Genomic DNA, 115,343 nt, shown 5'->3' on the forward strand with positions numbered 1-115,343 from the left:
CCAGATCCCCTGGCTTCACTTCAGCTAATTTTAGTGCTGCGTGAAGCGCAGCGGTACCATTCATTACCGCCACAGCCCTCGGTACGCCAGTAAAGGCCGCGATATCTTTTTCAAATTGATCGACATAAGCACCAACACTTGAAACGAAAGTAGAGTCGATGGTATCTAGAACAAGTTCTCGCTCACGGCCCCTGAAAACAGGTGCATGCAAAGGAATGTATTCATTGGTGCCATATTGCTCACGAACAAAGCGCACCAGGGAGTCAAACATGTTGGTCTCAGACATTATAGATATCGGCTTTATACTTCCGCAGGTTATTCGGGTTGGTAAACCAATCAATTGTTGCCTGTAGTCCAGTACGTATATCAAAGCGCGGTGTAAAGCCAGTCATTCCATTGATTTTAGTGTTGTCACACCATAGACGAAAAACCTCAGATTTTTCTGGCCGAATACGTTGTTCATCAGTAAGAAATTCCACGTCACTACCCATCAGCTCTCGTATCAGAGCTAGGGTATCACCAACAGAAATTTCGTAGTTTGATCCTATGTTTACTGTCTCTCCGATCGCCTGCTCACAATCAGCAAGCGCCAAGAAACCCCGACAAGTATCAAGTACATAATTAAAATCCCGTGTAGGCGTTACATCACCTAGCTTAATTTGCTTTTTACCATTAGCGATCTGTGTGATGATAGTTGGAATGACTGCACGGGCTGATTGGCGAGGCCCATAAGTATTAAATGGCCTTGCAATTGTGATTGGCAAATTGAAGGCATTGAAGAAACTCATTGCCATCGCATCAGCACCTATTTTAGATGCGCTATATGGGGATTGTGGTTGCAATGGATGTTTCTCATCAATCGGCACGTATTGAGCTGTGCCGTAGACTTCACTGGTAGAGGTGTGAATAACCCGCTTGACGCCATTCTCCATAGCCGCTTGGCAGATATTAAGGGTACCTTTAATATTTGTATCAACATAACTATCCGGAGCAACATAGGAGTAGGGAATAGCAATTAGCGCGCCAAGGTGGAAAATAATATCTACGCCTTTAGTGATATGTTTACAGTAGTGGGGGTCACGTATGTCACCATTCAAAACTTCGATATCACGAAGACATCCCACATCCTCAAGCCAGCCCCAGTAATTAAATGAATTATATTGAGAAAGTGCTTTCACTTGATACCCCTCAGCGAATAGCATTTCTGTTAAGTGAGAGCCAATAAAACCATCAGCGCCAGTTATCAAAACAGTGTCAGATTTACGTGTCATAATAATTTCGTATTTGTATCGATTGTGTTTTTTACTTCCAATTTAAGCTTCTTGATTTCCAACTTGAGTGCTGCATACTCTTCCATTTTTCGCTGCAAAAAATGATGTGCAATCCTAGCTTTCTCAGCCATACCCGTAGGGGTAAGCACATAGACATAGCCGAATTTGTTTTTCGATTTGGCGAAGTTTTTCATCTTCACCAGTCCTTTTTCCATTAATGCTTTAATACAATAATTCAATTTTCCAACGCTTATACCAAGCATACCGGCAAGCTCTCGCTGAGTAAGGTCGGGGTTTTCCTGCAAAATCTGCATTACACGGAAATAGATATCTTGTTGCCGCCCAGTTTGCCTGTTTATCATCTATTTTTGATGGGTTAGTATGTTAGCGTCTGACATGCTACCGCCCTACCGAATCAACCTCGGCATACTTAGGCAGGAAACTTGTTTAATGCAAATAGGTTTGTTCAATATTGAACAGTTTATCACGCAACAGCGTAAATTCTTCTTTGCAGCAACAAAGAGCTGGAACGGAAGCTTAATTTGTTCCGCTAGGAGGTACGAAATATGCGGATAATTTTAAAGTAACTCAGCAAATATAGTGCAATCGCAAAGCTCATTAGTAGCGCCAGGATTGGGGTTACTTCATAAAAAATACTGCCAAACAGTCCTGCACCCACTGAAAACAGCCATACCAAAGGGGAAACCGCTGCATTCTTTAAGCACGGGTTAGTAATTGTCAGACGCTTCTTCACCACGCGCGAATGAATCAGGCTGTGCAAATGAAGATGGTCGGGGTGCGCTGGGTGATGCTTGCGATAGCGCCGACGCCAGATCGTAAACACCACTTCGGTAACGGGATAAAAACAAATCAATAAGCTGGCCCAAACAGAGACTTCAGAGTGCCGCATCGGCAGCATGATGGCAATCCAGCCTAGCAAAAATCCCAGCAGGTAAGCGCCGCCATCGCCTAAAAATAATTTACCGAAAGGAAAATTAAACACGAAAAATCCAGCAATGGCCGCCATCACCAGCACTATCAGCTGGAGTAGCGCATAATCACTTACCTGATAAGCAATCGCGGCAAAAGCCGTCAGGCAAATCAAGCTGAGCCCGCTGGCCAAGCCATTAAAGCCATCCACAATGTTCATTGCATTCGCAAAGCCAGCCACCGCAAAGCACGTAAACCCTATCGCAACAACAGGCCAAGCTTGCAGTAAGGCGTCAAGGCCAAATACATTGGCTCGTGTGAGCCAATAACCAGTTAACCAGCAAGCAAGGCCTGCGCTCAGCGTTGTGGCCACCAGGCGTTCGCGAACGCCCACCCGCTTCGTAATATCCTCAATAAAGCCAGCTAAAAATGCCGGCAGCGCCGCGACGAGTACTTGAGAAGCAAGGGTTGCATTCGAGCTGTAAAACAAGCCGATAAATAACGCCAGCATAATGGGGAGCCCGCCAATCCGTGGCGTAGGGTGGGCATGAATTTTTTGTATGCCAATTTGGCTATCGTGGCTCAGCACACCGTGCCAGCGCTGGGTAAGAAGGATGACACCGCCGAGCGATACTGAAATAGCAAAAACGAGCAGGGCACTACCATAAAGCGATTGCATGGCTTTTTATCCAAACTTTAATTGTGCGAGTGGCAGCGGCACACGCTGCTGTTTGCCAAGCAGCTCAATCAATAATAGCGCCCGCTGCTCACCCGAGGGAGCCGTGACTATGCCTTGATATTCGCCACTCAGGCCTTTTAATGGCCCAGCCATAATCGGCAAGGTTTGACCAGGCATCGCCAACGGTTGTGTTTGCTGGGCTGTGTAGCTTAACAACCGCTGCAACAGCGCCTCATCAATTTGGGCAGGCCGATCCCCAAACCATAATAAATCAACCACCCCAATCGTAGAGCGAATGGGTGACCAAGCCTTACTGCTAAAACTAGCTTGTAATTGAACAAACAAATAGCGCGGAAACAAAGGCTCCTGCACCGTGACCAGCTTGCCCCTCTGCGTTTTTTCACGGGTGAGCAATGGGCAACACGCTTCATAACCCTGGCGACACAGGTTTTCCAGGGCTATGCGCTCTTGCTTGGGCTTGGAATAAATGACATACCAAGTCATGTTAACCTCTCCCTAGCCGCAATAGCTGGCGCAAACGAGCCCATTGCGCCGCTGTAGTCGGGCTCTGTGGGCGATGCAGCGCACTACGTACAAAAACAAATAACAGTAATATAATAAACATGACCAGGGTCACCATAACGGCAATCAAGGCTTTTTTCGGTTTACTTTTACGCTCAGGCACCTCTGCTTTGTCAACAACTTGAATCAATAAGCCCTCGCGGCTTTCATCGATTTTCGCTAGCTCATATTGCTTGGTCATCAGTTCAAAGAGGGTTTCTTGGTATTTAAACTCGCGGTAGGCCCCAACATAATCACTGCTGTCTGCGGTGCGCTCACTGTCAGCCTGTTTGAGTGTGTTTAGTTGGTTACGCAGGGCGGCCAGCTCCGCCATCGCTTGCTTAAACGGCGGTGCATTCTCGGTAAGGTATGTGCGCATTGCACCCAGTTTAATTTCTTGCGCCGTAATCTGTGCCTTGAGTTGCGCCACGGCAGCCAGAGCAGACCCAGGATTCTGTTTCAGGGCAGACTCATTCACCCCCGCCGATTTCAGCCGGGTTTCACTCGTGATCAAATCTTGTTTTATTTTCGCTAACTGCTTCTCAAAAAATACGCGGCGCTGGCTGGCTTCAGTCACGGCCAGTTCACTCAGCAGCACACTCAGTTGCTCAACATAGGCATTCGCCAGTGTGGCCGCAAACTGGGGGTCACGGTCATCCACACTCAAGGTAATCAACCCATCTTTCCCTGCGGCAATCTTTACCGCTTTTTGCAATGCTTCGCGCACCTCAACTTTGAGTTTAAGGTCGTAATGCTCTGGCAGTTTGAAGCGGGTAGCGAGCGCATCACGAATCGCGTTTGACTGCAGAAATGAGACGTATTGATCCATGGGGTTTTTAATGCCAGTAGCCGCACCCGCCACCCCCGCCAGCGCGCCTAATGACTGCAATGCAGACGCTGCCGCACTCTGCTGCTGTTGTGGGGGTAAAAACCGGGTGGTCGCGGTGTAAGTCGGGGGAATCACAAAGCTTACGCCCAAAGCAACCAAGCCGCACAGCAGCGGTGCCAGCACCAGTAATTTTAGGTTCTCTGCCAACGTAACGAGGATATCCAGCAAGCTGATTTCATCGGTTTCGGCTTCAGCTTGCGAGTCGATATGCGGTTGCGCCATGTTCACCCTCTTTTATTTTGATAATGTGTGAATTGCTGCTGCCGCAATACCAAACTGCCCGAGCACTTGCGACCAATCTTTGAGGCCGCGCATAAAGGCGGTATAAGCACTCTCGCGATTGAGCTTTTCTGGCACCACAATGGTGTCGCCCGGCAATAATGCCTGACTTTGAACGCTGGCGCTAAACCAGGATTGCGTCGGGGCCATAATCGAGCCGTCCGCACGGACCACAAATACACCATTCAAATCTGCCTCACGATCAACCCCAGCAATATCAAGATATTGCTGCACGGTTCGTTTGGCTTTCCAAACGAAAGCGCTGGAAGTGTTCACTGCACCTACAACAGAGATAAAGCTGGGCTTGCTGGGAATAAAAATCTTATCGGCATCCTCCAACACAATATCGGGCACATCTTGAACCTGTTTTACATCCCCCCCCAATTCAAGCGCTATGCGGCCTGTTGGCTTGAGCGTACGCAGCCGTGCCAACTGCGCTTGCTGTGCGGCCACCGCAGCTTGCTGCATACGCGCGGCATTATTGGCATCCGCTGCGCTAGTTTGGTTAGCTAGGGTCGTGGCCAACTGCGAATTCGCTTGCTGCTCAGCCCGTTGTAAGGCGCGATCTAGGTTGTCTTGCTGTAATTTGCGCGTGCTTTCGCGCGTAAAGGTCAGGCCATACAGGTAGGCTTGTTCGGTCAGGCCGCCCGCCCGCTGCAGCAACTTTTGCAGGGTTTCTCCAGGTTGCAGCTGATAAATCCCAGGCGTACGCACCTCCCCCTCCAGGCGAACAAACTGGGTTTGGCGGCTAACCGGGACCCGTACATCTTTTTTAGAAAAAATCGTAACTACATCACCCGCTTGTAATGGCAAGTTATGCAGGGGGTCTTCATCCAAAATGGCCCGCGCCAAATTAAAGGGAAGCAGCTGGGTATTGAGGTCGCGCTGGTTCAAACGCTCTATCACGGCATAGTCCCAATTGACTTCATCCAACATATTCCGTACATCGCGCTCTACTTTGTCTGCATCAGCATTTTTACCGCTCTCATATTGCACCAAAATATTTTTGCGGGTGTAGTAATCAGGGGTAATCAGCGCTTCGCGGGCGGGAATCAGGTCTTTAATCCGCATTCCTGGCTTAAAGGCATGGCGTAAAGGGCGCTCGACATTGCCCCGTAGGGTGACCGCATTTTCAAAACGCGGAGAAATCGCAAGCAAGGTGAGCACATCGCCATCTTGCAATTTGCGGTTTAACCCGACGTCGTTAAGGGCGACTTCGTCAACTCGGCGGGCAACTTTTTGTGTTGGATCAATTTGTTCAACCAAGACTTTGGCGGGATTCGCCAGTACAGGGGCGCCCCCCGCATACTCGAGCAATGTTGCCAAGCGAGTGTTAGGTAGTACTTCATAAATGGCGGGTACTTTTGCCGTGCCCAATAGCGCGACTCGCGGCCCTGCTGGCGGCACGAAGACTACGTCCCCCGCAACCAACCGCAAGTCTTTAGATTTATCGCCCACCACGATCAGGTCATAAAGATCAATCTCGCCTACCGTAGTGCCCTGCCGGCGCAGCTGGATCTTGCGCATAGAGCCATTCACATTAGGGCCACCAGCGGCAAACAGTGCGCTCAGCATCGTGGGTTGCCCGGGAACGATATAACTGCCGGGGCGCTTTACTTGCCCAACCACAAAGACGGCAACACCATTGAGCTTACCCAAAGTGACCGACACATTGAAATTACGATAGGTTTTTGCCATCTCGCTACGTACGCGGCTTTCCAGCTCATTAGGGCGTAGGCCTGCCACACGAAAACTGCCGACACGCGGAATATTGAGTAACCCATCGCGATCAACCGTGGCTTTGAAATCAATATCAAGCGAGCCCCAAGCCCGCACCAATACCTCATCGCCAGCCCCCAGGGTGTAATCGTTGGCAACTGGAGCAAGCTCACCGGGGTTAAACCCCCGGTTTAGAAAGAGCTCGGCCCCAAAAATTGGCAGTTTTTTTCCACTGGCGCTTTGCACGAATTTTTGAAACTCGCTCTCAGGTTCTTCGCTGGGGCTATTAGTAATAGCCAGGGTATCGCTAACTGGCGTGGCGCGTTGGCCAGCACCGCGAAGTGGTGCGGGCGCGTTAGGTGTTGCAGTGTCGGTGGCTATGTTGCTTAACTGGTTGGGATTGCTGGTCGTCGTTGGCGCCGGCACACTCAAACCACTGCTTGGGCTCAGCTGCAAGGCATTTGACGCGGTTTGGCTGTTGGCCAATCCAGCCGTAAAACTGGCTGCAACCAAAAAGAGATAGCCTGCCTTGGCAAAGGTATGTGTAAAACGAGACAACGTGACTCTCCCTGATAAGGTCGGGTACGTTGCAGCATGGTGCCGGGAGAGGGAATCGAACCCTCACGATATCTCTACCACTGGATTTTGAGTCCAGCGCGTCTACCAATTCCGCCATCCCGGCCAGTTGATTTCGGCTAGCAATTTACCGAGGGGCGCATTCTAACGCAAAAAAATCGTCAAATGAAATTTTTATGCCAGTTATTTGACATGATTAGCAGGCTCACTGCCAATCGCATACACCACATTACTCACTAACCGTTACCAATCTTGTTGCTGCCACGCAAACCAATGTAACTGCACTTATTTAAATCAATCTCTCATTGTAACAAAAGCCGCATGGCAAAATGATGAAAAACTGGCTTGACAGAATAAAAAATAGGCACGCCTTGCCTCTCGCTAGAGGTATGATGCCGATCCTATTCATACAAGCCTCTCTCTGGAGGCCTAATCCTCTTTGATAAGACGATATTAAGCCATGCAGCTGGACGACTTCGACTATTTCCTCCCCCCCGAACTGATTGCGCAATACCCCCTCAGTCATCGCAGTGCCAGTCGCCTGTTGGCCTGTCCACGCGATCTCGACGGTCACATCGGCCATCAAGATTTGCAATTCACCGACTTGCCTCAGTTTTTGCAAGCTGGAGATGTGTTGGTCTTCAATAATACGAAAGTGATTCCAGCGCGACTGTATGGGCGTAAAGCGAGTGGTGGCCAGATTGAGGTACTGATCGAACGGATTTTGAATGACCACCAAGCCTGGACACACATCAAAGCCAGCAATGCGCCCCCCGCCGGTAGCATGCTGCATTTTGAAATGGGAGAAGTCCACTTTCAGGCCGACGTGTTAGGGAGGTCAGGCCCAGAAAGCAGCCTGTTTCACTTGCGGTTTCACCTTCCCACCGAGATCACGAATCTGTATTCACTCCTCGAAGCCTACGGAGAGCTGCCGCTCCCCCCGTACATCACTCACACGCCTGACAGCCAAGATAAAGACCGCTATCAAACAGTGTATGCGAGTCAACCTGGGGCAGTCGCGGCACCCACTGCAGGCCTGCATTTTGATACGCCGTTATTGGAACAGCTCCGTAAGCAAGGCATTCATTTGGCTTACCTGACCCTGCATGTGGGTGCCGGCACCTTTCAGCCCGTGCGGGTTAACACCATTGCGGAACACCGCATGCACAGTGAGTGGTACCACATTCCCGAAGACACTGCCGCCACTATCGCGGCGGCCAAAGCGCAGGGGCGGCGGGTCATCGCGGTTGGCACCACCAGCATGCGGAGCCTGGAGGCCGCTTGTTTACGCGGCCAGGGGGCCGTCTGCAGCGGCAGCGCCGAAACCGATATTTTCATTACCCCAGGCTTCAAGTTTCAGGCAGTCGATGCCTTGATTACGAACTTCCATTTGCCGAAATCAACCCTACTGATGTTGATCGCCGCGTTTGTTGGCATGGATGCGATGCGGGCGGCCTACGCCCATGCCATCGCCCAACACTACCGTTTTTTTAGCTATGGCGATGCCATGTATCTCGAGCGCGGCCCACTGCCATCATCGAACTAACCATGACCAACCCGACTTTTCAATTACTGGCAACCGATGGAGCAGCCCGCCGAGGTCGCTTAACCTTACAACATGGCACGGTAGAAACGCCGATTTTTATGCCCGTGGGCACCTATGGCAGCGTCAAAGGCATGCGTCCAGCGGACCTAGACGACATTCAGACGCAGATTATTCTGGGAAATACCTTTCACCTCTGGTTGCGGCCTGGACTGCAAACGATTGAGGCGTTTGGTGGTTTGCACCGCTTTATCGGCTGGGACAAACCGATTTTGACGGATTCCGGTGGCTTCCAAGTATTTTCTTTGGGGGCGCTGCGTAAAATCACAGAAGAAGGGGTGCGCTTCCAGTCTCCCATCAATGGCGACCGGCTGTTTTTGACCGCCGAAGAGTCAATGCGGATTCAAACTGTCCTGAACGCCGATGTGGTGATGATTTTTGATGAATGCACACCCTACAAGGTCGGTGATCAGATCGCCACCTACCAGCAAGCTGCTGACTCAATGCGCCTGTCTTTGCGTTGGGCGAAACGATCCCGACAAGCCTTTGCCGCGCTGGAAAATCCCAATGCCTTGTTTGGTATTGTCCAAGGCGGTATGTATGAGCCCTTACGGGAAGAGTCTCTGGCAGGATTGCTCGACATTGGCTTTCATGGCTATGCGATAGGAGGGTTGTCAGTCGGCGAGCCTAAGGAAGACATGGTGCGCATACTTGAGCACACGACGCCACGCCTGCCGGCCCAACAAGCCCGCTATCTCATGGGAGTGGGCACGCCTGAAGACTTAGTGTTTGCCGTGAGTCGGGGGATCGATATGTTCGATTGCGTTATGCCGACTCGCAATGCCCGCAATGGCTGGCTTTTCACGCGGTTTGGGGATATCAAGATCCGTAACGCCAAATACAAAAGCGATACTCGGCCATTAGATGACACTTGCACCTGTTATACCTGTCAGCATTTTAGCCGTGGTTATCTACATCACTTGCAAAAGTGCAATGAACTCTTGGGCGCACAACTAAATACCATTCACAATCTGCACTACTATTTGACGCTCATGGCAACGATGCGTAGTGCAATTGAAACCGGCACATTCCGTGCGTTCCTTGCCCAGTTTCAGGCTGAGCGCCAGCGTGGTACAGATTAACCCAATACCATCCTGGTGCCCACCAACCAAATGGCCGCCTGAACATAAAAAGGGAGAGAGGCTGACGTGTATAATCGCCCAGCGTTTAATTTGCTGTGGGGTTGCGGCCTGAGACAGCGTCGCTCAACCAGAGTCGCTGAACCATTACATGATTTTTTGAGACAGGAGTAGCTGTGTTTATTTCTAATGCCTATGCACAAGCGGCTGGCGCCAGTGGCGCGGGGAGCACACTGGGTCAGTTTTTACCGTTGATTTTGATGTTCATTTTGCTGTATTTCCTGATGATTCGGCCACAAATGAAGAAAGCCAAGGAGCAGCGCGCCATGATTGAGGCCTTGGCAAAGGGCGACGAAGTCATCACCGTGGGCGGCATCCTGGGTAAAATTACGCAAGTGGATGAAGCCTACATTAATGTGGAAGTCGCGAAAGCCAATGGACAAGCGATTGAAATGACCTTGCAAAAAGGTGCCGTGCAAACCGTGTTACCCAAAGGCACGCTCAAGCAAGCGAGCAAATAATCGTCAGCGGCCAGTGAGGGTGGGGCTAACCCCACTCTTCGGCGTGATGCTCCCCTTTCGCTGAATGGATCCCGGCATTCGCGCACGCTCACCAGCCCACTAGCAGCATGCTTCAACTATTTCATATCACTGATCAATTATGAATCGCTATTCGCTGTGGAAATACACTTTAATTGCGGCCACCCTGGTTTTAGGGTTGCTCTATACCTTGCCCAACTTCTATGGCGAAGCCCCTGCAGTTCAGATTTCTGCAGGTAAAGCGACTACCCGCATCGAACCTGCGTTGGCGGGCCAAATCGAACAAACCCTCAAAGCAGCAGCGCTGCCCTATAAAAGCGTGAGTTATGAGGCCGTCGGCCAGCAGCACTCAGTCCGTGTCCGCGTTGGAGATACCGAAACCCAACTCAAAGTACAAGATGCCGTCAACAAACTGCTGAACCCCGTCGCCAATGACCCCCAGTATGCCGTCGCGCTCAATTTACTCTCTAATACGCCGGCCTGGCTTGAAAGCCTGCGTGCGCAGCCGATGTACCTGGGCCTAGATTTACGTGGGGGCGTACATTTTCTATTGCAGGTTGATCTGCAAGCTGCGGTCGTGAAACGCCTGGATGTTCTGGCAACCGACGTACGGGAGCAATTGCGTAACAAAAAAATCCGTCATGGTGGTGTCGCCAAGGTTGCCAACGGCTTGGAAGTTCGCTTTCGCGACGAGGAATCGCTGAATCGTGCCAAAACCTTGCTGCGCGATACCTTGCCCGACCTCAGTTATGACGAGCGAGGTGGTAACGGTGAATTCACGCTGGTCGGGTCATTTACCCCGCAAGCCAAACAGCGCACCTTGGATTTCGCCCTCAAACAAAACATGACCACTTTGCATAATCGGATCAATGAGCTGGGTGTGGCGGAACCGATTATTCAACAGCAAGGTGCTGACCGGATTGTGGTTCAGTTACCGGGTATTCAAGATGTGGCTTCTGCCCTGCGGGTGTTGGGGCGCACAGCAACCCTTGAAGTGCGCATGGTAGATAGCAGCCCAGAAGCAGAAAGCGCCTTACTAGCCGATCAGGTGCCGCTGGGGCTAGAGCGGTTCACCGAACGTGGCGGTCGGCCCTTACTGGTCAAAAAAGAGGTCATTCTTACTGGCGAAAATTTCACGGATGCCCAAGCTGGCTTTGACAATCAGTCCCAAGAACCGGCCGTGCATCTGAAACTCGATGCCAAAGGCGCCCGTATTTTCAAGGAAGTCACCGCCCAGAACGTTGGGAAGCGTATGGCTATTTTATTGATCGAAAAAGGCCGTGGCGAAATAATTACTGCCCCGGTTATCCGTACCGAAATTGGAGGTGGCCAAGTACAAATTAGCGGTCAGATGGATGTGGTTGAAGCCAATGAAACTGCCCTGCTGATTCGGGCAGGCTCACTTGCTGCGCCGATGGAGGTCATTGAACAGCGCCTGATTGGCCCAAGTTTGGGGAAAGAAAATATCACCAAAGGTTTTAACTCGACCTTGTATGGCTTCATCGCTATTGCCGTCTTCATGATCGGTTATTACATGCTATTCGGCGCTTTCTCGGTTGCTGCTCTGGCCGCAAACGTACTGCTTTTGATTGCGCTGCTGTCGCTCTTGCAAGCCACCCTGACACTGCCCGGCATAGCCGCGATTGCGCTGACTTTGGGGATGGCTATCGATGCCAACGTACTGATTAATGAACGGATTCGCGAAGAATTGCGTCATGGCAACTCACCACAAGCCGCGATTACCGCGGGGTATGAGCGAGCTTGGGCCACGATCTTAGATTCAAACATCACGACACTCATCGCAGGCTTGGCGTTGCTGATTTTTGGCTCTGGTGCGGTGCGGGGGTTTGCGGTTGTTCATTGCTTGGGGATCCTCACGTCGATGTTTAGCTCCGTCATGGTATCTCGGGCCTTGGTTAACCTCTGGTATGGTCGCCGTAAAAAGCTAGCCTCGCTGGCAATTGGCCAAGTCTGGAAACCCAGTCATTAAATCAAATGGATGACATGGTTGTGTTGAAGTTTAGAGAGAGATAGGCTCTCGCACACCGTCACAGGAAAATATTATGGAATTTTTTCGCCTCAAACGTGACCTGCCGTTTATGAAACATGCGTTGATTTTCAACGCGATTTCGATGATTACGTTCATCGCTGCGGTCACTTTTATTGTCTTACGTGGCTTCCATTTCAGCATTGAATTTACCGGCGGCACGGTCTTGGAGGTCAGCTACGCGGAACCAGCGCAACTGGAACCGATTCGGCAAACACTGAGCCAACTGGGTTACAGTGATCATCAGGTGCAAAACTTTGGCACGGCACGGGATGTGATGATTCGCCTACCCGCGCAAAAAGGTCTCAATAGCCAGCAGCAAAGTGATGCGGTAATGGCGGCACTGCAAGCACAAGATAAAACCATTACCTTGCGTCGGGTCGAGTTTGTCGGGCCCCAGGTCGGTGAAGAACTGGCCCATGATGGCCTGATTGCCCTGGCGATTGTGATTGTTGGGATCATGATTTACCTGGCGATTCGCTTCGAGTGGAAGTTCGCGGTGGCGGCCATTATTGCCAACTTGCACGATGTCATCATCATTTTAGGTTTTTTTGCTTTTTTCCAGTGGGAGTTTTCACTGTCGGTCTTGGCGGCTGTGCTTGCTGTACTGGGCTACTCGGTGAACGAATCGGTTGTGGTCTTTGATCGAGTACGCGAAACTTTCCGCAACAACAAAAAACGTAAACTGACGGTTCCTGAAGTGTTGAATCATGCGATCACCAGCACGATCTCCCGGACGATTATTACCCACGGCTCAACCCAGATGATGGTCACCGCCATGCTTATCTTTGGTGGCCCGACCCTGCACTACTTTGCCTTGGCACTAACCATCGGGATTTGCTTCGGCATTTACTCATCCGTTCTGGTCGCCGCCCCCCTCGTAATGTGGCTGGGTGTTAAGCGTGAAGACTTAATTCGGCCCGTAAAAAAAGACAATCCGCATGAGGTTGAGTTACCTTAACTGCGCTGCGTCCAATTTTAAGAGGAGAGTCGGGCATGCGTCTCTTGATTTGGGATCTCCCCACACGGTTGTTTCACTGGCTGTTAGTACTTTGCGTCGTTGGCGCTTTTGTAACCGTAAAGATCGGTGGGAATGCTCTCCAATACCATTTCTGGTTTGGCTATGCCGTGCTCACCTTGTTGCTATTCCGTTTGATTTGGGGCTTGGTTGGCGGTCATTACAGTCGTTTTCTTCATTTTCCTTTGCGGCCAACCCAACTGCGTGCCTATCTAAGCGGTCACACTTCGTTGCATCTCGGCCATAACCCACTGGGTAGTTTGTCTGTCCTTGCCTTGCTCGCTGCGCTCTTGTTTCAGTCTGTGAGCGGCTTGTTCGCCAATGATGACATTGCCAGCGAAGGGCCTCTCACAATCTGGATCAGTAAAAGCCTGAGCGATACCATTACACATCTGCATCATGAAAATGAGGCGATTTTATTGGGCTTAATCAGTTTACATCTTGCCGCTATTTTGTTTTATGCTTGGTTTAAGCGGGAAAACTTGGTGGGCCCGATGCTGCATGGCCACAAGACAGTGGCCACTCCGCTTTCAGCTACGCCGCTGAAAACCAGCGTTGACGGTCGCGGGCAGCGAATCATCGCGCTAATTCTCCTATTAACCTGTGCTGGCATCGTCTACTGGATTACCCAACTGAAGCCTTAAATTATGCGTCTTAAAGCTGTCACGCCAGAAGATATTCCCTTTGGACGAGTACTCCCATTTGCCTTGCTCGATGCCGATGCCAATATTTTGATTGCCGCCGGCCAAAGCGTCACACCCGAGCAGTTTGCCGTGCTTGAAACCTTTGGCGTGTTTCGTGACGCGGATTGGGAGCCGCCCCTAGAAACGACAGAACATGGCACGATCGGTGCCGGGCTGCCAGCCCCCCATCCGATCACCCCTTACGATGGCAGAACGCCACAACGGCAATCAGACACTAGGGCGAATAAGCAGCCGCCCAAACAGAGTGATGGGATCCAATACCTACGAATGAATTTTCTCGGGAGCGAAGAAGGGTTTTTTGTCCGGCTGTATGGCATGGTTCCCGGGCAGTCGCTCATCATCTCCGCACCGATTGAGAACGGGCAATTACTCTTTGTCAAAGAAGGCGATTTATTTGACTTCAAAGGGTTCTATTCACGTGCCATCTATTCATTCTCTGCGGCGGTGCGCCAGGTTTGTTTTCAACCCTTCCCTTATTTACATATCAATTGGCCCGAACCTTCGCGGGTTAGTAAACAGATCGTCCGACAAACACGGCGTATCGATATCAGCTTGCCGTGTACCCTGTACATTGGGCCAGCGCTCAAAAAAACGATTAATGGTGTGGTTCGTAATTTATCGACCGGGGGCCTGGAAATCGAATTATTTGGCCATCTGGATGACACCACGCCTGCCGGCAGCCAGGTCAAAGTCGCTTTTCGAGTTCCTGTGCATGGCCAAAAATTCATGATTGAGCATGAGGCGAAATTGGTTGGAAAACGAACGTATGAAGATGAGCCCGCAGAACGTTACGGCCTTTCATTTGAAAACCTGCCCTATGACATGTTATTGGCCTTGCATGGGTATATTCAGGAAACCCTCTTAAATCGTCTGGAAACCCCGTTGTTTGCTGTCTAAACCAGATTACAGCATAAAGGCGCTTACGCGCCGTTTTCGTTTTGCTGTTTTTGTGCCAGTAATTGCGATAACGCTGGTTCAGGGCGCCAGTAGTCAGGGCCTTTAAGAACCTTGCCGCGCTCATCATAAATCGGTTGCCCATTAGCATCTAATTTAGAGAAATTAGATTGCATGATGATGCTGAGAACCGCATCAAGTGGTAAGCCAAATTTGGCCATCTCCGAAGCACAGTAGACCTGTATATCGCCAAGCCAATCAGCCAACATCGTTAGCAGCGCTAATTCTGTCTTGGTCCGTGTCGCATCGTCTGCCGCCACGGCAGGCTGCTCAAGGCTACGCGCAACCTCAAGAATCTCTTCTACCTCGGTCAGCTCTTCTTGCAAAATCGCTTTGAAGGCTTGCAGTCGTTCGATTACCGGTACGCCAACGGCAAGGGTCGGGCGCGTATTTACCGGCAAACGATAAATCTGATTGAATTTCTGTATGTCGTCAGCAAATTGGCTCATGGTATTCACATTAAATGGGAGGATAAAAAAGCCCTGCTCACGCAGGGCTTTTAACCCAGGACATTCGTCCTGCTAGACCCGATAATTAGGGCCGGCTAGCAGTCGGGAATGGCCATGCAGCAGAAGGGGTAATCGCTGCTGGTTTTGGTGCTTCTACCGCAGGGGCAGGAGCAGGGGCAGCTTTTTCAGGGGCAGGCTTTTTAGCTGCCGCCTTTTTTGCTGCGGGTTTTGCTGCTGGCTTCGCTGCAGGTTTTGCTGCCGCTTTTTTAGCAACAGCCTTTTTCGCTACGGGTTTAGCCGCTGCTTTCTTGGCTGCAGGTTTTGCCGCTGGCTTAGCTGCTGCCTTCTTCGCTACGGGTTTAGCCGCTGCTTTCTTGGCTGCAGGTTTTGCCGCTGGCTTAGCTGCTGCCTTCTTCGCTACGGGTTTAGCCGCTGCTTTCTTGGCTGCAGGTTTTGCCGCTGGCTTGGCTGCTGCCTTCTTCGCTACGGGTTTAGCCGCTGCTTTCTTGGCTGCAGGTTTTGCCGCTGGCTTGGCTGCTGCCTTCTTCGCTACGGGTTTAGCCGCTGCTTTCTTGGCTGCAGGTTTTGCCGCTGGCTTGGCTGCTGCTTTCTTCACTGCTGGTTTAGCCGCAACTTTTTTAGCGGCTGGTTTTTTGGCGGCAGTCTTTGCTGCTGCTTTTTTTTCAGTTGCCATAGCACTCTCCTTCAATTTAAGGACGAACAAAAAAACCCAGTTTGTTGAACCGAACGCACAGGGCATTCACACACCTGTTTACTAAAAGCCGCTGGCTGGCAATAAACAAGTCCATGAATATGAAAAACCGCGTTCTGGTTAAGAACGCGGTCGTAATTGGATCGATAAAATTTGAGATGGGATTTTTGGAGGGCAAAAAGGCCAATTCATCATGTGAATTGTATGAGGAGAGAAGAGGTTGCTTATCGCTAAATACAGCTGGCATCCTAGGGCAGTGAACCCACTTATGTCTCAATCTTGCCTGACTCCCAAATAGTTACGATTACATTGAGTCGGTTCCCATTCTCTAGGGTGAGAATGGGGTTGGTATTGTCAATTATTCCCAACTTAATGCGCCACCCGTTTGGTACTCAATCACACGGGTTTCAAAAAAGTTACGTTCTTTTTTCAAATCAATCATTTCAGCCATCCAGGGAAATGGATTTTCTTCCTGGGGGAAAAGAGGTTCGATCCCGATTTGCTGACAACGACGATTGCAAATGAACCGCAAGTATCCCTTGAACATTGAAGCGTTTAGTCCCAACACACCACGAGGCATTGTGTCCTCGGCGTAACGATACTCTAAATCTACGGCTTTGCGAAAGAGTTCTTTAATTTCTTCCTTCAATTCAGGGGTCCATAAGTGGGGATTTTCCAACTTAATTTGGTTAATCAAGTCGATCCCGAAATTACAGTGCAAAGATTCGTCGCGCAAAATATATTGATACTGCTCTGCAGCGCCGACCATTTTATTTTGCCGACCGAGGGAAAGAATCTGGGTAAAGCCAACATAGAAGAACAATCCTTCCATGATGCAGGCAAATACGATGAGTGACTTCAAGAGCTTCTGATCGTTTTCAGGGGTTCCCGTTTTAAAGGCTGGATCCGTGAGTGTATCGATAAATGGAATCAGAAATTCATCTTTATCTCGAATCGATGAAACCTCATGATAAGCATTGAAAATCTCGCCCTCATCAAGCCCTAAAGACTCAACGATGTATTGATAAGCGTGTGTATGAATCGCTTCCTCAAAAGCTTGGCGCAACAGATATTGGCGACACTCTGGGGCGGTAATTTGCCGATAAGTGCCCAACACAATATTGTTCGCTGCGAGGGAATCTGCGGTAACGAAGAAACCCAAATTACGTTTGATAATGCGGCGCTCATCGTCGGTTAAACCGTTCGGATTCTTCCACAGCTCAATGTCGCGCTGCATATTAATTTCCTGCGGCATCCAGTGGTTAGCGCAACCGGCCAGATATTTTTCCCAGGCCCATTTGTACTTAAATGGCACCAACTGATTAACATCAGTCTGACCATTAATGATTCGTTTGTCTGCCACATTAACCCGGCGTTCTGCATCGGCAGCTGTGGTCGCAGCGGCGGCATAAACTGGCGCTAACGCCACATGCTCTGGCTGCAGATCGGCAAAATTATTCCGGGTTGCAGGAGTCGCACTTACCTGGCGTGCCGAGATTAACGAAGCAGCGGGTGTTGGTGCTTGCAAACCCACCGTCCCCATTGGCAGGGGTGCGGCGGGAGGCACAGAACGATTCGGGGTCGGCGTAGCGACAGCATCATCCCAACTTAACATACTCTTCCTTTCCAACTCATTTCAGCATAGCAAGCTGACGTCGCAATACAATGGTAGCGGATCAATCTTGCTTTGTTTTTTGACTGTCTTACTGACAAGCTTCGCACTCTTCGAACCCAGGGTCGCCAGGGCGTAGGGTGCAGACATTCCCGACAATCTCTGGCTCCGGCAGCGCATGGCTTGTAGCAACGCCCCCATCGCTGGGCACCGAGTTAAGCTGCCCAATTCGATTGCTGGTTGATTTCTCGGCATGGGTTGCGCCCATGGTTCGCAAGTAATACGTTGTCTTCAAGCCGCGTAACCAAGCCAATTTGTAGGTTTCATCAAGTTTTTTACCAGACGGTGCGCTGATATAAATATTGAGCGACTGAGCCTGATCAATCCATTTCTGGCGACGTGATGCTGCTTCTACCAACCAAGCAGGATCCATCTCAAAGGCCGTCGCATAGACGTCCCGCAAATCTTGGGGAATACGGTCAATCCGCGACAAGCTGCCATCAAAATACTTGAGATCAGCGATCATGACCTCATCCCACAGCCCCAACCGTTTCAAATCCCGAACCAAGTAGTCATTCACGACCGTAAATTCACCTGACAGGTTAGATTTGACATACAAATTCTGATAGGTGGGTTCAATACAGGCCGACACGTTAATGATGTTGGAAATAGTCGCGGTCGGGGCAATTGCCACGCAATTCGAATTACGCATCCCATACTGCTGAATGCGCGCCCGCAACGCCGCCCAATCCATGGTTTCACTCACGTCCACTTCTACATAGCCGCCCCGTTCTTGCGCGAGCAATTTGAGGGAGTCTTGCGGCAGAATGCCCCGATCCCACAGTGAGCCTGGGTAGGAGCTATAACGACCACGCTCGGCGGCCAGTTCGGTTGAGGCCCAATAAGCGTAATAGCAAACGGCTTCGGTTGAGCGATCAGCGAATTCAACGGCGGCCTGAGAAGCGTAGGGAATCCGCAGCATGTGCAAGCAGTCCTGGAAAGCCATAATGCCCATACCGACAGGACGATGCTTGAGGTTGGAATTGCGTGCCTTGCCGACAGAGTAGTAATTAATATCAATGACGTTATCCAGCATGCGCATGGCAGTGCGGACAGTGCGCTGCAATTTTTCATGATTTAACTCATAGCTGCCAGCGGCATTGAGTGTCAAATGCGCAGCTAGGTTAACCGATCCTAGATTACAAACCGCAATTTCACTGTCGTTGGTGTTCAGCGTAATTTCCGTGCATAGGTTTGAACTGTGGACAACGCCAACATGTTGTTGTGGGGAACGAATATTGCAGGGGTCCTTGAACGTAATCCACGGGTGACCAGTTTCAAATAGCATGCCCAACATTTTTCGCCAGAGCGTGACGGCCTGGACTTTTTTGAATAACTTAAGCTCACCTTGTGCCGCTTTTTCTTCATAGCGCAAATAAGCGCGCTCAAAAGCTTGGCCATAGAGATCATGTAAATCAGGCACATCTGCGGGTGAGAACAGGGTCCACTCACCATTCTCCATCACTCGCTTCATGAACAAATCGGGAATCCAATTCGCGGTATTCATGTCGTGAGTACGGCGGCGATCATCGCCCGTGTTCTTGCGCAATTCCAGAAACTCTTCAATATCTAAGTGCCATGATTCCAGGTAAGTACAGACAGCCCCTTTACGCTTGCCGCCCTGATTCACGGCCACGGCGGTATCGTTCACCACCTTGAGGAAAGGAACAACCCCTTGTGATTTGCCATTGGTGCCTTTAATCCAGGAACCCATCGCACGAACCGGCGTCCAGTCATTCCCTAAGCCGCCCGCATACTTGGCCAGTAAGGCATTCTCTTTGATCGCCTCGTAGATCCCATCAAGGTCATCTGCCACCGTGGTGAGGTAGCAGGATGATAATTGTGGCCGCAGCGTACCGGAATTAAACAAGGTCGGGGTAGAACTCATGAAATCGAACGATGAAAGCAACTGGTAGAACTCAATCGCCCGGGTTTCACGATCAATCTCACTGATAGCCAAACCCATCGCTACGCGCATAAAAAAGGCTTGGGGCAATTCAATCCGTTCACCTTCAACATGTAAGAAATAGCGGTCATAGAGGGTTTGTAAGCCAAGGTAACTGAACTGATTATCGCGTTCTGCCAACAAGGCATTGGCCAGTTTTTTCAAATCAAATTGCGCCAACTTTGGGTCTAGCAGTTGGGCCTCAATGCCGCGCTTGATAAACTTGGGGAAATAGTCCGCATAGCGGGCTGCCATGTCAGCAGGTGCCACTTCCTCGCCCAGCACTTCGCGCCGAATCGTATGCTGCAAAATGCGGGCGGTAACCTGGCTGTAAGCAGGGTCTTTCTCAATCATGGCGCGTGCGGCCAAAATCGCAGACTTATAGACCTCATCCAAAGGAATGCCGTCGTACAAATTCTTCAAGGTTTCTTTGAAAATGGCCACAGGGTCAACATGCTCTTCGAGACCGGCGCAAGCAGCTTGCAATAAGGATTGAATGGCCAGTACATCCAGCGGCCTACTCACACCGCCATCCACCACCTGCAGCGCCACCTCGGCTGACGCCGATTGTGCGGTTTGGGTTTCGCGCTGCTTTGCTCGCTCCTGGGCACGTTTCTCGCGATACAAAACGTAAGCCCGCGCAACATCATGCTCGCCAGAGCGCATTAACGATAACTCAACCTGATCCTGAACGTCTTCGATATGGAAGGTACCGCCCGCTGGTTGACGGCGAACCAAGGCATTGACCACCGCTTGGGTTAACCCTTCAACCAATTCACGCACACGCGCAGACGCAGCGCCTTGCCCGCCATTCACCGCCAAGAAAGCTTTGGTTAAAGCAATCGCAATTTTGCTAGGCTCAAAACCCACGACCGCGCCATTGCGCCGAATCAATTTATATTGGCTATAGGTCGTCGCCGTGGCCGCCATAGACAGCCCCTCAACGCTATGAGCCCCAGCTGCCACCCCACCAGTGAGACCACCTAGATTTGCCACGCCGCCTGGGGTGGCCCCTGTCGTCATATTGTTATCGCTGAATTGTTGCATACATCCTCCCCGCAAAAAACGAATCTCACTCACAATGTCCGCTCGCTGCTCTCAAGCACAAGGGTCATCATCAACACATGGTTCAGTAAAGCCTGTTTAGGGATCACTCTCGTCATGCCACTCACGCATTAACATGGAACTCAATGCTGAGTTTTCTACTATTCTCCATCATACCGCGCTGGCAGGACCCAATGCAGTAAACACTAGATATTGTGGTCAAGTAGTTGAATAGGGCCTAATTCTAGTGGTTAGCGCCGGTCTCGACAATCAGAATTTCATAATTTTTTTGCTGCAGTGCGTGTTCAATAAGCAACCTATTTTTGTAGACAAAGAAAAGTTGATATATGGCGCAAATCACCTGCTGACAGAGAGAAGGCATTCGGCAGGTGATTCTGTTTTGTCAGCCTGATAAACCAAGATTTTTCCGATCTATGCCCCAGCTTATCAAGGCTGAAGGAAGAAAGTGGCTGTCAATCCCTTACATCTCAACGCCGAGACCAATGCAATCACTGGCTGTCAGGATCAGCAAGGCGCTGAGGATCGGAAACTGACAATCTCACCCTGATAAAAATTCAATCAAGGGAACGCGCTCGCTGTCTTATTGAGATGAAGACGAATGGGGAAGTTGAACGTGATGAGGGGCAGTAAAGTCGCATGCCTGCAACACTCGATCCCACTCGAAATAAACGCCGGGATCGGTCTTACGACCGGGCGCAATATCTGCATGACCCGCAATCCATTGCAAGCTTGGGTAACGCTGTTGCAGTAAGCGCAGCAAATGGATGAGCTGAATATATTGGGCATCGGTGAAAGGATCGTTATCACTCCCTTCCAGCTCAATCCCAAGAGAAAAATCATTACAGCGGGTGCGGCCCAGAAATTCAGACACACCCGCATGCCAGGCGCGTTGCTCCGTCGAAACATATTGGGCTAACTGGCCATGACGACGGATGACGAAATGCGCAGAAACGCGCAACCCAGCAATCTCGGCGTAATAGGGATGGGCAGTGGGATCCAACTGATTCATAAATAAGGCACCAATCCCAGGCCCCCCATATTCATTCGGCGGCAGAGAGATATGGTGAATCACCACCAGCTCTGGCAACATGCCAACTGGCCGTGCATCATGGTTCGGTGAATGATGGCGCTCAACGCCAAACAACCAGCCCGGTGAAGTCGGATCCCAATCGATAGCAGAACCAGTAAACGTAGTCGCAGTATTCATGATTAGCGGGCCTTGAAAAATTTGGCTTGAACCGGTGTGCTCTCGCGACTAAATTCCCAGTCGCTGCAGTCGATACCGCATCTGGCGAAAACTGATCCCCAATAATTTGGCGGCCGCCGTACGGTTGTCTGCCGTCAGCCGTAAAGCCTCTAATAAAATTTCCCGCTCAACCGTATCCAGATATTGATTGAGATCGGTGGGCAGCGGTGAGGGCAGCGCTAACGCCAGAGGAGCCGCCGTAGCTACCGCTGCAGATGAATAGTCTGTAGCAAGCGCGTCTCCCCCCCCAATGACAGAACCGGGCGCTGCAGGTGTTGCCTCTAAAGGCATGGGGATGGGGGCCAGACCCAAGGCCGCCAGATCAATCTCAGTCTGCGTTTGACCATCAAACCCCGAGAAGGCCAACGCACGTTCCAGCATGTTTTCAAGTTCACGCACATTGCCGGGAAACGCATAGCGCTGTAAACCCATAATCGCCTGCGCCTTTAAGACAGGTAGCAAACTCTGAGGGCCATAATTACGCTGTACGATACGAACCAAGAGTTGCTCGGCAAGGTCAGGCAAGTCTTCAATCCGTTCGCGCAAGGCCGGCATACGTAAAGTAATCACCTGCAAGCGATAATACAGATCTTGGCGGAAATGGCCTTGAGTAACGCAAGCACTGAGATCCTTGTGCGTGGCGCTGATAATCCGCACATCCACACTTTCTTCTTGAGTCGCCCCAATCTTGCGAACTTTACGCTCTTGAATAGCGCGCAGTAACTTGACTTGCATGGCCAAAGGTAAATCGGCCACTTCGTCCAGAAACAGAGTACCGCCATGCGCGGCTTGGAAAAAGCCATCACGGTCGGTATCGGCACCCGTAAAAGCGCCTTTACGATAGCCGAAGAACTCAGCCTCCATCAAATTCTCTGGAATCGCGCCACAGTTCACGGCAACAAAAGCGCCCTCCCCGCGCACACTGGTTTGATGAATTAAGCGTGCCGCCAGCTCCTTACCTGAACCGGATTCACCTTGAATCGCGACCGGGGCAACGCTGCGTGCGAGTTTGAGAATGGTTTGGCGAACCTCTTGAATCGAAGGGGAGATGCCCGTTAATCCCGGTAAGACAGGGGCTACCGCGCTGTCCTGAGTGACTGGCCCACGCTTGGTGGTTGGCACGCCAAGTCGCGGTAATTTCAGGGCATTCTTGACCAGTTCACGCAAGGCGTCTAATTCAAGTGGCTTAGACAAATAATCAAACGCCCCGGCTTTCAATGCCGCTACGGCATTTTCTGCACTGCCAAAGGCCGTGATAACCGCAACCGGAATGGGGGGATGGCGCTGACTGAGGGTATCGACCAAGCTCAGACCCAGGCCATCTGGAAGACGCATATCGGTTAAACACAAATCGAAATTTTCCTGGTCAGCAAGCTTGAGTGCCGCAGCAATAGAGTCCGCCAACTCAACCTGCAGACCCATTTTCAGCAAGGTTAACTCTAATAACTCGCGCAAATCAGGCTCGTCATCGACCACTAAAATTCGGGGGGCGTTTGCGGTGGCGCGTTGATTCAAGGTAATTCTCTTTCGGTTACGGTCTTTCTCTGCTGTTTTCAGCAATTCAAAAGATTATGCCATGCTTGTTTGTACGCGCACGGCAAAAGCAACCCGGGCCTGGGAATGCCAGGGCGTATCAGGTAAATAACTTAAGGTTGCGAGATTCGCCTCACACAGTTCGCGCGACAGAAACAGTCCCAAGCCCGTACCATGTAAATCGGTCGTGAAGAAAGGTTCAAACAAGTGTTGCTGTTGTTCTGCCGTTAAGGGGGGGCCATCATTTGAAACAACGATCAATAGCTCTTGCCAGGAAGTCGTTAACGCTGGTGAATCCATTGAATTGGCTGGGCCCGCATAGAGCACAATACTGCCGACCTCAGTTGAAGCGTAGCGGACTGCATTGTTAAGCAAATTAAATAAAACCCGTCGCAAGTGCCCGCTATCGAACCTTATTTTTAATACTGGTGGTACCAAAATCTCCAAGCGACAACGTTGAGCGAGCGGTGTTTTCCCCGCAGATGCCGCATCCGGTTTGCCGTATTGCAGTGCCATTTGTTCAAGAAACTCTTCATACAGCTCATGTAGCGTTACCGCTAAGGTAAGCGTCTGCTGCTGGGTCGGTTCGCGGCGACTGATGCTTAACACATCTTCGATGATCCGGTTAATGCGCACCGAGTTCAACTCAACAATCCGGGTTAAACGTCGTTGCGTTTCGCTCTGGCTGTCTTCCGCGAGTAAGGCGCTGGCATGTCGTATCGCTGAAAGAGGGTTACGAATTTCATGGGCAATGCTGGCCGACAAGCGCCCCAATGAGGCGAGCTTTAATTGCTGCGCCCGCGTTTCGATCTCTGAGAGGTCCTGCAAAATCAGCACCAAGCTGGCTGTCTCGGCGGGTGGCAATACTTTACGTAGCGTGCGATCAATTGGCACTGGGTGAATCCGTAGCTGGACACGCTGTGCATAACTGACCTCATCGGCAAAATCAATAATCGCATCGGCACGAAAGGTACTAGGCGCATCCAACCTAGCGCCCCCGGCGCTATGCTGCAAATGGGATTGACACGTCGCCCAAAGGGTCTGCCAGCGCGATAAACTGCCGAGAGCGTTAACGGTTGGGGCTAAGAGAATTTGTAAGGCGGCAGGGTTGGCTGTTTGAATGGTGCCCTGCGCACTTACCACTACCACGCCATCTTGCATTTCAGCAACCATCAATTGATTCACCGCCAATTGATTCTGAATACTAGCTTCACGCTCCCGGACCAAGGTTTCTTGATCAATCAGACGAGCTGCGACGCGATTGACAAACCATGCCGTCACAAAAAAGAGAATGCCGTTTAAGCCTGCCAGGGAATACAGTGGGTCACTGTAAAGCCCACTAAAAATGCGCAGCCATGCATCCAGCAAGACGCCCAAAGAACAAATTGCCGCAACCGTAAAAGCCAGTAAGAGCGGACTCAAGGCAGCCGTGCCAGCAACCGGCAATAAAAACAATAATCCCAGGCCACTGCGTAAACCCTCGGTGCTGGCCACTAGCCACCCCAGTACGACCAGATCCAAAGCAACTTGACCCACCAAAAGGCTATAAAAGCGGCGACGTAGCTTGAAAGCGAGCGGAATAAGTAAGGCGGCAAATAAAACATATCCCAGCAAAACACCTAATAGCCATTCACGACTGACAGCATCATAGGTTTTGCTGTCCGTCGATACAAAAGAAAGCAGCAAGCCTAAAGCAACCGCCAAACGGGTGCCCGTGAAAAAGCGCAATGCCGTCCAAACTGTTTGCGAGGGCTGATCGAGATTTAAATTTGCAACACGAAAGAAGGGCATACAGTCTTACATGCAGTCTTAAGAAGAAGAGCGGTCTTGGGTGGTTGCGGCTCGCCAATGCGCGGTCGAACAAAAAACCGGCGGGCCAGCCGTGGTCATCACATGGCCATATACCGCCTCTGATTGTGGAAAATGAACCCCGCAATAAGCACAAACCAACATCGGCTCAGCCGCTTCCATCGCATCGGCTCCAGCAGCAGGCGGGGCAGCTCTTTTCGGCTTCGCCTCAGGAACCTGACGCGCCTTGCCCTGCAAGCGAAACAGCAGTAACACCACGATAACGAGCAAAGCCCATAAAATCCATTTTCCCAACATATTTTTTCCAACGATCGTTTACTAAGCCACGATGAAACTCACCGCGCAGGTCTTGGGGCATCAGAACCGCTGTAGCAGCACTTCCAGCACAAAGCGACTTCCCACGTAAGCCAACAGCAATAAGCCGAAGCCTGCCAGCGTGTAATACAACGCGCGTCGCCCCCGCCAGCCAAACCCATAATGCCCGAGCAATAGGCCCGCAAAGTTAAGCCAAGCCAATACTGAAAAGAGCGTTTTGTGATCAAACTTCAAAGGCCGCCCAAATAATTGTTCAGCAAAAAACATCCCACTTCCCAAGGTCAAGCTGAGCAAAATCAGCCCCGCCAGCAACAGGCGAAATAAAATTCGTTCTAGCGCCATCAGCGGCGGCATTGAGAGCGCCACACGCTGCAGGAAGGAGCCTGCCGACGACCGGGGTTGTTGAACATGATGCAAGGTATGCATTAACAACAGCATGAACACCGCGTGCATGGCAGCAATCGTGAACAAGCCGTAGGCACCCAGGGCAATCACAATATGCCCTTTTAACCAGATACTCAGAGCCCCCAGCATGTGCTGATTCAACGGCGCGGCAAAGAAGCAGGGCAAGCCTGCTGTCAAGACACTCAGCGGATGGAGCAACAAGCCCATACTCTGCACTGGGAAACGGCTGCTTTCTAGCCAATAAAACACACTCCCCAGCCAAAACGTCGCAGCCAATGCGGTCGAAAAACCAAAACGAAAGCCCTGCTCTGTAAAAATTTGCTCGTGCAAGAGATACGCCTGTAGTATCAGGCAAACGAACAAAATAGCGCGCATCACCCGCAAGCGCTGGGCTGGGTTCAGCGCCATCGCTTGTGGTGCCAGTTGTAGGTGTCGCCAAGTTGCTAAAGTTAAGCCGGCATAACCTAAGGCCACCAAGCCATAAAGTAAAATAGGCTGCATTTGTTTCTCACCCTTAATGTCGTCCTGTGATTGTCCTGATCGCATCTTTCGTGGTTGATCCACCAGACACAGAGCGACGCTCTATCGACTCTTTACTGCCCCAGTTGGGCTAGCAGGTCATTATGCTTGAAAATCTTACCCAGCGGCTAGCCCGCACCATGAAAACCCTGCGCGGGGAGGCACGCCTCACCGAAGCCAACACGCAAGAAATGCTGCGCGAAGTACGCATGGCCTTACTTGAAGCCGATGTAGCCCTACCCGTGGTGCGCGACTTTATTGCTAGCGTGAAAGAAAAAGCGCTGGGTGAAGACGTCGTCGGTAGCCTCACCCCCGGCCAAGCCTTGGTAGGCGTGGTGAACCGCGAACTCACCCAGCTCATGGGCGGTAGCGCCAGCGAACTGAGCTTTGCCACCCAGCCGCCCGCCATCATCCTCATGGCGGGTTTACAAGGCGCAGGTAAAACCACCACCACCGGTAAGCTCGCCAAATACTTGCGCGAAACCTTGCGTAAAAAAGTCCTCACCGTCTCCTGCGACATCTATCGCCCCGCGGCGATTGCGCAGCTGGAAACCGTTACCCAACAAGCAGGGGCCGATTTTTTCCCGTCGCAGCCCGAACAGAACCCTATCGATATCGCCCAAGCCGCCGTGCAGTGGGCTAAAACCCATTACTACGATGTGCTGCTGGTCGATACTGCGGGCCGCTTAGGGATTGATGAAGCGATGATGCAGGAAATTAGCGCCCTGCATCGTACACTCAACCCGATTGAAACCTTGTTCGTGGTTGATGCCATGCAAGGCCAGGATGCCGTTAACACCGCCAAAGCTTTCAACGACACGCTGCCCTTGACCGGCGTGGTGCTGACCAAGCTGGATGGCGATGCGCGTGGTGGCGCCGCCCTGTCGGTGCGTCACATTACTGGCAAGCCAATTAAGTTTGTCGGCGTGGGTGAAAAACTCACCGGGCTGGACGTGTTCCACCCCGACCGCATGGCCAATCGCATTTTGGGCATGGGCGATATTCTGTCGCTGGTGGAAGAAGCGCAAAAAAGCATTGATCTAGATGCCGCCAAAGACATGGCTGAGAAGTTTAAAAAAGGCCAAGGCTTTGATTTAGAAGACTTCAAAAACCAAATCAGCCAAATGCGCAAAATGGGCGGACTAGGTGGCCTTATCGACAAGCTGCCCGCGCAAATGGCCGGTGCCGCCGGGCAAGTCAACCCCGCCGATGCCGAAAAACAAATGCGCCGCACCGAAGGCATTATTAATTCTATGACGCCCCTGGAGCGCCGCAAACCCGACCTGATTAAAGCCACGCGCAAACGCCGCATTGCCGCCGGGGCAGGCGTGCAAGTTCAAGAAGTGAACCGCTTACTCAAACAGTTTGAAGAAATGCAAACGATGATGAAGAAAATGCAAAAAGGCGGCATGGCGAAAATGATGAAAGCCATGGGCGGCATGAAAGGCTTGGCGGGGATGAAAGGGTTTCCGGGGTTGAAGTAATTGTGGGGTTGGCGGGGTGGATAAATATCGTGGTCTGTCCCCTATTGTCCTTGATAACTTAAAAAATGGTGACAATATGCAATTTATCTTGGCAATTTTTTTGAATATATGTATTTTTTATTCTAAAAGTATCATGGCGTATGAAGTTGATTTATTAAATCATCCATACTATGCAAAAGTGCAAATCGCTTACAAAGAAGGTGTTACTGAAGTACTCATCAATAAAAAGGTTATTATAAAGAGTGGGGGGACGGTCCACTTTCATTCAATGTTCCAGTTAGATGATCAGATTGCAATATTTATTGAGGAGAGTAATGGTCAAAATGGTAGGAATGCATGCGGTCCTTGGCATACATTATTAATTCTCAAGTCAGAAAGCGAGTTTAAAAAATACCGGACCGACGGTGCCTGTGTTGATATTTTTTCAGTTTCTAAATTAGATATCGGGCCTTCGTATAAGCTAATAATCAAATATCAAAAATCTTTGAACACATGGGAGTACGATGGTAAAGAGCTTAAGAAAATAGAAGAGGATCGGACACGTCACTCTCTAAGCTTTCCTCGAAAGGAATAGTTAAGACTTGTAAATTGGGGACGCCCATTAGCCGGCGGCTGTCAAGCGAGTCGAAAATAAAAAATAGGGGATACCTATTACAGGCTCGGGACAGACCCCATTTTCTTCATTGATGCAGCTCCCCATACTGTGGCTTCAGCGGAATACTCACCCCCGGCGTGGGTTTATCTTCCCATTTACGCCAAGCACCCAGTACTAGGTTTGGATACTCAGACTTACCACGACTGCCGTTGTAGCGCCCCAAGGCCATAAATAGATTGCCGTTTTCCCTGTCTAGATAATGGCGCAAAATAGTACAACCATAGCGAATATTGACGCGCATATCAAAGAGCTTGGTGGGGTCGCCATCACCGATCAGTTTGGTCCAAAAGGGCATCACCTGCATGTAGCCCCGCGCACCCGCATACGAGACTGCATATTTCTTGAAACCACTTTCCACTTCAATCAGGCCCAACACCATGTGCGGATCTAGCCCGGCGCGGCTGGCTTCGTAGTGGACTATTTTCAGAAAGTCGATGCGCTGGCGGTAGTCTGGCTTGCGCTTCATCAGACGCAGCGACATTTTAGTAAGCCAATCAACTTTCTCTTTGCTGTCCTTGAAGCGCGGTTCGGGTAGATCGACATTTTGAATGGCTGCCGCGAGCGCGGTGCGCACGCTGGCTTCGAGCGGCTCATATTGCTGATTGCCTGCTTTGGCAGGCAATGCAACTAGCAGCAAGAGCGCAGCGATGCAGAACGCCAGGGTCACCTGCGCTGCCGCCCATTTCATCTGCAGACACTGCCGCTGCATTAATGGGAAACAGGCTGGATAGGAGCTAGGGCGGCTAGCAATGCGGGCAGCACCTGATCAAGGCCTAATTTACATGGCTCTTGTTGAATGTGCGCGCGTTGCACATATTCGACCAGCCCTTCTTTTAATCCGCGCTCACCGAGTGTAATGCGGTGTGGAATCCCCAGGAGTTCCATATCGGCAAACATCGCGCCCGGGCGCTCGCCACGGTCATCCAGCAGCACTTCCAGCCCTGCCGCTTGCAACGCGGTATAGAGCTGATCGGTCGCGGTCTTGACCATCTCATTCCGGTCATAGCCAACCGGACACAAAGCAACGGTAAAAGGTGCCATTGCGGTTGGCCAGATCATGCCGCGCTCGTCATGGTTTTGTTCAATCGCCGCCCCTAACAATCGGGTCACTCCAATGCCATAGCAACCCATGAGTAAGGGCTGGGGCTTGCCCTGCTCATCGAGGAAGGTGGCTTTCATAGCGACGGAGTAGCGCGTGCCAAGCTGGAAAACATGACCAACCTCAATGCCACGACACAAGGCAATCGTGCCAGCACCATCAGGGCTGGGTTCGCCAGCAGTCACATTGCGCAGGTCGGCGATAATCTCTGGCTCGGGTAAATCACGCCCCCAGTTGACACCGGTGTAGTGATAATCGGCTGCGTTGGCGCCGCAGACAAAATCACTCATGTTGGCGACGGTTCGATCTACCACCAACTGAACGGGTTGCTGTGTCTGTAATGGCCCGAGGTAGCCGGGGATGCACCCAAAATGCGCCATAATTTCTACCTCTGTGGCAAACCGGAAACCAGCGAGGCCGGGCACTTTACCGACCTTGACTTCATTCAGTTCGTGGTCCCCTCGCAGCAGCAATAACCAGATGCGCGGTGTGATTTTCCCTGTCTCATCGGCCTCATCAACGGCCAAGACAATCGATTTGACCGTTTGGGTCAGCGGTAGCTGCAAATAAGCCGCTACGGCTTCGCATTTACTTTGGCCTGGCGTTGCTGTCTTTGCCAGTGGCTGTGCTGGGGCAGCACGCGTTGCCAGTAAAGAGTGGGCCTCTGCCTGTTCCAGGTTTGCGCCATAGCTAGACTGTGGGCAATACGCCAGCACATCTTCTCCTGTCTCGGCGATCACATGAAACTCATGCGAGCCGGAGCCGCCAATCGCGCCGTTATCCGCTGCAACCGCGCGGAAATTGAGCCCTAGGCGGGTGAAGATTCGGGTATAAGCATCATACATATTTTGATACTCACGGGCCAAATCTGCCTGATTTGCATGAAAAGAATAGGCATCTTTCATGGTGAACTCACGTCCCCGCATCACACCAAAGCGCGGGCGGCGCTCATCCCGGAACTTGGTCTGGATATGATAAAAATTGAGCGGTAACTGGCGGTAGCTCTTGATTTCGCTGCGTGCCACGTCTGTAATGACCTCTTCTGAGGTTGGCTGCACGATAAAGTCACGGTCATGGCGATCTTTGACACGCATGAGCTCTGGCCCCATTTTGTCCCAGCGCCCGGTTTCCTGCCACAGCTCGGCAGGTTGAATCACTGGCATCAGCAACTCGATTGCGCCTGCCCGATTCATTTCTTCACGAATGATCTGTTCCACTTTCCGAATCACCCGCAAGCCCATTGGCATATAGGTGTAGATACCAGCACTCACGCGCTTGATGAGGCCCGCGCGGAGCATGAGTTTATGGCTGACGACTTCGGCATCGGCAGGCGCTTCTTTAAGAGTAGAAATAAAAAACTGGGAGGCACGCATGATGGTTTAACGGTAAATTGGGAGAACTCGACCAACGCTAGCCGAGGAAAATGTAAGGCATCGTAACAGGAACTATAATGACCATCATTTTAAAAGATTCTAGGTAGGATATTTTATGTTGGACCGCGAAGGTTATCGGCCCAATGTTGGCATTATTCTTGTTAACCAGAAAAATCAAGTGTTCTGGGGTAAACGAGTACGCGAACATTCTTGGCAATTCCCTCAAGGGGGAATGAAACATGGCGAATCGCCTGAGCAAGCGATGTATCGTGAGCTACAGGAAGAAACCGGGCTCCTGCCACAGCACGTTCGGATTATTGCCCGCACCCGTGACTGGCTCCGCTATGAAGTGCCAGATCAATGGATCCGCCGCGAATGGCGGGGAAACTATAAAGGGCAAAAACAAATTTGGTTTCTGCTGCGCCTCGTCGGACGGGATACGGATGTCTGCTTACGGGCAAACGAAAAACCGGAGTTTGATGCCTGGCGCTGGCATGATTATTGGATTCCGCTGGATAGCGTGATTGAGTTTAAACGTGCCGTCTATGCGGCTGCGCTGGAAGAGCTAGCGCCGCATTTATTTCCTGAGCGACGCTGATGCATCCCAATATTTGCCACTCTTTTTTTTGGCGCGGTGCGCGGCTATTTCGCCTGGCGGCCGTGATCTTCAGCGCAAGCATCGCGCTGTCGGCGTATGGGCAAACAACGACTTATAGCTACAAAGAGCCCGTACCGACTTTTCAAGAGGCACCGGTTAATTTACCAGCCACTCCCGATGACAGTTGGCAAACATTGGTATTGCAGATCATGCCGACAGGGGTTGCCACCTATCAGATCAATCTCACCTCACTCCAGATCGGGGCGGATCGGGTGGTGCGTTTTGTCTGGCGCCACATCGCTCCCAGCGGTGCTGCCACCCTGACTTACGAAGGCATTCACTGTAACTTGGAAGAAAAAGGCGTGCATCGCAAGGTCTATGGGTTTTTCAGCCCCTCAACTGGCTGGTTTGGCATCCGCCAAGCACAATGGCAACCCCTGTTAGGTAATAAAACCTTGATCGCTCACCAAACTCTGGCGCAAGAATCACTGTGCCGCGACACCCCCAGCAGCAACCCCACTGACACGCTACGCGAGGCACTGCGACGTCAGACCCCCAGCCGGATTAGTTGACAAGACCCTGATCTCTAATCGGGCGGCCGGCTTCATCACATCGCCACTCCGCACCTGACGCCCCTCAGTGACAAAATTTGGCGCTAAGCCAAGGTTGCTTTCGAAAACGTTTGGCTAGAGTGACAAAAATGGTCAGTCACTTTCGCCAAATAGAATAAAAACAGGTCAATTAGAATAAAAAAGGGGCAAATTAATCCTGGCACGCTAGTTGTATAGAGATAGCTGACGGCATCGCCGTAGGGTTGTTTCTCATTCAGTTCAGTGCAGTTCACTTTTTTGTTTCAGTTGGTTTTTTAGGAGAGCACTATGCAAGTTATGCAAAAAGTACAGCGTGGTTTTACGTTGATTGAATTGATGATCGTGGTTGCGATTATCGGTATTCTGGCAGCGGTGGCCGTACCGCAGTACAACGACTACATTTCTCGTGCCCGTATGTCAAAAGTAGCGGAATATGCCAAGCCATTGCAAAAAGCAGTTGGTGACTTCTACTCTTACAGTGGTGATTTAGGTGGTGCCAATGCACGTGTTGCCCTGGTTGCGAATGCATGGGTCCCAGCAATGACATTGGGTGGCCTAGCATTCAGCAATGCGCCTGCTCCTGATCTAACCATTCTATCTGCAGCACCAACATTTACAGCTGGGGCTGCAAACGGTGTGACCACAATTACCTTACCTGTTGTATCGTTGGGTACGGGGTGTGTTGCTGGTAACGTTACGGTTGCGTCTAATGCTATTGCTGGCGCAGGCTTGCGCTGGACCTGGGCTGGTGGTGGTGCATGGCCTGCTGCATCAGTTTGCGGCAAAGAAATGGCAAAATGGAATGCGGGTTAAGCTCATCTAGTCACAAACAAAAAAGGGGCATTAGCCCCTTTTTTGTTATCTTCTCGTACACACCTGTCATTAAATACAATATATTTTTGAATCTTAACCCCCGCTCAAGATTATGTCGGCTAACCTCGCTATGAATTTATGGCGCCTGAAAGGGCAAGCCTTTTTGGTTCATTTCATTGCCAGTTTAATGCTGGTGACCTTGCCAACGATCGTTGCGTTAAGCCTCTGGTTTCCGCATGGTTTATGGCGCACCGTCTCCCTGGAAGGGGCATTACCCCTGATGCTGTTGGTCGATTTGGTGATTGGTCCCGGTTTAACGTTGGTATTGTTTAACCCGAGCAAAAGTGGGCGCGAGTTAACGCTAGACTTATTTCTCGTACTGAGCCTTCAAGTTGGGGCGCTTTGCTATGGGCTACACCAAATCAGTCAAACCCGCGTTGCAATTGTTTACGCGGTCCCAGGTTATCTGTTGGCTGGGCAGGCACAACATCTCAATACCCCAGACCAATATGCGCCAGCATTGCAACCCAGCTTCTTTGGTCCACGGTATGCGAGCTTTAAAGCGGGCAGTGCTGAGTTTCTCGAAATCGGTTTACGGGCACAACAAGAAGACCAAAGCCCTATTTTTTATGGGCAAGCCTTTCAAGCCGTCCAGGCAAACCACCTCGATCTATGGCAATACGCAATCCCCCTAGAGCAGCTTTATGCACTCTACCCGACCAGTCACCGGCCAGTGAACAAACGCTTAACAGCCTATCCAGCAGACACAGCGCAGACGGTGAAAGCCTTACCGTTATTATTTGGACGCCAAGTCTTACTGCTACAAAAAGGGGAGCTTGGAAAAATACAGGTGCTAGGCTGGGTTAGCTTTGAATAAGGGCTATCGGCAAGATTGATCTAGTGAAATTCCATGAGCAGTTAGGGATTAGGGATTGCGCTATGATTGCGATTTATCATAATCGGGATGCGTTATGCGAGGCTTTGGGTTTGAACTACGCGTTGTTTTAGCGGCGCTGGGCCTATTGCTGACCCCACACTACGACAAGCTTTCCCCGTCCATGTCGGCTGTACCCTCTTCGTTGCCTGATAGCCATAACAATAGCAGATGGCAACTCACTCAAGCGGCATGGGGGCAAACCACCCTCAATCTCCCAACCCTGGGTGACCCGGCCAGCGAAGAGCTCAGCCCGCAACTGGAGCGTAAGGTTGGGGAATCGATCATGGCCAGCTTACGCGCTAATCGAGACATCTCGGAAGATGCAGAGACGACGTTTTATCTCAACCAGCTTGGCGCGCAACTGGCAACACAAGCGGCTGCGGGTTATAGCTTCCAGTTTTTCTTGGTCAAGGAAAATAGCTTGAATGCGTTTGCGCTGCCAGGGGGTTACATTGGGGTACACAGTGGCTTGATTCTGGCAGCCCAGAATGAATCTGAGTTGGCCGGGGTATTAGCCCACGAAATTGGCCATGTAACCCAACGCCACATCGCACGTATGCTGGGGCAAGGCAAGCGCGGGACAATGGTGACGTTGGCCACGCTTGCCCTTGCGGCGCTGGCAGCAAGTAGGAGCCCTGATGCGGCGGCGGCGCTGGCGCTGGGCGGGCAAGCCGCACAAATCCAAAACCAACTCAGTTTCAACCGAGAGGCAGAGCGAGAGGCAGATCGCGTTGGCTTTCAATTGCTCGACCAAGCAGGATTCAATAGCGATGAAATGGCGAGTTTCTTCGGTCGGTTGCAACAAAATGCTCGGTTTTATGATGGCAATGCACCTGCTTATTTGCGTACTCACCCGATTACGCTTGAACGGATGGCTGATATGCAAAACCGCCAGCGGCCTCGGCAGACGTTCGGCAGCCAGCCGCCCAGACGGGATGAGTCTGAGTTCAATTTAATTCGGGCCAGAATGGCCGCGTATGCCAATCTCAGTGTCGATGGCCTACAGCAGGCCAAGCGCCAATTTGAAGAAGCGTTAGCGCTGAGCCAGGATAAAACACGGCCTGCGAGTGCTGGCACAACGGGGCCACGCAGTGCATCACTAACCAAAGCGGCCAACCTGCTAACCCAACTGCCCGCCCCAGCGCTCTCGTATGGCCTAGCCTTGATCGCCGCAGAGCAACGTCAATGGCAAGTGTCTAATCGTCTGCTAACGACCGCCAAAGAGCGGTTAGGACGCGATCATCCTTTATTTGTGATTCAACAAGCAGACAATGAACTGCGCCTTGGGCAAGCGGCACAGGGGCTGCGCATAACAGAGGCGGGGCTGAAAATGTTCAATCAGTTCCGCCCGCTGCTGTATCAGCATATCCGATTACTCCAGGCCAATCAGCAACATGCGCAAGCGCTAGCACTCTTGAATCGTGAACGCGAACTTTACAGACAAGATGCGCCGCTCTATGCCCTGAGCGCAGAAAGCTATCTGGCGCTAAATCAGCGCAGTGCCGCAGCTTTAATGACAGCGGAATATTATGTCCTGCAAGGAACAACGGCAGCGGCATTAGAGCAGCTACAACTCGCCCGGCGGGCCAATGATGGAGATTACTACCAGATGAGTATTATCGACGCGCGCACCCGCCAAATTCAGGAGCGACTGCGCGAAGAACGAGAGTTGCTGAAATAAAAGTTCACCCGCCCATCGCCAACAAGCGGAATTAACGCAAATAGCCCAAAAAAATTATGGTGGATCGGCTGCGCTAAGAACAGCAGCCGATCCAGCTTACCCTCGTCGAAAATCAGTGCGCGCCGCTCCTGAGCCATACCTTGATTTTGTCGATATCAATCTGACTTAAACAAGGTGTGGCATTGACCGGTTGCCCGCTCACCTGCGTATTCGGTAATTCCGGGCCGCGGAAACAGTTCGGCGGCATACGATTGTTGGGGGCTGCTTCTGTAATACGCTGTAGCAGGGTATTGGCGGCCACACTATCATTGCCGGGGGTAATCAAGCCGCCATTCAGGGTGCCCAATGAGACCCCACTCGTCAGTGGGGCAAAGCTCGCCTGGCCACCGCTGACATGACATGCCGTACATTTACCGTTCCATATCGATTGGATCGCCTGCGTATAGAACCGACTGGGGGTTGCAACGCTGCCAGAGAGGAATGTGGTGCATAGGTCATTCCGCCATTGCGAGGCTGGCGCACCAAAGCCATTCCCCAATGACTGAAACTGCTGATAATACGGCGTAGGTGGGGCGCCCCAGTCAGTCACATTCCAAGGATATTTATCCCAAAACAGTTCATGAGTACGTAAGGCATGGGGCATGGAGTAATCACCGCACACGCGACTTTGGGCCGTGCCTAGCATCATAAAGTTATTGTTACCACTGATGCTATTGAAAGCATCCAAATGCAAGAACTTACGCGACGTATTAAATTGCAATTGGGGGAATGGCTGTGCGATGTGGCAAGTGCGGCAGGAGGTGGCCACTACATTACGATAGAACACGTCTTGCGCGCTTACATTCGCTGATTGCCCAACCTGCCAACCTGGCACCGTAAAGTTGTGAATTTGTGTCGCAGCAGCGCCATTGTTGTTAAGCCCGGCGACGACTTCGCGAATCGGATCAGCCACCCCAACCGGTGGTGCGGCATTCACGATCTGCTCATTCAGCGTCTTGAATGCTAACTCCTGCGCCGCTTTGGTTCCGCTCGCGCTGAACGTGAAGAAGCTATGATCGAATGGCAAAAAGCGGGCATTAAACGTCACTTGCGGGCCTGTACTGAAAGCGGGAACACCCCCACTTTGCTGCGGGATGGCACCACCATGACAAATCAGACATAACTGTGGAACAGGGCGTTCGCCGTGTCCGTCAAGGTTGGCTGAAATGCTACGCGCATAGGCGCCGGTTGGATTGGTTGGGGTAACCGCAGCCGCATCGGTCAAGCCTTTTTTGAACACATAGAACTTGACCGTCTTGTTTCCAGGAGACCCAGGTATATCAGAGTATTCCATGGCAACTGTCGCGATTTCTGCTGAAGCCCCAACGGTTATGCGCGTGGCAGCCGCTTCGGCATCATCCGTATCTGGGGTGGCGACGAAACTATTGGCGACATCATCGTAACCAAACCCATAATTGGAAACATAGCAAACCACATCACCATTGATTTTCTTCAGGCAATGCATATCGCGCCCAAAACCTAAATCGCCTGAGTTGGCATAAGTGGCGACCGTTTCGTTGGGGTTCGGTGCGGCAGGGTTTTGCGAGAAACCATGAAAATCACGGAATTTTTCCAGGCTGGTCAGCGGCGTTCCCGGGTTTGCGCTATCAAGGGTGCTGTAATAGTTACGGGAAGCATTAACCAACGCATCTCGCAATGCGTTGCCAGTTGGTAGCGCATAAGTTAGGTCATCAAACCCTAAATTCGCCGCATCAATATACCCGAGACCATGCAAAAACTCACCGCCTATTGGTACGTCTGGCGCTGTATTGATTTTCAAAATTACTATCGCTTTGCAGGAATCATAAGGCTGCGGCGGAACCAACGGGGAATTGTTAGGGGCTTGCGGCGGACCACTATTCACCACGTAATAACCAAGCAGTTGCGGATTCGCCCCGGTAGTCATCGGTGCCAACGTGATGTTGGTATTATTGGGTAAGTTATAAATCACATGCGTGGTGGTTGAGCTTTGATCAATCGTCTTTTTCAAGATTTTGATTGGCCCACCCGGCCCGCCTAATGGTGCCGCGACTTCTAAATCATATTGACCGGGTAAACTCGGGCTGAATACACGTACGCATGAAGCATTGGTTTTGACGTTGTCGGCATTAAAGGCCGAAAAGTGTTTGACCTCGCCGACATAGCTCAGTACACCATTCACCGTTTGCAGGTTGAGTACCCCCTCTTCCACCCACAAGCCGCGGCGTTCGTTATAAGAGAGTGCTGGCACTGTTGCTGGTAACGGAACGCTACCGATACGGCGTGAACGATCAACTGGAATGATGACAGTTGCGGTACGCCCCGGCTTTAATTGCATCCCGTTTGGCAAATCCAATATTCCCGCTCCAAACGTTTCAATATACCCCCCATTCCCGGAACTAGCGATCACCGACTCATCGCCCGGCATTTGCTGGGGCGACAGGGGATCAATCGTTGAAATAGCCAGTTGTATCGGTGTGGTAACGGGCTGGCCATTGGCATCCACAATGCTATTGGCGGGAATACGGACACTCACGCCAGGACCACAGTCTGGCAGGCGTTGGCGCCGAGCAATCAAAGCCGGGCCACTGTCTTTCGGACGATCGGCAGAAACGGTAGCACGCAAAGTACCTGGCCGATCTGCCAGACGCGTGCGTGCTAACTCGGCTGTCTTTGTCGCAGTAAGCAGACGCGCCGCCTCACGCGCCCCGAGGTCGCTGGCTAGGGTGAGTGTGTCTTGATTGAGGCTGGCTTTCAATGACGCGGGTAAGCGGACTTTATCTTGCAGTGCCGTTGGTGCATCAATCGGATTACCTTGGCCATCTTGCCATTCGGGCACCAAGGCAGACTCGCCCGCAGGGCCTAAGCGCGCGGTGCGCGAGTCGGGCCCGGAACACTCTTTTTGACTGCGCCGATGAGTTAATTTGATTGGCCGGGTCGGATCGACGGTCACTAGCTGGGCTTGACGTAACAGCCAGCGCCCTCCGGTAATCGGGCGATCATAAATTTGGGCATTAAGGGCATAACCAGGTTTGCGAATATTGACCACATAACGAGTGCCAAGCTTCACATTCGTTACGATGCGCCCTTGCGCATTTGTTTTGACAATGGGGTTAGGTTGATCATCACTAATCACTTCAACTTCAGCATCTTGAATCGGATTCCCTGACAGATCAACCACTTGGCCAGTAAAGGGAGTGCCCTGCCCTGTCGCCAACACCGTAAAGGTTGCTTTGTCATAGCCACCTTTTTTGTCCATCGCCAAGGCAGTCACCACAAAACGGCCAGCCGTTTTCGGTAGCTGCCAGCGATTGCTGGGGCCTGTTGCCTGCGCTAATTTGCCCTCGCCCTCGCCCACTTGCCAAAAAATTTCAAGCGGATCGCCATCTTTATCTTTGGCCTCGACAGACAACTCAATCAAGGCGCCGACAGAAACATTGTGAGTCGGGAGACCCGACGCACGATCCCGGCCATGAATCGCTAAGACCTCTGGACGATGATTGTCGAATACCAGATTCACCCGATTGATCTGCCCGCTGGCCGTGGCGGTGCCGCGTGTAATGGTTTGTATTGCTTTGGCGTTTTCCTGAAAAGCGATTAAACGCAGATCACCCTGAGTGGGGACGTAAGGAAGAAGATATTCCCCCTGATTATTCACATAGACCGTTGCCAAGCGTTTACCTTGGTCATTTTCAAGCGTAAGCTGCGCAAACGCATTCAGGTTTAACAAGGGGTCAAAAGCACGAACCGAGCGACCATCTGCTTGCGTGACCTTACCGCTGTAGCTGGTAAACCCAGTTCGAGCTGGTAGCGTAACTGTCACAGTGCTTAAGAATTGAGGCTGGCGTCCTGCAACAAACGATTTTGCATCACAGCCCGACTCATACACCTCTGATTTCCAGCACAGTGTATAGGTGCCTGGCTCCGGCGCGAATAGGGTGAATCGGCCACTGAGGTCGGTACGAGTTGGTTCGCTCCGCTTACCAGTTTGGGTATTGGTTAGGAACACCGTCACCCCAGGGATGGCGATGCCTTTCAAGCTGCGCGCACTAACGCTAGGGTTATCAGCGATGGCAGCTGCCGGTTTAGCAGCAGGCGCTATCGCAAAATAACCACGCACCATATTTTCATGAGGTAGCTTATTGGGTTGCGCATTGACATACCGATAAGCGCCAACAGAACTCAAGATCACTAAGCTAGCGATAGCCAATAGGCAAGCCAAGCCACGCTGGGATTGCGGCCAGCAACGACGTAAGATAGACATGTAAACTCCCTGTAAACCACAGCGGCATGAGCGGTCGCTGTCGTAATACACCCTCTTATGATTTATTTAGCCCAACTATTGGTGGTTTTTTATTGTGACTGCACGAGATTATCACTGATGGGTCTACATGGTACCGCGCCACTCGTCAGTGAATATAGCGGCGATGCATACCCATATATGCTTTTCTCGTTAATGCGTAGATTGATTCGCTCGCATTACCGCAGCGAGTAGCGGCAGTATAAACAGAGAATGCCGCAAACTGGTGACATAAATCACAGTAAAAATAAAAACGATCATGAATCTGTAGGCTTACCAGCGACGATAGGGATGAGGGTGGTGAAAATATCGATACGGCCTTGGTGCTGTGTACCACACTGGCCCGTAACCTGGCGCTGGGTAAGGATAAACAGGGTGAGGGTTAACATACACCGGGGCCGGCTGCAGATAGATTGGTTGGGGAGTAGGAGAATATATAGCTGGCGGTGGCAGATAAATAGGTGGTGTAACGGGATAGCCGTGTACGGGCCGGGCCGAGATCAGCGCAGCACTCACGACGCCCCCTAAAATTGCCCCCGCAATAAACTCTGTGCCACTCGCTGCCCGTGTTTTAAATGTAAAAAGCCGTAACCTCATGGTTACGGCTTTTTGTTCTACCCCGGTAAAAGGACTTATTTCAGGGGTTTGTAACGTAAGCGCTTGGGCTTCGCGCCCTCTTCGCCTAAACGGTGTTTTTTGTCCGCTTCATATTCCTGATAGTTACCCGCGAAGAAAGTCCACTGTGAATCGCCTTCACACGCCAAAATGTGGGTGGCGATACGGTCGAGGAACCAACGATCATGGGAAATCACCAGCACGCAGCCGGCAAATTCCAGCAGCGCGTCTTCCAAGGCTCGCAAGGTTTCCACATCCAAGTCGTTGGATGGCTCATCCAGCAGCAACACATTGCCGCCGGCAATCAGGGTTTGCGCCAAATGCAAACGGCCACGTTCACCACCGGATAAATTACCGACGATTTTTTGTTGATCAGTGCCGCGGAAGTTAAAGCGCCCCACATACGCACGGGAAGGCATTTCAAACTTGCCAACGGTGAGAATATCCGCACCATCGGAAATCGCTTCCCACACAGTTTTGTCATTGGCCAAGGCATCGCGTGATTGATCCACATACGCCATTTTCACGGTCTGACCAATTTTGATCTCGCCACTATCCGGCTGCTCTTTACCGGTGAGCATACGGAACAGCGTCGATTTACCCGCACCGTTGGGGCCAATAATCCCGACAATCGCACCGGGAGGCAGCGTAAAGCTCAGGTTATCAATCAACAAACGGTCGCCAAACGCTTTGCTGACATTATTAAATTCGACCACGCTATCACCCAAACGCTCGGCCACGGGAATGAAGATTTCCTGGGTTTCATTGCGCTTTTGGTATTCGTGGCTGCTCAATTCTTCAAAGCGCGCCATCCGCGCCTTGCTCTTGGCTTGACGGCCTTTCGGGTTTTGGCGCACCCATTCCAACTCCTTGGCAATGGTTTTCTGACGCGCACTCTCCGTGGATTCTTCCTGCTTCAAGCGGTCTTCTTTTTGTTCCAACCAAGAACTGTAATTGCCTTTCCAAGGAATGCCGTGGCCGCGGTCCAATTCCAAAATCCATTCGGCGGCGTTATCCAAGAAGTAACGGTCGTGGGTCACCGCCACCACCGTACCGGGGAAGCGTTGTAGGAATTGCTCTAACCATTCCACCGATTCTGCATCCAGGTGGTTGGTCGGCTCATCCAACAACAACATATCAGGCTTGGATAACAGCAATTTACACAAGGCGACGCGGCGTTTTTCACCGCCGGATAAATTACCCACCACCGCATCCCACGGCGGCAAGCGCAAGGCATCGGCCGCGATTTCGAGTTGGTGTTCAGTATTGTCGTTACCGGCGGCGGTAATAATCGCTTCGTACTTGGCTTGTTCGGCCGCCAGCGCATCAAAATCGGCATCAGGCTCCGCATAGGCGGCGTAAATTTCTTCCAGTTTTTGTTTGGCCAGCATGACCTCGCCCAAACCTTCTTCAACGGCTTGGCGCACGGTATGGGTCGGATCAAGCTGCGGCTCTTGCGGCAAGTAACCGACCTTAATGCCGGGCATCGGCAGGGCTTCGCCTTCAATCTCCTTATCCACCCCCGCCATAATTTTCAGGAGCGTGGATTTACCGGAACCGTTCAGACCGAGCACGCCGATCTTGGCGCCGGGAAAGAAAGACAGAGAAATGTCTTTGAGAATTTGCCGTTTTGGCGGGACAATTTTGCCGACACGATTCATCGTGTATACATATTGAGCCATTATTTTTCCTTCATAATGAGTGTGGCCGCAAGATTACCAGCACTTGGGGCTGGTTTCTATCATTCGACTCATTATTGGAGTGCTAATGCGTATTTCACCCCTGCTTCAAGCCAGCCTGATCCTGTCACTGCCTTTCTGGTCACTGTTCGTCAATGCGCAAAGCTCGCTGCCTCCTCATCTGGAGCGCGACATCGTGACCCTCAGTGCTGACGCGAGCACAACGGTTGTTCCTGATATGGCCTTGATTCAGTTAGCGATTGAACGGCAAGGCAGTGACCCCGCCAATCTGACCCAAGAGGTCAACCAAATAATGAACCAAGCGCTGGCGCAAGCAAAATCAAGCACGGGCATTGAAGCGCAGACCAGTAGCTTTACGACCTACCCGCGCTACGACAACAAGGGACAGCGCAATGGCTGGATAGTGCGTGCTGAATTAATTTTGAAAAGCAAAGATTTTGGCGTACTCGGCACTTTGGCAGGTAAGCTCTCAAACCAGTTACAAATTATCGGGAATAGTTTTGAAGTCTCTCGATCCCTGCGCTTGCAACAAGAAGCGAGCTTACAGGAACAAGCGATTCGCGCCTTTCAACAAAAGGCAGAGTCTGCAACCAAGCAATTGGGTTACCGCAGCTGGCAGTTACGCGAATTGACCATCGGCCAGCAACAGGGCGAGCTTAATCGCCCGATGCCCCGTGGACCGATGTTGATGAAAGCGGCCAGCGCTGAGGCCGCGCCCATGAATCTGGAAGCGGGAAATACCTCGCTTAATCTAGTGGTCAATGGCAGTATCGTCATGCAAAGGTAAGGGATCGAAGAAATGGAACACTTCATTTACATCGCTGACCCAATGTGCTCATGGTGCTACGGCTTTGGCCCGCAACTCAGCCGCTTTATGGCGCAATTCCCTGACGCACAGATTGATGTGATGGTCGGTGGCCTGCGCGCCTACGCGACCGCCCCCCTGTCAGCAGCCGCTCGCGTCGAGATTCGTAGCCATTGGGACCGGGTTGAAACCCAAACTGGGCTGCCATTTTGTGCAGCTGGCCAAAGCCCGATGGATGCCCCTGGGTTCATTTACGACACCGAGCCGGCTTGCCGTGCTGTGGTCGCGGTACGCTATGCGCAGCAGCAGCCCCCTGTCCACATCAGTGCCGATCAGGCCCCGGCTGAAGAGGCCGTAAAAGGGCAGTCGCCTCATCTTGCGCTAGACTTTTTCCATGCACTACAAGTCGCCTGGTACCGCGATGGTCGGGATATTACCCAGCAGACCACCCTTGCAGCGCTCGCAACGGAACAAGGGTTAGATGAGACTGCATTTCTAACACAATGGGCCAGCCCGGCGTTGCAAGAATATACACGCCAAGATTTTCTGCTGGCGCAAAAACTGGGGATCCGCGGGTTTCCCGCCCTGATTGGATTGTATGGTGGCAATATGCATCTGATTACCAGTGGTTTTCATTATGCGGAACAACTCTGGGAGATTGTCGATGAAATCAGACAAAGCACAGAAAATGCTGAATAATTATGCTATGCTGTACATTGGATTGTGAAGATTGCATTAAATCCGTCAAGGTTGCTTGCTATCCATGTGATTAGCCGGTATCTTGGCGCGGTAAACTTAAGGTAATCCGTTTTTAATTCTTGAATTTAGGGAGAGCAAAATGAAATTAGTTAGCGCATTGGTTTTTTCGTTGGTATCTAGCTTGGCAATCGCACAGGGTGCAGCAGTTGGTGGCGGCACAACGGCCGGTGGTGGCTCAGCCGCTGGGGTTGGCGCGGGTGCTGCTGGTGCAGGTGCTGGTGCTGCTGGTGCAGCCGCAGTTGCTGCGGGTGTCGCTGGTGTGGCAGTTGCAGCTGGCGCAAACAGCAGTGGCAGCAGCAGCAACTCTGCCGTCGCACACTAATCTAGATAATGAGTATTAAGACTGGGGGCTTCGGCCCCCAGTCTTTTTTCTGTCTCGCTTTTTCACTATCGGTTTTCATGTCACGACTGCTGTCTCTTCGCTTTCCGTTGGTTCTTATTGGTAGCCTCTTTGCGATTTTGCCTATGCAGAATCAAGCGCAAGTCGCCACCACTGGCCAAACAGGGTTGATCAATATGCCCGACGGCCGCATTGGCGAAGACGGCGAGTTTCGGAGTGGTTACAGTGTCACCCGCCCTTACAGCGCCACCTGGATCAGCTTGAGCATCCTGCCTCGGGTTGAGGGCTCGTTCCGCTATACCCGCATTGCTGGTCTCAAGCCTTTTGAAGGGCCTGGCAGCGATTATGGCGACTATAAAGACAAATCTTTTGATTTTAAGGCGCTGTTGATTGAAGAAAAAGCCGGCTGGCCATCGCTGGTGATTGGTAAGCAGGATTTGCAGGGAACCCTTTTGTTTCCAGCTAACTATATTGCCCTGAGTAAAAAAATCCATGAATCGGTGGATGTTACTGTGGGCTACGGCAATAAGCGCATTGACGGCCTGTTTGGTGGGGTTAGAATTCAAGGCAGTGGACCACTCAAAAATTGGGGCTTAGTCGCCGAATACGATGCCTACAACTACGCACGCGATCCCTTTACCAGTGTCACCAATGTGGCGGGCCGGCAAAAAACTTGGCATACTGCCGTCGAATATCTGACGCCGATTGGCCTGCGTTTACAAGTCGGCGAACAGTATGGCAAAGGCACACTGAATGCTTACTTTCGCATACCGCTCAATGAACGGGAATACCTCCCGAAAAGCGAAGAACCCGCAGCATACCAACCTACCCAACCTAGGCCCACGCTTGAAGAGTGGCGCAACGATAGTCGTTACACCCGGAGTCTAGTACGCGCCTTGGGGCAAGACGATTTTCGTGCGATCCGGCTTAATTACCGTCATGGTAAGTTGACCGCGAGCCTGACGAATGTACGCATTTCACAGAGCAGTCGCGCTGTGGGTCGGGCGGCACGGATCATGCTCGCCCATGCGCCGCTTGACGCGCGTGAGATGGAAATTACCTACACGGTACAAAATTTGCCGGTAGCCACTTATCGCTTCAATGATTTGAACAAACTACAGCAGTACTTCAATGGCCTGGTCACACGCAGTGAATTAGCGAAAACCATTAGCCTGGACTACGCCCAGCCGACTGCGAATCAGATTGACAACGAGCTAGCGGCGGTACTGGCGGCCAGCGATGACGTCAAGACACCGCTGGCATTTCGACGCCAAGATGAAGGCAATTTAATCTCCCTGCGCACCAATGATAATCAATTGAATCGCTTTTCACTGGCACCCGCAATCAGTGGTTTTTTTAATGACCCGTCCGGTAGCTTTAAGTATGAAGTGGCGGCACAAGCTGGCTATGATGCCCGTTTAGCGCCCCATACCAGTTTGACGCTTGCGACTCGATTGATGATTGTTGAAAACATTACGGATGTAAAACAACCCTCTAATAGCGTGCTACCGCATGTTCGCACCGATGTGGCGCAATATAAAAAAGGTAATGATTTCAAACTGCATCGCGCTGCGATCAACCAGTTTTATCAGCCCAGCGAGCGTGTGTATGCGCGTGCCACAGCCGGAATTTATGAAGAAATGTTCAGCGGGGTGGGGGGCCAGGTGTTATATGTGCCACGCGGCGCTCGCTGGTCAACGGATGTCGCCATTGATGCCTTGAAGCAGCGCGATTACCAAGGTTGGCTCGGGCACCGAGACTACAGTGTCGTGACCGCGATTGGCTCGTTGCACTGGCGGATCAATGATGAAATCACCACGACGCTGCGCGCCGGGCAGTTCTTGGCGCGCGACAAAGGGGCTCGGCTTGAATTCAAGCGTCGGTTCTTGTCGGGAATCCAGATAGGGGCCTACTACACGCTGACCGACGGCAAAGACATCACTACGCCTGGCTCACCAGGCAACCCTTATCGCGACAAAGGCGTACTGTTTAGTATTCCGCTTGCCCCTCTCACCAAACGCGATACCCAGCAGGTAGGGTCGTTTACGCTACAACCCTGGACCCGGGACGTTGGCCAAATGGTTGCAGCACCAGTAGACCTCTATCAAGTCTATGAGCGCTCATTGATTCGTGATCTTCACCAAGGTGATGGTTTGCATCAATTTGGGGATATTGAGGATGACTATCCAAAAATGGTCTCACCGCTAGCACGCTAGGATAAATGATGCTAACAAGACGATTAATCCTTATCGCTTTGTCTTTCATTGCTGCTCCTATCTGGGCGCAGACCGCTTGCAAGGTGATTGATCCCGAATTACAAGGGTTTTATCAAGGAGGCTGCCGTCATGGCCTAGCCGATGGCCCCGGAGAAGCGATTGGAACCGCCATTTATCGCGGTGATTTTGTGGCTGGTAAAAAGCAGGGCAAAGGCACGAAATATTGGAAAGCCAGTGGCGATCGCTACAGTGGCGACTTTTCTGATGACAAAAAAGACGGCTATGGCCGCTATGAATGGGGTATCTCCTCGCCCTGGTTTGGGGAAAGCTATGAGGGACAGTACCGCAACGATCAGCGTCAGGGCGTTGGGACCTATTTTTGGTCGTTTGGCGATCGTTATGTCGGGCTCTGGGAAGCCGATAAACCAGTGGGAACGCCCACACCTGGACAGATCCAGCGCTATCGGGCGACGCAAGCCCTACAAAAAGTGATTGGTAAAGTCGGAAGCTATGTTTGCCGGCCTAGCAACCTTACTGGCACGCAGGCACAACCAGTCTGGGAAATCGGGCTTGTGGAAAACTGGCTTGATGACCGCATTCAAGTGCGTCCGATTGCCCCCAGTCAGTCTGCCCAGACGGCCGCTTCGAACTTATCGGAATCCGCACGCTGGTACTTATTGCTTGACTGGCAAGCCTGCAGCCCAGCACTCATCAAGCAGCAGACCGCGTTGACTGGCAGCTCAGCGCCAGCAGTCCCTGCAAAATAATTCACCCATGGCGTTCTTGCGGTTAATCGGGCGTTGGATCGGTTGGAGTCTCGCCGTTCTGATCGCAGCTTTCCTGCTATTACAACTCTGGTACTTGGGCTGGGTGCTGTGGTGGAACTGGCAAAATCCGGTCTCGACCAGTTTTATGCGCATCCAAGCAGAGAGCCTGCAGCAAGCCTCTGGCCGTCCAGTTGCCCTCAAATATCGCTGGGTAGACTACAGTCAAATTTCCAATCACCTTAAGCGCGCCGTCATCGTGGCAGAGGATGATACCTTCGTCGATCATGACGGTGTGAATTGGGAATCCCTTGAAAAAGCGTATTGGAACAATCAACGCAAAGGCAAAAAAATCAAAGGGGGGTCAACAATCACCCAGCAACTCGCTAAAAATCTGTTTTTGACTGGGGAGCGCAGTTACTGGCGCAAAGGGCAGGAGTTGCTGATCACATGGATGCTCGAAGCCGTCATGTCCAAGCGCCGCATCTTGGAGTTATACCTAAACGTTGCAGAATGGGGGGAAGGTGTCTTTGGTGCTCAGGCTGGAGCACTTCATCATTACGGTATTCCTGCCGCTCAGTTATCGTCGCAGCAAGCGGCTCGTATGGCCGCGATGTTACCGCGACCACGGTATTACGACAAACGCCGGGATGCGCCCTATTTGCAGCAATATAGCAGTCGCATTCTAGGTCGTATGCCTCATGCTGAACTGCCCTAAATGGTAATCCTAAGCCTCAATCAGTGACTTTATCTGCCGTATTCATGGTTTCAGCTGGGGCACCATCACGAATCCGCCAAGCCTGATCAACCGGCGTAATCCACACCAGACCATCCCCAATTTTGCCAGTGCGACCATGCTGCATAATCGCTTGCACAATGGCGTCTGCAGCCTCTGTTGGGGCTAAAATACTCACCAACACTTTGGGCACAAAGTCGGTTAACTCTTCTTTTAAGTTGCGCGGCCCAATCGAGGGGGGGGCGGTGAAGCCTTCCACCTTACCCACGACTAACGCGGGATAGTTGGTAATGCCGCGCAGTGCCGCCTGAACATGGGGCAAGCGGGTCGGGCGGATAATCGCTCTGATTTCTTTCATCATATTCAACACTCCCTGAGCGGCAATCAATTTGCTTTGCCAAATTTATGATGCCATCTAGTGGCCACTGCAATATATAAGTGGGGCCAGCCTTGATTCAAATGCGACATGGCTTCCCCTATCAATTAATGTTGCTCCTGCGGTTTTTCTTCAAACCAGCGGTACAACACAGGCAACAGCAATAACGTTAACGAGGTAGATGAGAACAACCCCCCTATGACCACTACAGCAAGCGGACGGGTGACCTCGGAACCCGGCCCAGTCGAAAACAACATGGGAATCAAGGCAAGTAAAGCCACCGATGCGGTCATCAAAACAGGTCGTAAACGATGCTTACAACCATCCACAATCGCCTCATCAAGGGCCATTCCGCTTTCCCGCTGTTGGCGAATGAAGCTGACCAACACCACCCCGTTAAGGACCGCAATGCCCCAAAGATTAATAAAGCCTACTGCGGCGGGGACAGATAAATACTCACCGCTGACAAACAGGCCCACAATCCCTCCAATCGCGGCCAGGGGTAACACGGTAATCACCAAACTCGCATAGCGAGCAGAATTAAACAGCATAAACAACAAGAAGAAAATTGCGCCAATGGTGATTGGGATAATGAGAGACAGTCGCTTCATGGCGCGCTCCATATTTTCAAACTGACCACCCCAAACGAGATAAAAACCTTCTGGCAAATTAACCTGCTGGGCGATTTTCTGCTGGGCTTCTGCGACAAAGCCCCCTAAATCTCGACCACTCACGTTTGCCCCAATCACCAAGCGCCGCTTACCACTCTCACGTGAAATTTGTGCTGGCCCATCGGCCAACGTAATCTCGGCAATATCTTTCAGCGCGACTTGTGCACCCGCAGGCGAGCGAATAATGATATGTCCAATGGCTTCAATATTCTGTCGGTATTTTTCCGGATAGCGCACAATCGCATCAAAGCGCCGCTCACCTTCATACACCGTGGTCGCGACTTTGCCACGCACCGCAATTTCAATCTTGTCATTGATATCTTCGACATTCAGCCCATAACGGGCGATCGCGGCACGATCAATACGAATCGTCAGATACTCCTGACCCGAGACTTTCTCAACCCGCAAATCCGTGGCGCCCGGCAAGCTTGAAAGCACTTTGGCAATTTCATCACCGGTCTTGCGTAACTGGGCCAAATCATCGCCAAACAATTTAATCGCAACCTGAGAGCGTACCCCAGACACCATTTCATCAACCCGCGCCGCAATCGGTTGTGAAATCGAGGTTTCAACGCCGGGTAAAGCACTGAGTTTATTGCGGATTGCCGTATTAAAATCTTCTTGCGTCCACCCTTTCGGCCATTCATCGCGTGGCTTGAGCATCACAATCGGATCAGATTCATTGGGTTGCCCTGGATCAGCCGCCGACTCTCCGCGCCCCAAACGGGACACGGCACTAGCAATACCGGGGATAGTCATGATTTCCCGCATCGCCGCTGTTTCCATTTTTACCGATTCGTCCAGTGAAATTTTCGGCACCCGGACGATCACGGGGGTAATTGATCCTTCTTGCATGATCGGAATAAATGCTGTGCCCAGGAATGGTACCAATAGCACACTCCCCCCTAACGTTGCCAACGCCCCCACGACGACTTTTTTAGGGTGCGCTAGGCACCAGTCGAGCAAGCGTAAATAGGTCGGCTTGATTTTTGCCAGTAGCCAGGTGTCATGCTCTGCGCCACCCTTCAGGGCATAAGAGCAGAGCATGGGAGTCATGGTAAATGAGAGCAACAACGAAATACTCAGTGCGACCGCAATAGTAATCGCCAAGGGAGCAAACATTTTGCCTTCCATGCCTTGCAACGAGAGCAAAGGGAGGAAAACCAGAATGATGATGCCCACCCCGTAGAGCACCGGCTTACCGACTTCGCTCGCCGCTTCGAAAATCACCCGCGCTTTGCTTTTACCCTGGTTCAATGGATCACCCAAACGGGCGAACGCATTCTCTACGACCACGACCGCCCCATCAACCATCAACCCAATCGCAATCGCCAAGCCGCCCAGCGACATCAGATTGGCAGAGAGGTTAATTTCATTCATGACCATGAAGGTCAGGAGTGGCGTCAAGATTAAGGTGCCGACCACAATCAAGCTGGAACGCACATCGCCTAGAAAGACGAATAAAATAATAACGACCAGAATAATGCCCTCAATCAATACTTTAGCGACAGTCTTCATGGCCGTATTGACTAAGTCCGTGCGATCGTAAAAAGGCACAATTTGCAGGCCATTGGGTAGCATTTGTTTCTGGTTGATCTCGGCCACTTTTGTCTTGATACGCGTGACCACTTCGCGGGCATTGCCACCACGAATCATCTGAATGATCCCCGCCACCATTTCTGTATCGCCATTTTTAATAATGGCCCCTTGGCGCACTTCAGAACCAATCGTGACTTCAGCCACATCACGCACATAGACTGGCGTCCCGTTGACCTCTTTCAACATGATGGACTTGATATCGTCAACTGATTTAATCAAGCCAACGCCGCGAATCAGGTATTGTTCAGCATAGCTCGGTAACACGCCGCCAGAGCTATTGGCATTGTTACGTGCCACAGCTTCATAGACATCTTTCGTACGCAAGCCATAGTAGCGCAAGCGATCCGCACTCACTAAAACCTGATATTGCTTGGTGAAGCCGCCTTGGGTATTAATCTCTGCAACACCTGGAATGGAACGGAGCAAAGGACGAACCACCCAGTCTTGTACGGTGCGCCGTTCTTGCAGCTCGGCTTCGGAAAGTTGGCGGTAACGCCCTTTTTCATCCTTATCGCTTGGGTGCTCAAGAGTATATTGATACACCTCCCCTAGGCCAGTTGAAACAGGGCCGAGCACAGGGGTAATGCCCTCCGGCAAGCGGCCGGTCACTTCAATCAAGCGCTCCAAGACCAACTGCCGGGCAAAGTAGACATCGGTGCTATCTGTAAATACCAGAGTCACCACGGCGACTCCGTTCCGATTAAGCGAGCGCATTTCTGTCAAGCCCGGCAGACCTGTCATTGCAATTTCAATCGGTACCGTAATAAAGCGTTCAATTTCAGTCGGTGGGCGGCCCGGGGCTTCAACCGCGACTTGAACCTGAATATTGGTGACATCTGGAAAGGCGTCGACCGACAGTTTTTTTACCGCAAACAATCCTGTTACCAGCAAGGCGATACAAATCACGGCCAGCAGGATGCGTTGCTGTAAAGCCCAGCGAATTAAAATTTGGATCATGGTTAAAGTCGCCGCAGAAAGTTAGCCGAGGTTTTGTTTGTTACGCTCGTTATTCAAATGAAATGCACCATCGATCACCAGTTCATTGATGCCTGGAGGTAGCTGCTCTAGCAAGGGTCGATAGCCATTACGCTCGACGCCTAACTTCACGGGCACTAATTTGAATTGATTGGTCCCAACCAGGCCGTAAACGTAATCTTTGTCATTCTCGCGCACAACCGCCGTCACTGGTACCATCGTCCGGGGTACTGGTTTACTCTCGATCCGCATTGAAATCAGCATTGCGGGCTTGAGTAAGCGCTCGGCATTGTCCAGCACCAGGCTGACACGCACGGTACGCGTTTCTGGATTAACCACATCGGCAATAAACACTATCTTGCCAATCAGAATTTTGTTTTCTAATGCTGGCACTTCAATCTCAACCGTTTGCCCCATTTTGACTTGCCCTGCTTCCTGCTCAGGGACTTCGGCAACCGCCCAGAGTGTGCGCAAATCGGAGACGACAAATAGACTGTCACTCGGCTGCACCACCTGCCCCTGGGCAATATTGCGCTCAATCACAGCACCTGCAAGCGGGCTGGTGATCGGTGCGACTGAATCAATCTTGCCCGTGCTCGCCAATTGCTGAACAGAACGATTGCTTAAACCCAAGACGCGCAACTGATCAGCAGCCGCCCGTTTTTCTGCGCTGGCAATTTCTAATTCTTTTTGTCGACGTTGCAGTTCTGCATTACCAATCACATCGGCCTGCAATAACAATTGTGCTCGCTCTACTGCACGCGCCGCAACCTGCTCCGCCGAATGCGCTTTGAGGTAAGCTAACTGGGCCGCAGTCAATTCCTGGCTGTTCACTTCCGCCATGACATCACCCGGACGAACTTGCTGCCCGAGCTGCGCAGTAATTTTGGTAATTCGCCCGGTCATCGGCGAGCCGATTCGCGAAGTTTGGTTGGCGTTGACTTCGAGCCGTCCCGCCACGCGAATCAGTTCACTGTAGGGTGCCTCACTGAGACGCCCAATTTTCAACTGTTCTTTTAACGCTGGGGTAGGTTCAATCGTATTGAGATCCCGCACAGCCTGGGAAGCAGTTGATTTTTTATCAGCGGGTTGATCACTAGCAGCTTGCTTCTCGCAAGCGGCCAGGCCAATGACCAAAGGCATTAATAATAACCAGCGACGAGAAAGAGGGAGCATTCGCATAATCAGGGTTCGTTCAATCAATAACAGTTAAGAATGAGGCTGAGATAAACTTGCCGAATCGGACTAACACGGCATGTTCAATCAGCGTAACGGCGAGTCACTTCAAGGGCGATTCACCTCTAAGCCAACCAAGCGTTCCAATTCTATTTTTGCTTGCTGCACATTATTGCGAGCGGCAATCAACTCATTCCGCACAGCGCGAAAAGTACGCTGCGCATCCAAGTATTCCAAAATACCGCGTTCACCATACCGGTAAGCAGCTTCGGCTATCTCTACGGCACGCTTAGCATTGTTTACCACACCCTGCTCTAATGCCTGCAATTGCTGAAAGGAGGTGACATAAGTTTGCCGTGCTGCCCGAAACGCTTCAGTTAGCTCATATTCACGCTGTTCTGCGGCGAGCCTGGCACGCTCGGCATCAGCACTGGCTTCGGCGATGGGCCCGCGCCGCCGATCAAAGAGAGGCACAGCCAGCACAACCCCCACTTGTGTTTGGCGCACTTCCGGCTCGCGCTCCTGGCCTAATCGTACCCCGACCTGAGGCAGTACACTATTTCGTTCGGTCTCTAAACGACGCTGAGCGACTGTCACGGCAGCTTGTGCTGCGCTCAAGTCTGGATTGCGGCTGAGTAATTCAGCCTCCATAGCCGCAAGTTGAGCGGGGGTTAAGGGTTTATCCCATTCGCCATTCACCCCAAACGCATAGAGTGAGGACGGCTGGCTAACCGCTTGGGCAGAGGCAGATTGACCGGGTGGCAATGCCGTTTTACCCAATAGCTGCAACATTCGGCTGCGTGCCTGCTGCAAACGTAATTCAGCACTCGTGAGTTGATTGCGGGCCACTGCCAACTCAGCATCAGCCCGCACCAAATCAAAACGTGCGCCTTCACCTGTCTCTGTCCTTACCCGGATCCGCTCGCGAATTTGCGCGACCAGTTGGGTATCTTCACGGGCAGCACGGACTTCCTCCTGCCGCCGCAACATGTCATAAAAAACTGTTTTGACCTCGGTCACAAGATTCAATTCGATCTGGCGATACTGTTGCTTCCCGAACTCAGTGCGGGCGATCGCCGTGTCGATACGCGCCGCCCGAAAGGCAGGATTCTCAAGGGGTTGCACCAAAGCAATGCCTTGTCCATACCCACTACCGGTTGACTGGCTGCTACGATAACGGCGCTGATTCCAGTCAAGTTCAGGGTTGGGAATCGCCCGGGCTGTTGTTTCTCCAGCTACCACGGCCCGCTGCTGGGCTTGAGCCGCTTGCAATCCTAAATTGTGCTGCTTGGCGAGGTCTAATAAGGTCGGTAAGGTATAAGTAGGCCCTGTCGCAAACATGCCTACTTCCGTATTAGACGCAGCGGCTAATTGAGCGTGGCCATGTAGCGGTAATGTCAGCGCGCTAACGGTAAATATGGCCTGCGGAATGAGCGATAAGCTTAGTGAAGGTGAGAAAGTCATTATGATCAGTTCAACAGAAGAATACTTAACTAGAGTGCGCCGCAATATAAAAGTTCCGGTGTTGGCGTTACCGCTGCAGCCGAGTTATCAGAAAAGTATTGCAAATTGTTTCCAATGACCTGGAAACACTTAATAACGACGATCACGTCAATTTCAATACTTTTTACAAGAAGCGTTTCGCTGCTAACGAGACTGCCGCTACAATGCTGCATAATCCTTACTGAATCAGGGTAACACGTCAGGCCTCTTGATTTATGGTGAGCCGCACCCTGCCAGCATCGCCATTGCCTATTTAACTTGCATGAATCCGCTATCCGACGATACGCCACTTTCCCCTGATAATAGCCAGCACCCTGGGCGCGATCCCGAGGCGGCTCAGCGGGCATTGGATGAAGTGCAGCGGCTATTACATCAACAGAAATTAGAAGAAGAGCTCGTCCACAAGCAACATCATGGTGAAAGTGACGCCCGTCACCAACTCGTTGAGAGTCTGGTGCATCGCCAGTACTTACAAGCGCTGCGCAAAGTACTAGAGCAATTACACCCCGCTGATATTGCCTATATCCTGGAAGCGCTACCCCGTGATCAACGGTTGACGGTGTGGGACCTGGTGAAAGCCGAGCGTGATGGTGAGATTCTGCTCGAAGTCTCTGATGCGGTACGCGAATCCCTGATTGCCTCGATGGACACCGACGAGTTGGTGGCTGCTGCCGAGCAACTTGATGCCGACGAAATCGCTGACTTGGCACCCGACCTCCCGCAAGAGGTCATGCGCGAAGTCGAGCAAGGGCTGTCGTTGGAAGAACGGCAGCAGTTGCGTGCCGCGATGTCTTACGACGAAGATACTGTCGGGGCCTTGATGGACTTTGACATGGTCACCATACGCGACAATGTCAGCTTGGAAGTTGTCTTGCGCTACTTGCGCCGCCTTGATGAACTGCCCGATCATACCGACCAAATTTTCGTGGTAGACCGCGAAGAACATCTCAAAGGCGCGCTGTCGTTTGAGCAACTGCTGCTGAATGACCCCGAAGTGATGGTGAGTGATGTAATGCGCGGAGAGCTTTTTACCATCATGCCGAATGACGATGCCGCCGATGCCGCGCAAGCGTTTGAACGCTATGATCTGGTTTCTGCCCCGGTGATTGACGCGCACAACCGTCTGATTGGCCGCCTGACGGTGGCGCAAGTGGTGGACTACATTCGCGACCAACAAGAAGCCGAAGCATTGAGTAAGGCCGGTTTGCGCGAAGAAGAAGATATTTTCGCGCCGGTGTTCGACTCCGTGCGTAACCGCGCCCCATGGCTGCTGCTCAATCTCTGCACCGCTTCGTTTGCAGCCTTCATTGCCTCGCGCTTTGAAACCACGGTCGAACAAATTGTGATGCTCGCCTTCCTCATGTCGATTGTGGCGGGGATTGGCGGTAACTCCGGTAATCAAACCATGACGCTGATTATCCGCGCCCTCGCGCTCGGGCAAATTCGTCCTGAAAATCTACGACGGCTGATCATGAAAGAACTGAGCACTACCCTACTCATTGGGTTTGGAGGTGGGCTGATTGCGGGTATCTTCGCGACCGCCATCTCCGGCATGATAGGCTTGGGGCTGGTCATGATGGCCGCGATGATGCTGAATTTGGTAGTTGGCGCCACCCTCGGCATGTTGGTTCCAATTATTCGCGACCGCTTTGGCCGCGACCCGGCGGTGGGTTCTAGTGTGCTACTCACCTTCGCCACTGATACGCTCGGGTTCTTGATTTTCTTAGGGTTAGCGACGGTGTTTTTGGTTTAATCCAGCCCCAAACCCCGCCACATTTCTTCCACCTTAGCCTTCACCGCCGCATCCATCACAATCGGGGTGCCCCATTCACGGGTGGTTTCGCCCGGCCATTTGTTGGTCGCATCCAGCCCCATTTTGCTGCCGAGGCCGGAAACCGGGCTGGCGAAATCGAGGTAATCTATCGGGGTGTTATCCACCAAGACAGTATCGCGGGTGGGGTCAACACGGGTAGTAATCGCCCAAATGACTTCCTTCCAGTCGCGGGTATTGATGTCATCGTCCACCACCACAATGAACTTGGTGTACATAAACTGGCGCAGGAAACTCCATACCCCAAACATCACCCGCTTGGCGTGGCCGGCATATTGTTTGCGGATACTCACCACGGCCATGCGGTAGCTACAGCCTTCGGGCGGTAGATAAAAATCGGCAATCTCCGGAAACTGCTTTTGCAGGATCGGCACAAACACCTCATTCAGCGCCACCCCTAAAATAGCAGGTTCATCCGGTGGTTTGCCGGTGTAAGTGGAGTGATAGAGGGGATCGCGCCGCATGGTGATGCGGTCGATGGTGAATACGGGGAAAGATTCCTGCTCGTTGTAGTAGCCGGTATGGTCGCCATAGGGCCCTTCCAGCGCCACCTCATCGGGATGGATATGCCCTTCTAGAACAATTTCCGCGTAAGCAGGTACTTGCAAACCAGAGCCAATACACTGAGTAAGCTCGGTTCGGCTGCCACGCAGCAACCCGGCAAACTGGTATTCCGACAAGGTATCCGGCACAGGCGTCACAGCCCCTAGGATAGTAGCGGGGTCACAGCCCAAGACCACCGCCAGCGGGAAGGGCTGGCCGGGATTTGCTAAACAATGATCCCGAAAGTCTAAGGCACCGCCCCGATGCGCCAGCCAGCGCATAATCACCTTGTTGCGAGTAAGTACCTGCTGCCGGTAAATACCTAAATTTTGCCGCGTTTTATGCGGCCCTTTAGTGACCACCAAGCCCCAAGTAATCAGGGGAGCCACATCGCCGGGCCAACAGGTTTGGATGGGCAGTTTACCCAAATCGACCTCATCGCCTTCCCACACCACTTCTTGGCAGGGCGCGCCCTTGATGGTTTTGGGGGCCATATCCCAGACCGACTTGGCTAAACTCAACAAGTGGCCAATGTCTTTTAATCCCTTGGGCGGTTCTGGTTCCTTCAATAGCGATAAGACCCGCCCCACATCGCGAAGCGCTTCAACGGAATCAGCCCCCATGCCAAGCGCCACCCGTTTTGGTGTGCCAAACAAGTTGGCGAGCACGGCAATGTCATAGGTTTGGCCATCGGCCTGCGGTTTTTCAAACAAAAGTGCGGGGCCGCCGCTACGCAACACGCGGTCACTAATCTCCGTCATTTCCAGCTTAGGGGAAACGGGCAAAGTCACCCGCTTAAGCTCACCCAGCTTGGCAAGCTGACCAATAAAATCACGTAAGTCTTTGTATTGAATGGTTTTTTTCATTTTTCCCAAAACCACATAGAAAGTAAGCCGAGGAGATTCCTAGGACGAAAAACACAGCCTGTGCTATACTGCATCGCAACAATTTCGGCAACGGTTGATTAACCCTCTGTCTCCGTTGTCCGGCAAGCAACCAGCTTGAATGATCTTGCTGGCCATTTTACAGACTTTCATTACGCCTTTCTGGCGACTCATTAAGCCTAAAAATTAGGCTGCTGTAGTCTGGTAAAATAGATAACATGAATTTATGCGGTTAAGCATTGTAGGTCTGTGTGGATGCCAGCCTCTCTCGCTTTAGCCTACTGCAACGGGTGCGGGCCCCATTTCTCTTTGTACGTCGGTACTTTGCCCGCCACCTCTGCCAGCCACAGCAACGCTGTTTGCGGGCAGAAATGGGCCTAGCGCCGTTTTTTGTCGCTAGGCCCCATGCCAGTAACCCCGCGTTACTGGTGACTATTTCAGTCAGCAAAGTTCAGTTATGGCAACTGACATCGACCTGATTCTGGGGTTGAGCCTGCTGGAATAGCCATGAGGTGTGCGCAATGCGCTCAAGCATAGCGCCGTCTGTTACCAACCTTCAGACGAGGTTTGCCTCGATCTGATAACACCCGTCGGTGGTTATTCAGCCGACGCGATGCGACAAGGAGGTTCTGATGGTCAATCGAGTCATGATTACGCAAGTCTGGGATGACTTCGCGCAAGGTTCGCTGATTATTTTACAAGGCTCACTGGCCCTGCTGCGCGACAGCTTAGCGGTAGTCGGTCTACTCGCAGCATTGCTGCTAGGTTATGTGATTCACAATGATGGGGCTCGCCAACAAGCCTTGGCGTTTTGGCCGTTTCAACAGGATGGCGAGATTGCTAACGCAGCCGAGGTAGAAAGCCTGGCAGAAGCCGTCCGCGAACCAGCCCTAAAAGCCACCAGCCTGTTGGGTCTAGAGGATGCGCCCAGTAGCGAGAGCCCCACGCTAAGCCTGAACAAAGAACAAGAAGCCGTGGCGAAATACCTCGCGAAACGTTACCGCATCAACAAAGCAGCAACGGATATTTTAGTTGAAGCCGCCTGGAATGCGGGCAAAGAAACCGCGCTGGATCCGCTGCTGATTCTGGCGGTGACTGCGATTGAATCACGCTTCAACCCCTTTGCCGAGAGCAGTATGGGCGCACAAGGTCTGATGCAAGTGATGTCACGGGTACATCAAGACAAGCTGGCCGATTTCGGTGGCAAACAGGCCGCACTGAACCCGGTCACTAATATTAAAGTCGGTGCGTTGGTCTTAAAAGACTGCGTAAAACGCGGCGGTTCTTTAGAGGCAGGGCTGAAGCTGTATCTGGGTGCCGTGATTGCCAATGAAGGCAGCTATCTAGAGCGGGTCAATAACGAACATGAACGCCTCAAGTTAGTCGCCAAAGGGAAAGCGCCCGTCATTCAAACCCCGCTGCCTGTGGCTCAACCTTCTCGCGAGCCCAAACCGGAGCCATTGGATCAACTCGCTGCCTTGGGCTAAAAACGACCATTCAGCCCGGTTCAGGTCAGCGGGTCGAGGCGCCTGGCTGCCCTGCCAACACGTCAAAAGTTGCTAGCGTACTGATTGCAGGCTGATGGCGGGTGACGTCGTCGAGCACCCGCAGCGTGACGGTCATACGAGCAGGCTCTAGCGTCATCACCCCATAGCCCCGTAACGCAGAGTTGGCCAGCTTAACATGGCTATTCTGGGCTGCCACAGCGTCTGTCTGGCTTTGCGGCCAACTGGGTGAGGTTAACGACGTGCCGCAAAACTCCGTGGCCAGAATGCGTTCCTGATACGTCACATCACAGACCCAATTCGCATGCACATCCCCCCCGAAAAAAACTGGGTTTGGCACAGCATAATCCTGTAGTGCTTTTAATAAACGTTGACGAGCAGCAGGATACCCCTCCCAACCATCCGTCCAGACGCGAGGGCCATGCGCTGCAAATGCCGGAGATTGCTGGTTCAAGGGGCTAAACAGGGTTTGTTGTATGAATAGAGTCCAATTCGTTCTGGTGTCAGCCAACCCCCTGTTCAACCAAGCCTCCTGTACGGCCCCGAGCATGCTGCGCGTCGGGGTTCGCAGGGCTGGACACGCTGCCGCATTGACCGTATTGGAACCGCCCGAATTAGGACGGGGGCACGCCTGATAATCCCGATATTGGCGATCATCAAGCATATAGAGCTGGGCCAGTTTCCCCCACGCAAGGGTGTCATACACGCGCAGAGACTCAAAAGAATGGGCTGTGGCGTTCCCCGGGAACCTCCCGGTGGGCTGAGTCAAGGCGGTCAGCACACGGCTAGGCCGTAGCGGCTGATGTTCAAAGTAAGCCTGGTAAGCCGCCGCACGCCGAGCTAAAAAGTCAGCCGCCAAATCCTGGGCCTGATCATTCGCATAGTCATTCGCCACTTCATGATCATCCCAAATTAATACCCACGGAACCGCAGCATGCATCGCCTGCAGGTCAGGGTCTAGTTTGTAGAGTGCATGCCGCTCCCGATACTGATTCAAGGTGATCGCTTCATGAGGCGGATGCCGACGTACGCGCTTGGGATCACGGCTGGCTTTATATTCATAAATATAGTCACCCAAAAAAGCCACCAGATCCAATTCTTCGCGCAACATGTGCTGATAAGCGCCAAAAAAACCGTGCTCATAGTGCTGACAGGAAGCATAAGCCATGCGCAGGGGCGCCTCGCTGTCGGGTGCAGGTGCGGTGCGTGTACGTCCGGTTGGGCTGATATGGCTCGCCAAGCGGAACCGGTAAAAGTACCAAGCACCCGGCTCAAGTCCGCTGACTTCAACATGCACACTGTGCGCCAAATCAGGTAATGCAACAGCAGTGCCGGTCTTTACTGGGTGTTTAAATTGCGGGTCACGCGCCACTTCCCATTGCAACCGAATGGGCATAGCAGGCATCCCACCCAGTTCGGTAGGATGATCAATACTGAGCGGGTTAGGGGCCAGGCGAGTCCAGAGTACCACCCCATCAGGCAGAGGGCTGCCTGATGCCACCCCCAGGGTAAAAGGATTTTGTTGAGGTTGATAGCTGGCTGCCGCACCAGGGATGGCGAATCCGCCGAGCATCGCCGTTAGCAACTGAATGAAGCGTCGGCGCCCCGACATCGCCGACGAATCTGGAACGGGCCGCGCCGGCACCGTAGAACCATTGTTACCGAACACTGGCATCGATAAGCCTCTCTTTTCAATACATCGCGAATCTGCTCAGTGTAATTGATTCGTCAAAAGAAAGGCCGTGATTTCTTTGCTTGAGGCCGCTAGGCGCGGCAGGCGCTCACCCCACTCATGCGCAAGCGAGAAGGCATGTCCAGGGTATAGTCAGCGCTGGTTTTTCGCTCTTCACGGCCCTGCCAGCGCCCCTTTGCTGCCTGTGTATTTGGCTGGCGTATTGCTGGTAGTTTACTGATATCGTATTGCACGACACACAGACAACGTTGCTCAGCATGTTGCCAAACATAATGCTCCATTAATTGCAGGTCTTTCATGATGCCTCCAAAAAAATGACTCGGTGCTGGATCGCCGGATGGCGAGACAGCGCCTTCTGTCACACCGAGCCCAAGGCTGAGGAGTGGAATAACCCAAACAACTAGGCAAGCCCTGTGCCAGCGTATTGACCTTTCAATAAACCCATTTAACTGATTGATTATTAAAGACTTTTAAAAATTAATGAGAAAAACATCTGCAGTAACAAGGCGCGAAAATGACACCCTGCCCCAACAGCAAGGGCGGGAATCCACACGCCTGGCACGCGGCTAAGGCGCTTCAATCTCGAGCGGCTTGGAATTGAGGGCGATAAATAGCCTGCCAATGCACAATCTGACGGATAATTTCAGTTATGAATAATCGCGCTGCCCTCTGGGGCCAGTTCCTGCTGGGGATACGACGCCCTCTCGGCTGGCTCTTTTATCACTCCATGCCAAGGCGTTGGGTCACTTGGCCCGCCTTGCTCTGGCTGGGCTTACTTGTGTTGAGCTTGGGGTGCCTGTTGTGGGTCCAGCACTACAGCGAACGCGCCGAATTTAACCGTCTTGATGACTTGGCAACGCGCCAACTCGATCTGTACATCGCGGCCCTCGACAGCGAGCTGGAACGTCACGCTTACTTAGCGAGTTTATTAGAAGGGCGCTTAAACAGCCTGGGGCAGAGTGATTTACTTGGCAACCCGCCATTTGGGGCCTCCCCACGGCCGATGCCAGAAGCGATTCATATTGCGCTGGCCGATATGGCAGTACGTGCCGGGGTGCGTGAAATTCTCTTGGTCAACCTCCATGGAGAAATCGTCAGCAGCAGTGAATGGTTTGCCACCCCTGATAAGGTAGGTCGCTCTTTTCAGCAACACCCCCAACGATCACGCTGGTTACAAGAATCGCAACAAGGCATAGGTAGCCATTGGTTTCTCCCCAACCCCGACAATCAGGCCCCAGAGTACTATTTTTCCTATCCCTTTTCGCTTTCGGCTGACAAACAAGCTTCCCTTGCGCTCCCTAATCCAGAAAAACAAACACTGATTGCGGTGGTGAAGATCAGTTTAGCGTCGATGGAGTCTTACTGGGTCGATCTCGCCTTTCGACCCGACAGTGAAAAGATTTTGGTGGTTGATGGCATGGGGCAGATTATTCTCAGCTCAATCCCTCAATGGAAAAATCAGAATCTGGCGATCTTGCAATCACAAGAAAAACTGACGACTGCGTCACGAACGCCGGAAGCGTCTGGGCCGCCGGGGCAAGTGACGCCCAATCGTTCTCTCATCTTTGTGGTTGAGCAAAGCGTCTTGCAAGGGGCGTATTTAATCCGCCGTAATTGGCAGGAAGAACGCGCAGCTGAAGAATACATAGTCCACCAACGGGCGCACCCGCAGACGGGTTGGCGGGTTATGTTGTTGAGTAATCCTGAAGCCACGTGGCATAACATTCAAGTGACGGTACTGAGCACCTGTGCTGGCTTGGCGTTTTTACATTTATTGTATTTTTATTTGTTACTCCGCCGCCAGGCCATGCAGCGCATGGTGAATGCCCGCAATGCGCTACAACATGCGCATGACCAACTCGAACTTAAAATTGCGGAACGCACCCAAACACTACATCATGTGAATCGACAATTACTTGAAGAAATTCAAGAACGCCAAAGCGTGCAAGCGGCTCTCATGCAGGCCAACAAAATGGCGGCACTCGGCACCATGTCGGCCAAGCTTGCCCATGAAATCAGCCAGCCTCTCACGGCGCTGAAAGCGCTTAGTAATAATGGTCAACAGTTACTACAGCAAGGCCGCTACCCTGAGGTGAATGAAGGCTTACAAGCGATTCGCGATATTGTTAACCACATGCATGAGATTACACAGCAACTGAAATTATTTTCAGCCAAACGGCGCCCCGGAGCAACCACCCTACAGCCAGTGAACCTGACGACAGTGATCGAACGAGTGGCCCGTGTGTTGCACGATAAATTCGAACAGCAAGCGGTGCAGCTGCATGTTGCACCAACACTACCCAGCGTAAGGGCGAATAGTGTGCAACTGGAACAGGTCCTCACGAATTTACTGAGCAATGCCATTGATGCCATGCAAATTTTACCCAGCGAAGCGCTGCGGATCATCGATATAAACTGGCAGGACGTTGTTGGTAACCCTGATCGGGTGTTAATCGAAGTGAGTGACAGTGGCCCTGGCATTAGTGAAGAAGCCATGCAACACTTGTTCGAACCTTTCTATACCAACAAGCCAAACGGTAAGGGGCTGGGGCTGGGCCTGCCGATAGCCGCCAGCATTATTACCGAGCATGGCGGGACGTTAACGGCCTGCCGCGCCGTGCCCACACCCGAACAACCGGCACGCTGTGGCGCCTGTTTTATGTTTGATTTAGAGCGTGCTGATCCGCCGCTCCCTTCGCCCGATTCTGTATGACACCCAATACCATTCCCATCCTTTACGTAGAAGATGACGATGCCATCCGGCTCAGTTTGACGCAAACCTTCAGCCTCGCCGCCTTGCCTGTCACGGCTTGCCGTTCGGCTGAAGAAGCCCTCCGCCATTGCCAACAGGGCTGGCCAGGCATTGTAATTAGTGATGTCCAGTTACCCAATATGAGTGGCCTCAGCTTGTTAGAAAAACTGCGCCAATTGGCACCCGAATGTCCAGTCATTCTGGTCACAGGGCATGGGGACATTGACATGGCCGTTCAAGCGATGCGGGCGGGTGCCTATGATTTTATTGAAAAGCCGTTTGAGCCTGAGCGCTTGCTGGAGGTCGCCCGCCGCGCACAAGAAAAACGCCAGCTGCAACACACCATCAACCATTTACAAGAACAGCTACAAGCCCATAGCCAACCCGATCTCGATCACCTCCTGCTCGGACAATCAGCTGCGATTGTCAGACTGCGACAACAAATTCGTCAGCTTGCCAATACCCCCACCGATGTCATGATCGTCGGGGAAACCGGCACAGGCAAAGAACTGGTGGCCCGTTGCTTACATGACTATGGCGCGCGCAAACAGCAACATTTTGTGGCACTGAATTGTGGGGGCATCCCCGACTCCCTACTCGAGAGTGAGTTGTTTGGACATGAAGCTGGGGCCTTCACCACCGCCAATAAACGCCGAATCGGGCAAATTGAATACGCACACCGTGGCACCTTATTTTTAGATGAGATAGAAAGTATGCCGCTGGGGGTACAAATAAAATTTTTACGTGTGCTGCAAGAACGCCGCATTCAGCGCTTAGGGGCCAATCAGGAAATTGCGGTTGATATACGCGTGATCGCTGCCAGCAAGGTTGATCTATTGAAACTTAGCCAGCAACAACAGTTTCGTAACGACCTGTATTATCGGCTGCATGTTGCCGTATTAAGTCTGCCTGCACTCCGCGAACGGCGCACAGATATTCCGGTCTTGTTTGAAGCCTTCGTACTACAAGCAGCCGCGCGCCTCAACCGCCCGCCGCCCACGATCACCAATTTACACCTGCATGAACTCCTCGCGCATGATTGGCCAGGAAATGTGCGGGAGCTAAAGAATGTTGCCGAACGCTTTGTACTGGGCATGCATCACAGCAGTGGCAGTCTCTTAAAAGAAGAAGAAATGCCACCCCTAACGCTTGTCCAGCAGGTTGAACAGGTTGAAAAAACACTGATCGAGCAAATGCTCAAGCAACATCATGGGCGCACACAAAAAGTCTATGAAGCCCTGGGGATTGGCAAAAAAACCCTTTACGACAAAATTCATAAATACGGCATCACCCTAGCGCACTATCGCGATCCAGAAGAATAAGCCACACTTATTCGTAGTCGTGCGGGTTTGCTGAATCAGTCGGCTGCGCAATCACCCGTTGCAAGCGCGGGCTCATGGGTAAATTAAGGTTAAAGTCGGTGCCTGGCTCGGCGGCCAAATTACCACTCGCACTCCCCACCTGTATCGGTTGCATAAACCACTTGTTATAAATGTGTTGTTGTTTTCCGCTCGCAAATAACGTCACCAATGCAGCATCGACCGCCTGTTTAAACCCTTTATCTTGACGATTCAACATAATGCCGTATGGCTCAACCGAAAAGGCTTGCGTCGAAATGACATAAGCGTCGGTACGTTTCGCACTGCGAATGAAACTCCGTAACAACACATCATCCATCAAATAGGCCCTGGCGCGGCCCATATCAAGAATCTGAAATGAATCCGTATCATCGCGACCAGCAATGATCGTCATGTCGAGCTGCTGAGTTTGATTCAGCTCACTCAACTGCCGCATGCTGGTTGTCCCCACTGTAGAGACCACGACCTGCCCCCGCAATTGCGTGATTTGCTGAATATTATCCTGCCGCCGTGAGGCCAAACGGGTTTCGGCGAGGAAGATGGTTTTAGAAAACGCCACGGTTCGCTGGCGCTCTTGTGTGTTTGTGGTTACCCCACACTCCATGTCAACTAACCCACTGGCAACTTGCGGAATCCGGGTTGCTGACGTCACAGCAACAAACTTGATGGTGAGCCCTGGGCGCTGTAACCATTCGCGTAATAAACCCACAACCCCTTGACATAATTCAATTGAATACCCGGCTGGCTGACGCTGCGCATTTAAAAATGAAAACGGAATCGAGCTTTCGCGATACCCCACCACCAAGACCTGGGTTGACCGTGCCCGCCGCAACGTGGGTGAAGTTTCAAGCCACTCCGCCCATCCGGCTGGTGGCGGCGTGATGGTAGGGGTTGCTGCGCTACCCGCAGGCCGCTCGCGGCCGGACTGGGCCATAGCATATGAACAGAAAAATAATAGAACGCTGATCAAGCTAAGCTTGTACAAAAGGCACAAGGTGACACTCATACGCCCACACCATCGTATCAGGCCTGACAGGCTTGGCAACGCCCTCAACAGGCGTCGATCATAGATTAAGCAGTCCATGGGCGATACACCGCGGCGAAACGTATTTGCTCCGTAATGCCATAATCATTGGGCGCGTACTGCATCACCCAATCGCCCGCCTGGCCCTGCAACACATCCCCACCTTCACAGCGCGCTAGGCTAAAAGGCGCATTCATTTGCTTAGCCCACACCGGCACTGGGTGGTTCTGGTAATCACCCTCTACGCCATGCTCAACGGATAGCGGAAAATACTTCGCATCAAACCGATCACGCGACACCACCCAGGTATTCACCTGCCCACCCGCGTGGCTGGTCAAGATGGCATCCCCCACTGCATAGCGATTCGCCCCTTCCAAGCTCATCAACGCACCGGGAGCTTTGGCAAATACCACCTGCACCACCTCTTGTTTCACGTAGCGGCGGGCGGCAGGGTCAGATTCAAGCAAAAGACTATTCAGAAAAAGCATTTCTCATCTTAAAAAATTAACGCATAGCTAAATGTTTTTGTAACCTTCCCACCGCCTCTTGCAATCTCGGCAGCGCGGTCGCAAACGAAATCCGCACATAGCGTTCGGGGGCAGCGAAACCAAAGTCTTTACCGGGCACCATGCATACACCCGTGGCGCGCAGCACATCCATGACAAATTGCTCACTATTGGATGACAGGGCAGAGCAATCGGCATACACATAAAACGCGCCATCGGGCTGTACCGGTATTTTTAGGCCCAGGGCTTCGAGCGCGGGCACGAGGTAGTCGCGCCGTTCTTTAAACGCTTGCCGACGTTCTTCAAACAAGGCCAAACTCTCTGGGGCAAAGCACGCCAGTGCGGCGGCTTGTGCGGGTGCCGGTGGGCAAATAAATAAATTCTGCGCGAGTTTTTCTACCGCAGGCACCAGTGCCTGTGGCAGCACCAGCCAGCCGAGCCGCCAGCCCGTCATGTTGAAGTATTTAGAAAAGCTGTTGACGACAATCACATCCTCACCCAAGTGCAGCGCGGTATGGGGGGCGTGGTCGTAGACGAGGCCGCCGTAAATTTCATCCACTATCGTAAAGCCGCCTTTACTGCGAACGACCTCGACCATGCGTGCCAATTCATCGGGCGCAATGCTGGTGCCCGTGGGGTTGGACGGCGAGGCGAGTAAGACGCCTTTGGTGTTGGCTTGCCAGTGCGCGGCGACATCGTGCGCAGTAAGTTGATAGCGTTGCTCTGGCCCACAGGGCACGAGCTGCGGCTTGCCCCCCGCCGCCACGACAAAATGGCGATTGCAGGGGTAGCATGGGTCGGGCATCAATACTTGGTCATCCGGATCAAGCAAGGCATTCAACACCAAGAGCAGGGCGGCAGACGCGCCAGCAGTGACAACGATACGTTCCGGCGCAATCGCTAGCTGATAGCGTGCTTGGTAAAACTGCGCAATGGCACGGCGCAAATCGGCGCGGCCGAGCGCGTTGGAATAGCGGAGCGCAGTGGCATCGCCCTGCCCGGCTTGCAGCAACGCCTGCTGTAGGGCTGTGACGACGGCTGGGGCGGCGGTAAAGTCTGGCTCACCCACGCTGAGGTGAATAATATCTTGCCCTTGTGTGGCGAGTTCGTCCGCCGCTTTCATGACTTCCATGACATGAAAGGGCGCGATTTGCTCCAGCTTTTTCGCTATCAATGAGTGGCTCATTTCAGCCCTTAATCAGAAGTAGAACGAGGCGGTGACGAAGAGCACCGCAGATAGTACAAATAGTACAGCGAGGAGCGCATGAGGAAACCAACAAAGTTATACGATGATTAAGGTTTGAAATCATTGGCCCCGCATGAAGAGTTTATCTAGTTGATTCAAACTCAACTGCACCCACGTCGGGCGGCCATGATTGCATTGGTCGGCGCGCTCGGTGGCTTCCATTTGCCGCAGTAGTGCATTCATTTCTTCGAGTGTGAGACGACGATTAGCGCGAACCGCGCCGTGGCACGCGAGCGTGGCCAATAGCTCGTGCTGATGCTCAGTCAGCAAGCGCGAACCGCCGTATTGCACAAGGTCGCGCAGCACCGCCCGCGCTAGGGTTTCGATATTGGCATCTTTTAATAAAGCGGGCACAGCCCGCACCGCGAGGGCGGTGGGCGAAATGGGGGCCAGATCAAACCCCAAGGCCTGCAAGGTGGTTTGATGCTCTTCACACGCGCCCACTTCTTTGGGGTCAGCGGTAAAGGTGACGGGGATAAGAAGCTGCTGCACCGGCAAAGTGTGCTGCTCAGTTTGCAGGGCATTTTTCAGGCGTTCGTACACAATCCGTTCATGGGCGGCATGCATATCCACCACCACCAAGCCCTGTGGGTTTTGCGCCAAGACAAAGACACCATGCACCTGCCCCAAGGCATAGCCTAAGGGATGTTCGGAGGTGGCTGACAATGCCTGACTGGCGGCAGGCAACTCAAACAGCGCATCGGCACTGGGCGAGTTTATTTGGGACTGCGGCCCTGTACTGTCAGAGCGATTAGGGCTATCTGAAAATTTGCTTTCTGCTTGGCGCGTAAACAGCGCCAGATAATCTGCGGGCCGTTGCGCCACGCCGAGACTAGTTTGTTGCCAAGCGGGGGGGCTGTATGGCGTGGGGGTTGCTGCCGCTGGATTCAGCGCTACGCCATTTGTTTCTGGGGCTTGCGGTTTGGTGGCGCCCAGCGCTTGCTGAAGCGCATGAAATACAAACTGATGAATGCTGCGCGAATCGCGAAAACGTACTTCGGTTTTAGCGGGGTGAACATTCACATCAACCCCACGCGGATCGAGGCTGAGGTGCAGCACATACGCGGCTTGGCGGTCGCCATGCAAAACATCTTGATACGCCGCCCGCACCGCATGCGTGAGCACCTTATCGCGCACGAAACGGCCATTGACATAGAAGAATTGCAAATCGGCCCGCGCCCGCGCGGCGGTGGGGTGCACTACGTAGCCAGTCAGCGCCAGATCATGCGCTTGTACCGCTACCGGGAGCATGTGCGGCATGAGTTCATCACCGACCACATGGCGAATACGCTGAGCGCGGATTTGCTCATGCGCATTCGGTTCAGCCGCAGAACCTGTTGCAGCCGCTTGATTGAAATGCGCAGTGACCTTGCCGTTATGCATGAGCATGAAGCTGACTTGCGGATGCGCCAAGGCCAAGCGCTCGACCACGTCGCGGCAATGGCCGTATTCGGTTTGCTCGGATTTTAAAAACTTCCGTCGGGCCGGCGTGTTGTAGTACAGCTCTTGCACTTGGATGGTAGTGCCCACCGCCCCGGCTGCGGGTTGAATTTGCCAGGCACCGGCCAGGTTGGTGATTTGGCCGGCATGGCTGGCACTGGCGGGGCGACTGGTCAACGTGAATTGCGAGACCGAAGCAATCGCCGCGAGTGCTTCCCCCCGAAAACCAAGTGAGGCGACCGCTTCTAAATCTTCCAGTGTTTTGATTTTGCTGGTGGCGTGGCGGGCCACGGCCAGCGGCAACTGCTCTTCGGCAATACCACAGCCATTATCAGTGAGGGCAATCCGGCTGATGCCGCCACCATCGAGTTTGATTTGTATCTGCGTCGCCCCCGCATCCAGTGCGTTTTCCAGCAGCTCTTTCACCACCGAAGCCGGGCGCTCCACCACCTCACCCGCCGCAATCTGGCTGATGAGCGTATCGGGCAGCGCCTGAATAACTGGCAGGTTGGGCAGAAAACGGAAGGAAAAGGGTGTATTCATCGTTTAATTATCCCATGCCTGCATGTTTAGCGAGGGCCAAGACCTCGGGTATCATGCGCGTCTGTTTATACCTGTCTTGTTAGGAGCGGCGGTGGATATTATCTTGAGTCTGGTTGATTTTATCTTGCACTTGGACAAACACCTGGATGCACTCATTGCGCAATATGGGATTTGGATTTATGGCATCTTGTTCGCCATTGTTTTTCTGGAAACAGGACTGGTTATCTTCCCTTTTCTGCCCGGTGATTCATTGCTGTTTGTAGCGGGCGCGTTCGCCGCACGAGGAGAGATGGATCTCTTTACGCTAATGGCCTTGCTGATCATCGCGGCGATTACAGGTGACGCCTTGAATTATGCAATTGGCCGCCGCGTGGGACCCCAAGTGTTCCGCTGGGAACAATCTCGTTGGTTTAATAAAGCAGCGTTTGATAAAGCCCACGCTTTTTATGAGCGGCATGGCGGTAAAACCATCGTCATTGCCCGTTTTGTCCCGTTTATTCGTACCTTTGCCCCCTTTGTGGCGGGTGTAGCGCAGATGTCCTATCGCCAGTTTGCCTTCTTCAATATTACTGGGGCATTGTTATGGGTCATCTCTTTATGTGTAGCAGGCTATCTGTTTGGCAATGTGCCCCTCATTAAGAATAACCTTACCGTGGTCATTTTTAGCATTATTGGCTTATCGTTGCTGCCCTTGGTGATTGAGTTTGTGCGGGCCAAGTTCAAGCGCCCTCGCTAGTTGGGTTGCTCTCTATCCCTTCAATGAATCACTTATGTTTCTGCTAGGTCTTATTGGGGCTTGCCCACCCTACCTCCTATAGGGTGGCGTGGGGCCGGAGCGGCATTGGCGACGGCTGCCTTATCGGCTCAGACGAGTCCATTAACTCGCTTGTTTTTACCAAGGCTCTTGAAATTCCCCACGCCCGCCCCTACAATTAGCACTCATTACCACCGAGTGCTAACAATATGTTTAAAGCATAGGCAGTTGGTGGTGTTTTAAGCCGCACTGCATGCTTGAAAAACCCAACATTGCGAGTGCACACTTTCATTATTAGCCTTGATTGATAAGGAGTTTATCCATGAATCTGCGTCCTTTGCACGATCGCGTGATCGTCAAACGTTTGGACAACGAGCGTAAAACCGCGTCCGGTATCGTGATCCCTGATAGCGCCACCGAGAAGCCCGACCAAGGTGAAGTATTGGCAGTTGGCCCCGGTAAAAAAACCGAAGATGGCAAAGTATTGCCCGTTGACCTGAAGGTCGGTGACCGCGTGCTGTTTGGCAAATATGCTGGCCAAACCGTGAAAGTCGAGGGCGATGAGCTGCTCGTGATGCGCGAAGAAGACATTATGGCCGTGGTGCAAGCCTAAGTACCTTTTGTGTACCGGTATTTCCACGACATTAACTAATTAAGGAGTATTTACATGGCTGCAAAACAAGTTGTATTCGGCGATGACGCCCGCGCCAAGATCGTTAACGGCGTAAACGTATTGGCTAACGCGGTGAAAGTAACGTTAGGCCCTAAAGGCCGTAACGTGGTGATTGAGCGTAGCTTCGGCGCGCCTACCGTGACTAAAGACGGTGTGTCTGTTGCCAAAGAAATCGAACTCAAAGACAAGCTGGAAAACATGGGCGCACAGCTCGTGAAAGAAGTGGCTTCCAAAACCAACGACAACGCTGGTGACGGTACCACCACAGCAACCGTATTGGCTCAAGCAATCGTACGTGAAGGTTTCAAATACGTGGCCGCTGGTTTCAACCCCACCGACCTGAAGCGCGGTATCGATAAAGCGGTTGCTGCGATTGTGGATGAAGTGAAAAATATCGCTAAACCTACCACCACCAGCAAAGAGATTGCGCAAGTTGGTTCGATCTCCGCTAACGCTGATGCTGACATCGGCCAGATCATTGCTGACGCAATGGAAAAAGTCGGTAAAGAAGGCGTGATTACGGTTGAAGACGGCAAGAGCCTGAACAACGAACTGGATGTTGTAGAAGGCATGCAGTTTGACCGTGGTTACCTCTCCCCTTACTTCATCAACAACCCAGATAAACAAGTTGCCGCTTTGGACAACCCCTTTATCTTGTTGTTCGATAAAAAAATCTCCAACATCCGTGACCTGCTGCCCGTACTGGAGCAAGTGGCTAAATCTGGCCGTCCGCTGTTGATTATTGCTGAAGACGTTGAAGGCGAAGCCCTGGCAACTTTGGTGGTTAACAACATCCGCGGCATTCTGAAAACCGTTGCCGTGAAAGCTCCTGGCTTTGGTGATCGTCGCAAAGCCATGTTGGAAGACATCGCGATTCTGACTGGCGGTACCGTGATTGCAGAAGAAGTTGGCCTGAACCTGGAAAAAACCACACTGGCAGAACTCGGCCAAGCGAAACGCGTCGAGATCGGCAAAGAAAACACCACAATTATTGATGGTGCTGGCAAAGCCGAACAAATCGAAGCCCGCGTCAAAGCGATTCGTGCACAGATCGAAGAAGCGACCAGCGACTACGACCGTGAAAAACTGCAAGAGCGCGTGGCCAAACTGGCTGGCGGTGTGGCGGTGATTCGTGTTGGCGCTGCGACCGAAGTCGAAATGAAAGAGAAAAAAGCCCGCGTGGAAGATGCATTGCATGCTACCCGCGCTGCGGTTGAAGAAGGTATCGTAGCGGGCGGTGGTGTAGCCCTGTTGCGTGCCCGTTCTGCCGTAACCGTAAAAGGTGACAACGCTGATCAAGACGCTGGTATCAAAATCGTGCTGCGTGCGGTTGAAGAGCCGCTGCGCCAGATCGTGGCGAACGCTGGCGATGAGCCTTCTGTGGTGATCAACAAAGTGCTGGAAGGGAAAGGTAACTTCGGTTACAACGCCGCTAACGGTACCTACGGTGACCTGGTTGAACTCGGCGTATTGGATCCTGCTAAAGTGACTCGCTCTGCCCTGCAAAACGCTGCCTCCGTCGCTGCGTTGATTCTGACAACCGATGCCTTGGTGGCAGAACAACCTGAAGACAAAGCGGCTGCCCCTGCAATGCCTGGTGGCATGGGTGGCATGGGCATGGACATGTAATTCGGTTACGAATACAGTCGCCTGTAAACCCCGCTTCGGCGGGGTTTTTTGTTACCAATCAGCTCAATATCTAATAGACCATGCTGTCAAGATGACTGATTACTTATCTTAATAAAGCAAGTAATCATATAGGTTTTATGTATATGAGCCGCGCTGCATAAGGCTTAGCGGGCACCTTGTTGGGGCAAAGTGTTGTCTTGCTGTCAAAAAATCCGTAAAAATATATAAAACTAGGAATTTTCGTATTGGCAGCCGGGTAAAGTGTTGGTACGCTTCTTTACGGTCTGATAAGACCCTGAACCGAATGAGGAGAAATGAATGAATAAGTCTGAATTGATCGACCACATCGCTGGGGAAGCCGATATTTCCAAAGCCGCTGCGGGTCGTGCATTAGAAGCATTTTTAGAAGGTGTTAAGAAGTCCTTGAAAAAAGGCGATCCAGTGACCTTGGTTGGCTTTGGCACGTTTGGTGTTTCCAAGCGTAAAGCACGCACCGGTCGCAATCCTCGCACGGGTGAAGCAATCAAGATTAAAGCAGCAAAAGTGCCCAGCTTCCGCGCTGGTAAAGCACTGAAAGACGCTGTCAATAAGTAATCGTCTTATTGCAAATAAAAAACCCGCTCAGTCGAGCGGGTTTTTTTTTATTGGGCGGCTATTTGCGTTGCCAAAGCGCCTGCCATCCTGCAAGACCCAGGTGACGCAGGGTGGTTTTATTGCGTTCATAGATTTGGCTGGCATCAGGAATAGAGGTAACGGCACGACTAATACTTTCTTCTCGCAATAAGTGCAGCGTCGGATACGGCGAGCGATTGGTGTAATGGGAAAGATCATCCCATGCTTCCTCTGCAAAACAATATGCCGGATGGAAATGCGCGAGTTGGAACTGCCCTTGTAAACCCATGTGTTCAATCGCCATTTCTGCCAATGTGACAAAGTCCAGGAAAGACTCAAACGGTTGTAATAGGGTAGGCTCAATGAGTAATGTCGTTTCACACGTCGTAATCGGTGTTTTCTCTAAATAAGCCAACTCATCGAAAAACAAAGTCAGTAAGCCGTCGGTATCGCTCGCCGCACTGACGCAATAACGAATGGCATTATTGACATGCACCTTGTTCGCAAAAGGACATAGGTTCAAGCCGATCACCGCCCGTTCCAACCAAATTTGTGTTGCTTGGCGATAAGGTTGGGCAGCAGGATCAGTTAAGACGAGAGAAGAAGTCATCGTAGTGGCTTGATTTAACACAAAGTATTATTCCATATCTATCTATTAATATCGCAATTCTGTCTTAAATGGTTATAAAGATCCGCTATCCTAGCGGCTATGTTTCCTTCAACTCTTTAAATATCATGGCAGCATTTGAAAATGAACGCGTTCTGAGTGTGCATCACTGGAATGACACGCTATTCAGTTTTACCACTACCCGCTCACAAAGTCTGCGCTTTGAAAATGGCCATTTTGTGATGATTGGCTTAGAGGTAGAAGGAAAACCTTTGTTACGTGCCTACAGTATCGTCAGCGCAAATTATGAAGAGCACTTGGAATTCCTGAGCATTAAGGTTCAAAATGGTCCCTTAACCTCGCGCTTACAGCACTTAAAGGTAGGCGATACCTTATTGGTGGGGCGTAAACCCACTGGCACGCTGGTGATTAGCGATTTATTGCCCGCCAAGAATTTATTTTTATTCTCGACAGGTACGGGGATGGCGCCATTTATGAGCATTATCCGTGACCCTGAAACGTATGAGAAATTTGAAAAAGTGATTCTGGTGCATGGCGTGCGTTATGTCAGCGAACTGGCCTACCACGACTACATTTTGAATGATCTGCCGAATCACGAGTATCTCGGTGATCTGGTACGTGACAAGCTGCTTTATTACCCAACCGTCACGCGTGAACCCTTTAAGAATCAGGGTCGCTTAACGACCTTGATGGAAAACGGCAAGCTCTGTGCCGATATTGGGTTACCGCAACTCAATCCGCAGACCGACCGCGCTATGATCTGTGGTAGCCCGAGCATGTTGACCGATACCTGCAATGAGCTTAATAAACTTGGCTTCCAGATTTCACCGGGCATTGGTCGGCCCGGAGATTATGTGATTGAGCGTGCTTTTGTCGAAAAATAAACGTTTCGCTGATTCGCAGTAAAGATACCCCCAGAACGGGGCTGTGCTACTTGCTTCAGATTAAGCGCTAGGCTGCACGGGCCAGCGCAGCACCTCGGCCACACCATAGAGGTGGGCCAGAGCGAGTAATGCGGGTGAGGGATGATGGAACGTACACATTTTTCCCTGCGCCTGTGCGCTACGCGACCACTCTAACAATAACGAGAGGGCGCTGGAGTCAACTGCCTCGACAGCACTTAAATCAACATGAACGTCTGCCGAAGAGGTCGACCATGTCTTTGCGAATGGCAGATGGTTCGGGACCGTTGTCAGGGTCAGCGGTCCTTGTAGCACGTGATCAAACTTCATTTTTTGCTGGCTTGCTTGTTCTGTTCCTGCAATTTAGCGATCAAGCCATCCAACCCATTTTGATTGATTTCACTGGCAAATTGGCCTCGATAGTTCTCTACCAGCCAGATTCCCAACACGTTTAAATCAAAAATTTTCCAGGAATTGGCTGTCTTTTCTAAGCGGTAATCGAGCTGAATCGGCTCCCCGCCTTTGTTAGAGACCACCTGCGAACGAACGACAACCTCAGTATCTTCGGGTGCGGCCCGGAGCGGCTTGAATTGCAGGTTTTTATCTTTGACGGTGGTTAGTGCCCCGGCATAGGTACGAACCAGTAAGGTACGAAACTCTTGCATGATGATTTTCTGCTGCTCAGGGGTTGCCTTACTCCAGCTACGTCCCACCGCAAGGGCGGTCGTGCGCTGAAAATTGACATTAGGCATGATTTTGCTATCCACCAATTCACTGAGTTTTTTGATATTGCCACTTTGCAGCTCGGTATCGGCTTTGATGGCATTCAGAATCTCAGTGCTCCAGGTTTTAACGAGTTCATCGGGTTTGTCTTGGGCCTGCGCGAATGACGCCCCCAGCAGCAGAGATAACCCTAACATGACCAGCGCTTTAGGCATCGCTTGAATAACATGGCTCATAGACTTAGATAACATCATTTCTCCAATCAGATCGGGATAAATTGATTATGGGGTTACATTCAGACTGGTCGCACGCAGCGAAGGTTCATTAAGCAATCGATCGCCAGGAGCCACCGAGAGCTTAACGGTTGCTGGCTGCGCGACAGGCGTGCTGATGGGTTCTGCTTGACTCGCTGGAGGCACTGTCTCATCTTCATATTTAGGTAGCGGCTCCTCCGGCGGATCACCATCGTAAATCAAATAACGACGGCGCTGTAAATAGGCATCACGGATAAATTGATATTTATCCAGCGCCGCATCATCAGCCAGATTACTGGCTTCAAGCAATAGGGCACGTGTGTCAATCAGCCGCAGTGCGCGTACTGAATTGCGAACGTAAATAGGCGTAATTTGGTTGACGGGATAGGTCGCCCAGTCAATCACCACATTAGTGCTGTCACGCAACGTGCTGGGGCCAAAAAAAGGAAGGACAAGATAGGGGCCAGCGCCAACGCCCCAAGTGGCAAGCGTTTGCCCAAAGTCTTCATTATGTTTCTCGAAACCTAATTCCGTCGCAACATCAAAACAGCCTAAGAGGCCAAGTGTGGAATTAATGGCGACACGACAGAGATCAGAACCTGCTTCTTTGAACTTACCTTGCAAGGCGTTATTGACCGCTGTATAAATGTCGGCAATATTGCCAAAAATGTTTGAAACGCAGGTTCGTACCGGTTCCGGCATAACTGTTTTATAGCCGGTGGCAACGGGTTTAAAAATCGCTTTATCCAGGGCATCATTAAATGCGAATACTTTGCGATTCATCGATTCATAGGGGTCTGCGACGCCGGCTACAACATCCGGTTTTGGGGTAACAGCACACCCCCCTAACGCGAGTAACAGAACGCAAGCAAGCCATAGCAGCAACCAATGGCGCATTGGTTGTCGGGGGATAGTCGAGAAAATGGGGAGCGGGAGTATGGCCATAAGTTTATTGCGGTTTGCCTGCGTCAGCCGCTTTGTTATATAAGAACTGGCTAATTAGCTCTTCCAGTACGACGGCAGACTGGGTCAGGGTAATTTTGTTCCCTGCCTGCCAATTTTCAGGGTCGCCCCCAGCGGTGATCCCAATATATTGCTCACCGAGTAACCCAGACGTGAGAATTTTAGCGGAGCTATCTTTTGGGAAATGGTAACGGCTATCCATGTTCAGGGTCACGAGTGCTTGAAATGTTTGGTCGTCAAAACGAATCTCGCCAACGCGCCCCACGACAACCCCAGCGCTCTTAACCGGCGCACGCGGCTTGAGCCCGCCTATATTGTCAAATTTAGCCTGCAAGGAATAGGTTTCACCCCGCGCAAAGGCACTCATGTTGCCCGCTTGCAAGGCGAGAAAAAGTAGGGCCAAAAAACCCAGCAAAACAAATAAGCCAACCCAAAAATCAACAAATTTGCGTGACATAGCAACCCTTTAACTAAACATCAATGCCGTCAAAATAAAATCGAGCCCCAACACCGCCAGTGAGGATTTCACCACTGTGCGCGTGGTTGCATACGCCACACCCTCTGGTGTCGGTTTTGCCTCGAAGCCTTCATACAGCGCAATAAAGGTGACGGCAAAACCAAATACAATACTTTTTATAACACCATTTGCAACGTCTTTAATCACATCGACACCAGCCTGCATTTGTGACCAGAATGCCCCAGCGTCAACACCGATCAGTAACACGCCCACCACATAGCCTCCCAAAATACCGACCGCACTAAATATTGTAGCGAGGATGGGCATTGCAATCACCCCGCCCCAAAAGCGTGGCACGAGGATACGACTAATTGGATCAACGGCCATCATTTCCATCGCAGCCAATTGTTCGCCCGCTTTCATCAGACCGATTTCTGCCGTCAATGAGGTGCCGGCGCGACCAGCGTAGAGAAGCGCAGTAACCACTGGGCCCAACTCACGAACGAGAGAGAGTGCAACCAGCAAGCCCAAAGCCTGTTCTGAGCCATAGCGATTAAGGGTGTAGTAACCTTGCAAACCCAGCACAAATCCCACAAATAGGCCTGAGACAGCAATAATCGTGAGTGAGTAGTTGCCGATAAAATGGATTTGCTGGCTTAACAATCTGCCACGCCCCCACAGCCCGGTGACTTGGACACCCATCTGGGCAAATAAGCGTGCCGCATAACCAAGGCTCGATACACTGGCCAGCGTAAACTGCCCCAACTGTTGGCATGTCCGCATGAGGGTTTGTAGCAGTGTCATGATGCCTCCTGCAAACCCAAATCTGCTGCTAAGGTACGAGACACGGGTTGATGGAAAGGCACCGGCCCCTCGGCTTCACCATGCACAAATTGATGTACTAATGGATCACTTGATGCGCGTAGTTCTGCTGGCGTACCTTCCGCTGCAACGACCCCATCTGCCATGACGTACACATAGTCTGCAATCGCAAAGGTTTCATCCACATCATGCGAAACAATCAATGAGGTAATCCCCAGCGCATCATTCAGTTGTCGGATTAAATGGGCGGTAATGTTCATGGAAATCGGATCCAGTCCCGCAAAAGGCTCGTCATACATCATCAATGCCGGATCAAGTGCGATAGCCCGCGCCAGGGCCACGCGCCGCCCCATTCCGCCAGAAATTTGGCTCGGCATAAGCTGGCTGGCCCCGCGCAGGCCTACCGCCTGCAACTTCATTAACACCAGGTCGCGAATCATCGATTCTGGCAACGCCGTATGTTCACGTAACGGGAAGGCCACATTATCAAACACCGACATATCGGTGAACAGCGCCCCAAACTGAAATAGCATACCCATCCGTCGGCGCAAGGCATAAAGCCCAGGCTTATCGAGGCTCGCTACATTTTGTCCATCAATCAGCACTTGGCCTTGTGTGGCTTGATACTGCCCGCCCAGCAACCGTAATAAGGTTGTTTTGCCACAGCCAGATCCGCCCATCAAGGCCACGACATGCCCCTGCTGAACTTCTATGTCAATCCCTTTGAGAATCTCACGCTGGCCTACCGCATAAGCAAAGCGCACCCGATCAAAACGGATAAATGGCTTGGCAAGAGAGGTGCGAGCATCGGCTGCAGAGGATGAGACGAGTTGTGGCTGCATAGTCGAGACAATCAAAACTGACTGTCGGGTTAGTAATTACTGCATTTTAACAGCCTGCGCCGACATTTGTCTTAGCAAGATCGACGGATCTCCCTCCAAAACGGCAAATTTGACGGCAATGGCGCTTTTTGTGCATAATGACGGAGAGATAGCGCCACGTTGAGGTCAGCTTGCCGGCGCGTAATAAATAGAGCTAAAGCGACATCGGTCATCAAACCAGTGCGCACAGCTTGCTACGCACTGGTTTTTTTTTGCCTAGCAAAGCGCACGTTAAGCTCGTACATGAGAGTTATGTCAACTACTGGAATCGTTACCCCTCAATATCGCCAATGTCATACGCCACTACGCTTGCAATCGGGTGCAACACTGCCTGAATTTACGCTGGCGTATGAAACCTATGGTCAATTGAATGCGGCACGCGATAACGCAGTGTTAATTTGTCACGCCCTGAATGCGTCTCATCATGTAGCGGGTTATTACGCCGATGACCCTGACAATATAGGCTGGTGGGACAACATGATTGGACCTGGTAAGCCCATTGATACCCATCGATTTTTTGTGATTGGGGTGAATAATCTTGGCAGTTGCTTTGGCTCAACGGGGCCGACATACCTTAACCCGGCTACCAATAAGCCCTATGGCGCCGATTTTCCGGTGGTGACGGTTGAAGACTGGGTTGAGGCGCAAGCTTGGTTGGCGGAGGAGCTGGGGATTCGCCAATTTGCTGCCGTAGTTGGCGGTAGCCTCGGCGGCATGCAAGCGATGCGCTGGGCCATTCGCTACCCTGAAAAAGTCAAACACTGTGTGATGATTGCCACCACCCCGAAACTCTCAGCGCAAAACATTGCTTTCAACGAAGTAGCCCGCCAAGCGATTTGTAGTGACCCCGATTTTCATGATGGCCATTATTATCAGTATGGTGTTGTGCCGAAAAACGGCTTGAGAGTAGCCCGAATGATTGGGCACATCACCTATCTCTCAGCCGATGTGATGGCCGAAAAGTTTGGTCGCGCCTTACAAAACCAGAACTATCATGAGGTGGACTATGCATTTGGCTATCAGGCAGAGTTTCAGATCGAATCCTACCTGCGGTATCAAGGGGATAAGTTTGCTACTTATTTCGATGCCAACACCTATTTATTGATTACACGGGCCTTGGACTATTTTGATCCAGCCAAAGCCTTTGGTGGCAATTTAGCTCAGGCTTTTGCCCCAATCCAGGCAAAAAGTCTGGTTATTTCCTTTACAACCGATTGGCGCTTTTCGCCTGCTCGCTCGCAGGAGATTGTACAAGCCCTCATTCGAAATCAATGCGCAGTCAGCTACGCAGAAATCGATGCGCCTCATGGTCATGATGCCTTCCTCTTGGAAGATCCGCGCTACCAGCGTGTGATGCGTAATTACTTTAATCAGATTGAATTGACCACCCCCTAAAATACCCGTGACTATGCAACCCACTCTTCGTGATAACCTTGCTTTTATTGCCAACTGGGTGCGGCCTGGCGCCCGCGTCCTCGACTTAGGCTGTGGCGATGCAGCACTCTTAGCCTATCTGCAAAATACACAGGGTTGCCGTGGTTATGGGCTCGATATCGCTGATGACAACATCGCAACTGGTGTCGCTAAGGGCTTGGCAGTGATCCAATGGGATCTGAATCAAGGCTTGGGGCTGTTTGAAGATAATGCATTTGACGTCGTCCTGCAGCTAGAATCGCTACAAGCGGTACAAGCGGTTGAAATGCTCCTACGGGAGATGGCGCGGGTCGGACGCGAAGTGATTGTGAGCTTTCCAAATTTTGGCTACTGGTCGCACCGTTGGCAATTATTGCTGGGGCGCATGCCAGTCTCAAAATCACTGCCCTATCAATGGTTTGACACGCCGAATATTCGCTGCGCGACCTTGAGTGACTTTCCCGATTTAGCGCGCAAGGTTGGGCTAACGGTGATTGAGCAAGTTGCCCTGCATGAAGGAAAACCGATACACTGGCTGCCAAATTTAAGGGGCTCGGTCGCGGTGTTTCGACTGCGCCGCACCGATCCACAGTAATTAGTTTGGTCGTTCCCTTAAGGTCGTCTCAGCTGCTGTCGAGTTTACTGCTGACGGGGTTTGTAAAGGATTCTCGACTTCACGGCTTTTAATCAACCACTTGAGACCCGTCAAAGTTGCCTTTCTTGCAAGTCTAATCAATGCTGGGCAAGTAGTGTCCCAAAAAGCAGGGCCAATGATTGCTCCTATGGTTGACATCTCAAAATCTTGAGTTTGTTTTATTACATCATTTACGAGTACTTCGAATCGCAAACTGACATTCTTTTCGCCTGTAAATGCTGTTCCACCTAGACCTGACGCCCCAACAAGCGTCAACTTAAGACCATCTTTTATATTGCTTTCATTGGTCAATAGAATGGGTTGCTTAAGTCGGCGAGCCATGTCTAAGAAATAAGCTTCGGTAGTTTGAGGCAGTGCGCATTCAGCTACGATACTCTGATTAACCTCAGCGCCCAATGCTAGTTGGATCGGCCTAATCAGTGTAATGGGGGGACGCGTTGTCTTACCTTCGACTAAAAGCTCACCATTAGGCCCAATACTCTGGTCTGTTTGTTTGATCCATAAAGCTATGCGCTTTGCCAATTTAGCAGCAATATTTTCCACAATACTGCACGTTCCACGAAAACCGCCCAGCACGCCTCCACGGCTTGAATCAATAAAAGACTCTGTCGCAACAATTTGTCCATCAAACCAATATTCTGCAGTTGCATTCAATATTTTGTTACCTGTCCAGCCTCCACCACCAGATCCCACTGCAACAGGGATTAGTAAGGTAACCATTTTCTTGTGTTTCAACGGATCCGGGTCAATAACTGACTCAACATTCGTCATCCGCTGACGAGTAAAAACAAGTGTTTTCTCTCCGAGCTCACGCTCAATATCGCACTCTTGTCGCAATGCATCCCTAGTAACGGAATCTGTAGAAAATCGTGCTGGGCTTTGAATGTATATCGAATCCTGTGCGTATGCGGAAATGGCAGTTATCCAAGCAAAAAATAAACTTAAAAATCTTAGCAAACGGAATACCATCCCCCCCCCCTCTTTATATAAGATTAGTAAATACAAGGCTTGCATTTGTCCCGCCAAAACCAAAGCTATTGGAGAGGACAGCGCGAGTTTTCTGCTCACGCGCCTCAAGCACGATAGGCGCTATTGCGCAAGCGGGGTCAAGCTCAGTCGTGGTTGCACAACCGGCAATAAATCCATGCTTTAACATCAAAATCGAAAATATCGCCTCCAAGGCCCCAGCAGCGCCAATCGCGTGCCCAGATAACCCTTTGGTTGAAGAAACGGGAGGTATATCAGCGCCAAAGACAGCCCTCAACCCGTTGATTTCACTTACATCACCGTGTGGCGTTCCTGTCGCGTGCGCATTCACATAGTCAATCGAGATACCTGCTTGTTTTACCGCCATTGTCATCGCTCTTGCACTGCCCTGAGGACAAGGGAAAACCATATCAGCACCGTCTGAGCTCACGCCATAACCAACAATCTCTGCCAAAATAGTAGCGCTACGACGCTGGGCTTGCTCTAGCGACTCTAAGATCAATATCCCGGCCCCACCGGCCATAACAAAGCCATCGCGATCTAATGAAAAAGGCCGGCATGCGATTTGGGGGTGGGCATTTGAATTCAGCGTTAAAGCGCCCATCGCATCAAAGGGAAAAGCAGAGGTCCAGCCACCCTCTTCTGCACCGCCAGTCAACATAATCTGATGACGCCCGGAACGAATTTCTTCATATGCCTGCCCTATTGCATGAGCGGCACTGGCGCAGGCTGAAGAAATGGCGTAACTCACACCTTGAATATGAAGTGCAGTCACTAGCGAGGCGACCGCAGTATGGCCCATGATCCGTGGAACCATATAAGGCAATACTTTCTGAATACCCGATGCACGTAACGTATCAATCGCCTCTTGGCAGGCATGCATTGAGCCTACGCCTTCCCCCAGAATCACTCCAGTCGATGGATGCGCGATCTGATCTTGAGATAAACCAGACATGGCCAAGGCTGATTGCGCCGCATGCCAAGCATATTGGGCAGGCTCAGACATGTAACGCCGTAATTTACGATCAATATGCGGCAAATCACTGAGATCAGGCAGGCTGGCGACATGGCAGCGCATACCTGCTTTGATATAACTATCTTGTAGAGCTATGCCAGATTGCCCATTTTTTAGGGCGCTAACGATAGCTGCTTCGCTATGCCCTAGAGATGAAACAGCTCCTAGGCCAGTGATGACAACACGATTCACGTTACTTTGTTAAAACTAGATTGCTACGGGTCTCGTTAATGAGATTCTTGACCCATTTCTGATAGCTTGGGTGAATTTGTGTCCCTGTTGAGGTGACCTCATAATTTAAATTGGTGCTCTCTTTGTATTTAACAATAAATTGATTATTACTGATGGTAATGTTAACGATCACGCGGTGAGAGCGTAAAGAAAGTGAAGCGTCATATCCTCCGACTCCGTCTGGCTGAATCACCCAGCCCAACCGTGCGGCCGCAGCTAGAAGCGAGCGTTGGATACGGTCCGCCGAAGGCGTCGATGCATCTGGCAACATACCAATAGGCTCTTGAATCGGATCGACCAGCAGCTCTTGCCGACCGGCAAAAGCAAACAAAGGTAGTAAAGTGATCAATGCGATAAAAAAACGTTTTTTCATATCTACTCCCTTAAATATTTATTAAATCATCCCACCGTTCACGCCAATCACTTGCCGCGTGATGTAGCTTGCCGCCTCTGAAAATAAGAAGGCAACTAATGCAGCAACCTCTTCAGGTTCGCCAGCGCGAGCCATCGGAATCATATCAAGGGCATGCTGCATATGTTCGCTCGGCAGGTTAGCAGTCATATCGCTGCGAATCAAGCCAGGTGCAACACAATTAACGGTAATTTGCCGTGTCGCTAATTCAATCGCCAGCGCTTTTGTTGCTCCAATCAAGCCAGCTTTAGCGGCGCTGTAGTTCACTTGACCGCGATTCCCTATTTGTCCGGACACTGACGCAATCGTAACAATCCGCCCGCCCCGATGGGTAGCTTGCGTGCCTCTCCCTTGACGAATCATCGGCATTAATAAAGGTTGTACCACATTGTAAAAACCATCCAGCCCTGTTTCGATTACCGCATCCCAATCGTCGGGGGGCATTCCGGCCATCGGCATATCACGGGTAACGCCGGCATTACAAACAATGCCCCAATAGGGCCCATGTCTATCAATCTGCGCAAGTAAAGCCTGCTGGGTTTGCACCCGGTCAGCCACATCAAAGCAGAGGTAATCTGCCCGCCCACCTTGTTCGCGAATTTCACTAACCGCCCTCTCTGCATCGTCGCGGCGCTGTCGGCAATGAATGGTGACATGAAATCCACTGGTTGCTAAACGACAGGCAATCGCGCGGCCAATGCCCCGACTAGAACCAGTTACAAGCACACGTTTTACAGGCAAACTCGTCATAATGAATCCATACTGATATCAGCGGGCAGTTCGTAAACCTTCAATAAGGCGGTGGCAATCTGCGCATCGCCATGCCACAACTCTCCTTGAATAGCGCCCATGCCAGCACTATCCCGATAAGTTTGGTGGGCGATGACACGCAATTCACTGTTGATTGCGACAGTTGGTTTCAGCAGAGACAGTTCACGTGTCCCCAGCAACATGCCTACTCGACTGGATTGATCTGTCTGCCCATCCAACCATCGTTCGAGGCCACTGTACGCAGCGGCAGCTTGTGCCATCATTTCCAAGGCAATCCAACTTGGCATCTCGCCGGCGCGATTCAAATACCAAGCATGCTCTTGGACATGCGCCGCAATCTCAATGTAATTTGAGCGATAGTCAAGAATACGATCAAGCAAACACATATTACCCCGATGCGGGATTAGACTTTCAATCGAGGGATAAAGCATCGTCATGACTTACGCTCTACCAAAAATTAGACTGGTATTGCTCCCACCAAAAGCAAAAGAATTACTCATGCAATAGAGTTTGTCTTGAGTGAGCTGATTAGGTTCTATGCAGTCACCCAACTTAACCAGTGCAAGTGCAGGAAGTGCCGGATCCGGCACACCATCCCAGCAATGCGGTGGGAGCATCTTGTTATGGTTATATTGGCTCAATGTCAACCAACAAAATGCGGCTTCGGTTGCGCCAGCGGCACCCAAAGTATGGCCCGTCAATGGCTTTGTCCCACTACATTTAACGCCGTGGGGGAAAATAGTCTGCATAGCGAGGGATTCCATCGCATCGTTTTTCTGTGTCGCAGTTGCATGGAGATTGACATAACTGATCTCTTGCGCTTCTAAACCACTATGCAGCAAGGCAGCCTGCATCGCCGCAATCGCACCACGTGCACTCGGGTCAGGCGAAGACATATGATAGGCATCATTACTTTCACCGCCACCCATAAATAAAATCTTTCCGCTGGAATTTCCACCCAGGAAATCATCACGCGTTGCTAAAAATAACGCGGCGCCCTCACCAATATTAATACCTGAACGATTCTGACTCATCGGATTGGTGAGACTGGCACTGGTCGATTCCAGCGCAGCAAACCCTTGAACAGTCATTTTGCAGAGTGAATCGACCCCGCCAACCAATACGAGATCGCAGAGGCGAGCGTGGAGTAGCGCTTGTGCTGAGATGAAAGCTGTAGCGCTTGAAGTACATGCGGTTGAAATACCAAAAACAGGTCCGCTAATGGCCAAAACTTTGGCGAGAAACTCAGCAGGGTTACCCATTTCTTGCTGCCGATAATGAAACTGCTCGGGGAACTCTCGTGTCGTCAAACGCACTTGATGCGCTTGTTCACTCCCTTGCACCCCAGAGGTACTTGTGCCAATGACAATCCCGACACGGGTAGGCGAGACATGTTGCATCAAGCTTGCAACTGTATCGGCAATTTGCAAATAAGCTGCATATAGCAATTGATTATTACGCGATGCCCAAGGTCGGGCATCTCCCACTATGGCAGGCAATGCTAGTAGTAGGCCTTGTACCAGCCCCACTTTTGCCGGGGCCGCATTGAGTAGCCACGTTTTTTCCTCGCGCAACCCACTCGTATCGCCACGAAATAGCCCAGCGCTAATCTGCTGTTTATCACTACCCAGTGCATTAATGATACCGACATCATGCAAAACGATAGGGGGGGTTTTTGACATAGCAGGCTCAAATTGAAATGAAAATCAACGTCACTTGAATGGTTGGTAATTTTAACTGTATCTGATTAGCTGCCGGACCAGTGCAGTAGTCGACCAGCGCAATGGGTATGCCAGTCTCATGATTCATCAACGCGCGACTGGGTTGAGAACAATCAGGCTGCGGCATAAGGCGCAGCCTAAATTGTTGATTGGGTAAGGCATTATCAAGCATCACCTCGTCGGCCCAAATGAGCTGCATCACCGCTAACAACCAAGTGGTATTGATATCAACAGTCGGCGGAACTGGGTTGGTCACCTGCTGCCCATTATCTATAAACTGAGCCAAGCGTTGCCCTAGAGCACTGACCCAAGCCACAGATAGCACCGCTCCGTTACGCTCTATCTGTAAAAACCCATGCACAGGGGTCTCTAGGCGCGTTTTTGGGGTATAGAGCTGAACGGCATACTCAGCGCCATTCGACCAAGCAGTAGGCATGGCGGCAGGGGGCAAAAGTTGCCAGCGAATCTCAGGTAGCAAATAAATATGGCGCTGACTCACTTGGCACCCTACTAACGTCAGTAAAGACATAGTACAAAGCAAGCAGCGACAGAATGTGGCGTGACTTATGATCCACCTAATCATGGTGCAAACTGTTCATGCTGAGTGGCGTGAGGCACAGGGTAAACAGCACGCCTAGAGTCAATGTCATGCCAAATGCCTGCAAAGCAGGGGTTGCTGTGATACCAAGCAGGCCAAAAGATAGCAGGGTGGTCAATGCGGAGAGCCATACGCCAAGAATAATTGGGCGTTGATCTTCTCTGGTGGGTGCCGTGCGGCGTATCCATCCTTCATAACTGAACACAGCATAGTTGACCCCCACGCCAATAATCAGTAGCAAGCCCATCACGCTAAACAGGCTGATCGGTCTATCAAGCCAGCCATGTATGGCCAAAACCAAGCAAGCGGCCAGACAGGTTGGCGCACTAAGATGCGTGGCCGCCCGCAAGCCATAGCGCCAGGCAAGAACTCCCCATACCATGATGATAATGAATACGATGCCATACGCCAGCTGCTGCCTTAGGGTTCCAAATAATATAGAAACACTACCGGGTTTATCGACCCACGTTACCCCAGGTTGCTGGGCGCTTGATCGTTGTAGCTGCTGCAGTGCCACCTTTATCATTGCGAGGGCCTCATGGGAAGCGGCTTCCTTATTTTGAAGGCGAATAATGGGAATAATGACACTAGCATGATGTTCTACGGCTCGCATCTCTGCAGCAGTCTCTGGTTGGCCCAACCATAAATAACGCCATGGCTCAGAAAGCGGCGAGGCTAGCCACTGCGTTATCGAAAGAGGCTCACTTTGTTTTAATTGCGTTTGCCAGGCAGCGATCACTGCGCGATCAACACCGATTTTTTCTAAACTTTGTACAGTCAGTGACTGTTGACTCCAATGTTGATAACGGTCGGCAACCGCTTGTTGTGACTTTAATGGGGGCAAGAACAGACTGGTGGCGAGAAAATCTACCGCAAAAGTAGACTGATAGGTCAGTAGATCGGCTTTCAATTTTTGGATCAGACTGACTTCACGCTCCAACACCACTTCCGCTGTTTTTCCTTCAATTAAAAAAAACTGTTGGCTTTGTGTAAAACCAGTTGCCGCCGTTAAGATTGCTTCCTGCTTTTGTAACGCGAGCGGCGGGTTATGCAATAAGCGGATATCGTCTTCGACACTGAGTTGAGTCAGCCCATGCCATGAAACAACGAACAGCATAATAAAGAAAGCATAAATCCAACGTGACGGGTAGGAAGCTTGCCAGCGCTTAAAACCTGATTGTAACCAGCGTGCTTCATGGCTAGAGCGAGTCGCTTTGACCGGATAATCAAACCAGCGAGGCAGTAACTGGGTGACCATGGTATATGACACCAATAAACCAATGCCGGCAAATAGGGCAATTTGCTGAATCCCTGCAATCGGCAATAGCGCCAACGCCATATAACCTAGCAAGCTGGTCAATAAAGCCATGCGTAAGGCTGGGCGTAACAATGCCATGCCTTGCGTGACTGACCAAGTGGCCCCTGCCTGAGCTCTGAAGGCAAAAAACTGAATCGCGTAGTCAATGGTCTCGCCTAACAGGCTCGCCCCAAACACCAGGGTCAATAAATGCAATTTACCATCAATGAAACTGACCCCTAACGCGGCTGCAGCGACACCCACGAGAATTGCCAACCACCCCATCAGAATGGCGCCCAATGAGCGATACGCCCAAGCTAATAACACGGCAATCCCAAGCAACGAAATCAGCCCAATCCGGTCCATATCGTGCTCGGCTTGTGTCCGTGCCGCAGCAGCATATTGAACAGCGCCAGTGGTTAAAAGCTCGGCGGTAGGTAAATGGTATGCCAGCCAATCTTGAGTTTGCCGATGCCACTCTGTTAGCGCCTGCTGCAAGCTCGTATCAAAGGCTGAACCATGAAGATAAACTACCATTAAAAGCAGTGTGTGGGGGGTGCCTTGATGCTCAATCGTTGTAGTGAGCCAGCCCTGCTCTACCTGTAATTTGCTATGGGCAAGGGGACTATTCAATAAGTATGTCGATGAAAAACCAAAAGGATCATCGCGAAAATCAAGTCCCATCGCACCCATGGGTACATGTAACCGACGCAACAACAAATCTTCCACCATGGCCGGAGAAGCATTTTCTAAGCGAGCCAGAGAATCAGGTGGGGTCAAGGCCGCTTGATGCTTGCGATAAAATGCCGTAAATCCGTCTTTGAGGTTAGATTGATTAGACTGAGGTGGATCACTGGGCGCGATCACCTTCGCTACACTGGGCATATTGCGTAGTGTGTTTGCTAACGCTTGACCAGCGGCGAATAATTTTTCACGTTCGGTATCATTTGGCACGGTTATACCAATCAACATGCGGCCACTAAAGTGCTGAGCAAGGTGCTGAATGGCATATTCTGCCGCCCGATTATTTTCCGTACTCGGAATCAGCGCAAGTAAGTTGGTCTCGATGCGTTTGAGAACAAGATGAGGGCGGGTTGGCTGGTAATCAAAAATCACGACATAAGCCGCACCCAATAGCGTCAGCGAAAATAATAACCATAGCCAGACAGCTTTAACCCGCGCTAGCATCACTTGGCCCCTGAAAGTAGCCATTTACTCTCTTCATTTGATAACGCCATGCTGGTCTCAACATTGATAAATCGTAACGTTAATTTATCTTGATTCACTTCATCTACTTGAATCGTTTGAATATATTGATCTCCGGCGATCAGAACAGATCGAATATAGCGCGCTAGCTCTGGCTGGGGCGTCAATAGCAGGCGCCAGGTCTCTGGGGCCAAAGGCTGACGCCATGTCACTTGGAATTTTTTGGTGAGATCCTGTGGGTTGAGCCTTAACAACGAGGTAAAGAGTTGGCTCACTTGACCCAGCGCTGGCACATCAGAAATAGAGCGAGCCACTCGCTGTCCGGCAGGAGAAAATTCAATCATCCCTTTCGGGTGTAACCAATACCGCAACTCAATAGGTTGTGTGATCTGCCACAAAATACCTTCAGGAAGAGGCGCACTGACTAGAGTGAATGTGCCGCGGCTCTCTAATGGCTTGCGCATGCCATTAATTTGTTTACTTTGCCAAAAATCCCCACGGAAAACGGGTTGGCTCACCATCCGTTCGCTCACATTGGTTAATACTTGATTAATTTTTTCTGCTTGATTCGCAAAGGTGTTCGGCAGGAAAGAGGCAAACGCTGCTATTACCCCAACCATGACTATTTTTTTCATCACAAACCTATACATTGGGGGTTAACCGTGGGTAGTCTCATTCATCCAAGACTTTACTTTATTGATCAGAATAGCAGGCGAGGAAAATTGCATTTCCTGAGTCTGAAAGTCAATCGCCACTTGGATTGTCTCGGCTCGTGTTAGTAACTGGTTTGAATCCGCGTCAAATAGCTTATAGCTCAGGCGCAATCGATACTCATATTCGATTAGATCAGTTTGTATCCGTAATTTCTGGGCATAACGAGCTGGCGCTACGTACTTCAACTGACATTCAATAATAGGCCATGCGTACCCAGAGTCGCGCATCTGCGGGTAATCATAGTCAATTTTGCGCAGCAAGTCGGCACGTGCTATTTCACAATACCGCAAATAGTTTCCATGCCAGACAATTTGTAAAGGATCTAAATCGTTGAAAGGCACCATTAACTCAGTGGTGCTCGTTACCAACGCAGGAGTTGTTGCGAATTTCATCTTATTTCCAAAATGGAAAGAAATTAAACCACTGTAGCGGTGTGGTCAGGCAGTGTTTTTCGACAATCGTCACGAAGCGCTGTAAGTGCCCTGCCAATACCTGCTCCCGTTGCTTGCGGGGCAATTCTATTTTCTCAGAAAATCGTTCAATATAGACACGATACTTGGCTCGCCAACTCCAATCACGGGTACGAATACAAAAAAACGAGTACACCGGACACTCTAAGACATGCGCCAAAATAAAGGGGCCCGTTGGCCACCGCGCAGGTGTTCCTAGAAAATCAATCTGTAAAAAATGCGGGCTTGCTTCTGAGGGAGTTCGATCTGCCAGCATGAACAACCATTCTCCCTGCTCTATTTTTTCTCGCCAATGGATCGCTGTATCTGGTCCGATTGTCGTCAATTCAAAGACATTTTCTCTAAACTTGGCAGTGAGCTTGGTAATAAACTGATTGATTTGCTGAGCATGCTCGGTATGCATCAGGGCGTTGATTGTGTGTGACCGATCCTGACGAGTAAGCCAGTAGGGAGACGCTGCTGTTTGATATAAGGCTCTTGATACATCGGCATTACCAATATGCGCGCCCAGTAATAAGGCGCCTTGTGGCTGCGCGATTAACTCTTGCAAAACGTCCGGATTAACTACCTCTATATCAGCGTGGGTGAGATTCCCTGACCAAGCATCAAGACGATCGAGCACACTCCAGCTAAATGCATAAAAGTGGCGCAGCACCAAACGCCAATTGACTTGGGTCTTTCTCTCGGTGGGTTGCACTGCATTCACACGTTGCAAATAGTCATAAGAAGCTTGCCGGGCTTGCTGGCCTGTGACAAAAAAATAGAGGCCCACTGGATACAGCAGCAGCACCAAGACTGGCCGTCCCAAGTAGCGCATCGCATACTGCAAACCCAATAGTGCATATTTCGAGCCACGCTCTCGACTTTGCCGCCAGTGTGCTGGTCTGGTACGAGTAGGTGGGCGTTGTTGCAACATAATAAATCCTACTCCCAATGGCGGGCGAGCAAGCGAGGCAAACGAATCAGCATTTCTAAGCATAAGCGGCAGTGCATGACTGTCAACTGTATATTGTCACGCACCATCCGAAAGTGAGAAATACCATTTGGGGGGTAAGACACCCGAGTAGGAATAAAGTGAATTTGCCCCCCCGCCCAATAAAAGCGAACCATGATCTCGGTGTCGAATACCATTCTGGGTGGAATACGCCGAGCCTGAATAATCGCCAGGGTGCTCGCGACGGGATAAGCACGGAACCCACACATCGAATCTTGAATCATGAATGAAACGGTCTGCAACCAGACCAGGCCGTGTGTTAAATAGCGGCCATAAAAACGATGCTTGGGGACAGACTGATCATAAACTGGCTTACCACTCCAGAGGACTGTAGGCTGGGTAGCTATATTTTGCAAGAAGAGCGGAATTGTATTTAAATCATGTTGACCGTCAGCATCAATCTGGATCACATGACTGTAGTCGCGAGTCGCTGCATAACGAATCCCATCCATCACCGCAGCACCTTTGCCGCCATTGGATGGCCGCTCGAGCAGGGTCATCGTTAGATGACGCGCTGCTAAGTCGTGCGCAATTTTTTTCGTTGCCACATCGCTACCATCATCGACAACCACAACAGGATAGCCATAACCTAGCAGGGCTTCTACCAGCGCAGGCAGGGTTTGTCCGTGGTTATAAAGCGGGATTAGAAAAGCCAGTTTCATACTATAAATTGGCCTGATGCATGTTTGCAGTCTTGCGTTCCATCGCCATGACTCACATAAGAAAACGCAAATCCTGTTTGAATCTGCAGCAAAGTTAACACCACAGTTGTACCAGGTGATATTTTTTTCAGAAATTTAACCTGTTTGAGCGATGAAAAAATCGGCTCAACCTTAAATTCCTGCGCAATAAAATACGCTGCCCAATGCACCAGCACCACCCCGGGTAAAATCGGGGCGGCAGGAAAATGCCCAGAAAAAAAACTTAACTCGACAGGAATAAGTAATGTGATGTTGATCCCAGTCTGGGAATACGATTTATCTTGTACCAAAGGCCAATTATTCTCGGCTAGAGAAGTATTCATGGTGACTCTCCCGTTGCCAGTAGCTTCTCAATATTTTTGAGCGGTAACTTACCGCGTTCATCGTAAGGTAAACAATCAATAAAACGCCAATATTTTGGGGTCAGTACACGATCAAAAAACTGATTGAGATAATCTCTCAATTGCTGATTGATTGCAGCAGCATTGGCGCCTGCGATTTCAACCTTACCCATTGCCGTTGGGACAACAATTGCTGCCAAAGCGTCCCGCTTGCGTTGTATCAAGCAAACGGCTACTTCTTGCACCCAAGGGTGCTGAAGCAATACGTTCTCCAAGGCATTTAAATCAACTCTTTTTTCACCTAATTTGATCACTCTATCAATTCGCCCATGTAAAAGGAAAGAGCCTACCGGGTTAATTTCGATATGATCTGGCATACTGATACTTGGATCGATCCAGGCTGCACTCACCATAGCGGCATCCTGTTGGGCATTCAAAGAAATGCCAGCGAGCGGCTGCCAAAAAGGTGAATTTAGTTGACGGCGCCAAGCAATCGCACCCGTTTCTGTACTGCCGTAAATCTCTAGGGGATAACAGCCAATTGCGGCTAACCGTTCAGCGTGGTTTTCGGTAAACGGACTCCCGGCAGTCAGGACATCACGCAATTGTTGTATTGGGGCTAAGCCCACCATATCTGGCAAGCGACTGAGATGCGCTGGCGTTGTGACCAGAATTGGGGTAAGCCCATCCTCATTAATGATTCTTTGCGCTGCCGCTACCACCTGTTCGGGCATTTCTAAGTGGAATGGCCAAATTGGCAAATTCGCTTGAAACGCCCACAGCCCCCGAAATGTAAAACCATAGAGATGGTGATTTGGCACCGTAGAAATAATCGCTGCATTATCTAAATGGATGGGGAGTGACTGTCGTAACGCTTGAACCTCGCGAAGCAAATCGAATAAACGCCGTTGAATCGCTTTACGCTGACCAATTCGATCGGTTGTCCCTGAGGTGTGTAAGGTAATCGAAATATTAGCGACAGGGTACTGCTGCGCAGTTTGATATTCAGAGATCGTCGCATTTGACAACGGGCCTAAGCGGCTCAATATGTCTGCCAATGAATTGGTTTCTGTCTGGCGCAGGCCATCGAGTATCACGGGTTGATAGTTAGGCGGAATCACCACATCGATTTTAGCCACAGCGGCAGCAAAAAAGCCCAACCAAAAGTCCAACCCATCTGATACATCTAATAATAGCGAGGAAGGCGTGTGTCGTGTCAGATAGTCCGTTAATGTCGCTAGGGATCGTCGCCATTCAGCTCGTCTTTCAACAGCTATCAACCAAATCGGCGTATTTATCTGCATCAGCATGATCTCGTTCTTAGCATGAGCGGGGCATCAAGTGTGCCGTGGATGGCGGCATTGCCGGTAAATCCACTCACCTAGCAATAGTCCAGCCATCACCAGATAGGATAGAACGCCCGTGTAAAAAGCCCAATGTGCATATTGTGCAGAAAACGCTAGGTAGGCTGCGATTAGTCCATTCAAAATCAACCAGACCACCCAAATCATCGTTAATTTTTGAAAATAAGATCGAGCGGCAATGGGAATGTGGGGATCTCGCATTCGTGCATAGCGCTCTATCAGCGTTGGGGGCCAAAAAAACGACAATAGAAAAGCCAGTGCCGCAATCCAGCTAACCAATGAGGGATAGAGCAGCGCCACCTGCACTTGCCATTGCGCCGAGACCGACAGGACATAGGTTGCGCCCAAAAGGATGCAGAGAACCGCAATAGCAAAATAGTGGCGGTAGTTAAAAGAGAGAGAGATCTGAAGTGCTGTTCGATGGTAAATAATGAACAATCTCATCAACAGCAGCAACAGCGCGATTAATCCTAGGTAAACCACCTTGCCAGCAAACCATTGCCATGCAATCACCCCATAAGCGAGTAGGGGAAAAATCAGCGTTGTTATCCATACCAGGGCAGACAATAACTGCATCGGCTAATCCTAGTGCTGCTTATATTTAACCAGCATATCAATCACGTCGCCAACTGTCTTCACCTGCCTAACCTGTTCTACTTCCACGCTTTGTGTGACCGAGTCTTGTAATTGGATTGCCAACTCAACCAGATCGATACTATCCAAATCCAAATCTTCAATCAGCCGGGTATCAGGAGTCAGGCGCGCCGATTCAATCTCAAATGTCGCGCTCAAAATGCCATAGACGGTATCTTGCGCTTCTTTATAAACCACTTCCATAGTTACAACATCCTTAGTCTCTTTTTTAGCCAGTAACGAATACGCCGCGCTCACGGACTAAATTCGCTAGGGTTCTCACTGAATAAAAGTATTGTTTATTATTTGGGTTATTGGCTTCCAAGGACACTTGAAATTGCTTACGTAAGGCAACGCCGAGCTCAAGGGCATCAATCGAATCAAGGCCAAGCCCCTCGCCGAAGAGTGGCAGATCATCAGCGATCTGATCAGGCGTTAACTCTTCCAGATCGAGGGTTTCGATCAACATGGCTTTAATCTGAGTTTCTAACGTATCCATATACTTTCAATTTATCTAAAAAAAAACGGTGCAGGGCATGATTAAATGTCCGAACCTTGACCTGTATTGGGCGCGACTGTTGCCGAATCGCCTCGAGAGAATCATCCCCAGACGGCAAGCCTTCAGGCACAACCGTATATTGATAAGGTTGATCTGGTACATCATGCCAAGCCTGATGCTTCGCCAACGACAACGGATAACAATTCAAAATGACTGGCTGCAAATGCGCTTTGACCCGCAAGATCAAGTTTGCTGCTCCACGCTGAAAAATACCCAGCCCGCCAGCAGGGCTGCGTGTACCCTCAGGGAACATAATGATTGTTTTGCCTTCTTGCAAATAACGCATAGAGAGCGCCAACGCCTGTTCTGGATACTGATTACTGACATACCCAGCCAACCGCACAAAACTGCGCGACCACGGCCAATTCATCGCGCTTGATTTTACGATACAAAGAGCATCAGGCACTAACGAAAATAGCACAACAATATCTAAATAAGTCGGGTGGTTAGCTATCAGCAATTGACCCTCTTGGCCTACCGTGGCACCCAATGCTTGGCGATTACGAACGTCCAGTTTCATACAGCCCGTAAATTGCAGTACAGCAATCAATAAACGACATAAATAATGAATCGCTTGCCGAGTCAGGAATTGTAACTGTGGATTTACCCGGCCTTTCCCATAAGCTATTGGTAACGCCAACAACGCTAGGATGCACCCAATAAGCGCATAGCTAATGAAGCAAGCTACCGTTACCGCCCGCCGCCAGAGATAGTTTACTTTAGCCATGCGTGGCCCCATCACCCAGCGTGCTGAATTGCCAGTGCCATTCATACCGCTCAGTGGCAGCAGACGTCGTGGCCACGTCACAAGCGTCGCCATGCCTCGCGATTAGACTTTTGGCAAATAAATAAGCGCTTGGCCAGCCCAGAGAATGCGGCGCTAAAGGAACCGCCATGGACCCAGTCATAGAGTCGGTACGGCCTCCCCCCTGCAAGTTGCAGGCCACTGTCTGCTCTTTGGCACTGGCTGCCCCAAGCAATAAACATAATGCGAGTGGGGTTTCCTGCTCATCCTGATAACCTTGATAAATCTCAGGCACCGGGAAATCAACGTAGAGATACAAATGGGGGGTATCGGCTAGTTGACTTCTCGTGGCCGCCTCAATCAACCCGAACCAAAATGTATCGCGGCCTGCAGATAGCGCAACCGAAGGCTGTTGGTTTGCCTTAATAATCGCCGCCAAGCCTGCCACGGCATTGTGTACCGTTAGGCCGAAATTTGTTGGCGAAAGGGGTTCTTGGCGAGCTATTGCCTCTAACATCTCGACTGTTCGAGTCAAATCGCCGTGTCGAGAAGCAAACACCATTGGCATGGACAAGGCTGCTTGGCACCGACTTTGTAGATCATTTAAGCAAGCCAGGCTGGCCCGGCCATAGGTACTTAAACGGCGGCGTACCATCGGGTCAATAAACTGGACCGCCGGGGTAACGGCAGACACCCGTTGCGCGATCATCGCCGATTGTCCAGCAGATGCTAAGGGCGCTTGAGTGCCTGTTGTCACCATGGAAGAGAGAGTGTCCAGCTCGGGGGCCCATAACTGCCAATCTAGGATATTAAAACCGAGCTGCATCACCACCATCTCTCCCTCTATGCATGCGAGAAAATGCGCTCTGCCACCTCGCACTGATTAACACTGTTTCTGATTGTAACATTCGCCTATGACAGGCGAATTAACCGAGTCGTTCAGTCATAAATTGCGCCAGCGCCTGCACCGCTTCACTTGCTTCCGCTTGGTTGTAATGCAAGGCGACGCGAATATCGGCCAAGCTCGGCATCCCATCACTTACCCCCAACACGGCCAAACCATCTGGTACCGTGCTGGCCGCCAATACGGTCACCCCGAGTCCAGCCAAAACCCCGGCTTTGATCCCCCCAAAACTCGGGCTGGTATAAGCAATGCGCCAAGGCTGGCCCAGCCCCTCCAAGGTTTCCAACATCCGCTGCCGATACACACAGCCTTGCGGCGCCACGATTAAGGGCAGTGGCCGACGCGTCTGCACCGGATGCTGAGGACTACCGACCCACACCAATTTTTCGGCCCAACTCTGCGCTTTGAGCTGGACTTTTGAGGCCCCCTTGGTCGCCGCGCTATCGGTATGCAGGCCAAACACCAAGTCGTACTCGCCGCGCTCCAATTTAGCGAGTAAATGCGTAGAGAGTTCGCAGCCCACCTCAATCGCAATATCGGGATAGCGTTGCGCAAAGCGGCCGAGAATGTCCGGCAAAAAAGAATCCGCATATTCATTCGGTACGCCCAGCCGAACCACCCCAGCGAGGCCGGATTTACTGAGGCGAGCGATGGCTTCATCGTTCAAACGCAACATGGGCCGAGCATAAGACAGCAGTACCCGGCCCTCATCGGTGAGATTGAAGCCGCGCCCCTCACGCACCAATAAGTTAGCGCCCACCATCTCCTGCAAGCGCTTTATTTGTAGACTAATCGCTGGCTGAGAGCGCCCCAGCAGGGCCCCAGCGGGGGAAAAGCCGCCCTCATCGACCACGGCGACAAAGGTGCGCAATAAGTCAGTTGCTAGATTTTTTTGGGCCATACTGGTTTACTGTTTGGTCTGCTGTTTGAGTGATGCAGAAGTATTTACAAAATTTATACTTCGATTATAAGTATTGATTCGACTTATAGCCACTCCCTGCTTATCATTGCGTGCTAATGTCCTGCTGTTGTTCTGCTATTGTCTTGTTTCAGGTGCTTTTTGCAGACCAACTTACCAATTAACTGACCGAGGAAAATATGACTACATCCGTCCGCTTTACTGAAGATCACGAATGGGTTCGCCTGGAAGCGGACGGCACTGCCACGATTGGCATCACTGAATTCGCGCAGGAATCTTTGGGTGATTTGGTGTATGTGGAACTGCCCGAGATTGGCCGCAATGTGACTCAAGGTGAAGCCGCCGCCGTGGTCGAATCCGTGAAAGCCGCTGCCGACGTGAAAATGCCTCTCACTGGCGAAGTGCTCGCTGTTAACGAAACCTTGGGTGACAACCCCGGTTTGGTGAATGAAGCTGCTGAAGGCGATGGCTGGATTCTCAAACTCAAACCCGCTAATCCCGCCGAATTTGAAGCGCTAATGGCCGATGCGGCCTACAAAGCGTTCACTAGTGGTAACTGAGCAGGTCACCAACCCGCTTCTAGCCTAAACCGAGGAAGTTCGCTGCCGAACTTCCTTTTTTCTCGCCCTTGTTTGCTGTTTCTTGTGTAACGACACCTCATTATGATGCCCTCCACCCGCCCCGCGCTTGCTACTTTAGAAAACCACGATGCCTTTATCGCCCGCCACATTGGCCCCTGGGCCGAAGATCAGCAAGCGATGCTGCGCGAGCTGGGCTACGAAACATTGGATGGCTTAATGGACGCGATTGTGCCGGCCAATATTCGTCGGCCAGGCGCGATCAACCTCCCCGCCGAATTCATGCAAGCCAAGAGCGAAGCCGAAGTACTGGCAGCCTTGCGTGAACGCGCCAACCAAAACAAGGTATTGAAGAGTGCGATTGGGATGGGCTACTACGGCACGCATACCCCCACCGTGATTCTGCGAAACATCCTTGAGAACCCCGCTTGGTATACCGCTTACACGCCCTACCAGCCCGAAATTTCGCAAGGTCGCCTGGAAGCCATTTTGAACTTCCAGCAAATGGTAACCGACCTCACCGGCATGGACATTGCCAATGGCTCAATGCTTGATGAAGCCACGGCCGCAGCCGAAGCCATGACTTTGGCACAGCGTGCCGGTAAATCCAAAAGCCAGATTCTGGGCGTGGTTGATGGCGTCTTGCCACAAACCTTAGCCGTGCTACAAACCCGCGCCGAACCACTGGGCATTACTGTTCAAGTTGGCAGCCTGGCCGAGATTAGCGCGCTGGATTGCTTTGCCGCGGTGGTGCAATACCCCAATGTGAATGGCGAAATTCAATCCTATAGTGAACTCGCCGCGACCTTGCATGCGCGTGGGGCGGTGCTGATTGCGGCGGCTGATTTGCTCGCCCTGACCCTGCTCGAAGCCCCCGGCCAATGGGGTGCGGATATTGTCGTCGGCAGCGCGCAGCGTTTTGGCGTACCGATGGGCTATGGTGGTCCTCACGCTGGTTACATGGCCGTGAAAGACGCGTTCAAGCGCCAAATGCCCGGCCGTTTAGTCGGCGTATCCGTCGATGCGCATGGCAACACGGCGTACCGCTTGGCTTTGCAAACCCGTGAGCAACATATTCGCCGCGAAAAAGCCACGTCCAACATCTGTACCGCGCAAGTTTTGTTGGCCGTGATTGCCTCGATGTACGCCGTGTATCACGGCCCAGCAGGTTTGAAGCAAATTGCGCAGCGTGTACATCGTTTGACTTGTTTATTGGCGGCTAGCCTGAAAGAACAAGGCGTGCACATCGTCAATGCAAACTGGTTTGACACCCTCACCCTCAAGGTAGCGGATGCAGCGGCCACCCATGCCCGCGCCGTCGCCGCTGGCTACAACCTACGCCCGATTGATGCCCAACAAGTCGGCATTAGCTTGGATGAAACCAGCACTCAGGCCGATGTGGTCGCGTTGTTGAATATCATCACCAATGCAAGTCATCAGCCAAATTTAATCGTATTGGACGGTGGTGTGGGCGATGAATTACCCGCTGCGTTGCTGCGCCACACGCCTTACCTGACCCACCCCACCTTCAATCGCTATCACAGCGAAACCGAGATGCTGCGCTACTTGCGCGCCTTGGCGGATAAGGATATTGCACTCGACCGCGCCATGATTCCACTCGGTAGCTGCACCATGAAACTCAACGCCACCACCGAAATGATTCCGGTCACCTGGCCCGAGTTTGGCGGCATTCATCCGTTTGCCCCCGCCGCGCAAACTCAAGGTTATGCGCAACTGATTCAAGAGCTCGAAGCGATGCTGTGCGCCGCCACGGGCTACGCCGCCATTTCCTTGCAACCGAATGCTGGCTCGCAAGGTGAATATGCGGGCTTGTTGATTATTGAGGCTTACCACCGCTCACGCGGCGAAGGTCATCGCAAAGTCTGCTTGATTCCCAGCTCCGCGCACGGCACCAACCCTGCCTCCGCGCAAATGGTCGGGATGCAAGTAGTGGTGGTGGCTTGCGATGCGCAAGGTAACGTGGATGTTGCCGACCTGCGCGCCAAAGCTGAACAACACAGCGCCAACCTCGCCGCCATCATGATTACCTATCCCTCTACGCACGGCGTGTTTGAGGCGGGCATCAAAGAAGTCTGCGACATCGTCCATCAACACGGCGGGCAGGTGTACATCGACGGCGCGAACATGAACGCCCTCGTCGGTCTGGCGGCCCCCGGCCAATTTGGCGGTGATGTGTCGCACCTGAACCTACACAAAACCTTCTGTATCCCCCACGGCGGCGGCGGCCCCGGCGTTGGCCCAGTGGCTGTCGGTGCGCACCTAGCCCCATTCTTACCGACGCCCGCAACAACATTAGGTGTGAATAAGATCGGGGATGGCGCGATTGGGGCGGTCAGTGCTGCCCCGTATGGCTCGGCGTCGATTCTGCCGATCTCTTGGGCCTATATTGCCATGATGGGTGCCGAAGGCTTAACCCAGGCCACCAGTGTGGCAATTTTGGCTGCCAACTACATCGCTAAAAAACTCGCGCCGCATTACCCGGTGCTGTACAGCGGGCAGAATGGCTTGGTGGCGCATGAATGTATTTTGGATTTGCGCCCCCTCAAAGAAAGCTCCGGCATTAGCAATGAAGATGTGGCAAAACGCTTAATCGACTTTGGTTTCCACGCCCCCACCATGAGCTTCCCGGTACCCGGCACGCTGATGATTGAACCGACCGAGTCCGAATCCAAAGCCGAACTCGACCGGTTTATTGAAGCGATGATCACCATCCGCGAAGAAATTCGTGCCGTTGAAGCTGGGAAACTACCCAAAGACGATAACCCACTCGTCAATGCCCCACACACCGCAGAAGCCCTGCTCAAAGCAGAATGGCCACACGCCTACAGTCGCGAACAAGCAGCGTACCCGGTAGCGGGTCTGCGCCAGCGCAAATACTGGGTGCCCGTCGGTCGCGTCGATAACGTCTATGGCGACCGCAATTTGTTCTGCGCGTGTGTGCCCGTCAGCGATTACAACAGCTAATCGGATTGCGACGCTTACGCCCATAAAAAAACCGCCGACAAGGGCGGTTTTTTTATACCGTTTAGTGATCTCGGCCAGAACGCCACCACTTTAGCGCCTGCCACACCGCCACGCCAATTCCCGCCCACCGTAAACCTCGCAAGACGATAGGGTGTTTGGTTTTGCTCACCAAAAAGCTACTCGCAGACAGTAAGGCGGGGAGCTTGCGAACGACAGCCAACGCCACACCAGCGCCACGACCTTTCAGTAAACCGGGTAAAGCAAACTGCAAGCCTTTACGCCACCAAGAGGTTTGCTGGGGATGCCGAATCGTTGCGATTTGCTCGGCGAGTTCAGCGCGCTCAATGGCGGCGCGCATCACCAAGAGTTCTTTCCGTAACGCCAGTTCTTGCTTTTTATTCATGTCCGGCCCCTTCCGCCCCGGACTGTGCGACCGCTTCCTCCGGTTCCCGCGCGGCAGCCAGAATCGCCTCGCGGTCTTTGTTCAGCTCAGCCAAGCTCGTCGAGAATAAAGGGGGATGTTCGGCGACACGGCGCTTCACTCGCCAGGCCAAGGCAATGCCAATCAGCAGGTAAAGTGCCGCCATCCACAGCGTGGCCGTAAAGCCGTAGCTGCGCAGCAACCATACTGCGACGACTGCCGTAACAACAAGGACACCTAGGCCTAAGAACAGCGCCGCCAGAAAGGCGAGTAAGAACACGCTGAGTAGCCGTTCTTTTTCTTCTGCCAACTCGACAGCAAGCAATTCGATGCGGGTTTGCAGCAGGGCTAACACGGTGGCGCCAAGCTGGCGCACCGACGCGAGTAACGCCATATTCGAAATTATTTGCGGTTGACGAGCAAGCCAATCAGAAAGCCAACCCCGGCAGCGATTCCCACAGCTTTCCAGGGATGGTCATGCACATAATCATCGGTCGCGCGGGCCACGATCTTACTTTTTTCGACCACGATATCTTGCACATCTTGGACTTTTTCCTTAGCACGCTTAAGGGATTGCGCCGCCCGTTCGCGTAACTCGGCGGCTTTTTCACCCGTGGTAGCCGCGGCGGCTTTGAGTAAATCTTCAGCGTCAGATAACACCACTTTGACATCTGAAATCAGTTTTTCTTTAGAGACTTGGTTTTCCATCAGTTTTCCTTTCAGATCAAACAACAGACGCCATGAGTGTAGCAGGTCCTACTGCTCTGCCATGAGGTCACTTAAAAATTGCTGTAGGCCCACTGCAACACGCTATCTTGCAGGGCTCTACCGATCTCGTCGGCACGAGGGTCTTGCAACAAACAAACATAACTGTAGCGTTTGCCACTGCTGGCAAGCAGATAGCCTGCCAAGGCGCGGACATCATTTAATGTGCCGGTTTTCAAGTGCGCCACGCCATTCATGCCTTTATTTTTCAAGCGGCTGCGAATGGTGCCATCTTGTGCCAAGACTGCGAGCGACGACACAAACTCTGGCATGACCGGGCTCCGCCAGGCAGTTTGCAATAAGCGGCTCAAACTGGCTGCACTCAAGCGATCGGTGCGCGACAAACCCGCGCCGTTTTCAACGCTAAATTCCGTGAATTGCAAACCCTTGGTTTGCAAAATTTCACGCACTGCCTGGCGCGAACGTTCAAGGGTGCTAGGCTGGCTTGGCTGTGCAGGGTCATCTAGTCCCAGTGTTAAGAACAGATTACGAGCCATCACATTATTACTATTTTTGTTGATCTCTCGCACAATTTCAGCCAATGGCGGTGATTCTATCTGCGCAATGATCTGAGGCGTGACGTCCTGTCGTCCGACCTCGGCGCGTGGCAACGTCTTTGCTTGTCCATGCCATACACCACCCAGTTCCTGCCATAGCTGTCTAATCAGTACGGTGGCATAAGCATCTGCTTGCGGGGGGGAACGGAAAAGGCTTTGTGCGCCGCAAGCCAAGGGATAAGTGCCGCTGAGTTTGAGTGTCATGCCCCCTTGCCAGACAGCACTCACCCCGTCACGCCAGCTTGACCCCGGACATGGGCTGTTACTCGGCTTGATGTCATCTTGTACCGGTACGTCTGGATCAGTCAGTATCCGTAAACGCTTATTGAAAGGATCAGGAACAAAACGAATCTGTACCGATTGATAGTTCAGCAAAAGGGCATCCGCCCCCACGTTATACGGACGACTCGGTTCCCCATCAAAAGCAGCGGGGTCATGGGGCGGCAGTTGAAAGGCCTGACGATCCAGCCAGAGATTGCCGTCTATTTCACGCCACCCTAATTGCCTGGCTTGCCTGAGCAGTAACCATAAACGTTCAAGATTGAGGCTGGGGTCTCCACTCCCTTTTAAGATCCAATCGCCCTGCCATATGCCTACTGATCGATTCTTTGCCGCACGCTTTGGCCCAGCACTCTCGGCAGGGGGTGCCAGCGCTGCCAAGCTTGTTTTCCAGGTAAACGTTGGGCCCAATTTTTCGAGTGCGGCATAAGTGGTGACCAGCTTCATGAGTGAGGCTGGATTCATCGGCTGTTGGGTATTCCACTGATACACAATGCGTCCGCTGTCGAGCTCTTGTATTTGTACCGCGAACGCTTGCGGCGGTAACTTGTATTGCTGACTTAACTCAGCCACCAGAGCGGGCGGGTCTTGAGACAATGCACTGCAAGCGTATAGGGCGATCAGCACACCAACAAAGCGGGCCAGCCCTGGGCGCAAAGAAATAGGTTGCATTGGATTATTGAAAAAAGGACATTACACCGATTATGCCGCAAGCAGAGGCGACGCTGACACCAAGCACCACCATCATCCAAGGGTCAACGCTTAATTGGTTGCTTGTTTCTGCCTGGATTTAGGGATAGGCGGCACATATTCCCCTTCCACGGGCGTGTAGCTATCACGCGACTTGCCCCGCTCAATGGCTTTGCCTTCAACCTCTTTCGGTTCGTGGCTGGCGGCTGCTTTGCTATCTTTCTCCGGTTTTTTCGGTTTGGCCAGCTCGGGAGGGCTGCTGGCAGGCACAACCGTTTCAATCTTGTTTTCCCGCATGTAGTCGTTCATCTCTTTCCAGCCATCAAACACCGCAGCTTTCTTGGCATTGGTATTAAGCGCATAGCAATCCTCAATGGAACGCCCAACATGCCGGCATGCGGCCCCAATCGCTTTACCTTCTGCCTCCTGGCGCGCATTGACCTTGTCAGGGGTTTCAATCCCTAACTGATCGCACCCCAGCAAAACACTACTGAGGGCAACAAGACCAAAAACAAAGCAAGAGCGTGACATAAAAGAATCTCATTGGGTTTGTCTCAATGTCGGCAATTTCCGTGTTTTCTTGAATAACCGTTTGGGTACAGCGGCCATTGTTTAGGCTCAGCAATGGATCCCATGCATAAAAAAACACCAACCTCTAGCAACTCACGCCACGCTAGCCGCACTTCATCGCAAACGCCTCGTAAGGTCAATCAAGGCCGCCTACAGTTGAGACACGACCCACCCTTAACGAGGACTTCATGATGAAAATCATCCCGAATCAACAGAATACGACACCCAGCATTTGGGCTCACATGCTATCGCGTGCGCTGACAATTACCCCGATTTTATGGGCCATCGACTGGTTCCCAGATCAGCATATTAACTGGGCTTACTGGCCGACTGCTGCCTGGCTCGGCGTGCTGCTGCTGCGCCCGCTACAGAGCAAAATCGCCGAGCAATTAACCAAACTGGGTTGGTAGGAGCGCGCCATGAAATCAATGCCACTATTATTCGCTTTATTCATACCCTTGTTCGCTGGGGCAAACGAGCTCACCCTGCAAATTAACCTTCCTAGTAATCAAGCGGCTCCGACGCAGACTGTCTATATCGCGGTCTTTGATCAAGCGGGTTATTTACGCAAGCCGCTGCAAAGTCACCGCTTGGCACCCGATGCCCTGGCGCAGCGCACGCTCGTGCTGACAGACCTGCCCGGGGAAGCCGTTGCAATCAGCGCCTTTCTGGATAGCAACGGTAATCAAGTTCTGGATAAAAACCTACTGGCTCGACCAATAGAACCAGTCGGTTTTTCAAACCAGGCCAGCATGGCCTTCGGGCCCCCTACCTGGGCAGCGGTAAAGGTCTTACCACAAGGCCAGCGCATCGAAATTACCCTACAACCTTAAGGAGGCGACAATGGATTCTTCCCGTAGAGCTTACCTGAAAGCTGGTTTAGTCAGTACGGGCCTGGGTTTAAGTGGCTTGGGCCAAGCGAGTCAGGCATGGCGCCAAGCCTTTGCCCCAAGCACGATTGAGTTCGAATATGACTACCGTTCAAAGACAATTCCGGCTGGCTTAGCGGGTAATTTCTACCGCATTGGGCCAGGGCTTATGCATCTCAATCAAACTTGGTACCACCATTGGTTTGATGGCGATGGAGTGTTGCATCGGTTTCATTTTGGCGAGCAAGGCATGCGGCACTATGGTCGGCTGTTGCAAACGCCGAAAATAGAGCGCGAATGGCGTGCCGGGAAACGACTTTACACAACCTTTGGCACCGCCCTCGCTGACAGTGAGCCAGTCTATCAAATTGATGATCTCAACGTTGCAAATATCAATACCCTAACGCTCAACAAGCAACTTTACGCCCTGTGGGAGGCGGGTTCTGCATTGGAAGTAGAGCCAGATACCCTGCGCACCAAGGGATTTAAAGCATGGTCTCCCGAAACGAAAGGGCTTCCTTTCGGCGCCCACCCACACCCGGATTCAGATGGCTCGTGGTGGAATATTGGCTATCAGCCCGGTGCCGGAAAAGTGGTGTTGTACCATCTTAATCAGGCGGGCACGCTCAAACGACAAGCCGTGCTGCCGCTGCCTAATGCCGACATGGTGCATGATTTTGCGTTAACTGCGCATTATCTGCTGCTGCTACTCATGCCAATGAAATACGATACCAACAAGCAATGTGATGGTGGCTGTACTTCAGTTTCTCGCCTTGAGTGGCAACCTCAATCCGCAGGCTATGTGGCGCTGATTAACAAGGACACCTTGACACTCGAACAATTGATCGAAACGCCTGCTTGGGGGGTGTTTCATTTCGGTAATGCACGAGAAATCCACTCGCAAACCGGCCACCACATTCAATGTCATTTTGTCGAGCAACCCGACTTTGGCGCAAAGTTAGGCTGTATGGGTTCGCTGTTTGACCGTCAAACAAAGGGTCGCCAAGCGAATCAACAAGTTGGAGGGGTTTGGCATGAACTGAATATTGACTTAACGCGCAAAACTATCCGCAGTGAACGCCTAGTCCAGCATGTTGAATTTCCGCGCTTTGATGAACGATTGCAAACCCAGGCGCATCGCTATACCATTTTGTTGCAGAAGCAAAACGTGCGAAATCCAGAATTCAGCTTTGATACCGTGCTAACTTGGCAACATCAGCGGCAACGCTTACAACGCTTTCATTACGGAGCAAACTACTTGGTTGAAGAGCATATTTTCGTCGCAGACCCGCATAGCAACCGCCCAGAACAAGGCTGGATCATGGGTACCGCCTATCATCTGCCGACCCAGCGCACACAACTCAGTTTATTTCATGCGCAGCACGTGGAAGACGGTCCAATCTGCGTTATCAAGCTCCCTTACGGTATTCCGCCGGGCTTGCATGGAAATTGGGTAGCCACCTGATGACCGCAACGAACAAGCCCATCGACGGGTGGGTACCCTTTCTAAAAAGCTGGATGTTGGATGCAGGCGTCGTCATGCTATTCAACGGGCTAGTTGGCTGGATGGTCCACAGCATGACGGGTAAGCCTTTAACAGCTAGCTTAATCGCCAGCCAACTGATGGGCTTGAGCTTATATAGCTGTATTGCCACCCCCTTGAAATGGCGGTTCGGTCGTCACCGGGTCGCACCGGCTAGATTTAAGCTGGGGGCTATCGTATTGGGTAGTCTAATCGGGGTACTAGTTGGGTTGTTCCTGACGCACCACTGGGCGGTTGCGACCCCTGCTATCGCCTGGTCCTATCATCTGGATCAACCCCTGTTTTATCTGGTCATGAGTCTGGTGGTGATGTCGCTTAACGTTGCCTATTTCAGCTACCGTAAGCGTTTACAGCTCCAGGCTGCTGCATTAGCTCAAGCGGAACAGCGCCACACAGAAGCCCAACTAAGGCTCCTACAGGCCCAGCTCGAACCCCACATGCTCTTTAATGTGCTGGCAACGTTACACACCTTAATCGATAGCCAACCCGGCCAGGCCAAGGCCCTGCTAGAAGCCCTCACCGAATACCTGCGTAGCGGCGTTCAAGCTAACCGACAATCCTGGCATCCGCTGCGAGCCGAGTTCCAGTTTCTGTCGCACTACCTGAGTTTGCAACAACAGCGCTTTGGGTCGCGGCTGCGCTACCGATTCGAACTGCCAGAGGATTGCGCGGACATATCGGTACCGCCCTTACTTTTACAACCTTTGGTCGAAAATGCCATGAAACATGGCATTGAACCCGCCCTGAATGGCGGTGAGATTGAAGTGATTGCCACACGCCAGCAACACCAAGTGTGCTTACAAGTGAACAACCGTGTCACCCTTGGCTCTGGCGCAGCCACCACAACGCGCGGCCTCGGTACCGGGTTGAGTAACGTCCGCGAGCGTCTCGAGCTTTGTTTTGGGCCATCGGCGCGCCTCGATTTTCAAGCGCCGCTGGATACCGAGGAGCCAAATGCCATGACCCGAGTCACCCTCACCTTCACAATCCGCGAGCTTGCTCCTCCACCTCTGCCATGACTGCCACCCCCCGAATTTTGGTTGCGGAAGATGAACCGCTATTGGCGACACATCTGCTCAAGTTACTCCAGCAAGCCTGGCCTGCTGCCCTCTTGCTACCGGTCGCCCCACATGGGCACGCCGCCCTTGAGCAAGCCCTGTCCGATTTACCCGAGGTGTTATTCCTGGATATTCAAATGCCTGGCCTGACTGGCCTCGCCTTGATCGAACCTTTACTCGACGGTTGGCCCGAAACACGCCCACTGCCCTTAATCGTCTATGTCACCGCTTACGATCAATATGCCGTGAGTGCCTTTGAGCGTGCAGCGGTCGATTATTTGCTTAAACCGATCACGCTTGAACGCTTGCAGCAAACGGTAGGACGGTTGCAAAGTCAATTAGGCCTACAGGAACAGGCGCGCCAGCAAACGCCTGAAGATGCCAGCACATCAAGCCTGATGCAGCTGTCAATGGCGCAAATTCAGCAGTGGCAGCAAATCTGGCAACCCGCCAGCAGCAATGGTCAACCTCTTTTGCGCTATATCTCCGCCAGCGTCGGGAAACAAACACGGTTGATTCCGATTGAAGAGGTGCTGTATTTTGAGGCTGCTGACAAGTACGTGCGGGTTGTCACTCAACAAGACGAGACGCTGATTCGGACCCCGCTCAAAGACCTGCTGCCCCAATTGGATGCAACACAATTCTGGCAAATTCATCGTGCCATTGTCGTGCAAGCGGCGGCGATCAGTCACGTCCAACGTGATGAAAATGGCAAGCTGACCCTCTCTCTCAAGCAGCGCCCAGAGCGTTTACCCGTTAGTCGTTTGTACACAGAACGCTTTAAATCGATGTAGATTAAGCAGCCGGCTCCTGCCAGCCCTATCGCCGCAGCGTGTCAGCGCCTGCTAAAATGCAAGATTCCTATTTATGTCCGCTGCGCCATGAGCCACCCCACCCCAACTGAAGAAACCAGTCCGAGTAATTTCATTCGTCAAATCATTGAACATGATCTGGCTGCGAATAAATTTGCGCAACGTCGTTGGAATGGCGGTGCAGGTGACGCGAGTTTTCAGGCCCAAGGCCAACCCGACCCCGCGAAAATTCGCACCCGCTTCCCCCCTGAACCAAATGGTTATTTGCACATTGGTCATGCCAAAAGTATTTGCCTGAACTTTGGCTTAGCGCAAGCTTATGGCGGGGTGTGCCACATGCGGTTTGACGATACCAACCCCGAAAAAGAAGAACAAGAATACGTTGATAGCATTCTGGATGCCGTGCAATGGCTAGGTTTCGGCTGGGAAGCGAATGGCCAAGACCATTTGTTTTACGCCAGTGATTATTTCGACTTCATGTATCGGGCGGCGGAATACCTGATTACGGCAGGCCATGCGTATGTGGATGAGCAAAGCGCGGATGAGATGCGCGCCAATCGTGGCACCTTGACCGAGCCCGGCAAGCCCTCACCCTGGCGTGACCGCCGTGCCGAGGAAAATTTAGTGCGGTTCCGCGAAATGCGGGCAGGACAGCATGCCGATGGCAGCATGGTGTTACGCGCCAAAATTGATATGGCCGCCCCTAACATGAATCTGCGCGACCCCGCGATCTATCGCATTAAGCGGGCCGAGCACCACCGCACAGGCAATACCTGGTGTATTTACCCCATGTACACCTTTGCGCACCCAATTGAGGATGCGCTGGAACAAATCACCCATTCCATCTGCACCTTGGAATTTGAAGACCAACGGCCTTTTTACGACTGGCTGTTAGCCCGGTTAGCCGAAGGCGGTTTGCTCGCCGAACCCCTGCCCAAGCAATACGAATTTGCCCGGCTCAACCTGACCTATGCCGTCACCAGCAAACGCAAACTATTGCAGATGGTGCAGGAAAAGATTGTAGATGGCTGGGACGACCCCCGCATGCCGACTTTGGCCGGGATTCGCCGCCGTGGCTACACACCTGAAAGCATTCAACTCTTCTGCGAGCGCATCGGGGTGAGCAAAGCCGATAGCTGGATTGATTACAGCATTTTGGAAGGGGCGCTACGGGATGACCTCGACCCCAAAGCTGCCCGCGCGATTGCCGTCCTCAACCCTTTGAAACTGATTATTGATAACTATCCTGCTGGACAGAGTGAAGCCTGCCACGCGCCGATTCACCCACATCACCCTGAACTTGGCAAACGCGAATTTCCCCTCAGCCGCGAGCTGTGGATTGAAGCTGAAGACTTTACTGAAACCCCGCCCAAAGGCTACTTCCGGCTCTTCCCCGGCAATAAAGTGCGTCTGCGCTATGGCTACGTGGTGGAATGTACGGGCTGCGATAAAGATGCCAATGGCAACGTGGTGACGGTGCATTGCCAATATCTACCTGACACCAAGAGTGGCACGCCGGGCGCCGATAGCGTCAAGGTGAAAGGCAACATTCATTGGGTCAGCGCCGAACATGCCTTGGCGGCAGAAGTGCGCTTGTTTGATCGCCTGTTCACCGATCCACATCCGGATAGCGGCGGCAAAGACTTCAAAGCCGCCCTCAACCCCAACGCCAAACAAGTCATTCAGGCATACCTGGAACCCACATTGGCCCATGCCGCACCAGAAAATCGCTACCAGTTTGAACGACACGGCTATTTCGTCGCGGACCGCAAAGATTTTCAAGCAGGCCAGCCGGTATTCAACCGAATTGCCACCCTGAAAGATAGCTGGGGTAAGTAACGGTAAAAATGCTACATTCGCCACCTAATTCCCCACCTACAGTGTTGGGGATTTTTGCCGTTAGTCTTGGGGTTAAGCCAACTATCGCCGATGTTGGTATAATATCGGTCTGTCGAGGAGCGCTGCAAGGATAGTTCACTCTATCACCAGGCTCGACATTCATGGAGTAGCGGAGCACTGGATTCTCTCTAAGCTTTCGACTACATCGTAAACTGCGCTCGCATTCTTCTTTTTTGCTATGAAAGGAGGGCGCGAGATGAGCGCCGTACTGAATACCCTTAATACCCCCGTTAAAGATTATGTGATCGCCGATATCAGCTTGGCTGATTGGGGTCGCAAAGAAATCAAAATCGCCGAAACTGAAATGCCCGGTCTGATGGCGATTCGTGAAGAATACGCCAGCCAGCAGCCATTGCGCGGGGCACGGATTACCGGCTCTTTGCACATGACGATTCAAACCGCCGTGCTGATCGAAACCTTGCAAGCCCTGGGCGCCGAAGTCCGGTGGGCATCCTGCAATATTTTCTCGACGCAAGACCACGCCGCCGCGGCGATTGCCGCGAATGGCACGCCAGTATTTGCGGTTAAAGGTGAAACCTTGGCCGAATACTGGGATTACACGCACCGTATTTTTGAATGGCCAAACGGCGAATACTCCAACATGATTTTGGATGATGGTGGCGATGCAACCTTGTTGCTGCATCTCGGTACGCGTGCCGAAAGTGATGCCAGCATTTTGAACCACCCCAGCAGCGAAGAAGAAACCTGCTTGTTTGCCTCGATCAAAGCTAAGTTAGCGCAAGACCCCAAGTGGTATTCCGTGCGTTTGGCGCAAATCAAAGGCGTGACCGAAGAAACCACCACCGGCGTGCATCGTTTGTACCAAATGCACAAAGAAGGCAAACTCGCCTTCCCTGCCATTAACGTGAATGATTCCGTCACCAAATCTAAATTCGACAACCTGTATGGCTGCCGCGAATCGCTGGTAGATGGTATTAAACGCGCCACCGATGTGATGGTGGCGGGTAAGATCGCCGTGGTGGCGGGTTATGGCGACGTGGGTAAAGGCTCTGCCCAAGCGCTGCGTGCACTCTCCGCGCAAGTTTGGGTGACCGAGATCGACCCGATCTGCGCCTTACAAGCGGCGATGGAAGGCTACCGTGTGGTAACGATGGACTATGCCGCCGACAAGGCCGATATTTTCGTGACCGCGACCGGCAATTACCATGTGATTACCCATGACCATATGGCCAAAATGAAAGACCAAGCCATCGTCTGCAACATCGGTCACTTTGACAATGAAATTGATGTTGCCGCGATTGAAAAGTACCAGTGGGAAGAAATTAAACCTCAGGTTGATCATGTGATTTTCCCCGACGGCAAGCGGATTATTCTGCTGGCCAAAGGACGCTTAGTGAACCTGGGTTGTGGTACCGGCCATCCTAGCTACGTGATGAGCTCGTCTTTTGCCAATCAGACGATTGCGCAAATTGAGTTGTTCACCCGTACAGCGGATTACCCGGTGGGCGTGTACACCCTGCCGAAACACTTGGATGAAAAAGTTGCCCGCTTGCAATTGAAGAAATTGAACGCACAGCTGACCGAGTTGACGGATGCCCAAGCGCGTTATATTGGCGTAGAGAAGGCTGGCCCTTACAAACCAGAGCACTACCGCTATTAATGAGCAAGAGGGGCGACCTGCCCCTCATTTTTGAATGAGAGAAAAATGACGCCAGCTACGGCTAACGTCATTTTTCTTTTATAGTCTTATCGGTCTGTTATTCCATAATGAGGTAGCGATGTCGTCATCGACCCCCATCATCAGCTTCGAGTTTTTCCCGCCCAAAACAGCCGAAGGCATGGCAAAACTGCAAGCAGCCCAACAGCAATTAAGTGCTTGTCAGCCCAAGTTTTTTTCAGTGACGTTCGGCGCAGGAGGCTCAACTCAAGATCGCACACTGGAAACCGTGTTAGAAATCCAACGCAGCGGGGCCGAGGCGGCGCCGCACCTGTCTTGTGTGGGCTCCAGCAAAGCGAATATTCGCCAGATTCTGCAGGCTTATAAAAGCCATGGGATTCGACACATTGTGGCCTTGCGGGGTGACTTGCCCTCCGGCATGGGCGAAATCGGCGAGTTTCGTTATGCGAATGAACTGGTTGAGTTCATTCGAGCGGAGACCGGTGACTGGTTCAACATTGAAGTGGCTGCTTACCCCGAGTATCACCCCCAAGCGCGGTCACCCCAAGAGGATTTGCAAAACTTTATCCGCAAGGTCAAAGCTGGCGCCAACTCGGCAATTACCCAATACTTTTATAATCCAGATGCCTATTGGCATTTTGTCGATACCATGTCACGGGCAGGTCTCCATCTGCCGATTTACCCCGGCATTATGCCGATCACGAACTTCACCCAACTTGCTCGCTTTTCTGACACCTGTGGCGCTGAGCTACCACGCTGGGTGCGCCTGAAGTTGCAAGCCTATGGCGATGATGTTGCCTCAATCCGGGCGTTTGGTCAGGATGTCGTGCTTGGCTTATGCCGAAACCTGCTGGAAGGGGGCGCCCCTGGGTTACACTTCTATACGCTCAATCAAGCTGGTCCGAGTCTCGCACTGTGTCAGCAGCTCAATTATCCACAGTGAGTTAGCGGGATAGCGGTCGCAGCGCACATTGGATTGGGTCAATACTGCCCTCAGTTAAAAAACAGACTGGCCGTTATCTCGGTGTAAGTTAAGCGCATAAAATAAAGCGAATTGGTATCAGGGGACTGAGATTGGACTACGTCGAAGTATCTGTCAGCGAACTTCAGCTCGGCATGTTTGTCGCCGAGCTAGATCGCCCGTGGCTGGATACCCCCTTCCTCTTACAAGGCTTTGTGCTCGACGATGTCGCGCAACTCGAGATGCTGCGCAAATATTGTCGGGTTGTGTATATCGACCGCACACGCAGCTTGCCTGAATCCGTTCAACATCTACCGATACAGCCAGCAGAACGTAATCTGCCAGAGCAGGCCCCGGTAATACGCGTCCGCCGGATTCGTGTTCATGCCGAACCGACTACCGGCTCTCAGCGCAGCGCACACAATCGCCCAGCCCCGGAAGAAGAGGAAGCAAACGTCTCGGCAGAATCAACCGCCAAGCAGTCCAAAGAGGGGGCGCACCGTGTTCCGACTGCGCCCAAGGTCGTGATTTACGGCACAACGCCACGCCCGGCCTCCGCTAGCACCGCAGTTAAATTTAATGAATTACTGGTTCAGGCAGAAGTGCAAGAACAAGCAATCCATGAAAGTTTGGCGAGTCGCTTGCTCAACACCCTCAGCCGACTGTGGGGCGGGAAGAGAGGGACCACCCCAGCGCCACTGCAGGCTGCAGGTCTGGATACCAGTATCGAAAATCCCTTTATCCCTGGCACAGAGCTTACCCTTTACGAGAGCACCCGAAGCATTGAAGAAGAATTACCCGCCGCTCGGGTTGCGCTGCACAAAGCGGCGACTGTGCTGGATAAATTGGTCGAAGATATTCGCAATGGGGTTGATCCGACCCTGGCAGACTTTGATGGTGCGGTCAGTGACATGGTGGATAGCGTGATTGCCAACCCTGACGCATTAATGTGGGTCGCGCGCCTGCGCCAGGGCGACGCGCAAGCATATAGTCATGGCTTAAAGGTAGCCATTTACCTGATCGGAATGGGCCGACAGATTGGACTGCCACGCGAGCATCTCAACCAACTTGGCTTGGTTGGGATGTTGCTGGATATTGGAAAATTAAAAATTCCACGCCTACTTTTACAGCGGGCAGGAACCCTGAGTGATGATGAGTACGCCACAGTGCAGCAACATGTGGCGCGCGGGCTAGAGTTGTTACAGCAACAATCTAGCTTGGCGGAAGCCGTGTTAACCGGGATCGCCCAGCATCATGAACGCTTGGATGGCTCCGGTTACCCCACTGGCTTGCAGGGCCATGCCATCAGCCTCTATGGCCGCATGGCTGGGATTGTCGATACCTTTACCGCCATGACCTCGCCGCGCCCCTACGCCCAAGCCTACTCAGCCTACGATGCCCTAGCGCATCTTTATGAATGGAGTGGGCGCTTATTTCATGAGCCGTTGATTGAGAAATTTGTGCAGGCGGTCGGTATTTATCCCGTCGGTAGCCTAGTTGAACTGAGTACCGGGGAAGTGGCCATCGTTTTAGCGCATAACCGGGTGCGGCGCTTGCAACCAAGGATTTTAGTATTGACTGGGCCGGATAAGATCAGCCTGAAATTTCCCCGCGAATTAAATTTACTTTATCAATCTGAAACGGTTGATGGACAACCGATTCGCATTGCGGCTGGCTTACCCGCTGGCAGCTACAACCTAGATGTGCGCGACAATTACCTGGCGCGGCAAGGGCAATAATGCGTTTTTTCAACCCTGGCCTCGCCACAACCCGTCCTAGCGATTTTCTCCATGCTTGTGAGTTTCACCTGGAAAAGCTGGAACACCAGCACGAGCAGCAGCCCGATGCCGCGCAAAAACTCGCGGTGCTATGGATTAACCTAGGTCGTGACGACCGGATTGCCGCGCTCGCGAATCAGGGTGACTCACAAAAGCTCAATGGTGAAATTTTGCACCGCCTAACACAAGCGCTGCGCCATGAAGACCGAGTCTGTTTAGCCGATCCCAATCAGGTCTGGATTTTGCTGCCGCAGCTCCCCAACCTCGCCTTTGCAGAGCTGGCTGCCACCAAAATCCGGCAGACTCTGGAAACCCCGTTTATGATTGAAAATCGGGTTTGGCAATTACACCTGACGATTGGGATT

At 51.8% G+C, this 115,343-nt stretch carries 106 protein-coding genes, 1 tRNA gene, 2 pseudogenes and 1 riboswitch (2 of these 110 cut by a window edge); of the genes and pseudogenes, 44 read left to right on the top strand and 65 right to left on the bottom strand.

Features of this window, described 5'->3' with window-relative positions:
* From DU000_RS08210 to DU000_RS08245, 8 genes are all read right to left on the bottom strand, one after another.
* A protein-coding gene (locus tag DU000_RS08210) for a LegC family aminotransferase (RefSeq protein WP_114402915.1) crosses the window boundary here: on the bottom strand, positions 1-271 show its beginning. The gene continues 878 nt to the left of window position 1, outside the view; only the first 271 of its 1,149 coding nucleotides appear in the window; it begins with the start codon at positions 269-271; the stop codon falls past the left edge of the window.
* Positions 272-278: 7 nt separating this feature from the next.
* Positions 279-1,271, bottom strand: coding sequence for an NAD-dependent 4,6-dehydratase LegB (locus DU000_RS08215; protein ID WP_114402916.1), 993 nt, complete (start codon positions 1,269-1,271; stop codon positions 279-281).
* On the bottom strand, positions 1,268-1,633 hold the full coding sequence (locus DU000_RS08220) for a MarR family EPS-associated transcriptional regulator (RefSeq protein ID WP_114402917.1): 366 nt from the start codon (positions 1,631-1,633) through the stop codon (positions 1,268-1,270). Before DU000_RS08220 ends, DU000_RS08215 begins: the two co-directional genes overlap by 4 nt.
* Positions 1,634-1,821: 188 nt before the next feature.
* Positions 1,822-2,880 (bottom strand): MraY family glycosyltransferase, encoded by a 1,059-nt coding sequence (locus DU000_RS08225; RefSeq protein WP_114402918.1) that lies wholly within the window; start codon positions 2,878-2,880, stop codon positions 1,822-1,824.
* A 6-nt stretch (positions 2,881-2,886) separates the two neighbouring features.
* Positions 2,887-3,384 carry a transcription termination/antitermination NusG family protein gene (locus DU000_RS08230; protein ID WP_114402919.1) on the bottom strand — a complete coding sequence of 166 codons (498 nt, stop codon included), beginning with the start codon at positions 3,382-3,384 and terminating at the stop codon, positions 2,887-2,889.
* A gap of 1 nt (position 3,385) precedes the next feature.
* Positions 3,386-4,552: a Wzz/FepE/Etk N-terminal domain-containing protein gene (locus DU000_RS08235; protein WP_114402920.1), complete on the bottom strand. Its 1,167-nt coding sequence runs from the start codon at positions 4,550-4,552 to the stop codon at positions 3,386-3,388.
* Between the two features lie 12 nt (positions 4,553-4,564).
* Positions 4,565-6,886: a polysaccharide biosynthesis/export family protein gene (locus DU000_RS08240; protein ID WP_114402921.1), complete on the bottom strand. Its 2,322-nt coding sequence runs from the start codon at positions 6,884-6,886 to the stop codon at positions 4,565-4,567.
* A 37-nt stretch (positions 6,887-6,923) separates the two neighbouring features.
* Positions 6,924-7,010, bottom strand: a tRNA-Leu gene (locus DU000_RS08245).
* Between the two features lie 354 nt (positions 7,011-7,364).
* Here DU000_RS08245 and queA point away from each other — a divergent pair.
* The 7 genes from queA to DU000_RS08280 all read left to right on the top strand — a co-directional run bounded on the left by queA (position 7,365) and on the right by DU000_RS08280 (position 14,791).
* A complete protein-coding gene (gene queA, locus DU000_RS08250) occupies positions 7,365-8,450 on the top strand; it encodes a tRNA preQ1(34) S-adenosylmethionine ribosyltransferase-isomerase QueA (RefSeq protein ID WP_114402922.1) in 1,086 nt (361 codons plus the stop codon).
* A gap of 2 nt (positions 8,451-8,452) precedes the next feature.
* Entirely contained in the window at positions 8,453-9,589 is a 1,137-nt protein-coding gene (gene tgt, locus DU000_RS08255; protein ID WP_114402923.1) for a tRNA guanosine(34) transglycosylase Tgt, read from the top strand.
* A 173-nt stretch (positions 9,590-9,762) separates the two neighbouring features.
* A complete protein-coding gene (gene yajC, locus DU000_RS08260; RefSeq protein WP_114402924.1) occupies positions 9,763-10,107 on the top strand; it encodes a preprotein translocase subunit YajC in 345 nt (114 codons plus the stop codon).
* A 139-nt stretch (positions 10,108-10,246) separates the two neighbouring features.
* Positions 10,247-12,115, top strand: a complete 1,869-nt coding sequence (gene secD, locus DU000_RS08265) for a protein translocase subunit SecD (protein WP_114402925.1) — start codon at positions 10,247-10,249, stop codon at positions 12,113-12,115.
* 73 nt (positions 12,116-12,188) lie between these two features.
* Positions 12,189-13,133, top strand: a complete 945-nt coding sequence (gene secF / locus DU000_RS08270) for a protein translocase subunit SecF (protein WP_114402926.1) — start codon at positions 12,189-12,191, stop codon at positions 13,131-13,133.
* A 35-nt stretch (positions 13,134-13,168) separates the two neighbouring features.
* Positions 13,169-13,834: a cytochrome b/b6 domain-containing protein gene (locus DU000_RS08275; RefSeq protein WP_114402927.1), complete on the top strand. Its 666-nt coding sequence runs from the start codon at positions 13,169-13,171 to the stop codon at positions 13,832-13,834.
* Between the two features lie 3 nt (positions 13,835-13,837).
* Entirely contained in the window at positions 13,838-14,791 is a 954-nt protein-coding gene (locus DU000_RS08280; protein ID WP_114402928.1) for a flagellar brake protein, read from the top strand.
* Between the two features lie 23 nt (positions 14,792-14,814).
* Here the strand turns inward: DU000_RS08280 and DU000_RS08285 are convergent, their stop codons facing one another.
* The 9 genes and pseudogenes from DU000_RS08285 to DU000_RS08325 form a co-directional block, all read right to left on the bottom strand.
* Positions 14,815-15,297: a nucleoside triphosphate pyrophosphohydrolase family protein gene (locus DU000_RS08285; RefSeq protein ID WP_114402929.1), complete on the bottom strand. Its 483-nt coding sequence runs from the start codon at positions 15,295-15,297 to the stop codon at positions 14,815-14,817.
* An 85-nt stretch (positions 15,298-15,382) separates the two neighbouring features.
* Positions 15,383-15,991, bottom strand: coding sequence for a histone (locus DU000_RS12975; protein ID WP_240001849.1), 609 nt, complete (start codon positions 15,989-15,991; stop codon positions 15,383-15,385).
* Between the two features lie 376 nt (positions 15,992-16,367).
* A pseudogene (locus DU000_RS08295) lies at positions 16,368-17,435 on the bottom strand (ribonucleotide-diphosphate reductase subunit beta); the annotation flags it as partial.
* Between the two features lie 277 nt (positions 17,436-17,712).
* A complete protein-coding gene (locus DU000_RS08300) occupies positions 17,713-20,556 on the bottom strand; it encodes a ribonucleoside-diphosphate reductase subunit alpha (RefSeq protein WP_114403083.1) in 2,844 nt (947 codons plus the stop codon).
* A gap of 715 nt (positions 20,557-21,271) precedes the next feature.
* Positions 21,272-21,898 carry a 1,6-anhydro-N-acetylmuramyl-L-alanine amidase AmpD gene (gene ampD, locus DU000_RS08305; protein WP_114402930.1) on the bottom strand — a complete coding sequence of 209 codons (627 nt, stop codon included), beginning with the start codon at positions 21,896-21,898 and terminating at the stop codon, positions 21,272-21,274.
* A 48-nt stretch (positions 21,899-21,946) separates the two neighbouring features.
* Positions 21,947-23,452, bottom strand: coding sequence for a sigma-54-dependent transcriptional regulator (locus DU000_RS08310; RefSeq protein WP_114402931.1), 1,506 nt, complete (start codon positions 23,450-23,452; stop codon positions 21,947-21,949).
* Positions 23,453-23,506: 54 nt separating this feature from the next.
* Positions 23,507-25,261, bottom strand: a complete 1,755-nt coding sequence (locus DU000_RS08315) for a two-component system sensor histidine kinase NtrB (protein ID WP_114402932.1) — start codon at positions 25,259-25,261, stop codon at positions 23,507-23,509.
* Between the two features lie 18 nt (positions 25,262-25,279).
* Positions 25,280-25,576: a PP0621 family protein gene (locus tag DU000_RS08320; RefSeq protein ID WP_114402933.1), complete on the bottom strand. Its 297-nt coding sequence runs from the start codon at positions 25,574-25,576 to the stop codon at positions 25,280-25,282.
* 60 nt (positions 25,577-25,636) lie between these two features.
* Entirely contained in the window at positions 25,637-26,500 is an 864-nt protein-coding gene (locus tag DU000_RS08325) for a cytochrome C assembly family protein (RefSeq protein ID WP_158529663.1), read from the bottom strand.
* Between the two features lie 122 nt (positions 26,501-26,622).
* Between DU000_RS08325 and ffh the strand changes: the two genes are divergently transcribed.
* Together ffh and DU000_RS08335 are read left to right on the top strand one after the other, a co-directional pair.
* Positions 26,623-28,002: a signal recognition particle protein gene (ffh, locus tag DU000_RS08330; RefSeq protein ID WP_114402935.1), complete on the top strand. Its 1,380-nt coding sequence runs from the start codon at positions 26,623-26,625 to the stop codon at positions 28,000-28,002.
* Between the two features lie 16 nt (positions 28,003-28,018).
* Complete coding sequence (locus tag DU000_RS08335) at positions 28,019-28,576, top strand: hypothetical protein (protein WP_147266985.1); 558 nt, start codon at positions 28,019-28,021, stop codon at positions 28,574-28,576.
* A gap of 106 nt (positions 28,577-28,682) precedes the next feature.
* Here DU000_RS08335 and DU000_RS08340 read toward each other — a convergent pair whose 3' ends face one another.
* Positions 28,683-29,345 (bottom strand): lytic transglycosylase domain-containing protein, encoded by a 663-nt coding sequence (locus tag DU000_RS08340; protein ID WP_114403084.1) that lies wholly within the window; start codon positions 29,343-29,345, stop codon positions 28,683-28,685.
* A 20-nt stretch (positions 29,346-29,365) separates the two neighbouring features.
* Complete coding sequence (locus tag DU000_RS08345; protein WP_114402937.1) at positions 29,366-31,129, bottom strand: proline--tRNA ligase; 1,764 nt, start codon at positions 31,127-31,129, stop codon at positions 29,366-29,368.
* Positions 31,130-31,244: 115 nt separating this feature from the next.
* On the opposite strand from DU000_RS08345, the pseudogene DU000_RS08350 reads away from it, so the two are divergent.
* From DU000_RS08350 to DU000_RS08370, 5 genes and pseudogenes are all read left to right on the top strand, one after another.
* A pseudogene (locus DU000_RS08350) lies at positions 31,245-31,712 on the top strand (RNA pyrophosphohydrolase); the annotation flags it as partial.
* Positions 31,713-31,726: 14 nt separating this feature from the next.
* The gene (locus tag DU000_RS08355) at positions 31,727-32,299 is read left to right on the top strand and encodes a CNP1-like family protein (RefSeq protein WP_114402939.1); all 573 of its coding nucleotides are present in this window, start codon (positions 31,727-31,729) and stop codon (positions 32,297-32,299) included.
* Between the two features lie 306 nt (positions 32,300-32,605).
* A complete protein-coding gene (locus DU000_RS13075; RefSeq protein ID WP_420812132.1) occupies positions 32,606-33,130 on the top strand; it encodes a pilin in 525 nt (174 codons plus the stop codon).
* A gap of 130 nt (positions 33,131-33,260) precedes the next feature.
* Positions 33,261-34,007, top strand: coding sequence for a hypothetical protein (locus DU000_RS08365; RefSeq protein ID WP_114402940.1), 747 nt, complete (start codon positions 33,261-33,263; stop codon positions 34,005-34,007).
* Between the two features lie 94 nt (positions 34,008-34,101).
* Positions 34,102-35,748 (top strand): M48 family metalloprotease, encoded by a 1,647-nt coding sequence (locus DU000_RS08370; RefSeq protein ID WP_114402941.1) that lies wholly within the window; start codon positions 34,102-34,104, stop codon positions 35,746-35,748.
* Positions 35,749-35,860: 112 nt separating this feature from the next.
* Here DU000_RS08370 and DU000_RS13190 read toward each other — a convergent pair whose 3' ends face one another.
* The 3 genes from DU000_RS13190 to ettA form a co-directional block, all read right to left on the bottom strand.
* On the bottom strand, positions 35,861-40,030 hold the full coding sequence (locus DU000_RS13190) for a peptidase associated/transthyretin-like domain-containing protein (RefSeq protein ID WP_114402942.1): 4,170 nt from the start codon (positions 40,028-40,030) through the stop codon (positions 35,861-35,863).
* 293 nt (positions 40,031-40,323) lie between these two features.
* Positions 40,324-40,455: a hypothetical protein gene (locus DU000_RS13080; protein ID WP_275667801.1), complete on the bottom strand. Its 132-nt coding sequence runs from the start codon at positions 40,453-40,455 to the stop codon at positions 40,324-40,326.
* Positions 40,456-40,698: 243 nt separating this feature from the next.
* Complete coding sequence (gene ettA, locus DU000_RS08385) at positions 40,699-42,363, bottom strand: energy-dependent translational throttle protein EttA (protein WP_114402944.1); 1,665 nt, start codon at positions 42,361-42,363, stop codon at positions 40,699-40,701.
* Between the two features lie 85 nt (positions 42,364-42,448).
* Between ettA and DU000_RS08390 the strand changes: the two genes are divergently transcribed.
* The 6 genes from DU000_RS08390 to mtgA all read left to right on the top strand — a co-directional run bounded on the left by DU000_RS08390 (position 42,449) and on the right by mtgA (position 47,983).
* Positions 42,449-43,168 (top strand): SIMPL domain-containing protein, encoded by a 720-nt coding sequence (locus DU000_RS08390; RefSeq protein WP_114402945.1) that lies wholly within the window; start codon positions 42,449-42,451, stop codon positions 43,166-43,168.
* Between the two features lie 12 nt (positions 43,169-43,180).
* The gene (locus DU000_RS08395; protein WP_114402946.1) at positions 43,181-43,885 is read left to right on the top strand and encodes a DsbA family protein; all 705 of its coding nucleotides are present in this window, start codon (positions 43,181-43,183) and stop codon (positions 43,883-43,885) included.
* Between the two features lie 139 nt (positions 43,886-44,024).
* Positions 44,025-44,267, top strand: a complete 243-nt coding sequence (locus DU000_RS12730; protein WP_158529664.1) for a hypothetical protein — start codon at positions 44,025-44,027, stop codon at positions 44,265-44,267.
* A 77-nt stretch (positions 44,268-44,344) separates the two neighbouring features.
* Positions 44,345-46,501: a YjbH domain-containing protein gene (locus tag DU000_RS08405; RefSeq protein WP_158529665.1), complete on the top strand. Its 2,157-nt coding sequence runs from the start codon at positions 44,345-44,347 to the stop codon at positions 46,499-46,501.
* An 8-nt stretch (positions 46,502-46,509) separates the two neighbouring features.
* Positions 46,510-47,268, top strand: a complete 759-nt coding sequence (locus DU000_RS08410) for an MORN repeat-containing protein (RefSeq protein ID WP_205074043.1) — start codon at positions 46,510-46,512, stop codon at positions 47,266-47,268.
* Positions 47,269-47,275: 7 nt separating this feature from the next.
* Positions 47,276-47,983 carry a monofunctional biosynthetic peptidoglycan transglycosylase gene (mtgA, locus tag DU000_RS08415; RefSeq protein ID WP_114402949.1) on the top strand — a complete coding sequence of 236 codons (708 nt, stop codon included), beginning with the start codon at positions 47,276-47,278 and terminating at the stop codon, positions 47,981-47,983.
* 16 nt (positions 47,984-47,999) lie between these two features.
* On the opposite strand, the gene DU000_RS08420 is transcribed toward mtgA, so the two are convergent.
* The 4 genes from DU000_RS08420 to DU000_RS08435 all read right to left on the bottom strand — a co-directional run bounded on the left by DU000_RS08420 (position 48,000) and on the right by DU000_RS08435 (position 54,262).
* Complete coding sequence (locus DU000_RS08420) at positions 48,000-48,362, bottom strand: P-II family nitrogen regulator (protein ID WP_240001850.1); 363 nt, start codon at positions 48,360-48,362, stop codon at positions 48,000-48,002.
* Between the two features lie 122 nt (positions 48,363-48,484).
* A complete protein-coding gene (locus tag DU000_RS08425; RefSeq protein WP_114402950.1) occupies positions 48,485-51,604 on the bottom strand; it encodes an efflux RND transporter permease subunit in 3,120 nt (1,039 codons plus the stop codon).
* 21 nt (positions 51,605-51,625) lie between these two features.
* The gene (locus tag DU000_RS08430) at positions 51,626-52,804 is read right to left on the bottom strand and encodes an efflux RND transporter periplasmic adaptor subunit (RefSeq protein WP_147266986.1); all 1,179 of its coding nucleotides are present in this window, start codon (positions 52,802-52,804) and stop codon (positions 51,626-51,628) included.
* A 102-nt stretch (positions 52,805-52,906) separates the two neighbouring features.
* The gene (locus DU000_RS08435) at positions 52,907-54,262 is read right to left on the bottom strand and encodes a TolC family protein (RefSeq protein ID WP_114402952.1); all 1,356 of its coding nucleotides are present in this window, start codon (positions 54,260-54,262) and stop codon (positions 52,907-52,909) included.
* 301 nt (positions 54,263-54,563) lie between these two features.
* Between DU000_RS08435 and mgtE the strand changes: the two genes are divergently transcribed.
* Positions 54,564-56,054 carry a magnesium transporter gene (gene mgtE / locus DU000_RS08440; protein WP_114403087.1) on the top strand — a complete coding sequence of 497 codons (1,491 nt, stop codon included), beginning with the start codon at positions 54,564-54,566 and terminating at the stop codon, positions 56,052-56,054.
* On the opposite strand, the gene ubiD is transcribed toward mgtE, so the two are convergent.
* Positions 56,051-57,529 carry a 4-hydroxy-3-polyprenylbenzoate decarboxylase gene (gene ubiD / locus DU000_RS08445; RefSeq protein WP_114403088.1) on the bottom strand — a complete coding sequence of 493 codons (1,479 nt, stop codon included), beginning with the start codon at positions 57,527-57,529 and terminating at the stop codon, positions 56,051-56,053. The genes mgtE and ubiD overlap by 4 nt on opposite strands.
* Before the next feature lie 281 nt (positions 57,530-57,810).
* Here ubiD and DU000_RS08450 point away from each other — a divergent pair, with 281 nt between their 5' ends.
* The gene (locus tag DU000_RS08450) at positions 57,811-58,038 is read left to right on the top strand and encodes a hypothetical protein (protein ID WP_114402953.1); all 228 of its coding nucleotides are present in this window, start codon (positions 57,811-57,813) and stop codon (positions 58,036-58,038) included.
* Between the two features lie 153 nt (positions 58,039-58,191).
* Entirely contained in the window at positions 58,192-59,046 is an 855-nt protein-coding gene (locus DU000_RS08455; RefSeq protein ID WP_114402954.1) for a lytic transglycosylase domain-containing protein, read from the top strand.
* 25 nt (positions 59,047-59,071) lie between these two features.
* Here the strand turns inward: DU000_RS08455 and DU000_RS08460 are convergent, their stop codons facing one another.
* Entirely contained in the window at positions 59,072-60,739 is a 1,668-nt protein-coding gene (locus tag DU000_RS08460) for an alkaline phosphatase D family protein (protein WP_240001851.1), read from the bottom strand.
* An 89-nt stretch (positions 60,740-60,828) separates the two neighbouring features.
* A complete protein-coding gene (locus DU000_RS08465) occupies positions 60,829-61,056 on the bottom strand; it encodes a hypothetical protein (protein ID WP_114402955.1) in 228 nt (75 codons plus the stop codon).
* A 350-nt stretch (positions 61,057-61,406) separates the two neighbouring features.
* Here DU000_RS08465 and DU000_RS08470 point away from each other — a divergent pair, with 350 nt between their 5' ends.
* Entirely contained in the window at positions 61,407-63,470 is a 2,064-nt protein-coding gene (locus tag DU000_RS08470; protein WP_114402956.1) for a sensor histidine kinase, read from the top strand.
* The gene (locus DU000_RS08475; protein ID WP_114402957.1) at positions 63,467-64,831 is read left to right on the top strand and encodes a sigma-54-dependent transcriptional regulator; all 1,365 of its coding nucleotides are present in this window, start codon (positions 63,467-63,469) and stop codon (positions 64,829-64,831) included. The genes DU000_RS08470 and DU000_RS08475 overlap by 4 nt, the downstream gene beginning before the upstream one ends.
* Positions 64,832-64,838: 7 nt before the next feature.
* Here the strand turns inward: DU000_RS08475 and DU000_RS08480 are convergent, their stop codons facing one another.
* The 4 genes from DU000_RS08480 to mutL form a co-directional block, all read right to left on the bottom strand.
* Entirely contained in the window at positions 64,839-65,801 is a 963-nt protein-coding gene (locus DU000_RS08480; protein WP_158529666.1) for an amino acid ABC transporter substrate-binding protein, read from the bottom strand.
* Positions 65,802-65,938: 137 nt separating this feature from the next.
* The gene (locus DU000_RS08485; protein ID WP_114402959.1) at positions 65,939-66,379 is read right to left on the bottom strand and encodes a PGDYG domain-containing protein; all 441 of its coding nucleotides are present in this window, start codon (positions 66,377-66,379) and stop codon (positions 65,939-65,941) included.
* 16 nt (positions 66,380-66,395) lie between these two features.
* Positions 66,396-67,583 (bottom strand): pyridoxal phosphate-dependent aminotransferase, encoded by a 1,188-nt coding sequence (locus DU000_RS08490; RefSeq protein WP_114402960.1) that lies wholly within the window; start codon positions 67,581-67,583, stop codon positions 66,396-66,398.
* A gap of 120 nt (positions 67,584-67,703) precedes the next feature.
* Positions 67,704-69,626: a DNA mismatch repair endonuclease MutL gene (gene mutL / locus DU000_RS08495; protein WP_114402961.1), complete on the bottom strand. Its 1,923-nt coding sequence runs from the start codon at positions 69,624-69,626 to the stop codon at positions 67,704-67,706.
* A gap of 91 nt (positions 69,627-69,717) precedes the next feature.
* On the opposite strand from mutL, the gene DU000_RS08500 reads away from it, so the two are divergent.
* From DU000_RS08500 to DU000_RS08515, 4 genes are all read left to right on the top strand, one after another.
* Positions 69,718-70,362: a DedA family protein gene (locus DU000_RS08500; protein WP_114403090.1), complete on the top strand. Its 645-nt coding sequence runs from the start codon at positions 69,718-69,720 to the stop codon at positions 70,360-70,362.
* A gap of 340 nt (positions 70,363-70,702) precedes the next feature.
* Entirely contained in the window at positions 70,703-70,993 is a 291-nt protein-coding gene (groES, locus tag DU000_RS08505; RefSeq protein WP_114402962.1) for a co-chaperone GroES, read from the top strand.
* 54 nt (positions 70,994-71,047) lie between these two features.
* Positions 71,048-72,682, top strand: a complete 1,635-nt coding sequence (gene groL / locus DU000_RS08510; RefSeq protein ID WP_114402963.1) for a chaperonin GroEL — start codon at positions 71,048-71,050, stop codon at positions 72,680-72,682.
* A gap of 318 nt (positions 72,683-73,000) precedes the next feature.
* Positions 73,001-73,276, top strand: a complete 276-nt coding sequence (locus DU000_RS08515) for an HU family DNA-binding protein (RefSeq protein WP_114402964.1) — start codon at positions 73,001-73,003, stop codon at positions 73,274-73,276.
* Positions 73,277-73,334: 58 nt separating this feature from the next.
* Here DU000_RS08515 and DU000_RS08520 read toward each other — a convergent pair whose 3' ends face one another.
* A complete protein-coding gene (locus tag DU000_RS08520) occupies positions 73,335-73,904 on the bottom strand; it encodes a DUF1415 domain-containing protein (RefSeq protein WP_114402965.1) in 570 nt (189 codons plus the stop codon).
* A gap of 125 nt (positions 73,905-74,029) precedes the next feature.
* Here DU000_RS08520 and DU000_RS08525 point away from each other — a divergent pair, with 125 nt between their 5' ends.
* Complete coding sequence (locus tag DU000_RS08525; RefSeq protein WP_114402966.1) at positions 74,030-74,806, top strand: ferredoxin--NADP reductase; 777 nt, start codon at positions 74,030-74,032, stop codon at positions 74,804-74,806.
* A gap of 60 nt (positions 74,807-74,866) precedes the next feature.
* On the opposite strand, the gene DU000_RS08530 is transcribed toward DU000_RS08525, so the two are convergent.
* Genes DU000_RS08530 through DU000_RS08555 form a run of 6 tightly spaced genes read right to left on the bottom strand, consistent with a single transcriptional unit; the run spans position 74,867 to position 78,885 of the window.
* The gene (locus tag DU000_RS08530) at positions 74,867-75,154 is read right to left on the bottom strand and encodes an STAS domain-containing protein (RefSeq protein WP_114402967.1); all 288 of its coding nucleotides are present in this window, start codon (positions 75,152-75,154) and stop codon (positions 74,867-74,869) included.
* Positions 75,151-75,798, bottom strand: coding sequence for an MlaC/ttg2D family ABC transporter substrate-binding protein (locus DU000_RS08535; protein ID WP_240001852.1), 648 nt, complete (start codon positions 75,796-75,798; stop codon positions 75,151-75,153). Before DU000_RS08535 ends, DU000_RS08530 begins: the two co-directional genes overlap by 4 nt.
* 30 nt (positions 75,799-75,828) lie before the next feature.
* On the bottom strand, positions 75,829-76,746 hold the full coding sequence (locus DU000_RS08540) for an MlaA family lipoprotein (protein ID WP_205074044.1): 918 nt from the start codon (positions 76,744-76,746) through the stop codon (positions 75,829-75,831).
* 4 nt (positions 76,747-76,750) lie between these two features.
* Positions 76,751-77,221, bottom strand: coding sequence for an outer membrane lipid asymmetry maintenance protein MlaD (mlaD, locus tag DU000_RS08545; protein WP_114402968.1), 471 nt, complete (start codon positions 77,219-77,221; stop codon positions 76,751-76,753).
* Between the two features lie 9 nt (positions 77,222-77,230).
* Complete coding sequence (gene mlaE / locus DU000_RS08550; RefSeq protein ID WP_114403093.1) at positions 77,231-78,004, bottom strand: lipid asymmetry maintenance ABC transporter permease subunit MlaE; 774 nt, start codon at positions 78,002-78,004, stop codon at positions 77,231-77,233.
* Positions 78,005-78,021: 17 nt separating this feature from the next.
* Entirely contained in the window at positions 78,022-78,885 is an 864-nt protein-coding gene (locus DU000_RS08555) for an ABC transporter ATP-binding protein (protein WP_114402969.1), read from the bottom strand.
* A gap of 291 nt (positions 78,886-79,176) precedes the next feature.
* Between DU000_RS08555 and metX the strand changes: the two genes are divergently transcribed.
* Together metX and metW are read left to right on the top strand one after the other, a co-directional pair.
* Entirely contained in the window at positions 79,177-80,319 is a 1,143-nt protein-coding gene (metX, locus tag DU000_RS08560; RefSeq protein ID WP_114402970.1) for a homoserine O-succinyltransferase MetX, read from the top strand.
* Between the two features lie 13 nt (positions 80,320-80,332).
* Positions 80,333-80,932 carry a methionine biosynthesis protein MetW gene (metW, locus tag DU000_RS08565; RefSeq protein ID WP_114402971.1) on the top strand — a complete coding sequence of 200 codons (600 nt, stop codon included), beginning with the start codon at positions 80,333-80,335 and terminating at the stop codon, positions 80,930-80,932.
* On the opposite strand, the gene DU000_RS08570 is transcribed toward metW, so the two are convergent.
* From DU000_RS08570 to DU000_RS08665, 20 genes are all read right to left on the bottom strand, one after another.
* The gene (locus tag DU000_RS08570) at positions 80,933-82,006 is read right to left on the bottom strand and encodes a hypothetical protein (protein ID WP_114402972.1); all 1,074 of its coding nucleotides are present in this window, start codon (positions 82,004-82,006) and stop codon (positions 80,933-80,935) included.
* Positions 81,975-83,186 carry a beta-ketoacyl-[acyl-carrier-protein] synthase family protein gene (locus DU000_RS08575; protein WP_114402973.1) on the bottom strand — a complete coding sequence of 404 codons (1,212 nt, stop codon included), beginning with the start codon at positions 83,184-83,186 and terminating at the stop codon, positions 81,975-81,977. Before DU000_RS08575 ends, DU000_RS08570 begins: the two co-directional genes overlap by 32 nt.
* 1 nt (position 83,187) lies before the next feature.
* Positions 83,188-83,598, bottom strand: a complete 411-nt coding sequence (locus DU000_RS08580; protein WP_114402974.1) for a hypothetical protein — start codon at positions 83,596-83,598, stop codon at positions 83,188-83,190.
* Positions 83,599-83,619: 21 nt separating this feature from the next.
* Positions 83,620-84,387 carry a 3-oxoacyl-ACP reductase FabG gene (gene fabG / locus DU000_RS08585; RefSeq protein ID WP_114402975.1) on the bottom strand — a complete coding sequence of 256 codons (768 nt, stop codon included), beginning with the start codon at positions 84,385-84,387 and terminating at the stop codon, positions 83,620-83,622.
* Positions 84,384-84,845, bottom strand: coding sequence for a hotdog family protein (locus DU000_RS08590; protein WP_114402976.1), 462 nt, complete (start codon positions 84,843-84,845; stop codon positions 84,384-84,386). Before DU000_RS08590 ends, fabG begins: the two co-directional genes overlap by 4 nt.
* A gap of 3 nt (positions 84,846-84,848) precedes the next feature.
* Positions 84,849-86,090 carry a beta-ketoacyl-[acyl-carrier-protein] synthase family protein gene (locus DU000_RS08595; protein WP_114402977.1) on the bottom strand — a complete coding sequence of 414 codons (1,242 nt, stop codon included), beginning with the start codon at positions 86,088-86,090 and terminating at the stop codon, positions 84,849-84,851.
* 7 nt (positions 86,091-86,097) lie between these two features.
* Entirely contained in the window at positions 86,098-86,658 is a 561-nt protein-coding gene (locus DU000_RS08600) for a DUF3261 domain-containing protein (RefSeq protein ID WP_114402978.1), read from the bottom strand.
* 46 nt (positions 86,659-86,704) lie between these two features.
* Positions 86,705-89,236, bottom strand: coding sequence for an MMPL family transporter (locus DU000_RS08605; protein WP_114402979.1), 2,532 nt, complete (start codon positions 89,234-89,236; stop codon positions 86,705-86,707).
* Positions 89,212-89,865: a LolA family protein gene (locus DU000_RS08610; RefSeq protein WP_114402980.1), complete on the bottom strand. Its 654-nt coding sequence runs from the start codon at positions 89,863-89,865 to the stop codon at positions 89,212-89,214. Before DU000_RS08610 ends, DU000_RS08605 begins: the two co-directional genes overlap by 25 nt.
* A gap of 21 nt (positions 89,866-89,886) precedes the next feature.
* A complete protein-coding gene (locus DU000_RS08615; protein WP_114402981.1) occupies positions 89,887-90,336 on the bottom strand; it encodes an acyl-CoA thioesterase in 450 nt (149 codons plus the stop codon).
* 1 nt (position 90,337) lies between these two features.
* Complete coding sequence (locus tag DU000_RS08620) at positions 90,338-91,330, bottom strand: LpxL/LpxP family acyltransferase (RefSeq protein ID WP_158529667.1); 993 nt, start codon at positions 91,328-91,330, stop codon at positions 90,338-90,340.
* 8 nt (positions 91,331-91,338) lie between these two features.
* The gene (locus tag DU000_RS08625; protein ID WP_114402983.1) at positions 91,339-92,070 is read right to left on the bottom strand and encodes a glycosyltransferase family 2 protein; all 732 of its coding nucleotides are present in this window, start codon (positions 92,068-92,070) and stop codon (positions 91,339-91,341) included.
* Complete coding sequence (locus DU000_RS08630) at positions 92,067-92,432, bottom strand: ApeI family dehydratase (RefSeq protein ID WP_114402984.1); 366 nt, start codon at positions 92,430-92,432, stop codon at positions 92,067-92,069. Before DU000_RS08630 ends, DU000_RS08625 begins: the two co-directional genes overlap by 4 nt.
* Positions 92,429-93,760, bottom strand: a complete 1,332-nt coding sequence (locus tag DU000_RS08635) for an AMP-binding protein (RefSeq protein ID WP_114402985.1) — start codon at positions 93,758-93,760, stop codon at positions 92,429-92,431. Before DU000_RS08635 ends, DU000_RS08630 begins: the two co-directional genes overlap by 4 nt.
* A 27-nt stretch (positions 93,761-93,787) precedes the next feature.
* Positions 93,788-94,390, bottom strand: a complete 603-nt coding sequence (locus DU000_RS08640; protein WP_114402986.1) for a COG4648 family protein — start codon at positions 94,388-94,390, stop codon at positions 93,788-93,790.
* Positions 94,391-94,399: 9 nt separating this feature from the next.
* A complete protein-coding gene (locus DU000_RS08645) occupies positions 94,400-94,651 on the bottom strand; it encodes an acyl carrier protein (RefSeq protein ID WP_114402987.1) in 252 nt (83 codons plus the stop codon).
* A 25-nt stretch (positions 94,652-94,676) separates the two neighbouring features.
* Positions 94,677-94,946, bottom strand: coding sequence for a phosphopantetheine-binding protein (locus DU000_RS08650; protein WP_114402988.1), 270 nt, complete (start codon positions 94,944-94,946; stop codon positions 94,677-94,679).
* Positions 94,921-95,733 (bottom strand): lysophospholipid acyltransferase family protein, encoded by an 813-nt coding sequence (locus DU000_RS08655; protein ID WP_158529668.1) that lies wholly within the window; start codon positions 95,731-95,733, stop codon positions 94,921-94,923. Before DU000_RS08655 ends, DU000_RS08650 begins: the two co-directional genes overlap by 26 nt.
* Positions 95,726-96,577: a beta-ketoacyl synthase chain length factor gene (locus DU000_RS08660; RefSeq protein ID WP_205074045.1), complete on the bottom strand. Its 852-nt coding sequence runs from the start codon at positions 96,575-96,577 to the stop codon at positions 95,726-95,728. Before DU000_RS08660 ends, DU000_RS08655 begins: the two co-directional genes overlap by 8 nt.
* Positions 96,578-96,677: 100 nt before the next feature.
* Positions 96,678-97,556 carry a LysR substrate-binding domain-containing protein gene (locus DU000_RS08665; protein ID WP_114402991.1) on the bottom strand — a complete coding sequence of 293 codons (879 nt, stop codon included), beginning with the start codon at positions 97,554-97,556 and terminating at the stop codon, positions 96,678-96,680.
* Between the two features lie 197 nt (positions 97,557-97,753).
* On the opposite strand from DU000_RS08665, the gene gcvH reads away from it, so the two are divergent.
* Together gcvH and gcvP are read left to right on the top strand one after the other, a co-directional pair.
* A complete protein-coding gene (gcvH, locus tag DU000_RS08670; RefSeq protein ID WP_114402992.1) occupies positions 97,754-98,134 on the top strand; it encodes a glycine cleavage system protein GcvH in 381 nt (126 codons plus the stop codon).
* A gap of 102 nt (positions 98,135-98,236) precedes the next feature.
* The gene (gene gcvP / locus DU000_RS08675; protein ID WP_205074046.1) at positions 98,237-101,137 is read left to right on the top strand and encodes an aminomethyl-transferring glycine dehydrogenase; all 2,901 of its coding nucleotides are present in this window, start codon (positions 98,237-98,239) and stop codon (positions 101,135-101,137) included.
* A gap of 61 nt (positions 101,138-101,198) precedes the next feature.
* Here gcvP and DU000_RS08680 read toward each other — a convergent pair whose 3' ends face one another.
* From DU000_RS08680 to DU000_RS12815, 5 genes are all read right to left on the bottom strand, one after another.
* Entirely contained in the window at positions 101,199-101,540 is a 342-nt protein-coding gene (locus tag DU000_RS08680) for a hypothetical protein (RefSeq protein WP_114402994.1), read from the bottom strand.
* On the bottom strand, positions 101,533-101,952 hold the full coding sequence (locus tag DU000_RS08685; RefSeq protein ID WP_114402995.1) for a phage holin family protein: 420 nt from the start codon (positions 101,950-101,952) through the stop codon (positions 101,533-101,535). Before DU000_RS08685 ends, DU000_RS08680 begins: the two co-directional genes overlap by 8 nt.
* 8 nt (positions 101,953-101,960) lie before the next feature.
* Positions 101,961-102,266, bottom strand: coding sequence for an ElaB/YgaM/YqjD family protein (locus tag DU000_RS08690; RefSeq protein WP_192878462.1), 306 nt, complete (start codon positions 102,264-102,266; stop codon positions 101,961-101,963).
* 71 nt (positions 102,267-102,337) lie between these two features.
* A complete protein-coding gene (gene dacB / locus DU000_RS08695) occupies positions 102,338-103,831 on the bottom strand; it encodes a D-alanyl-D-alanine carboxypeptidase/D-alanyl-D-alanine endopeptidase (protein WP_114402996.1) in 1,494 nt (497 codons plus the stop codon).
* A gap of 90 nt (positions 103,832-103,921) precedes the next feature.
* The gene (locus tag DU000_RS12815; RefSeq protein ID WP_192878464.1) at positions 103,922-104,380 is read right to left on the bottom strand and encodes a hypothetical protein; all 459 of its coding nucleotides are present in this window, start codon (positions 104,378-104,380) and stop codon (positions 103,922-103,924) included.
* Between the two features lie 227 nt (positions 104,381-104,607).
* On the opposite strand from DU000_RS12815, the gene DU000_RS08705 reads away from it, so the two are divergent.
* The 10 genes from DU000_RS08705 to DU000_RS08750 form a co-directional block, all read left to right on the top strand.
* Positions 104,608-104,829: a hypothetical protein gene (locus tag DU000_RS08705; protein WP_147266987.1), complete on the top strand. Its 222-nt coding sequence runs from the start codon at positions 104,608-104,610 to the stop codon at positions 104,827-104,829.
* A 9-nt stretch (positions 104,830-104,838) separates the two neighbouring features.
* On the top strand, positions 104,839-105,252 hold the full coding sequence (locus tag DU000_RS08710; RefSeq protein ID WP_114402998.1) for a DUF2141 domain-containing protein: 414 nt from the start codon (positions 104,839-104,841) through the stop codon (positions 105,250-105,252).
* A 10-nt stretch (positions 105,253-105,262) separates the two neighbouring features.
* On the top strand, positions 105,263-106,753 hold the full coding sequence (locus DU000_RS08715; RefSeq protein WP_114402999.1) for a carotenoid oxygenase family protein: 1,491 nt from the start codon (positions 105,263-105,265) through the stop codon (positions 106,751-106,753).
* Complete coding sequence (locus DU000_RS08720; RefSeq protein ID WP_114403000.1) at positions 106,753-107,850, top strand: sensor histidine kinase; 1,098 nt, start codon at positions 106,753-106,755, stop codon at positions 107,848-107,850. Before DU000_RS08715 ends, DU000_RS08720 begins: the two co-directional genes overlap by 1 nt.
* Positions 107,847-108,683 carry a LytR/AlgR family response regulator transcription factor gene (locus DU000_RS08725; RefSeq protein ID WP_114403001.1) on the top strand — a complete coding sequence of 279 codons (837 nt, stop codon included), beginning with the start codon at positions 107,847-107,849 and terminating at the stop codon, positions 108,681-108,683. Before DU000_RS08720 ends, DU000_RS08725 begins: the two co-directional genes overlap by 4 nt.
* Before the next feature lie 87 nt (positions 108,684-108,770).
* On the top strand, positions 108,771-110,540 hold the full coding sequence (locus DU000_RS08730) for a glutamine--tRNA ligase/YqeY domain fusion protein (protein ID WP_114403002.1): 1,770 nt from the start codon (positions 108,771-108,773) through the stop codon (positions 110,538-110,540).
* Between the two features lie 108 nt (positions 110,541-110,648).
* Positions 110,649-110,767: riboswitch (S-adenosyl-L-homocysteine riboswitch) on the top strand.
* A 29-nt stretch (positions 110,768-110,796) separates the two neighbouring features.
* The gene (gene ahcY / locus DU000_RS08735) at positions 110,797-112,221 is read left to right on the top strand and encodes an adenosylhomocysteinase (RefSeq protein ID WP_114403003.1); all 1,425 of its coding nucleotides are present in this window, start codon (positions 110,797-110,799) and stop codon (positions 112,219-112,221) included.
* A 118-nt stretch (positions 112,222-112,339) separates the two neighbouring features.
* A complete protein-coding gene (gene metF / locus DU000_RS08740; protein ID WP_114403004.1) occupies positions 112,340-113,182 on the top strand; it encodes a methylenetetrahydrofolate reductase [NAD(P)H] in 843 nt (280 codons plus the stop codon).
* 131 nt (positions 113,183-113,313) lie between these two features.
* Entirely contained in the window at positions 113,314-114,939 is a 1,626-nt protein-coding gene (locus tag DU000_RS08745) for a cyclic di-GMP phosphodiesterase (RefSeq protein ID WP_147266988.1), read from the top strand.
* On the top strand, positions 114,939-115,343 hold the 5' portion of the coding sequence (locus tag DU000_RS08750; protein WP_114403006.1) for a putative bifunctional diguanylate cyclase/phosphodiesterase. It continues 912 nt past the right edge of the window; the window shows 405 of its 1,317 coding nt (coding positions 1-405); the start codon lies at positions 114,939-114,941; its stop codon lies beyond the right edge, outside the window. The genes DU000_RS08745 and DU000_RS08750 overlap by 1 nt, the downstream gene beginning before the upstream one ends.

It is taken from the genome of Parvibium lacunae (assembly GCF_003335215.1).
Lineage (GTDB): Bacteria > Pseudomonadota > Gammaproteobacteria > Burkholderiales > Burkholderiaceae_D > Parvibium > Parvibium lacunae.

What these genes read in the sequence shown, in the direction of transcription:
- DU000_RS08215 (WP_114402916.1), bottom strand. Translation starts at nt 1,271, where the DNA reads ATGACACGTAAATCTGACACTGTTTTGATAACTGGCGCTGATGGTTTT.
- DU000_RS08220 (WP_114402917.1), bottom strand. Translation starts at nt 1,633, where the DNA reads ATGATAAACAGGCAAACTGGGCGGCAACAAGATATCTATTTCCGTGTA.
- DU000_RS08225 (WP_114402918.1), bottom strand. Translation starts at nt 2,880, where the DNA reads ATGCAATCGCTTTATGGTAGTGCCCTGCTCGTTTTTGCTATTTCAGTA.
- DU000_RS08230 (WP_114402919.1), bottom strand. Translation starts at nt 3,384, where the DNA reads ATGACTTGGTATGTCATTTATTCCAAGCCCAAGCAAGAGCGCATAGCC.
- DU000_RS08235 (WP_114402920.1), bottom strand. Translation starts at nt 4,552, where the DNA reads ATGGCGCAACCGCATATCGACTCGCAAGCTGAAGCCGAAACCGATGAA.
- queA (WP_114402922.1), top strand. Translation starts at nt 7,365, where the DNA reads ATGCAGCTGGACGACTTCGACTATTTCCTCCCCCCCGAACTGATTGCG.
- tgt (WP_114402923.1), top strand. Translation starts at nt 8,453, where the DNA reads ATGACCAACCCGACTTTTCAATTACTGGCAACCGATGGAGCAGCCCGC.
- secD (WP_114402925.1), top strand. Translation starts at nt 10,247, where the DNA reads ATGAATCGCTATTCGCTGTGGAAATACACTTTAATTGCGGCCACCCTG.
- secF (WP_114402926.1), top strand. Translation starts at nt 12,189, where the DNA reads ATGGAATTTTTTCGCCTCAAACGTGACCTGCCGTTTATGAAACATGCG.
- DU000_RS08275 (WP_114402927.1), top strand. Translation starts at nt 13,169, where the DNA reads ATGCGTCTCTTGATTTGGGATCTCCCCACACGGTTGTTTCACTGGCTG.
- DU000_RS08280 (WP_114402928.1), top strand. Translation starts at nt 13,838, where the DNA reads ATGCGTCTTAAAGCTGTCACGCCAGAAGATATTCCCTTTGGACGAGTA.
- DU000_RS08285 (WP_114402929.1), bottom strand. Translation starts at nt 15,297, where the DNA reads ATGAGCCAATTTGCTGACGACATACAGAAATTCAATCAGATTTATCGT.
- DU000_RS12975 (WP_240001849.1), bottom strand. Translation starts at nt 15,991, where the DNA reads ATGGCAACTGAAAAAAAAGCAGCAGCAAAGACTGCCGCCAAAAAACCA.
- DU000_RS08300 (WP_114403083.1), bottom strand. Translation starts at nt 20,556, where the DNA reads ATGGCGGCCACGGCGACGACCTATAGCCAATATAAATTGATTCGGCGC.
- ampD (WP_114402930.1), bottom strand. Translation starts at nt 21,898, where the DNA reads ATGAATACTGCGACTACGTTTACTGGTTCTGCTATCGATTGGGATCCG.
- DU000_RS08315 (WP_114402932.1), bottom strand. Translation starts at nt 25,261, where the DNA reads ATGCCCTTCTTTCGTGTTGCAAATTTAAATCTCGATCAGCCCTCGCAA.
- DU000_RS08320 (WP_114402933.1), bottom strand. Translation starts at nt 25,576, where the DNA reads ATGTTGGGAAAATGGATTTTATGGGCTTTGCTCGTTATCGTGGTGTTA.
- DU000_RS08325 (WP_158529663.1), bottom strand. Translation starts at nt 26,500, where the DNA reads ATGCAGCCTATTTTACTTTATGGCTTGGTGGCCTTAGGTTATGCCGGC.
- ffh (WP_114402935.1), top strand. Translation starts at nt 26,623, where the DNA reads ATGCTTGAAAATCTTACCCAGCGGCTAGCCCGCACCATGAAAACCCTG.
- DU000_RS08340 (WP_114403084.1), bottom strand. Translation starts at nt 29,345, where the DNA reads ATGAAATGGGCGGCAGCGCAGGTGACCCTGGCGTTCTGCATCGCTGCG.
- DU000_RS08345 (WP_114402937.1), bottom strand. Translation starts at nt 31,129, where the DNA reads ATGCGTGCCTCCCAGTTTTTTATTTCTACTCTTAAAGAAGCGCCTGCC.
- DU000_RS08355 (WP_114402939.1), top strand. Translation starts at nt 31,727, where the DNA reads ATGCATCCCAATATTTGCCACTCTTTTTTTTGGCGCGGTGCGCGGCTA.
- DU000_RS13075 (WP_420812132.1), top strand. Translation starts at nt 32,606, where the DNA reads ATGCAAGTTATGCAAAAAGTACAGCGTGGTTTTACGTTGATTGAATTG.
- DU000_RS08365 (WP_114402940.1), top strand. Translation starts at nt 33,261, where the DNA reads ATGAATTTATGGCGCCTGAAAGGGCAAGCCTTTTTGGTTCATTTCATT.
- DU000_RS08370 (WP_114402941.1), top strand. Translation starts at nt 34,102, where the DNA reads ATGCGAGGCTTTGGGTTTGAACTACGCGTTGTTTTAGCGGCGCTGGGC.
- DU000_RS13190 (WP_114402942.1), bottom strand. Translation starts at nt 40,030, where the DNA reads ATGTCTATCTTACGTCGTTGCTGGCCGCAATCCCAGCGTGGCTTGGCT.
- DU000_RS13080 (WP_275667801.1), bottom strand. Translation starts at nt 40,455, where the DNA reads ATGTTAACCCTCACCCTGTTTATCCTTACCCAGCGCCAGGTTACGGGC.
- ettA (WP_114402944.1), bottom strand. Translation starts at nt 42,363, where the DNA reads ATGGCTCAATATGTATACACGATGAATCGTGTCGGCAAAATTGTCCCG.
- DU000_RS08390 (WP_114402945.1), top strand. Translation starts at nt 42,449, where the DNA reads ATGCGTATTTCACCCCTGCTTCAAGCCAGCCTGATCCTGTCACTGCCT.
- DU000_RS08395 (WP_114402946.1), top strand. Translation starts at nt 43,181, where the DNA reads ATGGAACACTTCATTTACATCGCTGACCCAATGTGCTCATGGTGCTAC.
- DU000_RS12730 (WP_158529664.1), top strand. Translation starts at nt 44,025, where the DNA reads ATGAAATTAGTTAGCGCATTGGTTTTTTCGTTGGTATCTAGCTTGGCA.
- DU000_RS08405 (WP_158529665.1), top strand. Translation starts at nt 44,345, where the DNA reads ATGTCACGACTGCTGTCTCTTCGCTTTCCGTTGGTTCTTATTGGTAGC.
- DU000_RS08410 (WP_205074043.1), top strand. Translation starts at nt 46,510, where the DNA reads ATGCTAACAAGACGATTAATCCTTATCGCTTTGTCTTTCATTGCTGCT.
- mtgA (WP_114402949.1), top strand. Translation starts at nt 47,276, where the DNA reads ATGGCGTTCTTGCGGTTAATCGGGCGTTGGATCGGTTGGAGTCTCGCC.
- DU000_RS08420 (WP_240001850.1), bottom strand. Translation starts at nt 48,362, where the DNA reads ATGATGAAAGAAATCAGAGCGATTATCCGCCCGACCCGCTTGCCCCAT.
- DU000_RS08425 (WP_114402950.1), bottom strand. Translation starts at nt 51,604, where the DNA reads ATGATCCAAATTTTAATTCGCTGGGCTTTACAGCAACGCATCCTGCTG.
- DU000_RS08430 (WP_147266986.1), bottom strand. Translation starts at nt 52,804, where the DNA reads ATGCGAATGCTCCCTCTTTCTCGTCGCTGGTTATTATTAATGCCTTTG.
- DU000_RS08435 (WP_114402952.1), bottom strand. Translation starts at nt 54,262, where the DNA reads ATGACTTTCTCACCTTCACTAAGCTTATCGCTCATTCCGCAGGCCATA.
- mgtE (WP_114403087.1), top strand. Translation starts at nt 54,564, where the DNA reads ATGAATCCGCTATCCGACGATACGCCACTTTCCCCTGATAATAGCCAG.
- DU000_RS08455 (WP_114402954.1), top strand. Translation starts at nt 58,192, where the DNA reads ATGGTCAATCGAGTCATGATTACGCAAGTCTGGGATGACTTCGCGCAA.
- DU000_RS08460 (WP_240001851.1), bottom strand. Translation starts at nt 60,739, where the DNA reads ATGCCAGTGTTCGGTAACAATGGTTCTACGGTGCCGGCGCGGCCCGTT.
- DU000_RS08465 (WP_114402955.1), bottom strand. Translation starts at nt 61,056, where the DNA reads ATGAAAGACCTGCAATTAATGGAGCATTATGTTTGGCAACATGCTGAG.
- DU000_RS08470 (WP_114402956.1), top strand. Translation starts at nt 61,407, where the DNA reads ATGAATAATCGCGCTGCCCTCTGGGGCCAGTTCCTGCTGGGGATACGA.
- DU000_RS08475 (WP_114402957.1), top strand. Translation starts at nt 63,467, where the DNA reads ATGACACCCAATACCATTCCCATCCTTTACGTAGAAGATGACGATGCC.
- DU000_RS08480 (WP_158529666.1), bottom strand. Translation starts at nt 65,801, where the DNA reads ATGGCCCAGTCCGGCCGCGAGCGGCCTGCGGGTAGCGCAGCAACCCCT.
- DU000_RS08485 (WP_114402959.1), bottom strand. Translation starts at nt 66,379, where the DNA reads ATGCTTTTTCTGAATAGTCTTTTGCTTGAATCTGACCCTGCCGCCCGC.
- DU000_RS08490 (WP_114402960.1), bottom strand. Translation starts at nt 67,583, where the DNA reads ATGAGCCACTCATTGATAGCGAAAAAGCTGGAGCAAATCGCGCCCTTT.
- mutL (WP_114402961.1), bottom strand. Translation starts at nt 69,626, where the DNA reads ATGAATACACCCTTTTCCTTCCGTTTTCTGCCCAACCTGCCAGTTATT.
- groES (WP_114402962.1), top strand. Translation starts at nt 70,703, where the DNA reads ATGAATCTGCGTCCTTTGCACGATCGCGTGATCGTCAAACGTTTGGAC.
- groL (WP_114402963.1), top strand. Translation starts at nt 71,048, where the DNA reads ATGGCTGCAAAACAAGTTGTATTCGGCGATGACGCCCGCGCCAAGATC.
- DU000_RS08515 (WP_114402964.1), top strand. Translation starts at nt 73,001, where the DNA reads ATGAATAAGTCTGAATTGATCGACCACATCGCTGGGGAAGCCGATATT.
- DU000_RS08520 (WP_114402965.1), bottom strand. Translation starts at nt 73,904, where the DNA reads ATGACTTCTTCTCTCGTCTTAACTGATCCTGCTGCCCAACCTTATCGC.
- DU000_RS08525 (WP_114402966.1), top strand. Translation starts at nt 74,030, where the DNA reads ATGGCAGCATTTGAAAATGAACGCGTTCTGAGTGTGCATCACTGGAAT.
- DU000_RS08530 (WP_114402967.1), bottom strand. Translation starts at nt 75,154, where the DNA reads ATGAAGTTTGATCACGTGCTACAAGGACCGCTGACCCTGACAACGGTC.
- DU000_RS08535 (WP_240001852.1), bottom strand. Translation starts at nt 75,798, where the DNA reads ATGTTATCTAAGTCTATGAGCCATGTTATTCAAGCGATGCCTAAAGCG.
- DU000_RS08540 (WP_205074044.1), bottom strand. Translation starts at nt 76,746, where the DNA reads ATGGCCATACTCCCGCTCCCCATTTTCTCGACTATCCCCCGACAACCA.
- mlaD (WP_114402968.1), bottom strand. Translation starts at nt 77,221, where the DNA reads ATGTCACGCAAATTTGTTGATTTTTGGGTTGGCTTATTTGTTTTGCTG.
- mlaE (WP_114403093.1), bottom strand. Translation starts at nt 78,004, where the DNA reads ATGCGGACATGCCAACAGTTGGGGCAGTTTACGCTGGCCAGTGTATCG.
- DU000_RS08555 (WP_114402969.1), bottom strand. Translation starts at nt 78,885, where the DNA reads ATGCAGCCACAACTCGTCTCATCCTCTGCAGCCGATGCTCGCACCTCT.
- metX (WP_114402970.1), top strand. Translation starts at nt 79,177, where the DNA reads ATGTCAACTACTGGAATCGTTACCCCTCAATATCGCCAATGTCATACG.
- metW (WP_114402971.1), top strand. Translation starts at nt 80,333, where the DNA reads ATGCAACCCACTCTTCGTGATAACCTTGCTTTTATTGCCAACTGGGTG.
- DU000_RS08570 (WP_114402972.1), bottom strand. Translation starts at nt 82,006, where the DNA reads ATGCAAGCCTTGTATTTACTAATCTTATATAAAGAGGGGGGGGGGATG.
- DU000_RS08580 (WP_114402974.1), bottom strand. Translation starts at nt 83,598, where the DNA reads ATGAAAAAACGTTTTTTTATCGCATTGATCACTTTACTACCTTTGTTT.
- fabG (WP_114402975.1), bottom strand. Translation starts at nt 84,387, where the DNA reads ATGACGAGTTTGCCTGTAAAACGTGTGCTTGTAACTGGTTCTAGTCGG.
- DU000_RS08590 (WP_114402976.1), bottom strand. Translation starts at nt 84,845, where the DNA reads ATGACGATGCTTTATCCCTCGATTGAAAGTCTAATCCCGCATCGGGGT.
- DU000_RS08595 (WP_114402977.1), bottom strand. Translation starts at nt 86,090, where the DNA reads ATGTCAAAAACCCCCCCTATCGTTTTGCATGATGTCGGTATCATTAAT.
- DU000_RS08600 (WP_114402978.1), bottom strand. Translation starts at nt 86,658, where the DNA reads ATGTCTTTACTGACGTTAGTAGGGTGCCAAGTGAGTCAGCGCCATATT.
- DU000_RS08605 (WP_114402979.1), bottom strand. Translation starts at nt 89,236, where the DNA reads ATGGCTACTTTCAGGGGCCAAGTGATGCTAGCGCGGGTTAAAGCTGTC.
- DU000_RS08610 (WP_114402980.1), bottom strand. Translation starts at nt 89,865, where the DNA reads ATGAAAAAAATAGTCATGGTTGGGGTAATAGCAGCGTTTGCCTCTTTC.
- DU000_RS08615 (WP_114402981.1), bottom strand. Translation starts at nt 90,336, where the DNA reads ATGAAATTCGCAACAACTCCTGCGTTGGTAACGAGCACCACTGAGTTA.
- DU000_RS08620 (WP_158529667.1), bottom strand. Translation starts at nt 91,330, where the DNA reads ATGTTGCAACAACGCCCACCTACTCGTACCAGACCAGCACACTGGCGG.
- DU000_RS08625 (WP_114402983.1), bottom strand. Translation starts at nt 92,070, where the DNA reads ATGAAACTGGCTTTTCTAATCCCGCTTTATAACCACGGACAAACCCTG.
- DU000_RS08630 (WP_114402984.1), bottom strand. Translation starts at nt 92,432, where the DNA reads ATGAATACTTCTCTAGCCGAGAATAATTGGCCTTTGGTACAAGATAAA.
- DU000_RS08635 (WP_114402985.1), bottom strand. Translation starts at nt 93,760, where the DNA reads ATGCTGATGCAGATAAATACGCCGATTTGGTTGATAGCTGTTGAAAGA.
- DU000_RS08640 (WP_114402986.1), bottom strand. Translation starts at nt 94,390, where the DNA reads ATGCAGTTATTGTCTGCCCTGGTATGGATAACAACGCTGATTTTTCCC.
- DU000_RS08645 (WP_114402987.1), bottom strand. Translation starts at nt 94,651, where the DNA reads ATGGAAGTGGTTTATAAAGAAGCGCAAGATACCGTCTATGGCATTTTG.
- DU000_RS08650 (WP_114402988.1), bottom strand. Translation starts at nt 94,946, where the DNA reads ATGGATACGTTAGAAACTCAGATTAAAGCCATGTTGATCGAAACCCTC.
- DU000_RS08655 (WP_158529668.1), bottom strand. Translation starts at nt 95,733, where the DNA reads ATGGCTAAAGTAAACTATCTCTGGCGGCGGGCGGTAACGGTAGCTTGC.
- DU000_RS08660 (WP_205074045.1), bottom strand. Translation starts at nt 96,577, where the DNA reads ATGCAGCTCGGTTTTAATATCCTAGATTGGCAGTTATGGGCCCCCGAG.
- DU000_RS08665 (WP_114402991.1), bottom strand. Translation starts at nt 97,556, where the DNA reads ATGGCCCAAAAAAATCTAGCAACTGACTTATTGCGCACCTTTGTCGCC.
- gcvH (WP_114402992.1), top strand. Translation starts at nt 97,754, where the DNA reads ATGACTACATCCGTCCGCTTTACTGAAGATCACGAATGGGTTCGCCTG.
- gcvP (WP_205074046.1), top strand. Translation starts at nt 98,237, where the DNA reads ATGATGCCCTCCACCCGCCCCGCGCTTGCTACTTTAGAAAACCACGAT.
- DU000_RS08680 (WP_114402994.1), bottom strand. Translation starts at nt 101,540, where the DNA reads ATGAATAAAAAGCAAGAACTGGCGTTACGGAAAGAACTCTTGGTGATG.
- DU000_RS08685 (WP_114402995.1), bottom strand. Translation starts at nt 101,952, where the DNA reads ATGGCGTTACTCGCGTCGGTGCGCCAGCTTGGCGCCACCGTGTTAGCC.
- DU000_RS08690 (WP_192878462.1), bottom strand. Translation starts at nt 102,266, where the DNA reads ATGGAAAACCAAGTCTCTAAAGAAAAACTGATTTCAGATGTCAAAGTG.
- dacB (WP_114402996.1), bottom strand. Translation starts at nt 103,831, where the DNA reads ATGCAACCTATTTCTTTGCGCCCAGGGCTGGCCCGCTTTGTTGGTGTG.
- DU000_RS12815 (WP_192878464.1), bottom strand. Translation starts at nt 104,380, where the DNA reads ATGTCACGCTCTTGCTTTGTTTTTGGTCTTGTTGCCCTCAGTAGTGTT.
- DU000_RS08705 (WP_147266987.1), top strand. Translation starts at nt 104,608, where the DNA reads ATGATGAAAATCATCCCGAATCAACAGAATACGACACCCAGCATTTGG.
- DU000_RS08710 (WP_114402998.1), top strand. Translation starts at nt 104,839, where the DNA reads ATGAAATCAATGCCACTATTATTCGCTTTATTCATACCCTTGTTCGCT.
- DU000_RS08715 (WP_114402999.1), top strand. Translation starts at nt 105,263, where the DNA reads ATGGATTCTTCCCGTAGAGCTTACCTGAAAGCTGGTTTAGTCAGTACG.
- DU000_RS08720 (WP_114403000.1), top strand. Translation starts at nt 106,753, where the DNA reads ATGACCGCAACGAACAAGCCCATCGACGGGTGGGTACCCTTTCTAAAA.
- DU000_RS08725 (WP_114403001.1), top strand. Translation starts at nt 107,847, where the DNA reads ATGACTGCCACCCCCCGAATTTTGGTTGCGGAAGATGAACCGCTATTG.
- DU000_RS08730 (WP_114403002.1), top strand. Translation starts at nt 108,771, where the DNA reads ATGAGCCACCCCACCCCAACTGAAGAAACCAGTCCGAGTAATTTCATT.
- ahcY (WP_114403003.1), top strand. Translation starts at nt 110,797, where the DNA reads ATGAGCGCCGTACTGAATACCCTTAATACCCCCGTTAAAGATTATGTG.
- metF (WP_114403004.1), top strand. Translation starts at nt 112,340, where the DNA reads ATGTCGTCATCGACCCCCATCATCAGCTTCGAGTTTTTCCCGCCCAAA.